Source organism: Romboutsia sp. Marseille-P6047 (genome assembly GCF_900604535.1).
Taxonomy (GTDB): domain Bacteria; phylum Bacillota; class Clostridia; order Peptostreptococcales; family Peptostreptococcaceae; genus Romboutsia_E.
Map to the genome: position 1 here is coordinate 1 of NZ_UWOT01000007.1, position 115,343 is coordinate 115,343.

A 115,343-nucleotide genomic window follows, 5' to 3' on the forward strand; every position below is an offset into this window, starting at 1 on the left:
GACATAATAAGACCGTCTACATATTCAGTTACAAATAAAATTAATATTAGTAAAATACTTATAGCAATTATAGGAATAAATTTTTGACTTTCACCACTTGCAAATATATCAACTATAAATCCCATAATAAAATCAAATGCTATAACAGATAAAGCCGCCAAAGATATTGTAAGCACCCTTATGAAAAATAAAATCTTATATTTAAATACGTATTTCCATAATTTTTTCATTATACTCCCCCAATCTTTAAGTTATATCATTTTATTATAGTACTTTGAGTTGACTCTAAGTCAATATATTTTTTAATTATATTAAATAAAAAAGACTATAGATAATTTTACCTATAGTCTTTTTTTATTTATTTTACAAGTTCATTATATTCTTCTTCTGTTTTTGGAGCATTTAGTTCTCCATTTTTAAATTTATCCATTTGTTCGTTTACAAAGTCTAATATTTCTTGTGGTACTAAATTTGAAGTAGTATCAGGTATTCCTACAGCATCTTCATTTAATCCATATACTGAACTAGTTCCACCTTCAAAGTTTCCTTCAGTTAAAGCTTTTACAGTTTCATATACCCCTGCATCAACTCTCTTTATAGCTGAAGTTAAAACATTTTCTGGAGCTAAGTCACTTTGGTCTCTATCTACACCTATAGCGTATTTACCAAGTTCTCTCGCTGCTTCTATCGCTCCTGTTCCAACATCTCCACCTGCTATAAATATTATATCAGCCCCATTTTTATACATTTGAGTAGCTATTGCTTTACCTTTAGCTTGGTCAGTAAATGAGTTTGCATATTGAGCTTGTATCTCAGCATCTGGATTAGAAGCTTTTACTCCTGCCATAAATCCATATTTAAAAGTATCTATAACTGAAATTTGCATTCCACCTATAAATCCAACATTGTTTGTTTCACTCATTTTACCGGCTATTAAACCTGCTAAGTAAGCTGATTGCTCTGCATTAAATAATATCGACTTTACATTTGATGGTATTTCTTCATAAGTTTCATCTACTATTGCAAATTTTTGATCTGGATATGATTTAGCTGCTTCTTCTATTGTAGGAGCTAACTTCATACCTACACCTATTATTAAATCAGTCCCTTGATCTACTAATGTTTCTACATTTTGCATGTAATCTGCATCTTGAGTAGATTCTAAGTATTTAACTTCAACACCCAATTCTTTTTCAGCTTTTTGTAATCCTTCCCAAGCTGATTGGTTAAATGATTGGTCATTTACCCCAGCAACATCAGTTATCATTGCTACTGATATTTTATCATCTTCTTCTGTGTTTGATGAACATCCTACTAATAAAGATGTTGATAATACTGCTGTTGTTGCTATTGCTAATAATTTTTTTAATTTCATTGATTGTACCTCCGTTGTCTTAAATAACTCTTTATGATGACACTCCGTACAATTACATATTAAGTATAAGTTTTATACTAAATTATAAAAAAATCCTCTTATCAGAGGTGATAAAAGGATTATTACACAAGTTTACTCTTCACTAAATATGTAACCATTCTTTATAGCCTCTCTGGACCAAATTAAAGTATCAAAATTATTTCTTAGAAGAGAATACTATTATTTATGATTTATGTCAATATTTTTTAATTAAAATTTGAAAATTTATTTTATATTTATATTTTTGTCGAATATTAGTGTTGATATCACTATAATAATTAGATTATGACGAAACAAAAAAATCCATTTCAGAAGTCATATTCATGTAATATTTAAATATATGATTTTATTAATTTTATAATTATTTTTTACTTATAGGTAGTAATATTTCAAATACTGTTTTATAATTTTTCTTAGCATCAACAAGTCTTATAGCTCCACTATGAGCTTCTATTATTTTTTTACTCAATGCCAATCCTAATCCAGACCCTTGTTTTGTTCGAGATTGCTCTCCTACTACAAATGGGTCAAAAATATTTTTGGCTATTGATTTTGATATTCCTACCCCATTATCTCCTATTATTATTCTTACCTTATCATCTATTTCTTTTATATTAAATAAAATAGATACCTTATTTTTATTATGTTTAAGTGTATTAGAAACTAAATTTTCAAATACCCGTTTTAATTGAACTTTATCAATATCACAATAAATAACACTTTCTGGTATGTCCGCATTTAGTTCTACTCCACTAATATATAATTCATTATATTTTTGAGCAAGATAAGCTCTAATATATTCACATATATCCATTTTTTCTAAAACTAATTTGTACTCTGGATGCTCCATTTTACTATATTCATGAAATGTATTAATAAGTTCATCTAAATTATCTGCCTTTTGATAAATAGTCATAAGATATTGATTCTTTTCATCTTCATTCACTAAATTATCACACACGGCTTTTGAATATCCTTTAATAACAGTTATTGGTGTCTTTAAATCATGTGATATATCAGCAAGCATTTTCTGCTTTTCTTCTTCTAGTCTTTTACTTCTTTGTTCACTTTCATATAATTTACTCGACATATCATTGAAACTACGGAAAATATCCGCAAACTCTTTTGGTCCTTCATATTGTAGATAAGTCCTTCTAATACCATTTTTAAAATCTACAATAGCTCCATTTAATATTTTTAATGGTTTTTTTATCTTTTTATTCATCCATAATATAAATAAAATAGCTAATATTATGTATACTACAATAAATGCGATAATAGATTCATTTGTAGCATTACTTAATCTTTTAGCAATTGAGTCCCCAAATCTAGGTATATAGCTTATTAATGTAAAATCTTCATTATTTTTGTTCTTAAATTTATACTTTCTTACATCATATTCTTTAAACTCTTCTCCAGTAAGGTATTTAAACTCATTTTCAGTAAAAGATTTTCTATTAGTTTTTATATTTGTGTAAATTAAATTTAAGTCTTTGTCTATAATATATATTTTATCTCTATTCTCATCACTATAATAATTTATAGTTACAGAGGTATTTTTTTCATTTTTAGAATTATAGTATTCTTCTACTCTTATTTCACATTGTGGTAAATAACTTTGTATACATTCAAGTTCATCTTTTGTATATTCCTTATTTATCTTATCACCTTTACTTTTATATACAACATTATTATCTTTATCTAAAACTTCTATATATGATCCCTTACCCATTAACTTTTCTATAGGCATTCCTCCATACTCTTCTTTAGAAACTAAGCTAGCATAATCTACTAAATCATTTACTTTAGGCTCTCTCATAATAGCATCATATCTATAGTTAGATATTAACATTATAGTTCCTAGTAAAATAGCAATAGCCATTGTAAAAAATATATAGTTCCTAACCAGAAGAGTGAATAGACTTCCTTTTATACCCTTATTTATCTTCAATTTTATAACCTATTCCCCTTACAGTTTTTATATATTCAGGATTTTTAGAATCATCTTCTACTTTTTCACGAAGTCTAGAAATATGAACCATCATTGTATTATCATCATTAGAAAAATATTCTCCATTTATATCTTCATAAATTTGTACTTTTGTATATACTCTTCCTGGTGTTTTCATAAGCAACAATAATATTTTATATTCTGTTGGCGTAACAGTTATTTCTTGTCCTCTTTTAAACAGTGCTAATTTTTGTCTATCTAATACTAAGTCACCTACTACTAATTTACTACTTTCATCACTATATTTGCTTGGATTATTCAAATGATAAAACCTACGCAAATTAGAATTCACCCTAGCCACTATTTCTAACGGATTGAAAGGCTTTGTAATGTAATCATCTGCACCTAAATTGAGCCCTAATATTTTATCACTATCTTCATTTTTTGCAGATAAAATAATTATTGGTACATTATACTTTTCTCTTACTCTCTTTGTAAGCTCATATCCATCCATTTTAGGCATCATTATATCCATAACTACTAAGTCTATTTTTATATTTTCTACTATTTTTAATGCTTCAATGCCGTTATTTGCTGAATATACATTATAACCATCATTTTCTAAATATATTTTTAATAATTTTATTATATCTATATCATCTTCTACTACAAGTATATTATAACTCATGATTATTTTCCTCCATATTTTCTTATTTCTCATTATACTCTTTTATTGTTTTAAATTTATATTCCCGAAATTTTTATATAACTATTACTTACATTATAATAGCATAAATTTAAGCTCTTATTATAATAAGCTAATGGAGACGAATTATCCAAGTTTTCTCTTATATTTTTTATATTTTTTTTCATATCATCTAATAAAATATCATTTTCTAATAAAAATGTTAAATCTTCATATATATCTGTTCCTCTTGTCCATATTACTTTTCCTATTCTATGCTCTTGAATAAATTTTGCATTTCCAATTTCTTGACATAAAAAAGGTCTTATAACATATAGTGGCGTAGTAGAATGTATTGCTTCAAATAATGTAATTCCACCAGACTTTGTAATAAGTAAGTCTGCTTTTTTCATATAATCATAAACATTATCACAGTATCCTAATACATTTATATTTGGATAACTTTCTTTAATTTGTTTTATTAACCTTTTATTTTTACCAGCAATAAAAGTAATATTTATATTCTCTATATTTGATAAATAATCTAATATTTTATCCCCTTGAGGTATTAGGCCTAATCCCCCTCCCATTATTAGTATTTCTTTATTATTTTTTCTTATTTCGGTAATCGCTTGGTCTTTAAAATCATGTTTTACAGGTATACCACATACTATTATTTTTTCTTTTCCTACACCTTTTTTAATCAATGATTCTTTGGTTTGTTTACTACCTACAAAATACATATCTGTATTTTCACAAATCCATTCTTCGTTTACATCTATATCTGTTATATAAGTAAATAAAGGAATATTCTTATTTTTTATTTTTTTATATGCAGATACATATTGACTACAAATTGGAAAAGTTGATATTATCATATCTATGTTTTTATCATTTAATAAAATATCTATTTTTTTTGCTACTAATGCCTTAATAGGCGTACTAGGATTTCTTGATGCTATTATATTAAAATAATTATACATTAATAAAAATTTACTTACTACGAAATTAAATACTCTATATATTATTTTACTTATTTTAGGAAATATATAATCTACTACATCTATTATCTCTATATTTGCATATGGCTCATCTAAAAGTATTTCCTCTTTTATAGCTTGAGCTGCGGAATAGTGTCCCATGCCAAATGCACCTGTCAATATCAAAATTTTCATAATAAAATTACCTCTCATATTTTTTATTAATATTATTATAAAATATGATTCTTACACTATCCTTTAAAGATTCTTACAAATTCTTAATATTCACCTTACAATTTTTAAAATAAAAAATCACCCTATAAATTATATAGGTGATTTTTGTATTTTTTCTAACCTAATTAAATACTCTTTTATTCTAATTCCTTCTTTAGAACTACCTAAGTATCCACCAATACTTCCATCTGATTTAATTACTCTATGACATGGTATAAATATTGGTATTGGATTTTTAGCATTTGCATTTCCAACAGCACGTGATGCATTCTTGTTTCCAACTTTTATTGCTAGTTCTTTATATGTTAATTTGTGCCCATATTTAATAGTTTTTAAATTATTCCAAACATTTACTTGAAATTTACTTCCTTTAATACTTAAGTCTAAGTCAAAATCTTTTCTTTTTCCCTGGAAATATTCATTTAGCTGCTTACTTGCTTCTTTCAATGTATAAGTTTCTTTTAATTCAAAATTATCATCAACTTTGTAAAAATCTAAATTTGTTATTTTACTGTTTTCTTCTCTTATTATAATTCTACCTATTACTGTATCATAATACCAACCATATACCATTCAACTTCACCCTAAATCTCTAAATTACTTATATTTTATTTGTTAATTTTATTATTATTACTAACAAATTACAAGGCCTAAAAAAGTTTACTTAAAATAAGTAGAAATGGAGAGAATATGAGATTCTCTCCATTTCTACTTATTTTAAATATTAGCTGTATGAAGTATTGAACTGTAATTTATGATTAATCTATCAAATGATTTATGATCTGACTTATATCCAATACCATCTCTTTTTTCATCCTCATTTACTAACTTGTATTCTTCGCATGCTTTTTTTATCTTTTCTTTATCTTTTAAAGATATTGTCTTATAAATTATTTTTTCTTCTTTTGGTATATATTTTTCATATTCTGGTTTAACAAAGTACCTTACATCTTTTATCATCCCTGCATTATATAAAGATTGAATAACAGATCCATTTTTTAAATGTTGTAAATGCCAATCTAATTTATAAGTATGTGCTATATGAGTAACACTTTTTAATTCTTTTTCAAATTTTAAAGCTACCTGCTCCATTAAGTCAAAGCTAGTAGATCCTGTATTATTTATTCTAGGTAGTAATACTACATTTTCACGTTTTATCCCTAATTGATTTACAGCTGAAAGAAATTCTCTTTCTCTATATTCGTATTTATCTATATTACTCATATTTTCAAAGAGTTTTTCATTGTTAAATACCTTTATTCCTGTTCCATAAGATACCTGAACTATATAAACATGATCAGCACCTACTTCATTTATGGCTTCAATTATTGCACTTGATGCCCATAAAGTTTCATCATCTTGATGCTGAGCATAAAATACTACATTTTCTTTAAATTTTATATCTGCATAACTTTCTTCATCACTAAATCCTAATATAGAAATACTTGAAACTAATATTATACTTATACATATTATTAACTTAAAAATATTTTTCTTCATTATGACTATCTCCCCGTTACAAAAATATTAAATTTAAGCTAATTATACATAATAAATATTACTATATCCTTAACATAATATTACAATTTATTAATATTATATTAAAAAAATCTCAGATCCAGGACCTAGTGGTAATTCAAAGATATACCAAACTATAAATAATGTTGTCCATCCAACTAAAAAACCTATTGAGTACGGTGCCATAGTAGTTATTAATGTTCCAATACCAACTTTCTTATCATATTTTTGGCAAAATGCAACTATCAAAGCAAAGAACGGCATAAGTGGTGCGATTACATTTGTACATGAATCACCAATTCTATAAACAACTTGTGTTAACTCTGGTGATAATCCAATTCTCATAAACATTGGTACAAATATAGGTGCCATAAGTACCCATTTAGCTGAATCAACTGCTATAAATATATTTATTATAGATGTTAATATTATAAAACATATTATAAGAGGTAGTCCTACAAACCCTGTACTTTCTAAAAATCTGGCTCCGCTTACTAATATAATAGTTCCTATATTTGAATAATCAAAATATTTTACAAACTGAGCTGCAAAGAATATAAGTACTAAAAAGCTACTTATTCCTCCTATTCCTTTTACCATTAGTTCTATAATATCTTTATCATTTTTTATAGTTCCTGATCCTATTCCATAAAATATTCCTGGAACTAAAAAGACTCCGCCCATTATAGGTATTATACTACTCATAAATGGAGATGTTAGTATCCCTCCAGTCTCTGGATTTCTTAATATACCATTTTTAGGTACTATTAGCGCTAAAATTATAAAAATATATATTAGTAATGAAATAATACCAAACTTCATACCTCTTTTTTCTTCTTTAGATATATCTTCTACTATATATCTTTCTTCACACTCATACTCTCCAAGCCTTGGTTCTACTACTTTTTCTGTTATATACGTAGCAATAATTGTTATTACAAACGTTGATGCTACCATAAAGTACCAATTTGAAGTCGGTTGTACAAAATAATTTGGATCCAGAATACGAGCTGCTTCTGTAGATATTCCTGCAAACATTGGGTCGTTACTTCCTATTAGTAAATTAGCACTCCATCCTCCAGAAACACCTGCAAATGCTGCGGCTAATCCAGCAATTGGATGTCTTTTAAAACTCATAAATATTATTGCACCTAATGGGACTAGAACTACATATCCTGTTGATGATGCCACATTTGACATAATACCAAGTAATACAACCATTGATGTAACAAACCTTTTTGGAGTTACTTTTGCAATTTTTCTTAAACCTGCTTATAAAAATCCTGTTCCTTCTGCTACTCCTACACATAAAATTATTGTAAATACTGCTCCTAATGGATAAAAACTAGTAAAATTGCTTATAACATTTGTAAATATAAATCTTATACCATCTGCTGATAACAAACTTTGAGCTGTTACAGTATTTTGAACTATTGCTTCTGTTGTAGTATCTACTGCCTCATATGTAACATTTGTACCCATGCCCCCCATTATTGCTGATAATATAACTATAGATACACTTAAAATTATAAATAATGTTGCTGGATGAGGTAATAAATTACCTATCATTTCAACATAATCTAGTACTCTTAATAATTTACTTTTTTCTTTTTTTAATTGAATATTTTTATCCATACTTTGCTATCCCCCTAACTTTCTGTATTTTATCTCATCTAATAACAGGTTCTCGTTAATTATATATTCTCCTCTTAAAATAAAAAACTAGACGAAAATTTTCATCTAGCTTTTATATTAGTCAATATTTATCAATTCATATTCTCTAAAGCCAAGACCTAAGCTTTCAGCTGATATTACAGTATGAATACCATTTCTAGATTCCATTCTTTCAATTAGATATGATTTACCTGGATCTTTAGATTGATATACTAAATCTACTGAAGCTTGATCTAAGGCTACTGGATCGGTTGATGCTAAAATACCTATATCAGCCATTTTAGGCTCATCTGGATTAGCATCACAGTCACAATCTACAGATAGTTTATTTGCTACATTTATATATACAATATTTTCTCTTCCCATAAAATCCATAACTGATTTATCCGCATCAGCCATTGATTCTAAGAAAGAATCATGGTCAGCAGTAAACATATCCTCAAAATTTCCACCTTCTCCAGATGTGTGTATGTGTAATTTTCCTCTAGAAGATCCTAGTCCTATAGACATATTTTTTAGTGCTCCACCAAACCCTCCCATTGCATGACCTTTAAAATGAGAAAGTATAAGCATTGAATCATAATTTTGCAAATGATTACCAACATAGTTCTCTCTCAAATTCTTACCACATTTTACTAAAATAGTCATATCACCATCTTCATCTAATATATCACATGGTGATATAGCTTTAAATCCATGCTTTTCTATAGTTTCCCAATGTACATTACTTTCATTTCTTCCACCAGGGTAAGCAGTATTGCATTCAACTATTGTTCCATTTAATTTATTAACAAGATCTTTAATTAAATTAGGTTCTAAGAAATTATGTCCACCAGGCTCTCCTGTAGAAATTTTAACAGCTACTTTTCCTTTTAGAGTTACTCCCATAGCCTTATATATTTCAATTAAACTATTTGATGTTATTTCTTTAGTAAAATATACTTTAGATTTTACCATAATAAATTTCTCCTTTTTATTTTTAGGATTTTGATGTCTAAGTATAAATATGTTAAGCTGTTATTCCTAAAGTTATTATTTATTTTTAACAAAATTAATTTCAAATCTATTCTTAGTATAGTACTTGAAGCTAACTCTAAGTCAAGGTATTTATCATGAAATATTTATTTATTTTTAATAAAAAACTCTCCAAGATACTATTTTCTTGAAGAGCATTTTCTATATTATTTCCATTTGAATTCATTCTAAATTTATTAGTGTTATAATAAATACTTTTACAACCACATTGCGAACAATTTCATATATATTTAATTTTAAATCGTTCATTTTATATCCCCTTTTAAACATTTAATATTAATATATATGAAATAATAAAATGGTATTATGAATTATCTATTATATCATTTTATTTAAATTATAATAAACCTTGAGATTTATAAATTTCTAAGTTTTTTATTATATAACTTAATGTACAAAACTCTTTATCTATTCTTTCCCCTATTAGCATTAATCCATCTATTAATTGCTTTTCTTTAAAGTTTTCTAAAAGTATCATTATACTTACAAAATTAATTCCACCATCTTTAGTATCTAATGTTCTAGATTTTTTAACAAATTCATTTTCCATTGCACTTTTTATTGCACATTCTAATCTTTCACTAAGTTCTATCACTGGCATTTCCTTGAATATTTTTACTTTAGATGAATCTATATTAAGATTTTTTGATTTAGATATATCTGTATTTAAGAATATTACATTTTTAAATTTTGCTCCTGAAAAATCTACATCATCTAAATTAGTAGATTCAAATACCGTATTTTCAAATTTTGCATTCTTAAATTTGCTTTTCTTTAAATTTGCTCCTATTATTTCTGATGATTTAAATGTACATCCATAAAAATTGCAAGATTTAAAATGTGCTCCTCTTAAACTTGTAAAGTTAAAATTTGAGTTTGAAAAATCCGTATTGTAACAATTACTTCTTTTTAAATCTTGATACATAAAATTTTTATTCATTTTTATTGCTTTATTATATTTTAATCCTATTTCTGTTTTTGGTTTATTATTCATTTTGCCTCCATATTTTAAAAGTTTATATAGTTATATATAAATCATTGTATTAATTATTTTTTATATAAGTATTCCTAATATTAACATATAACCTATACCATAACAAGGTTATTATACGTTGATATTGATGATAAATACTTATAATTTTGATATAATAACATTAAATTTAAATAGGAGATAATAAAAATGAATAATAAACTTAATAATCAGGATACTTCTAATAAATATAAATGGAATAATGCTATGATTTTAGATAAAATCCAATACGTTTTAAAAGATGAAAATTTAGATGAATTAGAACTTACTGAGGAATTTTTAGAACATATAAAATCTCAACTAAGTGAAAGTATTTCATCTGAAGAAATAAATAAATCAGCATACATAGTAGCTCAAAATATTGACGAATTAAAAGTTTTACCTAATGAAGATATAAAAGATTATATATTAAGATTAAAAAATTATTTAAATAATACTACTTTAAAGTGTATCAAATCTGAATATAAAGGAATTGAATTTGATGTTTATCAAGATTCATCTGTTGATGATGTTTTTAGTGAATACTACTCTAAATATGACCAGACGTACGGAATATCACAGATGCTTTCAGATTTAGGTCTAAAATAATTTATTAATAATATTAAATAAAATAATAAGTGAATGCTATTAAAGTATTCACTTATTTCTTTATATTCTTATATAAAATTATAATTTAACTAGATTTTATATAAAAATATAACTACAATTAATATGCAAGACTTTATAATAATTGGATGATTTTATATGTTTGTTAAAAATGAATGCCTTATAGATGAAGCTAAAAAAAGTAAGAAGTTACCTAACATTGTCTGGGCAATTATTCTTACATTAATATTTATGAATATAGGTTCACTTATTGGGGCCATTGGTGTAACCCCTTTATATCTTATCTTAAATAGATTTAATATATTTCAAAGTAACCAAGATTTATTATTTTTATTAATAACATTAGTTTCATTTATATTTATATCTCCTAGTATTTATAAGAGTAAAGTTCATAGAAAAAAGACAATTTTCTTCTATTGGATTTAATAAAAATAATTGGAGCAAAAAATATTCTTTAGGATTTATTATTGGAATACTTATGATGTGTGCTGTGGTTTTAATATTATTTATATTTGGATTTGTAAGTCTTGAAAATAATCCAACTCAACCAATTGGTATATCTGCTTTAAGTGGAGTTTTAATTATTTTAATAGGATGGATTATTCAAGGTGCTACTGAAGAAATTGTAACTAGAGGATGGCTAATGAACATTTTAGGAGCAAGATACAATATTGGTATAGGTTTATTTATATCATCAACTTTATTTGGTTTATTACATTTAACTAATCCTAATGTAAGCTTTATTGCTGTAATAAATATAGTATTAGTTGGTATTTTTTATGGCCTATATGTTATAAAAACTAATGATTTATGGACTGTTTGTGGTATGCATTCTGCTTGGAATTTTGCCCAAGGTAATTTATTTGGATTTGAAGTTAGTGGTATAAATGTTGAGGTTTCAAGTTTAATAGATTTAAACTTAGTTGGAAATAGGTTTATATCTGGTGGAATTTTTGGACCTGAGGCAGGTCTTAGTGCTACTGTTGTATTACTTCTTTCTATTGGTATTTTAACTTATTTAGATAAAAAAGAATATTTTAATTCCCATTCTATATATTAGATCAAATAATGTATTTACATTTAAAAGGAGGTATCGCTTTTATGAAAGTCTTCATCTTATCATGTGGTGTTTTTGAACCCGAGTTAAATGAAGTTTTAAAAGAAATTAAAGAAGAAAAAATCTTTGACGATGATATTAATCTAAAATATTTGCCCTTTGGCCTTCATGTAAATTTAAATAAGTTAAAATCAGAGATAGTTAATAATTTAAATAAGATTGATGCAGATAAAATTATTTTACTATATGGAAGTAAATGCCATTATAAGTTCCATGATTTTTTAAAAAATTATGATAATGTTATTACTTTTAGTGAAGCAAATTGTATGGAATTAATAATCAAAGATAAAAAAAATAAAAGAAGTATTATTGATAATAAAAATTTATATATAACGTCTGGATGGGTTACTAAGTTTGATGAATTAAATAAGTTTGCAAATGCTGTTGATATTTATGATATTAGACAACAATATGGTCAATATGAAAATATTATAGTCGCAGATACTAGCTCTTGTGATATAACTGATGATATGATTTTTGACCTATTCGAAAAAATTCAGGTTCCTATAGAAGTAGAACATACTGATATTAATATTTTTAAAAGTAAAATTGTTAATGCTATAAAAACTTCTTTATAACTTTATTATTTACATAAAAAAGTATGTATCACTATTATTAGTGATACATACTTTTATTTTATTGTTAATGGCAATATTGGCTTCTAATAATTTTATATTTGATTTACTATTAATTATTTAATCAACTTTACTCTATCTTATCATTTAAAGTCTCACTAAATTCTTTAAAGTTAGGATTATATTGTATAAATGATTTGTTCTTATACAGAAACGCTTTGTTTGGGCAATGACTCATACATCTTTGACAAAGTATACAGTTTTTATTAAAATTAGCATTCTCTTCTATTTTAATACAATTAACAGGACAACTCTTTTCACATAGTTTACAATTATTACATTTATTTATATCAATATTAATCTTCTTAGTTAAAAATCTCGTATAGTAATTATAAAATATCTTATAAATCTTATCTACCATAGTTACATTAAAATTATTTTTGGGATAAACTTTTATTTTTCCATTAAAAAAATCTTTTATTTCTTTTTTTATTAATACTTCACTCTCTTTTATTAATTGTTTCTCTTCTTCTTTTGACGACATTTCAAACATGAAATTATAGAAATTATTAGGCATTGGTATATACATACAATATCTAATATTAATAAATGGAAATCTATTCATAAAATGTTGAAATGCAAAACTTTCCCTCTTAGCTCCTTGAGTAGTAAAAAGCATACAGTTTCCTTGATATTCTCCTAGATACTTTTCTACATATTCAAGTAATATATCTGGATATCTTTCTACATATATAGGACCTCCTATTATCAATGATTCATAGTCATTTGGATTTATTATATCTTTTTCTATATTTATTAATTTAACTTCTTTTCTATATCTTTCTAACTCAGTTTTTATATTTTTGGATACAAACTTTGTATTTCCTGTTCCAGAAAAATATATAATCCCTATCTTATTCATAACTTTTAATCATCTCCATAAAAATTTATTATAACTAGATATTCTATCATATAAAATTATATTATTTAGTAACCTATTAATTTATTACGTTTTATTTAAACTTATTCTGAATAAATTTATAATAAATAATGGTTTTGAATAAAGTAAAAAACTACTAGATGTGTGATTAAATCTAGTAGCTTTTATTAAAAAATAAATAATTATTTTAAAATATACTTCAAATTTTTATCTAAAATGCTTCCATTTATCTTAAAAACTCTATTCTCATCTTTAGGTAAATAAATAGATATACTATTATATCCTACATTATATTTACCTTCTGTTTTTAAGCTTATTGATATATCAAAATCAGTAGTAATTACATTAAATTTATATAAAAAATGATTATTTTCATAGTCATTTGTAATTCCATCATCTTCAAAGAATTTATATTCAAATGTAGAATTTCCTTTTGGAGGGAATATATAAAATGCTCTTTCATCATTTTCTTTGCTATTAAAGGTTACATCGGCTTCATTTATAGGTATTATACTGCCACCTTGAACTAATACTGGTGAATACTCTAAAGGAGCTGGTATCGTAACTGTCTTTCCACCTTCATACCATTCATGAGTATTAAAATCATACCATCCAAAATCATTTTTAGGAAGATATACAAGTCTCTCTTTATCACCTTTATTCACTACGCAAGCAACTAATAATGCATTACCTAGCATAAATTCATCATTTTCTTCAAATGTATTTTTATCTACATTTCCAAAATCATATAGTGTTGGCTTTACTATCGGTTCGTAATATTTGTGTGCTTTATAAAGTAAGTCATATAAATATGGTATTAGACGATTTCTTTGCTTCAATAAATTAGATATAGTTTTTGTGTATTCTGGATACATCCATGGCTCATTTACAGTCTTGTCATCATTCCAAGAATGTATTGTAAATCGAGGATACATTATTCCCTGTTGTACCCACCTTACAAATAACTCTGGCTCTGGTGCATTTCCAGAGAATCCACCTATATCATGACCATGATTGTATATTCCAGACAAACTTAATCCATTTCCCATTTTTATATTATATTTTAGTGTTTTCCATGAAGTGTAATTATCTCCACTCCAAGTTTGAACGTATCTTTGTATCCCTGGACATCCAGATCTTGATATTAAATATGGTCTTTCACTTGGATTAAACTCTTTTTGAGCTTCAAATGATGATTTCATCATCAGTAATGGCATTATAGATCTAACAAGCTCTAAATCTATCTCTTTTCCAAATCCATTTAATTTATTATTTCCCCATATTTCATATTCATTATTATCATTCCATGTAGAATCTATTCCATACTCTAAAAGCTGTTTCGTTACTTGTTCTTTCCACCAATTTATAGTGTCAATATTAGTAAAGTCTAAGTGTGCACCTAATTCATCCCAGTATTGACATAAATAAGGTGTATCAGAATTTTCTTCTTTTACAAATAACCCTCTTTCTTTTAACTCCTCAAACATTGGATGATCTAATAATAAAGCCGGCTTTATGTTTGCACATAATCTTAAACCTTTTTTATGAAAATACTCTGTCAGTTTCTCAGGTGAAGGTATCTTATCTCTATTCCAGTTAAATACATACCTCTTATCACCTATTGATGTATATCCTGACGATAATTGGAATGATCCACTTAGTATATCGTTTTCTTCACATAAATCAACAAACTTCTTTAACTGCTCTTCTGCATCTGGTGAATCTGTATATGTCATAGTTGATCCTGAATAGTGTAAACTCCATTTAGGTGAAAATGTTGTCTTACCACTCATCCAACTGAATGTTTTAACTATAGATGGTATATCTTTTTTAGCAATTACATAATAATCTAGATCTCCATTTATTGAATAAAAATATCTATAGTGTCCATGATAATTATCTAACTCTTGACCCATATCAAATATTGCATTAGACATATTATCATAGAATATACCATAAGATAAATTAGTTTCTTCATCTCTAGTTATATAAAAAGGTATATGTTTATATAGTGGATCTGTACTCTCTGCATCATAGCCCATAGCATCTATGTTTAGCATTCTATACCTTTTTCCATATCTATTTAAATTTCCTGCCTTCTCACCTAAGCCAAAATACTGTTCTCTTCTATTTCTATTTATATAGTGATATATACCATCACCAAGCTCTCCTTTAAAATTATATGCTTGAGTCTGTCTATCTCTCATAAATTCAACTCTTTTATTATCATCTACATAATACCAAGTAATCCTAAAATTAAGTAAATTTATTGATGCCTCCACTTTTGAAGTAGATATTTTTACAAATTCATCACTTTCATCTAATTTAAATTCTGGCAAGCTAAATCCTGTTGTATCAAACTTATCTCTTCCTTCAAAAGGTATATCATCCATGCCAGGAGCAACTAACCATGTTTTATCTAACTTTAATCCATCTTCTTTATGTATTATAACTCTTAATATATCCTCTTCTAATACTTGTACTTTAGCAACTATATCTTCACTAGAAAAGCTAACTATATTATCTTTATTGTTTATAAGTTTAAACTTAAAATTTCTAATCGACATATTTAATCTCCATATACTCATAAATTTTATTATATTTAAATTTTATATTAGTATACTTAATTTTTATTACAATTAAAATGCATATAATTGCTTTAATTATTGTTATTCTTGCTATTTTTTAATTCTATATTTTAGTATATATTCATACATTCTTTATGAATTTGTTTTAATTTACTTGGAGAAAACCCATATTCTTTTTTAAATGCTCTATAAAAACATGCATAATCACTAAAACCACAAACCTTATATACTCTATTAGCAGGCATACCTTCTAATAAGTGCTGCTTTCCTATACTTAATCTTTTTTGTATAACATATTGGTAGTATGATATATTCATAACATCTTTAAATTTATGAGATATAGTATATTTGTTAATAAAAAATATTGATGCAATATTATCCAAAGATAAATCTTCTGTTATATGTGCATTTATATAGTGTAATATACTACTTATTAATGTATCTTTACTTCCACTCATTATATTTTTTGTTCTATTGTATAACTCTCTATTATACATTGTTAAAATTTGAATAATAATTGAATAACCTTCACTCTTATAACAATACTTCTTTTCTTCATAAGAATCAAAAAGTGATTTAAAAGCGCCTTGAAGTGTTGATGCAATATATCCTTTACTTCTAAGTAAAAATGATTTATTAAAAGATTCGTCTTTAAAAATGTCCGCATCTTCATCTAGCTCAAAAATTTTATTAATGGCAAATACAGATATCCAAAGTACATATCTTTCATAAGGTACATCAAAATTATGAATAATTGGATTATGAAACACACCTGGAGGTATAAATAATAGATCTCCTTTTCTAAATGATATATATAATCTTCTACTATATAATCTAAATTTCCATCTATAAGAAATAGTAACTCATAAAATTCATGATAATGAAGTGGTACCTCGGGAATTTCAGTATCTTTATAATAATAAACTACAAAATCTTTCTCCGGCATATACATATAAGTTTTATGATTAGTCTCTGTTTTTTTCACAATATCCCCCTCAATAAACTGAATTAATCTATATTATTTTAAATTTATATTTATAATATATCATAATTCTTCTTATTTCATAAAAAAAACACATTGATAAATTTATCAATGTGTTTTTGATATATAATTACATAAAAACTATATACTAGTTATTCATATCCATGAATATCTTTTCTGGAGTCATCGGAAGGCTATTAATTCTAACCCCAACACCGTTATATATAGCATCTTGAATAGCAGGAGCAGGAGTATTAATAACAACCTCACCTATACTTTTTGCTCCAAATGGACCTGTTGGCTCATAAGTCTCAACAAAATCAACTCTAACAGTACCAATATCACTTCTAGCAGGAATCTTATACTGCATAAAGCTATTACTATCCATTTGACCACTTTCTAAATATCTTACTTCCTCAAATAAAGCAAGACCTATACCTTGAACTATACCACCTTCAGTTTGTATAGTAGCAAGATTTCTATTAATAACAGTACCACAATCAACTATTGCAACATAGTCAATAATCTCAACCTTACCAGTTTCCTTATCAATCTCAGTTTCAACAAATCCTGCTATATAAGGAGGTGGTGAAACTGGACTTCCATGAGATGCAAATCCATTTAACTGAATCTTATTAGGTCCAACTGTAAAATCAACAGCTAAATCAAATACAGATATAGATTTATCATCACAGAATACCTTCTCTCCATCAAACTCAGCAAGCTCTTTAGCTATCTCTAGCCTACTAGCTCCTACTTCTATTATCCTTTCTCTTAATTGTTGACATGCTTTAACTACCGCCATACCAGTAACATAAGTTGTACTTGATGCATAAGATCCTGGATCATAAGGTACTATATCAGTATCTGCAGATACAACAGTAACCTTGTCCATAGTAGTTTCTAAAATATCACATGCCATTTGTGCAAGTATAGTATCACTTCCTGTTCCCATATCAGTAGAACCAACATATAGCGTATAGAACCCATCATCATTTAGCCTTATCTCAACTGAAGATGTATCAATTCCAGCTATTCCAGAACCTTGCATAGTAAGTGCCATTCCAACGCTTCTTACTTTTCCATTTCCAAGGTCACGTGATGGGTATTTTTCATCCCATTTTATCATCTCTTTACCTTTTCTTATACATTCCGCTAAATTTGCACTATTTATAGATTTATTATATGCAAAAGTAACTTCACCTTCTTTGACTATGTTTTTAAGTCTTAATTTTACAGGATCCATATTTAACTTAGTAGCTAATTTGTTTATAGTTGATTCAACTGCAAAGCATCCTTGAGTTGCTCCATATCCTCTAAAAGCTCCTGATGGCATTTTATTAGTATAAACTACATTACCTTTAAATCTAGCAGCTTCTAGTTTATTATATATCGGTATACTTTTCTCTCCAACTAGTCCAAATGTAGTTGATGCATGCTCTCCATAAGCTCCTGTATCAGATAAAGCATTTATATCTATTACCTTTATAACACCATCTTTAGTAGCCCCTATTTTTACATTCATTTTCATAGCATGTCTACTATTTGAACAGTTAAATGTTTCTTTTCTATCATATATTAATTTAGCTGGTTTTCCAGTTTTTAAAGTAACAAGTGCTGAGAAAATTTCTACACAAGCAGTTTGCTTTCCACCAAAACCTCCACCTATTCTTGGTTTTATAACTCTTATCTTACTTGAAGGTATATTTAGAGCTCTAGATAAATGTCTTCTTACATGAAAAGGGATTTGTGTTGAAGATATTACAACAAGTCTTCCCATATGGTCTAAATAGTTATATGCCCTATATGTTTCCATCATAGCTTGTGCTTGTGCTTGAGTATAATGAGTTTCTTCTAAAACTATATCACACTCACTTAATACCTTATCAACATCCCCTTTAGTATAATCATGAGTTGCAACTATATTTCTTTCTCTTTGCATTCCTATATCAAAGTTTGTATGTACTTCTTCTTCGTGAACTATTACTTTATTATCTATTGCAGTTTCAAAATCAATAACTGCATCTAATATTTCATATTCAACTTTAATCATTTTTAGTGCTTTAACTGCAGTTTTTTCATCTACTGCTGCAACTATAGCAACTTCATCTCCTACATATCTTACCCTATCTTCTAATATTAATCTATCATATGGAGATGGTTCTGGATAACTTTGACCAGCTAGTGTAAATCTCGTATTTGGTACATCTTTATATGTAAGTACACATTCTACTCCTGGTACAAGCATTGCCCTTTTTGTATCTATATTTTTTATTTTTGCATTTGCATGTGGACTCCTAAGTATTTTTACTACTAATGCATCTTTTGATGATAAATCATCTGTATACACAGGTTTACCTGTTGCTATTGCAAGTCCGTCTGTTTTAGGTATACTTTTTCCTACTAAACTCATATTATTTTACCCCCATATAAGTTTTTATTGCTCTTAATTGACCCATGTATCCTGTACATCTACATAGATTTCCTGTTAAATAATGCTTTATTTCTTCTTCAGTTGGATTTTCAAGTTCATTTTTCATTGCAAGCACTGTCATTATAAATCCTGGTGAACAAAAACCACATTGTTCAGCACCTTCTGCTATAAGTATTTTTGCAAATTCTTCAGCTTCTTTTTCTAATCCTTCTATTGTAGTTATTTCTTTATTTATTGCTCTTACAGTAAGTGTTGCACATGATAATGTTGGCTTTTTGTCTATCCAGACAGAACAAAGTCCACAACATCCTGTATCACAACCTCTTTTAACACTTAAGTTTCCTATTTTTCTAAGTGTATCTACTAATTGTTCCTCTGGCTCTATATCTATTTTATACTTTTTTGAGTTTACCTTTAATTCTACTAACATTATCTGACCTCCATTAATGCTCTTTTTACAAGTACCTTGCTCATTAAACTTCTATATTCTTTAGTTGCTCTCATATTAGTTCCAAAAGTTAGTTCTTCACTAACCATAAAAGCTGCTTTTTCTATATTCTCATCAGTCAATTCATTATTTGATAAAAACTCGCTAGCTTTAATTGCAAGAGTAGCTATTTGAGGCCTTGCACCTACATATATTTTTACTTTATCTTCAAATTTAGATACAGAAACATTTAATAATGCGTAATCACTTTGTGCATTTCTTAAACTTTTATATGATGCTTTTACGTTATTTTTCTTTATATAAATTTTAGTAAGTAAGTCTTTTTCATATTCTTTATTTAAAAACTCTCGTAAAGCTAGTTTTCCATTTTTCACTAGTTTCACTTCGCATTCTAGAGCAAGTAGAGCCACTATTAAATCAGAAAAACCAAATTTAGAGAAGATTGTTCCACCTATTGTTACTACATTTCTAAATTGAACTCCTATTATATCTTTTACAGAGTCTTTTATTATACTACCAAAATTTTCTTCTAGTAATTTGCTAGTTTCTAAACTTCTAAAAGTAGTCATTGCACCTATTTCTATGTAATCTCCACTATCTTTTATGTAATCTAAGCCTAGCTGAGATAACTCTACAGCTGTACCTATTCTTTTACTCCCCATTCTTAGCCAAGCACTTCCACCTATAACTTGATTATTTTTTCTTTTTGTCAATATCTCGTATGCTTCCTCAACCGTTTTAGGCTGAACCATTTCCATAACTGTAAACATACTTTTCCTCCCTGTAAGTTTTCTTTTAATCTTTATAATTATACCATATTTCTCTTTTATTTGACATTAAAATTCGTAATAATCATTATATTCATTACTTATTCTTGTTTTATGTACGTTTTTAGCTTAAATATAAAATCCATATCTATGTTAAATTATAGATATGGATTTTGTATTTTAATTACTGTCTTTATCATCTTCATCTAATAATCCTAGTTTTTTAGCTACAAATTTTGTACTGCTTCCCTGCACTATTAATGTTATTAATATAGTCATAAAAACTACTGAAGACATAATTTCATATCCAGATATCTTCATAGATGCTATAATACCACAAAGAGCTGCTGGTATTACCCCAGTTTCTCTCACCCACATCATAAAGAGTATTTCTCTTTTATTCCATTTTGCTTTTCTATCAAATATAGTACATACTAAGACGGAAATAGGTCTTGCTATGAAAACTAATCCAAGTACGGTAAGTATTGATGGAATTAAATATTTTCCAAGCACTGCTAAATCTACTTGAGTTCCTAATATTATAAATATAGCCATCCTGCAAATTGTACCTAGTGTCTCTACAACATGACAGTCTGTATCATAGTGTTTTTGACTTAACCATAATTTAAAGTTCTTTTTATTTCCAGTTATTATACCTACAATAAAGCATGACATATACCCACTTCCACCAAGTGCAGTAGATAGCTCATATGCAATTACAACTGATAAAACAGATACTATAGGTGTATATTCTTTAAATATACCATATGGCTTATCATTTACTAGAGCTAATAGTACAAGTCCTGTTGCAACGCCAACTAATATCCCTACAACTACCATAATAATAAGCTCATATAAGTTTGATTTTAGTGAGAATGTTCCGGATAAAATTATAGCCAGTACTGCTGATGTTAATATAGCACCAGTTGCATCATTAAAAGCTGATTCACTTATTACTGTCTGTTTTACTTTGTTATTTATTTTTACACTATTAAAAATAGGCACTAATGTTGCAGGATCGGTTGATGCTATTATTGAACCTATAAGTAATGCAGTCATGTAGCTAGTATTAAATGTGAATCCTATAATTGACTGCATTACAAATGCAGAAATTAAAACTCCTAAACTAGAAAGTAAAAGTACAGATATTTTGACTTTCTTTAATACCTTTAAACTTATTTCTTTTCCTCCTAAGTACAATATAAATGCTGATCCAAAAGTTAATATTAATTGATTCTCTACTCCATATTTGCTTATATCTATAAATTTTAAAAATGATGGACCAAGTATCATTCCTGCAATTAAAAAAAGTACCACATCTGGTATCTTTATTTTTTCACTCACTTTGCTACATATAATCCCTGTCAATGCAACTATAGCAAATATTATTAATAAATTGTTACAATCTATTGTGTGTATATATGTCTCCATAACTGCCTCCCCTTTATATAAGTATTTCTTTTTATTATATTAACTATATTTTATTTTGTTATGGATTTAATATAGATTTAACATTTTGTATTGTCTATATTTTATGGCTATGTTATGAAAAACAAAAATAGCTAAATTAGTTAAATAATAAAAAGGCTTAGTTATTATATCTATGCCTTTTTATTATTTAACTCCACAACATATTTTATATTAAGTTATAGCATTACCCCATCTAGATGCAATTACTATTATCTGGCCAACTTGTAAAATTTCTGGATTAGCAAGCTCAAAATCAAATCCAAATAAAGAAATGATAATGCCATCATTGGCAGTAGTTGCATTATATAAGAAATTGACACTTAGCTGATTACTAACAGATGTTGATGCTCCACCTGATGGTATAACGCCTTCATGTAACAAATACTGATTATATGTTCCAGATATATTCTGTACTTGGAAAAGCATAGTATATTCTTCTCCTGTTGTTACTGTACTTGATGTAGCGAATGATGTAACTAGATTTACATATATATTATACATTCCAGGTTGTTCAAAAATAAGGGTATCATTTGTTGTACTTGTTGTCGTTAAGCTATATCCACCATTTGTGTAGCTAGGGTCAATTCCTGTATCTGATAATGTTAAATTTGTACCTTCTGAAGTTATATTATTTGTATAATCTTCATCATTTAGCTGTATATAAGATCCTATAAATCCAGTAGGACCTGTTGGGCCTATTGGGCCTATTGGGCCTATCTCTCCTTGAATTCCAGTAGGTCCCGTTGGGCCTGTTGGGCCTGTTGCTCCAGTAGCACCAGTTGCTCCTCTTAATCCATCATATACATTTGTTACATGATAGCAATTAGATTCTTGAGCAAATATACCTAGGCTTCTAACTTTTATGTCATAAGAAATTTCTAAAAATGGTGGTCTTGAACTTTTATTGGAATATAGCTCATAAATCTTATTTAAATTATTTCCTGCATATAGTGAAATCCCGTTATTAGATAAATAACCATATATCCATTTACATACTAAAGTTGTTATATCCATTGCAATATAGCTACAACCATTTATATTACAAATATTACTTGTTGAATTAATATGTGTACATCTAGGTCTACTTTCATAATTAACATTATAAAAATCAAAATAGTAGTTATTATATCCAACACTTAAAGGCTCATCGTTGTAGGATGATTCATATAAGTTTCCTTTTACAGCAATATATAAAATAGCTTTTTTAATATCTACTAAATTACTCCTTATAGAAGAAAAGTTAAACCTTAATAAGGAAATGTATCTATAACTATTGTATTGCCTATATTTACAACCTGCATATATATTTTCACTAAAAATATAGTTACATCTAGGAAATCTATTTGTTACATAAGCACTTGAAGATGCGTATAATGATATAGTTTTCATAAATTCCCCCTATATTGTTATATACCGAACTTGAATATTTATCATTTAGGTTACTCAATATTAATGTATAATTAAATTTATTACCATTTCAAAAACAAGTTATTTATTCTATAATATTTATTTTTTTACATACTGATACTAATTATATTCAATATCTTTTTTAAGCTGTATCATTGGACATATTTATCTATATAAATAAAAATATGAGATTCTCAACATAATTCTCGAATCTCATATTTTCTATATTATTTATTTTATTGTCACATAATTATTAGTTAACTTCATATTTATCTTAAGTTTGTATTTCCCATTAAATATAAGTCTATTTCTCTAGCAACATTTCTTCCTTCTGCAATTGATTTTGCAACTAAAGATTGACCAGTTCTCATATCTCCTGCTGAAAATACCCCTTCTACTGATGTTTGATATTTTGAATTTGTTTTTACATTTCCTCTATTATCTAATTCAACGCCTAAATCATAAATCATAGATTCATGTTCTGGATGTAAAAATCCCATTGCAAACAATACTAAATCGCAATCTATTTCAAATTCAGTTCCGGGTATTTCATTATAATTTTCATCCATTCTAATTGCATGAAGCTTTTTAACTTTACCCGCTTCTCCACTAAATGCTACAGTTTTAACTGAAAAATCCCTTATTCCACCCTCTTCATGAGATGTAGATGTTTTAAATATCATAGGTCCTAATGGCCATGTTTTATTGCTATCTAAACTTTTATATTTTGAGTTTTTGCTAGATCTATCAATTTGATACACATTTTTAGCACCTTGTCTAATAGCAGTTCCAATACAGTCATTACCTGTATCTCCTCCCCCAATAACGACTACATTTTTTCCTTTAGCTGTTATCTCATTTTCTTCAATTTCTATTCCTCTATTTCTTTTATTCTGTTGTTTTAAATAATCTACTGCAAAATAAAGACCTTCTAGTGTTCTTCCTGGAACAGGTAAATCTCTAGCTTGCGTTGCTCCTCCACAAAGCACTAATACATCATACTCTCTTTTTAAATAATTTGCAGGGTAATCTCTTCCAATCCACATATTTGTTTTGAATATGATTCCCTCTTCTTTCATAAGATTTATTCTTCTATCTACAACATATTTTTCTAATTTAAAATCTGGTATACCATAAGTAAGAAGTCCACCTACATTATCATCCCTCTCAAAAACAATTACGTTATGTCCTGCCTTATTTAATTGATCTGCGCAAGCAAGACCTGATGGACCAGAACCTATTACAGCAATTTTTTTATCAGTTCTAACTATAGGAGGTTTTGCTTTTATATACCCCTCCTCAAATCCTTTATTAATTATACTTTTTTCCATACTTTTATTGCAAACAGATTCACTATATAAGCCTAATATACAAGCATTTTCACATAAAGCTGGACATACAGTTCCTGTAAACTCTGGAAAGTTATTTGTTCTAAGTAACATATCTAAGGCTTCTTTCCATTGTCCCCTATATACTAAATCATTCATCTCAGGTATTGTATTTCCAAGTGGACATCCAAATTCAGAGGAGCAAAATGCTACACCACAATCCATACATCTTGATGCTTGAACTTTTACGTCCTTATAATCCATGGGTATAAATATTTCTTTATAATCTTTTATACGTTCTTCTACAGGACGTTTGTTTGGATTTTCTCTTTTATAATCTATAAAACCAGTTTCTTTGCCCATATTCCTCCTCCTTATATTATTGAAGATTCTTCAATCTTATTACTTGTATAAATTATATTTTTGTATATAGTTGGTATTACCCTATAGAAGTTATGTCTTTCCTCTTCCCAATTTTCTATAATAAACTTAGCTTTTTGACTACTAGTATATTTATAATGGTTCTCTACTAAACTTCTTAATTCATCCTCTCCTTCTACTTCAACTAATTTTTCAATCTCTGTAAACTCTTTATTTATTTTTCTTTCTAAATTTTCATCTTTATTATATATATAAGCAATACCTCCACTCATTCCTGCTGCAAAGTTTTTACCTATATCTCCTAAGATTACTACTCTACCTCCTGTCATATATTCACAACCATGCTCACCTAATCCTTCTACTACCGCTATAGCTCCAGAGTTTCTAACTGCAAATCTCTCTCCAACAATTCCACTTATATAAATCTCTCCACTTGTTGCTCCATAAAGCAAAGTATTTCCTGCTATTATATTTTCATCTGATTTATACTGTACATTCTCATCTGGTCTAACAGTTATCTTGGCTCCAGATAGACCTTTTCCTAAATAATCATTACAATCCCCAATTACATTTAAAGTGAGTCCTTTCATTCCAAAAGCACCAAAACTTTGACCTGTACTTCCTCTAAAGTTAAATGTTATTGTATCATCATCTAATCCATTTGCACCATATAATTTTGCTATCTCACCACTAAGCATAGTTCCAACTGTACGATTAGTATTTCTTATTGATATATCAGCGACAGTTTTTTCTTTGTTCTCTAAACTCTTTTTAGCTAATTCTATTAAATTATGATCTAATGCCTTATCTAAACCATGGTTTTGATTCATTATTTTTCTTCCAACTATTCTTTGAGGTAAGTTCGGCTTATAAAGTATTGCTGATAAATCTAAATATTTAGTTTTATCATTTAGCATTTCTTTATTAACTTCTAATAAATCTACCCTACCTATCATATCTTCAACTTTTCTAAACCCAAGACTTGCCATTATTTCTCTCAGCTCTTCAGCCACATAGAAAAAGTATTTTATTACATACTCTGGTTTTCCACTAAATTTCTTTCTAAGCTCTGGATTTTGAGTTGCAACTCCCATAGGGCAAGTATTAGAGTGACATTTTCTCATCATCATACAGCCTGATACTACAAGTGGTGCTGTTGCAAATCCAAACTCTTCTGCTCCTAAAAGTGCTGCAATTGCCACATCTCTACCAGTTCTCATTTGACCATCAGTTTGTAATGTAACTCGGCTTCTTAAGTTATTTAAAAGAAGAACTTGATGTGCTTCTGCTAAACCTAATTCCCATGGAACTCCTGCATGTCTAAGTGATGTAAGAGGTGCTGCGCCTGTTCCTCCATCATATCCAGATATTAATATTAAATCAGCTTTAGCTTTTGCAACTCCTGCCGCTACAGTTCCTACTCCAACTTCTGAAACTAATTTAACAGATATACTTGCATTTTGATTTACATTTTTAAGATCATGTATAAGTTGCTCTAAATCTTCTATCGAATATATATCATGGTGAGGTGGAGGTGATATTAAATCAATACCTGGTGTTGCATGACGTACCTTACCTATAACTTCATTTACCTTTTGGCCAGGTAATCTACCACCTTCTCCTGGCTTTGCACCTTGAGCCATTTTTATTTGCAATTCATCTGCATTTACTAAATATTCAGTTGTTACACCAAATCTCCCTGATGCAACTTGCTTAGTTGCACTTCTTCTATTATCTAAGTATCTAGATGAATCTTCTCCACCTTCACCTGTGTTAGATCGTCCCCCCATTGTATTCATAGCAATTGCTAAGGTTTCATGTGCTTCTTTACTTAATGATCCAAAACTCATTGCTCCTGTTACAAATCTTTTCACTATTTCTTTAGCTGGCTCTACTTCATCTAATGATACTTTTTCACCTTTTTTAAATGATAAAAGTCCACGTATAGTACATAATTCTTTCGATTGATTATTTATATCATCAGAGAACTCTTTAAAGCTATCATAGCTCCCTCCATCTCTAGTACTTTGTTGAAGCTTACTTATTGTAAAAGGGTTAAACATATGGTAATCTTGATTTCTTCTATAACTATATTGACCTCCTAGTTCTAATGTATCTATAGGATTTCTTAATCTATTAAAAGCTCTTTCATGGCGTATTAATGTATCCCTTGTAATTATATCTAGGTTTATGCCCTCTATCCTAGATGGAGTTCCTGTAAAATACTTTTCCACTAATTCATTATTAAGCCCTATTGCTTCAAATATTTGTGCACTTCTGTAACTTTGAATTGTTGATATTCCCATTTTAGAAATAATTTTAAGTAATCCTTTACATATAGCTTCTATGTAATTATTTTTAGCCTCTTCACTACTTATCTCTTTAATATATAACTCTTTTTTAACTAAATAGTCTATAGTTTCAAAGGCAAGATATGGGTTAACTGCAGTAGCTCCATAACCTATTAGTAGTGCAAAATGCATAATTTCTCTAGCTTCTCCAGTTTCAACTATTATACTTGTGTTAGTTCTTAATTTATTTTTTATTAAATACTGTTGAAGTGCACTTGTTGCAAGTAATGAAGGTATTGCCGCTTGATGTTTATTTATTTCTCTATCTGTAAGTATTATTATATTATATCCTTCTTCAATAGCATTTTTAGCTCTTTCACATAATAAATCAATTGCTTTAATTAAATCCTCACCATTCCCTGGTGATCTATATGTTATAGGTATTTTTATAGCTCTTAAATCTTCATTATTTATTTTAATTATTTTCTCTAATTCAATATCTGTTAGTATTGGATTCTCTAGTTGTATAAATTTACAATCTTCTTTTTTATCATCTAGTAAATTTACCATCTCACCTAATATAGTAGTCAAACTCATAATTGATCTTTCTCTTATTGGATCTATTGGAGGGTTAGTTACTTGTGCAAATGATTGTTTAAAATAATTATATAGTAACTGAGGTTTGTTTGATAAAACTGCTAGAGGTGTATAATAACCCATTGAACCAATTGGTTCTTTAGCATCTTTAGCCATTACAGAAATTATAGACTTAACTTCTTCATGAGTATATCCAAAAGCCTGCTGTCTTTGTGTAAGTGTGTCAGTATCTCCACTTGGCAAATATGATGGATGAGGTAGCATATCTAAAGTTAATTTATTTCTTTTTATCCAATCTACATAATCGTACTCTTTAAATAGTCCTTCTTTAACTTCATTATCATCTATAACTCTACCTTGTTCTAAATCAACCATAAATATTTTTCCTGGTTCTAATCTACCTTTACAGTCTATATTTTCTGGTTCTATGTCTAATACACCAGTTTCTGATGCTAATATAACAAATCCATCTTTTGTTATAGTATATCTAGATGGTCTAAGTCCATTTCTATCTAATGTAGCTCCTATTCTCGTGCCATCTGTAAATACTATAGCAGCTGGACCATCCCATGGCTCTATAATTGCTGAATTGTAATTATAAAATGATTTTTCTTCTTCACTCATAAATTCACTATTTTCCCATGCCTTAGGTATAAGCATTGATATTGCTTTAGTTAATGGTTTTCCACTATTTATTAGTAATTCAAAAGCATTATCAAAAGTTGCTGAATCAGAACAATTTGGAGTTAATATTGGATATAATTTCTTTATATTATCTTTTAATCTATCCGATTCAAGCTTTCTTTCTCTAGCATTCATCCAGTTTCGATTTCCTCTTATTGTATTGATTTCTCCATTGTGTGCTATGTATCTAAAAGGTTGAGCTAAATCCCAAGTAGGGAAAGTATTTGTACTATATCTTTGATGAACAAGCGCCAATGCACTTTCAAATAATGGATCTTTTAGATCTTTATAAAAATTGCCTATTTGATGTGCTAATAATAACCCTTTATATATTACAACTTTACTAGATAAACTTGATACATAAAAATAACCCTTATTATACATATCAGACTCTCTTATTAGTTTTTCAACTACTTTTCTTACTACATATAATTTTGTTTCAAATTCATCTACAGAATAATTTTCTCTGTCTATAAATATTTGTTTGATTAAAGGCTCACTACCTTTAGCAATATCTCCTATTGCATTTCTATCTACTTCTACATCTCTCCAACCTAGAAGCTTAAGACCTTCATCTTTAAGCACACTTTCAAATATCCCTTCACATTTTAAATCTTCATCAGACTCACGAGGTAAAAACACCATACCTACAGCATAATTACCTTCATCAGGTAAATCTATATTATATTCCTTACATTTACGTTTAAAAAATACGTGTGGTATTTGAGTTAATATACCTGCTCCATCACCAGTTTTTTCATCACAACCAGTAGCCCCTCTATGAGATAGATTTAATAATATATTAAGACCTTTTCTCACAATATCATGACTTTTATTCCCCTTTATATTTGCTATAAATCCAACACCACAGCTATCTTTTTCTAATGTCGGATCGTACAGTCCTTGTTTCTTTGGAAATCTATTTCTATACTCCACTCTAACTCCCCCTTAATCATTAAATAAAAAATTAGATAATAATTATTGTGCTTAAATTTTCAAAATATTGCAATATCTTTATATGTATATTCCTTTTTATAGCTTTTATTTTAATTCATCTTCTTAATTATATTTAAAAATAATAAAAAGCAGAACTTACTTTAAAGTTCTGCTTTTATTTACATATATATTAATAAATATCTAAACTATTTCTACATCTAAATTTAGTGCTTTATCTTCTTTTTCCTCTTTTGGTAATACTATATTCAACACAACAGCTATTAAAGCAACAAGCACTAATCCTGAATCTCCAAATATTAATTGTATAGATTCTGGAAGACTTACTAGTACACCAGGAACAAATGATATCCCAACACCTATACCTATTGCTAATGCAACTATTGTACTATTTCTTTCATTTAAAGGCTCGCTAGTTATTAATTTTATACCACTAACTGCTATCATTGCAAACATTGATATACTAGCTCCACCCAAAACACTTGAAGGCATTAACGATATTAATGCTCCAAATTTTGGGAATATAGCAGCTAATACCAGTATACACGCTCCAATACCAACTATGTTTCTATTTATAACTTTCGTCATAGCTATTATACCAACATTTTGACCAAAAGATGTATTAGGCAATACACCAAATATTGATGATACTACACTTCCTAATCCATCTGCCATAACCCCTCCTGATATTTCTTTATCTGTAGCATCTCTTCCTATACCAGAATACGCTATTGCTGTTATATCTCCTACTGTCTCAACTCCAGAAACTATAAATGTAGCTGCTACTGCTATTATAGCGTCTAAATGAAACTCAAATCCAAACTTAAATGGTGTTGGCATTGAAATAATAGATATTGTTGATAATGAACTAAAATCTATTTTCCCCATTGGTATTGCAACTATGTAACCAACTATTAATCCTATAAGTATAGAAGCAAGTTTTGTTATTCCTTTAGTATAATTGCTCATTATTAAAACTGTTATTAATACTATAGTCCCTAAAGCTAAATTTGATAATGAACCAAAATCTTCAGCTCCAACTCCTCCTGCAAAATACTTTATTCCTGTTGGAAGTAAAGAAATGCCCATTGCTAATACAACAGTACCTGTAACTACTGGCGTAAAATATTTTCTTAAACTGCTCATTGATTTCCCAAATAATATCTCAATTAATGCACCTATTAAACACGCACCAAGTATTGCTTCATACCCATACTTTGTACCTATTACAGTTAATACAGGAACAAACCCGAAACTAGTTCCCATAACAATAGGTAACCTTGCTCCAAAAGGTCCAAAGTTATAACATTGCATTAAAGTAGCGATTCCCGATACGAACATTGTACATTGGATTAAAGCTGTTTTATCAGCTAAACTCATATTAACTACATTTGCTATAATTATAAGCGGTGTAACATTTCCCACAAACATAGCTAATATATGTTGTAATCCTAATGGTATCGCCTGTCTAAGCTTAGGCTTACCGTCTAATTGATAAATCACAGAATTTTTTGTAGTCATATTTTATAAATCCCCCAAACTAATTTGTTATTAATTTAATTAAACTATATTTTTCCAATTCACATTACTCAATCATTATAACAATACCTTTTAGATTTATCAATATTATCACGAATATTTTTTATTTTTTTTATAAAAAAATACGTGTTATGTATTTTTAAAGGGCATATTTCAAAATATGTTTTTGATTTTATCTAGTGATAGTATTTAATATTTAAAATAACGAACATTAGCATATACTATACCATATGTACTTATTTTATTTATTATATCTAACATATCTAATATCAAAATATTTTAAAATAGCCCTAAAATTAAATTTTTATCTGCTTTCTCTTATTCTTTCTTCCATTTCTTCTTTAGTTTCTTCTACAATATGTGCTTTTTCAATAATATCTTCTATAGAGGAACTTGCACGAAGTACATCCTTTGTAAATTCAAGCCCATTACTGTAATATTCATTACCAAATCTACTTTCATTTTTCATCGTCATCACTCCTCTAGCAAATAAATTTATCTAACACGGAGGAAATCTTCTTGCTTTTGAAAGTCTATCTCCTAATACATCTGCTACTGTTCTATTAGTGGATACTTCTTCTGCTATTTCTTCTTTAGAATGGTTCTCTTTTAAAAGTTCTTTTATTACTTTATTATTATCAAGTTCTTCTCTTTCATTTCCTTTTTTAGACATTTATATCTTCCTTTCATTGTTATTTTGCTTTATAAGTTTAAATTGTCCATATAAATTAGTTTTACTACTATAAGATTTTTCTATTTTTTATAATTTATATTTATTAACCCTATTATTTATTGTTATATTTTTTTAATGATTCTAATCACCATAAATTTTTATAAATAAAATAAAATAAGTTAAAAAATTATATAATTTTTTAGCTTGTTTTATTTTATTTATATCTTTTTAAAAATTTCTACACCCTTAGTTTTTATCAAGTTCCATATTACTAAATTAATTGTTAATGTAAAAACTATTGGTAATAATAAGTATATATTTAAATTTATTATTTTAAATTTAAAGTATATAAATGCAAACAACCCTATATATAATATAAAAAATATCATAACTCCTATTAATGAAAAGCTTCTTTTTACAACACCAACTTCATTTTTCCAGTTTAAATTAGGGAATAATAAGTTTAAAAATAATCCTAATTCTGATACCAGTATAGCCATTAATGTAATCACTAGGCTTCCAATAATTATAAATAAATAATCAAATTTTAATTTAAAGCTAATTAATATGAAACAAACTAAACTTGCTGGAATACTTATAAATCCAAATTTAAAGCTATTTTACTTTTAAATATATCAACTTATTTTATGGAAGACTTTAATATACATAAAAGTTTTCCTTCTAATGAAATTAGACAGTAAGTAGTACATATTGTCATTATACAAAATAATATTAAACTTATTATTTGAATTTTTATAAAAGCAAAATCTAAATTTAATTGTAAAATATCCGCCATCTTATCTTGACCAAACACTATAATACCAATCGAAAATATACTTAATAGTATACCTATCAGACTAAAGAACATATATATGAATAGAAAAAATATCTTTTTACTTCTTTGAAGTAATGCATATAAACATTTTTTAAATCTTTTTATCTCATATTTTTAGCTTTATAATTTTCGTTCATTCTAGAATTTATAATTTTATATTGTTTAGAAAATAAAACTATAAATGGTATAAATGCAATATTGATATAAATATAAATTTTAATACTAATAAAATATCATTTTTTTCAATCCTTCAATAAAATAATAAGACATAAAATATATCTTTTTTATTGTGTCAGTTACAGAGTTACTATTTTCAATTATATTTTTTAATAATACATCCATTTTGCTAACTAATAATACGTACTGTGCAAGTAAAATTATACTTCCAATTATTAATATTAAACTTTTATGTTTTAACTTAGATGAAATATTTCCTAATAAAAAAGCTATCATTGATGATATTATTATTGGTATTAATGGAACGCATAGAAACATTAATATTAAATTTACTAAATATATTGAGCTTATATCCATTCTTATAAAATATACTATTCCTGGTATAAGTAAAAATGGAACTGTAAATAAGTAGTTAGATATAAGCAACATGAATATTTTGCTTAATAATATTGCTACTTCATTTATGGGTAAACTTATTAAACTTTCAAAATCTTTAGCTTCAAATAAATATGAAGAGCCTTTATATATAGTTGTAATTAAACTAAAAAGCACTTCCCCTGTAAAATCCGCTTATAAGTAGTAAATCCATTAAATTATATTGTATTAAAGTATCACTTATATCTAAGCAAAAATTAAACATCTTATAGATTACATATATAATAAGAATTGAACTAGCTAGTATCATACCTATTATTTTAGTTTTTTCTTTTTTATTTAAGTATTTTATTTTATTTAATCCAAATTCATTTATTATATTTATATTAATTAATAGTCCTAAATTACTCATGTTCAATCATCTCCATAAATAAACTTTCAAGGCTTTTATTCCTTGTGACTTCATCTGTATAACCACTAGTTACTAATTTACCATTTTTTATTATCGCAACCTTGTTACAAATTTTTTCTGCTACATCAAGTACATGAGTAGAAAAGAATATAGCTCCTCCATTTTCACAAAACTCTTTCATCATTTCTTTTAATGTAAATGATGCTTTAGGATCTAATCCAACAAATGGCTCATCTAATATTAGAATCTTAGGTTTATGAATAAGTGCACTTATAATAGCTAATTTTTACTTCATGCCATGAGAATAAGATGATATTAAATTGCCTAAATTATCTTTAATTTCAAATCTATTTGCATAATAATTAATTAGTTCTTCCCTTTCTTTTCTTTCAACTTTAAAAATATTTGATATAAAATTAAGATATTGTATTCCTGTTAAAGACTCATATAGATCAGGATTATCTGGTATATAAGCAATATCAATTTTACATTCTATTGGATTTTTATTTATATCTTTTTTATCAATTAAAATTTCACCTTCTTCAAATTCATGTATACCTACTATACATTTTATAGTTGTAGTTTTTCCTGCACCATTATGACCTATAAATCCAAAGATATCTCCTTTATTTATTTCAAAGCTAATATTATCAATAGCTTTTTCATTACTTTTATAAGACTTAGATAGATTTTTTATACTTAGCATTTTCTCATCCAATTATATATTTTATATTTGCTATATATAATATATAACAACAACTTTTTTATTCAACTAATTTTTAAATTTTCATATTATTATAATAAAAAATACCTTAAGACTATGTAATTTACTTAGTCTTAAGGTATTTTTTTATTTATTTTAAATCTAATTTAGCTATATTTTCTTTCATTATTTTTATAGAATCATCTAATTTAGTTTTTTCACTATTGTCTAATGCTAAATGTATAACTTCTCTAACTCCATCTTGATTTACTATACTTGGCACCGCTATATAAACATCGTCATGTCCATATTCTCCATTTAAGTATGAAGAAACTGTAAGTATACTATTTTCATTTTCAAGTATTGCTTTTGTTATTCTAGTTAAAGCCATACCTATACCATAATACGTAGAATTTTTACACTTAATTATTTCATAAGCTATATTTCTAACAGTATCTTCTATTTCTTCTAACTCATCGAATTTTAAACTTGAATCTTTTTTTGATGCTATTTGATATATTGGTTGTACACCACATAATGCATAACTCCATGGTACAAATTGAGAGTCTCCATGCTCACCCATAACGTATGCATTTATATCCTTTGGATTTACATTTAACTTTTCTCCTAATGTATATCTAAGTCTTGCTGAATCTAAAGTAGTTCCAGAACCTATTACTTTTGATTTATCATACCCTGATAATTGTTGGGCAACATATGTCATTATATCAACTGGATTAGTTGCTATTAATAATATACCATCAAATCCTGATTCCTTTATTTGATCTATTATTGATTTCATTATCTTACTATTTTTATGAAGTAAATCTAATCTTGTTTCACCTTCAAGTTGTATAGCTCCTGCTGTTATACATATAATATATGCATCCTTACAATCACTATAATCCCCTGCATATATATTCATTTTTCTTGGTGCAAAGCTAAGGCCGTGGTTTAAATCTATTGCTTCCCCTCTAGCACGTTCTTTATTTATATCAATTAGAACTAATTCTTCGCATGTACCTTGATTTATCATTGAGTATGCATAACTCATACCTACCATACCTGTTCCAACTATTACTACCTTATTTTTTTTCATATAATTTAACCTCCATTACTCATTAGATTATAATAATTCCCAAAATAATCCAATCTAAAACTTTATCTCACTATTTATTATGCGATTTATTATTTTTTTAATTCTCATCATATAATATAGTTTTACTATATTTTGCATTTTTTTACAACATGTTTGTTTATTAATTATCATGTTTATAACGATATTTAAGTAAATATTTATATTATTATATATAATTTTTTTCCTATTAAGTGTATAATAAAAAGTACTAATTTAGATATTAAATAATAAAAGGAGTTTTTTATGAAAAGTTTTGAAGAATTAAAGTTAAATAATAATTTAATAAACGGACTTAAAAAACAAGATATAACTTCTCCAACTGAGGTTCAATCTCTTGTTTTTAAAAATATACTTGATAATAAAGATATTCTAGTTAATTCTCAAACAGGAAGTGGTAAGACGCTAGCTTACTTATTACCTATGTTTGAAAAAATAGATACTACAAAAAGAGAAACACAAGTATTAGTTCTTGCGCCTACTCATGAATTAGTTGTTCAAATACATAACCAAATAGAGTTATTAGCTAAAAATTCAGGAGTAGAAGTTACTTCTTTACCTATATTCGGGGAAGTAAATATACAAAAGCAAATAAAAAGTATAAAAAATCTTAAGCCACATATAGCTGTAGCTTCTTGTGGTAGAGTTTTAGATTTAATAAAACAAAAAAAATTAAAAGCTCATACTATAAAAGCTATAGTTTTAGATGAAGTTGATAGCTTATTAAGTGGAAATAACATATCTTATGTTAAAGATATTATAAAGTGTACTTTAAGAGATAGACAACTTTTGGGATTTTCAGCATCTTTAAATAATGAAACTATAGATTTATGCAAAGAAATTATGAAAGATCCAATAGTAATAAATGCTACTAAAGAAGTTACTATAAATCCTAAAATAAAACATATGTACTTATTAGGAGAAAGAAGAGAAAAGTTTGACTTACTTAGAAAAGCATTAGCTGCAACTACTCCAAAAAGAGCGATAGTCTTTGTTAACAATGAAAAAAGTATAGAGGTTATAGCCTCTAAATTAAATTTCCATGGATACAAAGCTGTTGGTATATTTGGTGATATGTCTAAAGAAGATAGAAAAAATGCTATAAATGCATTTAGAACTGGTAAAGCTAAAGTTTTAGTATCTTCTGACTTATCTGCTAGAGGCTTAGATGTTGTAGATACTAGTCATGTATTTAACTTAGACTTCCCAGGAAGTAAAAATGAATATATTCATAGAGCTGGTAGAACTGCTAGAGGTAATAGAAGTGGTAACGCTATTTCAATAGTTACTAGAGGAGAACTTGCTGATATTAAAAGATATAAAAGAGAATTTAACATAGATATAAAACCTAAGGTTATAAAATATGGTAAATTCTTTGATTCAAGAGCAAAATAAGTTTAATTTATTTAAAATCCTAACTAATCATTTGATTTCAGTTAGGATTTTTATTTAGCTCAAAAAACTTATAAATTTGTTGTTTTTTAGTTCCATTTCACTTTCTTTTAAAGTATTATATATTATTCTTATAATTTTTGGAGGGTTAACATGGACTTTATTGACAACATAGTTTCAAATAGACTTGGGGGTAAAAACTTTTTTAATGAAAATAAGATATTTAAATTCGAAAAACTAAAAAAAATCAGAGATGAGTTAAAGATAAAATATCCTAATATAAAAATAATAGATATGGGTGTCGGTGAACCAGATAAAATGGCAGATAAATCAATAGTTGATACTTTAAGTATAGAAGCTGCTAAAGAAGAAAATAGATTTTATGCAGATAATGGAATAGAAGAATTTAAAATTGCTGCATGCTCTTATTTAAAGGACGTGTATAATATAGATAATATAAATACATCTAACATTGTCCATGGTATTGGAGCTAAATCTATATTATCAATGCTACCAACATGCTTTATAAATACTGGGGATATTACACTAATGACAGTTCCTGGTTACCCTATAATAGCAAATAATACTAGGTTTGTAGGTGGAAGTGTTTATGAATTAAAACTTTGTAAAGAAAATAATTTTTATCCAGAATTTGAACTTATACCTAATCATATCTTACAGAAATCAAAATTACTATACTTAAATTACCCAAATAATCCAACAGGACAAATAGCAACTAAAGAATTTTATGAACAAGCACTTGAGTTTGCAAAAAAAAATAACATACTTATAGTATCAGATGTAGCTTATGGTCCTTTAGTTTATAATCAAGAAAAACCTTTAAGTATATTTAGCGTAGATAAAAATATGGAGTATTCAATAGAAATACACTCACTATCAAAGGCATTCAATATGACTGGATGGAGATTGGCTTTTTTAGTTGGATCACAAAAATCTATAAAAGTTTTTTCAACAGTAAAAAGTTACTGCGACTCTGGACAATTTAGAGCAATTCAAAAAGCAGGAATATATGCACTTACTCATAAGGAATTAATTGATATAAATATAAAAAGATATGATAGAAGATTTGATTTATTAGTAGATGCATTAAAAGAAGTTGGATTTAAAGTAGAAAAACCAAAAGGAGGTTTTTACTGCTATGTCCCTATTCCAAAAGGAACTAAAGATGGAATAAATTTTAAAGATGCAGAAGAAGCAAGTCATTATATCTTAAATAAAGCCTTCATATCAACAGTACCATGGGATGAGTGTGGAGCATTCTTAAGATTCTCAGTAACCTTCGAAGCAAATTCAGAACAAGAAGAAATAAAAGTAATAAATGATGTAAAACAAAGATTGCTAAATTTAAACTTGGTATTTTAAATTTAAAGATTTTTTATTTTTTCAAAACAATATTAGATAATTAATAATTAATGGATATATTGATTAGTCTGACATCCTAGGGAGTAAGGCATGAAATATAATATTTCATGCCAACCTGTCGGTATATCCGACCCTAAATCAATATATCCATATCATTAATAAGCTAATATCTCAATTCCATCTTCAGTTACAAGAATCATATTCTCCCATTGTGCTGATAAGGAACCATCATCTGTTATTGCTGTCCACTCGTTATCTGCATCAATGTATAAATCAGCCTTACCTTCATTTATCATAGGCTCTATAGTAAACATCATTCCAGGAACTAAAACCATCCCACTTCCTTCTTTTCCAAAATGGAATACAAATGGTTCTTCATGAAAATCAAGTCCAATTCCATGGCCACCAAATTCTCTAACTACGCTGTATCCATTTTCTTTAGCATGTTTTTCTATAGCTGCACCTATATCACCTAAGTATCCCCAAGGCTTAACTGCTTCTATACCTTTTATCATGCATTCTTTAGTAACTTCAACTAACTTTTTAGCTTTATCACTTACTTCACCAATTAAAAACATTCTTGAAGCATCTGAATAATATCCATTATAAATAGTGGATACATCTACATTTACTATATCTCCATTTCTTAATACTACCTTTTCACTTGGTATACCATGACAAATCTCATCATTTATTGACGTACAGCAGCTTTTAGGGAACCCACAGAATCCTAATGGTGCTGGAACTGCGCCTTGAGATATTGTATAATCATGCACAATCTTATCTATATCAGCTGTAGTCATACCTTCTTTTATGTTTTCTGCAACTAAATCTAATATGGCATTATTTATTTTTGCACTTTCTCTTATTTTTTCTATCTGCTCTTTATTTTTTATAAGCTTTCTTGAAGGAACTGTCTTACCTTCTTTTTTTAATTCATCTAACTTTTCATCAAATTTCATATGGCATTTTTTATATTTCTTTTGGCTTCCGCACCAGCAATCATCATTTCTACCTATATTCATAATTTATCTCCCTTCTATTGGCTATAGTTTTATATTATACCTAAATTTAAAACATGTCAAAGAAGCCTTAGTTCCCTAAGACTTCTTTTATTTTATTATATACTTAAAACTGTTATTGCTTTTCTTAACATATAATCTTTTTCAACATCTATATCTAACTTCATTTTTACCACTTGTCTTGCATGTGGAGCCGATTCTATTGGTTCTCCATCTTCATTATACATTTCTAATATAGTTGCATTCATAGTTTCTTTAAATGGTCCTATAACCTCTATCTTATCTCCAACATACATTTTATTTCTTTGTTCTACTATTACAAGTCCACTTTCTTCTTCATGACCTTTAACTAAACCTATAAAGTCATAATTTCTAATATAAGATGCTGATTCATAATTATGAGAATTTGAATCAGGTCTATCAAAGAAGAATCCAGTACTATAATCTCTATGACTTCCTTTTTTAAGTTCTTCTAACCACATTGGATTAAACTCCCAGTTTTCTGGATCTTTATAATATGCATCAATAGCCATTCTATATGCTCTAACTGTAGTAGCAACATAATATGCAGTCTTCATTCTACCTTCTATTTTTAAACTTGTCATACCACTTTCAAATATTTCTGGTATATATTGAATCATACATAAGTCCTTAGAGTTAAAGAAAAATTCTGGATCTATATCTCCTAAAACTTGCTCATATTCACCTGGAGCTACTTCTTCCATTAAAGTATACTTCCATCTACATGATTGAGCACATGATCCTTTATTCGCATCTCTTCCTGTTGTATGATTACTTATTACACATTTACCAGAGTATGACATACACATTGCTCCATGAACAAATGTCTCTATATCCATATCAGCTGGTGTATTTTCTCTTATCTCTTTTATTTCTTTAAAAGATAATTCTCTTGCTGTAACTATTCTTTTAGCTCCTTGCTTGTACCAAAATGCTGCAGAAGCTGCATTTGTTGTACTAGCTTGAGTACTTATATGAATTTCCATATTTGGTATTGTCTTTTTAACAAAACTAAACACCCCTGGATCACTTACTATAACTGCATCAACTCCAATTTCTTGTAATTCTAATAAGTATTCTTCAAGTTGTAATAAATCGTCATTTCTTGGAATTATATTTATTGTAACAAAAACCTGTTTTCCTCTTTCGTGAGCAAAATTTACTCCTTCTATCATATTTTCTTTAGAGAAGTTTTTTGCTGCAGATCTCATTCCAAATATTTCTCCACCTATATATACAGCATCTGCTCCATAAGTAAATGCTATTTTTAATCTTTCTAAATCACCTGCAGGTGCTAATAATTCTACCTTTCTCATATTGTCTCCTTTATATATCAATTTCTTAATTTACACATTTAAAATTTGTTTTATTAAAATACCCAATTAAAAAATTATAAAACGTATTTTGTATATATATCCGATTTGATAATATTTTATATAGTATTATACCATATTTTATTTATGTATTTTAACTTATTATAAATTTTCAAATACTTTATTAATTAAATAATGAAGATAATCATTAATATAAATTTATTAGATATAATTTATATTAATATAAAATTATAGGTCTATCTTCTAAGATAGACCTATAATTTAGTGTTTCATATTCTTTTTAGATTCTTTTTCCATTTGTTTTTTTATTTCTCTAGAAAATTTCTTTTCTTCATATTGTTCCATAAGATCATCTTTTTTCATTTCTATAGATGCCATAGCACCTTTCATATCTGATTTTAAATCACTTGCTGTATGTTTTACTGCATGGCCAACTTTTTGTATGCCTTCTTTTACATCATTTTTCATGTTATTAAGCTCTTTTTGCATTTTATCCATATCAAAGCCTCCTCTAATATTTTTTATTATTTTTTCCAAAAACGATAAAATTATTTGCTTATAACATATATATCAAAACTATATTGTTAACTATTATATATTTTTTTCATACATTAATATAGATTTAGATTTGGAGGTTATGATATGACGTCTTATATTTTATATTCTATAGCTATTGTTTTATTTATTTTATCTTTTATAAAAGATAAATCTAAAACTAAAAAAGCAATTATTAAAGCACTCAAATCTTTTGAAAATATAATGCCTCAATTTTTATCTATCATAATAATTGTTGGAATAATATTATCTTTATTAGATACCGAAACTATATCTAAATTTATTGGTTCACAATCTGGATTTTTAGGGGTTTTATTTTCTGCTATAGTAGGTTCGACCGTTCTTATGCCAACATTTGTGGCTTTTTCAACAGCAGATGCTTTACTTAAAAGTGGTGCAGGATATGCTCAAGTTGCGGCTCTAGTGTCTACTCTTACATTAGTAGGAGTTATGACCTTCACATTAGAAGCTAAATATATAGGTAAAAAGGCTGCTTTTGTTAGAAACTTTATAGCTTTTTTATTTTCTTTTTTAGTTGCTTTTTTTATAGGAGTGATGCTTGGATGAGTAAATTAAAATATATACTAAATAGGTATAAATTTGTATTATTATTTACTTGTATTTTGATATTTTTACTTATATTTTATAATGATTTAGGAGTAAATACTTTTAATAATGCAAAAAGTAGTTTCTTACAAATGATATCTGTACTTCCTCCTATTATGCTATTATTAGGACTTATGGATGAATGGGTATCTAGAGAATCTATGATGAAATATATGGGTGAGGGTTCAAGTATATTAGGAATAGTTTTATCTATTGCTCTAGCTGCATTTGCTGCAGGACCTATGTATGCAGCATTTCCTTTCACAGCAGTGCTTATGAAGAAAGGGGTAAAATTTTCTAATATAATAATATTTATGAACTCTTGGTGTGTAATTAAAATTTCTACTTTATTATTTGAAATCGGTGCATTAGGTTATAAGTTTACATTTCTTAGATTATTAATTGATATTCCTGGAGTTATTATTATGGGATATATAGTGGATTATATTGTTAATAGAAATGTTCCAATAGAAAAAGGGCGAATATCAAAATAAAAATATTTTAATATTGCCCTCTTTCTCTATAATGGTAAACTTTTGGAGGATGTGAGGGAGCTTACCATTATAGATTTGGGTATTATTATGTTTTAAGCTAGTCTTTTCATATTTAATATTACTACTTATATATGAATTTAATATGTATTTTTTATGAAAACTTATTGAATTTCATAGATAAATTTTTAAAATTTAATAGTAAATATTACAGAATTATTCTTTCCATATATATTGTACTCAAATCCATGTCCACTTAATATAGTACTAACTATGTAAAGACCTAATCCACTACCTCCAGTTTTTCTATTTCTAGACTTTTCTATTCTATAAAATGGATTAAAAATTTCTTTAATATATTTTTTTTCTATAGTTACACCTGTATTTTCTACTTCTAAATAAGGCTTTATAGTTCTAGCACTTTTCTTTTTATAAAGTCTTATTATTAATTTTTCTCCACTTGGTGAATATTTTATAGCATTATTAATTATGTTATTAATTGCTCTAGTTATTTTTTCTTCATCTGCAATTACTGTAATATTTTCATCTATATTTAGTTCCATTTTTAAATTTTTTTCTTCAATTAAAAAAATTTGTCTTTTTACTAGCTTATCTAGAAGATTACTTAAGTTTATACTACTTAAATTTAAATCCTGCTTTAAATTTTCGGTTTTAGATATTTCAATCATCTCATTAACTAATTCTTTTAATTCCTGAGTACTTTCATATGATTTTCTAAGATAAGTATCTCTATCTTTATATTTTCCTATATTATAAATCATACCTTCTATTTGACCACTAATTATTGTTATTGGAGTCTTTAATTCATGAGATATAGTAGCTATAAAATCTCTTCTTTTTTGCTCTTGTTCTCTTTCACTTTCAATTATTTTTATAAGCGGTTTAGTTACTGTTGAAGAATATATAAATGCACCTATCATACCTATAAGTATTGCTACTAATAATATATATGGCATTATATTTCTAATTACAAGGCTTGCTTCATCAATGGGCTGTAATGGCATCATTACATCTAGCCTATATGGAACTTCAGAATCATTTGTAATTATATATCTATGTATACTATACTCTTTTAATTTATTATTTTTGCTTGTTTTTATATTATCTTTTCCGCTATAAATATCAATCCTTCTTAATGAAACTATTTTATTTGATCCATATATAAATTTTCCATTTTGCTCACTTAAAATTATAGATAGATTTTGATTATTTTCAAGATGCTCAAGATTTTCTTTTAATGCCTTTGTATCTCCATAAGCAGCATTTTTTATCAAAGTTGTTATTTCTTTATCTAGTGTTTCTATTTTATATTTATGATAATACACAGGCAACCAATTATAAAGTATTAAATATATTATTAAAGCTAAGGCCACAAGAAGACCACTAGTTATAAGAAATAACTTATATTTAATGCTTATTTTCTCCCATCTATTTAATATCTTTTTCAAGAGTATATCCTATCCCTTTTACAGTTTTTATATATGGTAATTCTATTTTTTTTCTTATATTTTTTATATGTGCATCAACTATTCTTGTATCACCATAATAATCATATCCCCATATACTATCTAATAAGCTTTCTCTGGTTATGACTTGAGGATATTTTTCCACTAAGCTTTTTAATATATTAAATTCTTTTAAAGTTAACTCTACTATATTTCCATCTACATTCACCGTATATGTATTCAAGTCTAGTTTTAATTTTTCAAAATCTAAACAGTCACTATTTTCTATGGAACTATTACTTCTTCTTAAAACTGCTTGTACTCTTTTTATTAATAAATTAAATGAAAAAGGCTTGGTTATATAATCATCACATTCTAGTTCAAATCCCTTTAACTCATCATTCTCTTGATTTAAAGCTGTTAAAAATATTATTGGTACATTAGATGTCTTTCTTATCATCTTACAAGCTGAGTATCCATCTAAATTTGGCATCATTATATCTAATATGATTAAATCATAATTATTTTTCTTAAAAAGCTGAATTCCTTCTAGTCCATCACTTGCATAATCTACTTTATAGTCCTCTGCCCTTAGGAATTCAACTATAAGTTCTTGTATATTTGCATCATCTTCTACTACTAATATAGATGCGCTCATTAGATCACTCCTATCATTTATTGTTTTGTATATTTATATTTTAGCCTACATATATGAATTTAATATGAAAAGTTTGATTAAAAATTATTTTCTACAGATATAAGCGTGAAAGTAATAAAAGCTTAGACTTTAGAACTTTATACATTATTACATAAGACATCAAAAAGTTTCATTATTGGCTCTTTTAATAGTAAAATTACTGTGCAATTTATTAACTTTCCTACAATTATTATTTATCCCCCCCTTTAAATAAATCTAAATTTAAATATATAAAAAACCATTATGTATAATGTTAATTCTTATATACATAATGGTTTGTAATTTTTTAGAATTTAATAACTTTTTAGCATTATCTATTTATTAAATTTAAATCCTTTTAATCTAAGTGCATTTGTAACTACTGATACAGAGCTTAAACTCATAGCCGCTGCTGCTATCATAGGATTTAAGAGTGGTCCTCCAAATATATATAAAAAGCCTGCAGCTACTGGAATTCCAACTGTATTATATCCAAATGCCCAAAATAAGTTTTGTTTTATATTTTTTATAGTTGCATTACTTAATTTTATTGCATTAGGCACATCCATTAAATCACTTTTCATAAGAACTATATCTGCAGATTCCATAGCTACATCCGTACCACTACCTATAGCTATACCTATATCTGCCTTTGCTAATGCTGGTGCATCGTTTATACCATCTCCTACCATGGCTACAAACTTACCTTCATTTTGTAACTTTTCAACTTCTTTAGATTTATCTTCTGGTAAAACTTCTGCTAAAACTATATCTATGCCAAATTGAGATGATATTGCTTGTGCTGTTTTCTTATTATCTCCCGTAACCATAGCAACTTTTATTCCCATATTGTGTAATGTTTCTATAGCTTTTTTACTACTTTCTTTTACAACATCTGCTACAGCAATTATTCCACCAATGGAATTATCTATTGATATATACATTGGAGTTTTACCTTCACTTGCTAATTTATCAGATTCATTTTCTAAACTACATAGATCAATTTTATTTTCAACCATAAGTTTTTTATTTCCAAGCAATATAGATTTATTATCTATTACAACTTCTATACCATGGCCCGGTATAGCTTTAAATTCTTGTATATTTTTAAACTCTAAGCTTTTCTCTTCTCCAAACCTAACTATAGCTTCTCCTAATGGATGTTCTGAATTTTTTTCTGCACTTGCTGCTAAACTTAATAAGTAGTCTTCATCTATATTATTAGAAGTTATTATATCAGTAACCCTAGGCTTACCTTCTGTTATTGTTCCTGTTTTATCAAATATTATTGTATCAATTTTATGTGCAAGTTCTAGTGCTTCTCCACCTTTTATAAGTATTCCATTTTCAGCACCTTTTCCTGTTCCAACCATTATAGCAGTTGGAGTTGCAAGGCCTAGTGCACAAGGACAAGCTATAACAAGTACTGATATAAATATAGTAAGTACAAATACTAAGTCTTTTCCTCCAAATATCCACCATGCTAATGCAGAAATTACTGCTATAGTCATTACTATAGGAACAAAATATCCTGATACTGTATCTGCAAGTTTTGCTATTGGAGCTTTAGTACCTTGGGCATCTTCTACTAATTTTACTATTTGAGCTAAAGCTGTATCGCTTCCAACCTTTTCTGCTTTAAATTTAATACTACCATTTTTATTTATACTTGCTCCAGTAACTTTAGAACCTATAGTTTTTTCTACAGGTATACTTTCTCCTGTTAACATTGATTCATCTACTGAAGTACTTCCTTCTATTACTATACCATCTACGGGTATCTTTTCACCTGGTTTTACTAATATTATATCTCCAACCATAACTTCATCAATTGGAGTTTCAACTTCATTTCCATTTATTATTAATATTGCAGTTTTAGGTTGAAGACCCATAAGCTTTTTAATTGCTTCTGATGTTTTACCTTTTGATCTTGATTCAAAATATTTACCAAGTAATATAAGTGCTATTATTATACCCGCACTTTCATAGTAAAGTTGATGATGGTGCATACCTACTATACTACCATTAGCTATTTGAATAGTTGTATATAAACTGTATAAAAACGCTGCACTTGTACCTATTGCAACTAATGTATCCATATTAGGACTTTTTGCAAACAAAGACTTAAATCCATGTATATAAAACTTATATCCGGCACCCATAACTGGTAATACTAATAATAATTGTATTAGTGCATAATTTAAAGTATGAGTCATAGGATTTAATATTCTTGGTAATGGCCATGGTCCTATAGGCTTTGGTATCATAGGCCCCATTGCTATATAAAATAAAGGTATAGCAAATACAGTTGCTATTATAAACTTAGTAAATAAAGTCTTCATCTCTTTCTCTTTTTTTAGTTTATCCTCATCTATATTTAAACTTTTTTCTTCCTCAATTGGTTTATACCCAGCCTTTTCTATAGCTCCTTTTATTTGAGATAACTTTACTAAAGATGGGTTATAGATTATTGTTGCTTTATCTGTAGCTATATTTACATTTATAGATTGTATTCCATCAAACTTCTTAACTACTCTTTCTACAGCTTTAGCACATGATGCACAAGTCATTCCTTCAATCTTCATTTCTATAGACTTGTTATCTTCTTCAACGTCAACTCCATACCCTGCTTTTTCTATTACCCCTTTAATTGTATCAAAGCTTACTTTAGAATTATCGTAAACTATATTTAATTTCTCTGTAGCTATGTTTACACTTTGCTCTTCTACACCGTCTAACTTTCTAACTACTCTTTCTACAGCTTTAGCACATGCTGCACAGGTCATACCTGTTATTTTATACGTTTCATTTATTTTATTTGAACTCATATCAATCTTCCTTTCTATTTATTTTATAATTATTATATACCCCTTAAGGGTATGTTAAATCATTTTTTCTCAAAAATCAATTAAAAATTTTTATTCTATATAATTTTTCCCATTTAGGTTGTTTTTACTTGCTTTATTACATAAAAAAAGCACACCTTATTTTGATGTGCTTTTTATATCTTATAATTTTGATATTAATTTTTGTATTAATTGTTTTTTTAATTCTTGCATCATTTCATTATTAGAATTGCTAGTAGCCTTTTGTGTAGATTTCTTTCCATTCTTACCTGAAGATGATTTTTTCTTTCTAGACATATACAACCCTCCATATTTATATTTCTTATTATATAAATATGATTTTTGATGACCTAAGTTGACAAAAACTAAGGTTTTAATAATTATAGTTTTAGATTTATAGTAAATATTATAATTTATTACTTTTTATACATCTTTTCAGGCTCATATATTATTTTAAAACATTTACTAAATTTTTAAATAAATCTTTATTATCTTTTATTTCTTTTTCATTACCAACAACTGCTAAATAATCCTTATTCATAACTTTATCAACTATTTCTGAATAAGATTTTATATCCTCAACCTTAGTATTTAAAACTTCTTCTCTTTCTTTCTTTCGATCAGCATTAGTAATATTTCTAATAAACATTGAAGTTGCTTTCATTCCTTTATAATAAGGCATAAGTGGCGTATCTAAATTACTGATTGTTCCTATTATATATTTTGTCATTTCTCTATCAGATATATCAAAGTTTTCTAAATAGTTTCCTGCACCTTCATAAGCATTAAGAGTATTTACTAAGTTAGGATCTCTATAAGATACAAATATCATGCTTCCTTCTCTATTTATATTACTCATAGCCCCATATGCTCCACCTTTTACTCTGACATTATTCCAAAGATAATCATATCCAAGTATAGTTTTTAGTACTAGCATACTACCACTATAATCATACCCTAATTCTTTATAGTTATATCCTTTAGCAACATACTGTACATTTGCAGGAGTCATCAATCCTTCATTTTTTTGCTTATTTACAAATTTATACTCATAAGCTTCTAGTTTTTCATTACTTAATATATTGGTTAATCTATCTAAATTTTCTTTTAATAGATTTACTTCTTTCTCTTCTCCTGTAATTGATACAGTTAAGTTATTTTTATTAAATATAGTTTTTTGAAGTTCATATAATTTTTCTTTAAGATTATCAAACTCACTATCAAAGTTTTTCTCTATATTCTTTAAAAATTCATAATAATCATATCCTGATATTTTTTCTAAATAAGATGCAGTTGGAGAGAAATATGATGTAAGTCTAGCATTAGCTACTTGATGACCAGCTTGCATTAGATTCATCTCTATTCTAGAAATTAGTTCTCTTATAATTTCTCTTATTCTTTTACTATCTTCAAATAGTGTATTTTCTATTATATCAGATAGTATATCTATTGACTTTCTACACTTATCGTCCATTACTTTAATATGAGCCTCTATGAATGGATAAAATTTATTTATATCCTTATCATTTGAATATACTACGTTTTTGAAGAATAAATCTCCTGTGTTTATAAGTATTTCATTTGATAATTCTTTATAATCATAAGTTTTAGTATCTACCTTAGTAAGTAAGTTACATAATAAGCTAAAATATGGTATATCTTCTTCTTTAATACATTTTGCATAAAACATAAAATTTAAGTAAGCTATATTGCTAGTAAATGATCTAAAATGAAGTAAGTCTATATCATTATACTTACTTTCTTCTATACTTAAATCTTCTACCTCTTTTCCTATATCCTCTATAGATAACATTGGTATGGTCTCTAGGACTTCTGGTAAGTCAGGTGTACTCTGACGTAGTATTAAACTTTGTGTTTCTTCAACTATTTTATCTAATTCTTCATCATTTAATCTCTCTTTATATAATTTAAGCTTTGCTTTTAATTCTTCATCTTCTTTTTCAGCTAACCCTTTTTCTGGCTTTAGTACAAGTAAAGAAGAATGATTATTATCTAAAATATATTTTTGTATAAGATTTTCGAAATAGTTACTTGTAAGTGCCTTTTTTACATTTTCTATAGCCTTTTCATATTTTATATGCATAAGTGGATCTCCACCATAAAGCCATGTATCCATAGCATTCATATAATATATAAGACCTTTTGGATAACTTCCTGTATCGCCTTCTCTTAGTTTAAATTCAAATACATTTATACAACCTTCTATTAATTTTTTATCTATACCGTTTTTCACAAGATCATTAAGTGTATCATATACAATTCTTTTAAATTCTTCTTTTTTATCTATATCACTATTTTTAACGATTATACTAAATACTGGTTGTAATATCCCATTATCAAAACTACCAAATACATCTTTTCCTATCTCTGCATCTATTAATGCTTTTTTAAGTGGTGCACCTTCTGTTTCTAATAATAAATATTCTAATATATTTAATCCTGTATAAACATCATCATCTGTAGACCTACCTGTTACATAATTTAATGCTAAGTAAGTTTTTTCTTTATCATCATCTTCCATGGATATAGAGTATGAGTAATTTACTTCTTTCATTTCATTATAAGCATCTTGTGGTTTTATATCTGCATCAACTTCTATCTTATCAAATTTAGATAAGTAATTATCATTTATAAACTCCAGTTGTTTTTCTAAGTTTCCATCTCCATATAAGAAAATATAGCTATTCGATGGATGATAGTACTTTTTATGAGTATCTATAAACTGTTCGTAAGTTAAATCTGGTATATTCTTAGGATCTCCTCCTGACTCGTTATAGTAAGTGTTATCAGGGAACAATGTTTGTTGTATTCTTCTTAAAAGTATACCTTCTGGAGAAGAAAATGCCCCTTTCATTTCATTATAAACTACGCCTTTATAAGTTAAATCCTCATCTTTATTCTCAAGATCATAATGCCAACCTTCTTGCATTAAAATTTCCTTAGTGTTATATATATTAGGGAAAAATACAGCATCTAAATAAACATCCATTAAGTTAAAGAAATCTTTATCATTTTGACTTGCTATTGGATATATTGTTTTATCAGGATAAGTCATAGCATTTAAAAATGTATTCAAAGATCCTTTTACTAGTTCTACAAATGGTTCTTTTGTAGGGAATTTTCTTGATCCACATAACACACTATGTTCTAATATATGCATAACTCCAGTACTATCATTAGGAGGAGTCTTAAATCCTATTGCAAAGACTTTATTACTATCATCATTTTCCATATGTAAAAGTCTTGCTCCTGTTTTTTCATGTTCAAATATTTTAGCTTTTGAATTAACTTCTTCTATATATTCTTCACTCTTTAAAATGAAACCATTATATAATTTACCTATTTTATATTCCATTTTTACCTCCTATTTTTCTTTGTATATATATTTTCCTATATTTATATTATAGTTATACCCTATTTTTTGGTAAACCTTAAATATTTATTTTTTATTCTTATATAATATTTATTTTTAAATTTACAATTGTATCAGTACAATATTTATTGTTTTCTATTTTGTAATTCAATATAATTAAGTTATTAAATTTATTTATAAATTCGGAGGTTATTATGAACAATAAAACAAAAAAAATAGTACTAAATGGACTTATGATAGCCTTAGTTTGCATATCTACAATGGCTATACAAATACCTGTTCCAGGAACTCATGGTTATGTTAATATAGGTGATTCAATTATATTTGTTACTTCAATTTTATTTGGCCCTATATCTGGATTTTTAGCTGGAGGTATGGGTTCCGCTTTTGCAGACATTTTAAGTGGTTATACACATTGGGCTTTATTTACATTTATTATAAAAGGACTTGAAGGATATATAGTTGGAATGTTAGCAAAAAAAGGTGATACAATTTTTAAAAATGTATCATCAACTATTATAGGTGCAATAATTATGGTATTAGGATACTTTATAGCTGGAGCATTTTTAGAAGGAAGTTTTGCGGTTTCATCAACATCTATACCATCAAACTCCATACAAGGAATTGTAAGTATAATTGTATCACTTCCAATATATCAGTCTTTGAGCAATATAAACTATATAAAATCTTTAAAAAAACATAGTCAAATATAAAAAGTCTATCTGATACTTTTATTATTAATATAGTATCAGATAGACTTTTTATATTTGAGAACCTATAATTGTGTCTACTATATTATTCAAATTTCCTCTTACTTTAAAATTAGTGTATATTGGTATCATGAAATTTACTTTTGATCTCATATCGCTACCTTCTTTTTGTATACTACTAGTTAAGTTAATAAATTTGTTTAAAAAATCTTTATCTTCATTACTTAAATCATTTACATCCTTAAGTAAAATAGCATTTAATTTATCAGATATATTAATCATAGTTCCATCTACTTTACTAAGGTATTTTCTTAATAATACTGTATTTAAAGTATAATTTCTAGAATTTATCATAAATCCTCTTAAATCATCCCAATGCTCTTTTGCATTATAAATAGCTTTGTTTTTACTTTCATTTTCTTTGCTTCCATTTACGACTTCACTCAAATCAGAGTTGTAATCAGCTACATTCACCAAACATTGAGACTGATAATTAAAAACATCTTTTAAATTTTTAGATAAAGAAATATTTAAAATTACAGACATTAAAAGCAATAATATAATTAATACATATATAACATTATTTTTTATCTTACTCATATGATTATCTCCTAAAAAAAATGTTAGTATTATTTTATATTATGCCAATTTAAAGTTAATATTATTTTCATCCTAATAAAAATTTTAATACTATCTTCCCATTCCTATTATCATTCCTATTGCATATGGTACTAGCCATATAACCCAAACAACTATACTAAATTTGTGGAAGGTAGCTTTTCTTTTTTCATCATTCTTAACTAAAACATAAGTTGCCCAAAGTGCATGAAATAACATTAATACGATTGCTAAAAATCCTGTTAAACCATGTAATGTTTGAGTTGCCACATCACCTATAGCCATTCCAGATTTAGCTATTTTACTCATAATCATAGTTCCTGTTGTATCACATATTAATCCTAACCAAAATAAAATTAAATGAGTTTTATTAAGACTCTTTGATCTTCTCTCTCCAAATACACCTATTGTATAAAATACTAAAGCTAAAGTTATTGTAACTATTGCAAATATTAAAGTACTATTCATCTTTTATTCTCCTTTTAATTTATTTCTTAATTTAATTAAACTTTCTTTCGTTTCTTTTACTTCTTCATCAGTAAAATTTTCAAATATTTTATCAAAACTCCTATTTATATCATGTCTAAAGTTTTTAGCGTATTCTAATCCTTTATTTGAAAACTCTATATAAGTATTTCTTTTGTCATTTTCTAGTTTAAATTTTTTAACATAATCAGCCGCTTCTAATCTACTGACTATACCTGATACGGTTCCTTTTGCTAATGACATCTCTTTACATAATTCTGATATCGTAATCTTTCCTTTATGAGCTATTAACTTTATAACCATAGTTTGCTGATGTGTAAGACTACTTTCTTTTAAATTATCATTTACAATCTCTATGGTACTTGCATATATTTCTTTTATCAACATTGCTATTTCAAATGAATCGTATTTCACTTAAATGTACTCTCCCTATCATTAATTATTGTATTTTAATTTAGTATTTTCAAAGTTAAAACAATTTATTAAAAAAAGCACACCAGATGTAAATAATGCACCTCCAAGGCCCATATAAAAACTGCCTAAATAAACTGGATTAAATATATTTAAACTTCTTATTGTAATTCCAAAAAACATCATACATCCCATTATTATATAACTTTTCTTATCAAAAAAGGCAAATATACATCTTCTTTCTGACTCGTGACTTAAAATTCTTTTAATATGTTTTTTCAACATCTTACTAAAAATAAAGTTAAAGAATAAATAATAAACTACTATAGCTATTCCTAAAATTATTATTATATTTGCATTATTGTTATTTACATCTATTTGACCTAGTGTGAATACTCTAAATCCTGCTACTAACCATACTAATCCTGCTACTAATAATAGTGTTTTTTTATTTGCTTTTATTATGTTACCCATTTTATGACCTCCCAACTTAGTTCTTATGCAAACCGATTAGTTTCTATGCAAACTATTTTATTACTATAAATCATTTTTGTCAATAAAATTATTATAATAATATTTACTATAAAAAAATAAGTTATCTCATTTACTTAGAGATAACTTATTTTTTTATCTTATAACTATACCCATTAATTTTGTTAAGTCTAAAGCTTGTTCTACAGAAAAAACTCCTCCTTGAACATCTTTTAGCCTTAATTCTATACCATCTATATTACTAGTTGTAAAATCTACATCATTTAAGGATATTCCTGTAAATACAGTTTTTATTAAATTTGAATTTTCTAGATACATACCTTCATTTTCGACCTCTTGAAAGACAGAATAACTAAAATCCGAATTAATAATATTAATTCCTTTAAATTTTGAAAATGCTAAATTCAAATATCTTCCCATAGTTTCTTTAAAAACTACACTTTTTAAAATACAATCATTAAATAAACTTCCTACTAATTTACAATTTATAAATTCAACTCTATATATTCCACTGTTTGAAAAATCTATATTAGATAAATCACAATTTTCAAATATAACATCTACCATATCAATTTTTCTAAAATCACAATTTTCAAAAACTACATTTCTAAATACACAGCCATTTAATCTAATACTTACTTCACTTATATCATGTATTTTATCATCATCAATTAATGCATCCTCTACCGTTTCGTAATCAAATATTTTATCTAAAACTTCTTCACTTGTATATTTATACAGGTTATTTAAAATTTTAGGTTTTTGTATCTTTGTCTTCTTGTTCATTTCATCATCCAATCTTAATGTATTTTATAATATTTTACCATATAGACTATATTTAATAAGATAAAGCTTTTTCTATATTCTCACTTTCTAAACTCAATAACTTATCACTAGTTAACTTTATACCAATAGCACCTATAGGTGCTGTAATTAGCACACTTAATATTGCTATAGCCTGCATTATATCTCCACCTACTACTCCCATTTGCAAAGGTATATTAGCTTTAGCTGATTGCACAGTTGCTTTAGGTAGATAAGCTATAATACAAAATATTCTTTCTTTTTTATTTAGATTTGTACCTGTAAGAGCTAATAATACCCCTATTGACCTTATAAATAGAGAAATACTTAGAATAACTACTCCACCAAAGAAGTATTTTCCAACTACATTTGGATTAATTGCCATTCCAACAAAAGTAAATAAATATAATTTACCTATTCTCCAAATAGAGTTCATACTATTTAAAATTACTTGAGAACTATCATTAGTATAATTTCTTATAAAAAATCCATAAATCATAACAGTTAATAATGAATTAAATATCTCAACATATAAACTTTTTTCTACAAGTCTCATTATTAAACATATAGCAAATGGTATTAATGATTTTATATATTTATTTTTAGACTTTTCTATTAATATCCTACTTAATTTAAAAACTATATATCCTACAAATAAACTAAATATAATTGTTAATGGTATACTGATAATTTGATTAAATATTGATATTTTTTCACCACTATTACTCTGAATATATATACCTAAGAATGTTGTAAATAAAGTTATCGCTATAGTATCATCTGCACTTGCACCAACTAATAGCATTTGTGGTATTGCTTTATCTTGACCTATTTTTCTCTCTATCAACGATACCATAGATGGTATTAATACTGCAGGGCTAACTGCAGCTATAATAAAACCTAAGATAGCTCCTTGTGTAAAAGTAAAATCTAAAAATATCATAGATAAATATGCTACAGCAAATCCTTCTAACGTTGCTGGTAGTATACTCAAAAGTAAAGCTGGTCTACCTATCCTTTTTATTTGAGATATATTTATTCCAAGACCTCCTATAAATAAAACTGTAACTAAAGCAATATCTTTTAATGTTGGCGATAAATTTAAGACTTCTTTTGGTACAAAATCAAAAAATGATGGCCCTATTAACATACCAACTATCATCATTCCTATAAGTGATGGTAGCTTTAATTTTTCAGCTACTTGACCACTAAAACTTGCTATAAACCCTATTATTACTAAACTTAATATTAAAAACATACACTCCTCCTATTTTCAAAAAAATAGACTCCTACCCTCAATTAGAGAGTAGGAGTCATTAGCTTTCGCACTTTAAGGCGAACTCCATCGCCGATTTAGTTATTCTTACATTTAATTTTATCAGAATTATATATAATTGTAAATATTAACAAAATATAATTTATCGTAAGTTATATTTTATTAACTTTGACTGGAAGTATTATTGTAAAAGTACTCCCTTTATTTAATTCACTTTCTACAAAAATCTCTCCATTATGCATATCTATAATATGTTTAGTTATAGTAAGCCCTAAACCGCTTTCTCCCTTACTTTCAGAACTGTGATCTATAACTTGATTAAATCTATCAAATATATATTTTTGATTATCTACATCTATACCACTACCAGTATCTCTTACTGTTATCTTGATTTTTTCTTTTAAATCATATATTTTTACTTCTATTTTTCCTCCTGGTGGTGTAAACTTTCTAGCATTATCAATTAAATTAATTATACATCTTTCAATTTCTCTTCTATCACACTCTATAATTTTTTCTTCTATATGCGGATCTATAATTAATTCTATATTATTAGCTTCTATATAATCTTTCATATCTAGAGCTGCTTCTTCTACTATATATACTATATCCTCATCTCTTAAATCTATATGATAATTTCCATGTTCTACTTTAGATGTATCTATTATATTATTTATAAGATTAAGTAACCTTTTAGTGTTATTTCTCATCACATTTATATGGTAATCTAAGCGATCTCTTTCTATTCCATTTTTCCTTTTATTAAACTCTAATAACAGTTGTTGCGTACTAGATATTACATTTAAAGGCGTTCTTAATTCATGAGATAAATTTACAAAATAATTATTTTTATTACGTTCCAACTTTATTACTTTATCAAACAATTCCTTATTTTTATTCATCTCATTATTCAATTCTATAGTCCTATTTTTTACCAATCTATCTAATCTTTTTACTTTTTGTTCTATTTATATAAATGACAACTATTATTAATATTGTATAAATTATATAGGCAATAGGACTAAATAATATATGAGGTTTTACATAAAATGTAAAATTAGATTCATCACTAATTACACCATTATGATCTACTGCCCTTATCTTAAAAGTATATTCTCCATAGTTTAAATTTCTATATATTATTTTATTTCCATCTGATAAACTCCATTTTTCATCTATCCCGTCTATTTTATAAAAATATTTAGTATTATTAGTATCAGTATAGTCTGGGAAAAAGAATTTTATAGTTAAATTAGAATTATTAGAAAGTTTCATATTACTTATATCTGTATAACTTTTTCCATCTACTTCAAATTCTTCAAAAACAACTTTTGTATTACTATTTCCTTTTTTCATATCTTTTGGATTAAATGTATTAAATCCATTAATCCCACCAAACATTATTTCTCCGCCTTTATTTTTATAATAAGCACCTGCATTAAACTCATTGCTTTGAAGCCCATCCATAATACTATAATTAATAAATCTTTCACTTTTAGGGTTTAGTACAGAAATTCCATAATTAGTACTCATCCATAAGTTATTATTATCATCAGCTATTATAGAATATATATTATCATTACATAAACCATCTAATTCTGTATATTTTTTATATTCTTCAGTTTCTTTATTTATTCTATTAAGACCATAACTAGTTCCTATCCAGATGTAATTATCATCTTCATAAAAAGCATATATAGTTGTTGATCCTATATCTTCTTTATTCTCTCTATAAACATTTATTATATTTTTATTAATATCTAGTCTTATAGTATAACCTTGTTTAAATGTTCCAATTAAATAACTTCCATCTCTTAACTCATATATAGATTTGACATAATTATCTTCTATACCATATTTTTCAAATTTATCATTTAAACTTATTATTTTTTCAGTTTTTGTATCTAATATATTAACTCCACTAGGTGAGCCTATCCATAAATATCCTTTACTATCTAACATTAGCACTTTTATATTATTATTTAGTAACCCATTATCTTCACTATATTTTTTTATAGAGTAATCTTGCTTATCAATTCTATTTAGCCCATTTCTAGTAGCTACCCATACATAATCGTCTTCTCCAACTATAAAATTTATGCTACTATCTGATAAACCATCTTCTTGATCAATGACTTTAATAACATCTCTATTATTTCTAGATATTATATTTATTCCACCAGATTTTGTACCTCCCCATAGATATCCATCATTATCTTCATATAATCCGTGAATTACATTATCATTTAATGATTTATCATTGTCTATTGAATTTTTATAATGTTCTACCTTATTATTAGGGTCAAATATATTTATTCCTGAGTAAGTACCGACCCAAATCAGTCCATTATTATCTTCCAGTATTCCAAATGTTTGATTATTTAATAAACTATATCTATCATATAACTTATTTTGATAAGTTATGAAGCTGTCACTTTCTTCTATATATTTTGATAATCCTTCATCTGTACATACCCATATAGCTCCACTTTTATCTCTTAATATATTTGTAACGTAACCGCCTTGAAGAGATGTTTCATCACCTTCAACATTTTGATATACAGTTATTTCATTTGTATTTATATTTATTTTATTTAATCCTTTACTTTCTGTTCCTACCCATACATATCCATTTCTATCACTATATACTTTATAAATACAATTTTCACTTATAGAGTTTTCATCTTCTGTGCTGTAAAATTTTTGTATTGTTTTTTCACTTACATCAATCTTATTTAAACCAAAATATGTTCCTATCCATATATCTTTATTCTCATCTTGAGCCAAACTGTATATATCTTGACATGTTAATGTATCTTCATCATCAAGTATTCTATCAAAACTATCTGTTTTGGGGTTATATAAATTTAATCCATTTTCAGTTCCAACTAACACCCTTCCATCATCAGTTACTAATATATCCGCTCCATTATTACTTGATAAATTACCATTATCTTTTCCTTCATAATAATTAGTAATTGTGTTATCTTTATTACTTATTTTACTTACTCCAGATATAGTTCCAACCCATATATTTCCATCTAAATCTTCTTTTATAGAAAAAATATAATTACTCGCTATGCTTGTCTTTGAATCTTTTCCATATTTATATACTTTAAAATTATATCCATCATATCTATTAAGACCATCATTAGTACCTATCCATATATATCCTTTACTGTCTTGGTATATTGACTCTGCCGTTGATTGAGATAAACCGTCTATCGTCGTTATGCTATTAAACTGAATATTATCATCATATGCATAAACATCTTTATACACAAAAAGTAATAATAAACAGAATATAATAGGGATTTTTAATAATTTCTTAATCATACTCATCTCCTAAAACACTTGATTTTATATATAAATATAGGGTAGCTACAAAGCCACCCTATATTATTTACTTAGAAAGGACTATATAATCTGCACTTATATTATCTTCTTCGAAAGTTGTTATATAACTTTCATTAGGAAATAGTTCTTTTAATTTATCTATTGATATAAAAGTATCTGCATCCTTAACTATCTCATTTACAAATGTTACATGTGCTTCGTCTGCAATATTCTTATCTAGTATTTGATTGTAGATAGATGCACCTCCTATTATATATACATCTCTATCTTCATTATCTAAATAATTTTTTAATTCATCAAAATTAGTAAATACTTTAGCACCTTCATAAGATTTTCCTGAAGTTGTAAGTACTATATTTTCTCTATTTGGTAAAGGCCTTACTGGTAGTGATTCCCATGTATTTCTTCCCATTACTACTATATTTCCTGATGTTAATTTTTTAAAGTTTTTTAAATCATCTTTTATATGAAATAAAAGGTCATTATCTCTTCCTATTGCACCATTTTTATCTACTGCTACTATAATTTTTATCATGTCTACCTCTCTTTATATTGCTAATTCAAATTTTAACTGAGGTTTAACACTCTCATATCCAACTAATTCAAAGTCATCTATTGTGAATGAGTAAAAATCAGTTTTTTCTGGATTTAATATTAACTTTGGTTGACAGTTAATAGGTTCTCTTTCTAACATTATTTTTGCATTTTCTTCATGTCTATCATATAAATGAAGATTTATTATATAATGAGTAAATTTACCTGGCTTTAGACCACAATGTCTAGCTACCATCATTAATAAGGCTGTGTACTGCATTCCATTAATATGACCTGCAACTATAAAATCAGAACTTCTTTGAGTTAATGACATGTCTAAATAGTCACCTCTAACAGTCCATATTGTTTCATATGCACAAGGCTTTAATCCGTCAGTTTCTTTAAAATCTTCTTCTTGCCATAAGTTCATTATATGTCTTCTTCCATAAGGATCCTTTTTTATTCCTTCTAAAAGATTATTCATAAGGTTATACTTTTTAACTGTTGCTCCATATCTTTGGCCAATAGTTCCAGGTCTGTCTTTACTTTCCCATTCGTCCCACCAATGTATATTATACTTATTTTTTAATATATCTAGACTACTAGTTTGATCTTGGTATATCCAAAGTATTTCTTTTATTGCATTTTTTATAGCAATTGGTCTTAGTGTTATTATTGGTAATTCACCTTTATCTATATCATAAGTATGTACTTGATGAGTTATAAAAGTACTATGAGCTGGTGCATGATCTGATGGATAGTACGGTCTTGGTCCTTTATCTTTAGTACCTTCTGCTAATATTGTTCTCATTGTATCTTTAAAAATTTTATCTGCTTTATTCATAATTTATACTACCTCCGATTAATATTCTTTTTTATTATATAATAAATACTGAATTTTATCATCGTTTTTTATATTATATAGATTATAATTTATAAAAACAAAAAAGAACAAATTAATTTGTTCTTTTTGTTCTTTTATAATGTAAGATAGACAATATTCAATTAATTACTTTTATTTTTAAGGAAGAAATATTTTATACTTACTATAATTACAAAATTTTTATACAGTATACGCGTTTTGCTTATATTCTTCTAAGTACTGTTTTACCATAAATAAATTTTCAAATATATATGAAGATTTCATTTTCATTTCTTCACTAGGTTCTATCATATCTGGAACATGTATTACGGTCATGCCTCCATTATATCCTGCTTCTATTCCAGCTGGTGAATCTTCTACAACCATACATTCTTCTGGTCTAAGCCCTAATTTTTTCGCAGCTTTTAAAAATATTTCTGGATTTGGCTTAGAATTTTCTACTTCATCTCCACATATAATACCATCAAAAACATTTTCTATTCCTGCACTTTCTAATCTCTTAATAGCTCTTTTCCTATTAGTTGATGTTGCTAATGCAATCTTATATTCATTTTCTTTCAAAAATCTTAGTAATTCATGTACTCCTAATTTAGATGGTGTTCCATTTAATTCTAAATATTCATTCATATATTTAGTTCTACATTCATAAATATCATCTAACGGAAATTCTATACCATAAGTTTGTCCCAGTACATTTCTTATACTTTCATTATTTCTTCCAATAATTGATGTATGTACATCCATATTATAGTTATACCCATACTTTTTAAATGCTTTAACCCAGCATTCAAATGATATTTTTTCTGTATCTATGAGTACTCCATCCATATCAAATATAATCCCCTTTATATTCTCCATTTTTCCCTCCATTTTAATATACTTACTTTGTATATTATCAGAATTACATGAATAAATCTATTAAATTATCTTTTGATAAGTTCTTAAGAATACTACTATCTTCTAAATTATTATCTATAACGTTATCAATTAAATCTTTTTTACTTTCTTGAAGGCCAACAACTCTCTCTTCAACAGTATCTTTTGCTATTAGTTTAACTACATCTACAACATTTTTTTGACCAATTCTATGTGCCCTATCACTAGCTTGATTTTCAACAGAAGGGTTCCACCAAGGATCAAAATGTATTACCATAGATGCACTTGTTAAGTTAAGTCCTGTTCCACCGGCTTTTAATGATATTAAAAATATTTTAATATTCTCATTTGCATTAAACTCATCAACTAATCTTATTCTATCTTTCGCATTAGTTTTTCCATCTAAGTAGCTATATGATATATTTTTTTCATTTAATTTGTCTTCTATTAAATTTAAAACCTTAGTAAACTGAGAAAATACAAGTATTTTTCTATCTTTATTTTCATCTATTATATTAAATAATATATCAATCTTAGAATTCTTGCCTTTATAATTTTTAACCATAATTTCTGGTGCCAATACTAACTGTCTAAGCTTTGTTAAATAAGAAAATATAGATATATTATCATTGCTAATTTCTTTTATCTTATTCTTTATTAGCTTTACAAATCCTATATAAGCTCTTTTATGTTCTTTTTCTAATTCAATATAATACTTATGTTCTATCTTATCTGGCAATTCTTTTATAACTTCAGTTTTAGTTCTTCTTAATATAAAAGGTTGTATCATTCTTTTTAGCTCTTCTCTATTTTTTTCATCATTTACAAATATATTTTTAAATCTTTCTTTAGAATAAAGATAATTAGGCATTATGAAATCAAATATAGACCATAACTCTATTAGATTATTTTCTATTGGAGTACCTGTAAGAGCAAACTTAATTTTTGCATTTACACCTTTTATAGTTTTAGAAATTATAGAATCTGGATTTTTTATATTTTGAGCTTCGTCTATAAAACAATAATCAAATTTAATACCTTTATATTGCTCTTGATCATTTCTATAAGTATTATAAGTTGTAAGTACTATATCATAGTCATTAGCCCTACTTATTATTTTTTCTCTTTCTGCCTTATTTCCATGAGCCAATCCTATATTTAAACTTGGTGCAAACTTTTCAAATTCATTTTTCCAATTATGTATTAACGCAGTTGGAGTAATAACAATACTCTTTTTTTCCTTCTTATAAAGTAAAAACGATATTGCTTGTAATGTTTTACCCAGACCCATTTCATCAGCTAAAATTCCTCCAAATTCATAGTCTGATAAAGTATTTAAATAATCGAAACCTTTAATTTGATAATCTCTTAATTTTGCATTTAAATTAATTGGAATTTCATGTTTAAACTTAGATACTTTTTTGTATCGTTTAGAAATATTAGTTATATAATTCTTTCCAACTACAAAATCTATATTTTCTTTCTCTATTACATTTTCTAGATACATTGACTTATTATTTGGTATTTTCATATTATCAAAGTCAATATATATACCTAATGTATCTATAATTTTAAATACATTTATCAAGTCTTTATTTTTTAAATCTAAATAACTCCCCGTAGATAACCTGTGTAGTTTTTTATTTTCTTTATATGAATTAAAAATTCTTCTATATTCATTTTTATTTATTCCATCTATATCTAAATCTACACCTATATAACCACCTCTAGACTGACTTGTATTAAATGTCAAACTTGGATCTATTATATTATCAATATTTTCTTTATATGCAAAATCTTCTTTTTTATTTAAACTATCAGTGCCACTCAACACTGTTGCTACTATGTGCGAACAGATTTTAGGTTGACTATCTCTTGAAATAAAATCTTTACAGTCACAGCTATAGTTTAAAATCGCTCTAGTCTTGCTATTAATCATTATAATACTAGTATAACTTTTATTTGAATACTCATCTAAGACAGTTCCATAAAAAGTAAATATTCCTTCATCTTCTTTTGAATAACTATCTCTTACTAAATTTCTTTTATATGATGTAAAACCACTATTATATCTAGTTCTATCACTATTAAATTCTATTATATTTTTTATTATATTAATATCCATTTAATCACCACTCTTTCATTCTTATAATTATACAAAAATAAATTATTATTTACTAGACAATTAAATTTTTTAATGATACTATATATAGGCATATTTCATATGTGGGAGGGCGAGGGATACACAATAAAAAGGAAAGAGGCATGAATCAACAAACATTAACACTTCAACAAAACAATATCAAAACAGAGGTATTAGCTGGTATGACGACTTTTATATCAAGTGCTTATATCATAATGACTAATGCTCTCATACTATCAGATGCTGGTATCAGTTCAGATGCTGCTATGATAGCAACTATATTTACTTGTGCAGTCTCAACATTTTTAATGGGGCTAGTTTCAAACACACCATTTATAGTAGTACCTGGAATGGGTATTAACTCACTATTTACTTACACAATTGTAAATTCAATGGGACTTAGCTGGCAATCTGCCTTAGCTGCAGTATTTGTAAGTGGCATAATTTTCACTATAATTGCAAGTACTAAAATAACACCAATACTTATGAAATCAATACCAAATAATTTAAAACATGCAATAACCGCTGGTGTAGGTTTCTTAATTTTATTCATAGGTCTTCAAAAAAGTGGACTTGTAATTAGTAATGAAAATACCTTAGTAGGTCTTGGAAACTTAGGTAGTAAAGAAGTTATCTTAACTTTAATAACTTTACTTATAATATTCATACTAGATTTGAGAAAAGTTAGTGGCGGTATACTTATAAGTATTCTTATTGGAACAGCATTAGCCATAATTATGAATATAACTTCATTAGATAATTTAGATTTTACTGCTTTCAATATAAACGAGTTTAAAAATGTATTTTTAAATTTATCATTTAGAGATATATTTACAGTACCATTTTTTATGGCTGTATTATCAATAACTGTGGTTATAGTATTTGAAAATATGGGTATTTTATATGGAATGTTAGGAACTTTAAATAAGGAAGAAAGCTTCCAAAGGACATTTGCTTTAGCTGGTATTTCAAACATGATTGCTGGTGTATTTGGTACAAGCCCAACTATAGTTGCTGCAGAAAACTTTTCTGGTATAAGCTCTGGAGGGAAAGGCAAAGTATCAGCTTTAACATCTGGAATATTATTTTTATTATCCTTATTTTTAATACCAGTATTAAAGCTTATACCAAACAGTGTTATAAGTTCCGTACTTATTTTTATAGGTATACTTATGATTCAAACTTTCTTTGATTTAGAAAAAGGAGATATTATAGAAACAATATCTATAGCTATTATTATTACAGTTATACCTCTTACTTATAATATAGTAAATGGTATAGCTTCAGGATTTATAATTTACACTATACTGAATATAGCTTCTAATCAATACAAGAAAGTTTCTCCTGCAATGTATATATTAACAGGTTTATTTTTATTAAACTTTATATTAAGCACATCAATGTAATTACTTCATTAATATAAAATAAAGGAGTGTCTGTTATTTACTATTGTGTAAAATATAACTCAGATACTCCTTTTATTTTTAATTTTAAGTTCTATATTATTTATAATTTATCCTACTTTTTATACTATTTTAAGATTAATTTCTTCAGACTTATTAAAATTTAAAATCTCCTGATTTTCCACCTGTTTTCTCTATTAAATGTATATCACTTATTACCATTCTTTTGTCAACTGCCTTACACATATCATATATTGTTAAAGCTGCTATAGAACAAGCATTTAAAGCTTCCATCTCCACACCAGTTTTACCTAAGCTTTTACAAGTTGCATATATTTTTATTAAAGAGTTTTCTTCTTGAATTTCAAAATCTAAATCACAACCAACTAAATTAATTTGATGACACATAGGTATATTATTAGATGTATTTTTTGCGCCCATTATCCCTGCTACTTGTGCTACAGAAAGTACATCCCCTTTTTTTATTTGCCCGTTTTTTATTTTATATAATGCTTCTTCACTCATTGTAATAGTTGCACTTGCTGTAGCTACTCTTACAGTATTATCTTTATCACTTATATCAACCATTTTTGCATAGCCCTTTTCATTTATATGAGTTAACATATTTACCCTCCTATTTGATACATTTTTCTATTTGTTTTACTACTTTTCTTTTCAATTAATTCATGTTTTTCTGGCTTTGATAGAATTATATCCTTTAAAACTTCTCTAAATATTAGTGGCTTATTAAGATAATCTTTTATATCTATCTCTTCTTTTGAATGAAGACATAATTTAATTCTACCATCATATGTAACTCTTATCCTATTACATTCCTTGCAGAAACTACAGCTAAGTGGAGTTATTATTCCTACCCTACCTTTTGAATTATTATATTTATAATATTTAGCAGGAGAGCCTTGTTCACACTCTATCTTATTTAAGCTATCAACTGTGTTAATAATTTCATTTACATTCATATATCCACTTTCATATATGTTTTTTGCTTCTCCTATAGGCATTAGTTCTATAAATCTTACATCTATTGGATTATATTTAGTTAACTCTATAAAATCATATACTTCATCATCATTAAACCCTTTTATAGCTACACAGTTTATTTTTACTTTTATACCTTCTCTTAGACAAGTGTTTATACTTTCTAGAACCACTTTTAAATCTCCACCTCTAGTAATAGACTTGTACTTGTATTCTTTTAAAGAGTCTAAACTTATGTTTACCTTATTTAATCCACTTATCTTTAACTGAGATACTATTTTGCCAAGATTTATACCATTTGTAGTTATAGCTATATCATTTATATTACATTCATTCTTAGCGAACCTAATTAATTCATTTAGTCCAGGATACAAAGTAGGCTCTCCACCTGTAAATCTTAATTTTTTAATTCCTACATTTGCCATTGATTTTATTACAAACTTATATTCATCTACGCTCAAACTGTTATTTATATACCCATCTTTATGGTTCACATCAGATGGCATACAATAAATACATCTTAGGTTACACTTATCAGTAAGTGATATCCTAAGATAATCTATATTTCTTCCATATTTATCTATCATTGCTTTTCCTCTTTATTAATTATCTTTAATAGTAGTTGCACACTCACTAGCATCTCCTCTTAAAATTTCTATTCCATGGCCTAATTCATCAATGACAAAGCTTAAATTTTCTATAGCACCTTTTGGACTTCCTGGTAAATTTATTATTATAGTATTTTTTCTTATACCACTCACACCCCTACTTAATATAGCTTTTTTAGTTATATGAGATGACATCATTCTCATGTATTCACTAATTCCTGGTATTTCTCTTTCTACAACTTCCTTAGTCCCTTCTGGCGTTATATCTCTTTTTGAAAATCCTGTACCTCCATTAGTTAATACTAAGTCTGCCTTATTATTATCACATATATCAATAAGTTCATTAGCTAACATATCTTTATCATCTTTTATTAATGTATAATGTACAACTTTATATAGACCTGTATCCTCTATATATTCTTTAATTTTCTCACCTGTTATATCTTCTCTCTTACCTTCATATCCTTTATCGCTTAATGTTATAATTGCTACCTTAAACATAAAATCACCTCTTTATAATTTTATTATATATTAAAATATCTCATATATCTTCTAAATTTAACCTTTATTTACATTTTTTATATTTCCTATGTTCTAAATTCCCATTATTTTTAACTAGTAGTAACTCTGCCATTATTCCAAATGCGATTTCATTTACATCATTTGATGATATGTTAAGACCAACTGGTGCATAAACAGAATTTAATAAATTTTCATCTATTCCTTCTTCTATTAAAGTTTTTTTCAGTGTTGTCCATTTTTTTAAACTTCCTATCATTCCTATATAAGAAGCATTTTTATTAATTATTTCTCTTAGAGCTTCTATATCCTTTTCATATCCTCTTGTAGCTATAACTATATAAGTATTTTCATCTATTTTTATATTGTTAAGTATATTCTTTATACTACCACTATAAACTTCGTCTGCTTTTTTAAATCTTTCTTTATTTGCAAATTCTTCTCTATCATCTACTATTATTGTATAAAAATCTAAAGTATTTGAAATCTCATATAATGAATATCCAACATGTCCTCCTCCAATTATAATTAATCTTGGTTTAGGCTTAAATACTTTTATATATCCTTTTACATTTCCACCACATTCCATTGGTGTCTCTTCTGACGACTTTATCAACGAATGGATAAAGTTGGCATCTTCTCCACTTTTTAAACATACTTTGCATTTATTTATAATTTCATGTTCTAAAATACCTCCCCCAACAGTTCCAATTGTACTTCCGTTGGAGAAATATGCAAGTGTTGCTCCTTGTTTTCCAGGGCTCGATCCTTGTACATCTGTAATTATAGCTAATGCTACTTTATTACCTAACTTAACTTCATTATTTATTTTTGATAGAATTATTTCATGCATATTTTCCTCCTAATACTTTGGAACTATTTTATTAGATAAAATAGCTTCTAATACTCCGCCTGCTATATTGCGACCTTTATCAGATATTGTAAATGAGTTTTTAACCTCATCTATTCTAGGATCTATGTCTAAAATTTTTAAATTACTTTTTACGTAAGATCCACTTCGTATAATACCTCTTAGAACTCCACTTATACTAGCTATAACTTCATGCTTATTACCATCATCATCATTTATATGAGCTACTATATCACCTTTTTCTACTATATCACCGATTTCACAATAAGTATAAATTGTTCCTTGAACTTGAGAGTATACCACTCTATCCTTTGATACTCCATTAATTTCACCTGGTATACCTGTATTTTCAATTGTTCTTCCATTTCTAATTACCCTACCTAAGTTGTGACCTCTCATTGTTTCAATTGCTATATCTATATTTTCTCCTGCATAAAATCCAGGTCCTAGTCCTATAGTTAAATCAGCCATATCCTTTTTGGTTCCAGTATTTTTCTTTGCCAATATACAATCAACTACAACTTTAGGTTTTATTTGGTTTATACACTCCCCCTTAGGATCTATATATAAAGCGACTTTATTATCTTTTAATGTATCTTTTATTTCACTAATACTATTACACAGTTTACAATAAACACCTTCTACCTCTACCTCGCCATTATATATAGCTTCACTAAATGCTACATTTCTTCTTATTGCTAGAGGTTTTTCTATCTCAAGTGCTACTATCTTAAATCCACACATATGTAGTTTATGAATAACAGCAGATGCTAAATCTCCTGCACCTCTGATTAAAATAATATTGTCCATTTAGTCCTCCTGCTTAAATAAGTTATCTTATTCAACATTATACAATAGATCGACATTTTTTCATATGTGAATGACATATATTAAAATTTATTTTTTAAAAATATTTCGTATTTTTAAAATAAAAAAGTATGTATCAATATAAACTTATAAAGCTTATTAATACATACTTTTTATTTTAATATTTTTTATATTTATTTAAATCTTCATTCTTTTTTTCTTTAATTCTTTCTCTAACCTTTACAATAAGTAAAACTACTGCTCCAATAAATGCAATAGACACTCCACCTAAATACATAAAAGCAATAAAGTTAGCAATTAGAAAATCCAATTAAAATTACCTCCAAATAAATTATTCTATAATTACAGCAGTTCCGTAAGCTATAACTTCTGAAGCTCCTTGCATAACTGCTGATGAACCTAACCTCATTCCAACAATTGCATTAGCTCCCATCTGTTCTGCTTTTTCTACCATTCTACCTATAGCAATTTGTCTAGCTTCTGTCATCATTTCATTATATGATACTATCTCTCCACCAACTAACGTCTTAAAGCTAGCTCCTATATCTTTACCTATATTTTTACTTCTAACTGTACTATCTGATACAAAACCTAATACTTCTTTAATTTCTTTTCCTGGTATTAAATCGGTTGTAACTACTAGCATGTAATTTCATCCCCTTTAGTTCTATAATTTTAAATATTATTTATAAAGATTATAATTTTATTTTAGACGTAAATCAATCCTATTTAAAATAAAAGAATCGTATAAAAATCATCACTGATAACTTCTATACAATTCTTTAGATTAAATATTTATATTTTCATTATATTCAACTTTAGTATTAATATTTAAGAAAATTTTAGCTTCATCAAAGTTTATATATTCTTTTTCTATACTGTCTATAAGTTTAAGCAATTTGTAATTATTATTATCTATACATTCTTTAACTTTACTAATTATATCTTTTTTGTATCCAGAGCATAATGGTTGAATTCTATTGTTAGAAATAGAAATAATGGATTTATTTTTCATACTTAATCCAATTTTATCTACCACACTATTATCAATAAAAGGCATATCACATGCAAGTACAACAATATCATATTTGGCATAATTTAGTGCTGTATAAATTCCCCCTATTGGGCCTATATCTTTTATAATGTCTTCATATATTTTAAAATTATATTTTGAGTACAAATTAGTATCATTTGCAATAATTATCACTTCTTCAAAATTACTAAATGCATCTATTGCCTTTTCTATAAAAGTTTTACCTTCAATATACATTAATGCTTTATTCTCACCCATGCGACTACTTTTTCCACCAGCTAAAATTACACCTGTCTTTTTTATAATAATCACCTGCTATCTAGCTAAATATTTTATCGATTTTTATTTTCACCTTATTTAATATGTTATCCTTATTTTGTAAATAGTCATTATAACTTCCATAGTCTCTACAAATACTACTTATTGACTCTCCTATGATAAAGTTGATTTTCTCCAAATTATAATCGTACATAGTTTCAACACTATCAACTTCAATAAGTATCTTACATATGCATAAATATAAATCTTTTATTATTACATCTCCACCAAATTCAAAATTATTCATAATTATTTCTTTACTTTCATTAGAAATAACTTTTTGCTTTATAAATTTTATAAAACTTTCAAAGTCCTGTTTATTGTTATATGGCTCTATTTCAAATAATATTCTAAAGAATAAATTCCATGCAAATTCACTATTTAATTTATCTACTATATAATCTCCAAGGTCCTTACAAAATTCATCTTCTAAAAGCGGTGGTTGATCAAAAACAATTGGTTGATTAAAGTCAATATCTTTTTTTGATATATCATTTATTCTCGTTAATCCATTAATCATTAGGTCTCCAAATAAGCCATCATCTACTTCATCTATATTTTTGTTAAATGAATAATTTAATATAGTTTCACAAGGTTTTTTAAAATCTACAACAAATCCAATACTTTCTTTCATTTTCATAGAAAAAGTATCATGAGCCATTTTAGCTAACACTTTCTCTAATTCTTTCTTTTTACTAGATGAGTGATCTAAGCCAACTGTATTAAAGTTTTTATATATGTTTAATAATTGATTATCAATCATTGTAAGGTTATTTTTAATAGATATCATCATATCTTTTAAGAAGCTATCTCCTAATAAATATGTATTATTTTTATAAATAACCTTATGTTCAATCTCGCTCCAGAATATATTTACCAGAGATTTTATCTGAAGTTCAAATTTTATTTGCCTATCTAAATATTTAAATTTCCCATCAATTCTATATATCTCAAATCCATTCTTTTGTTTTTTAGGTTGTTTCTCACTTAACTTTAAAGTTATATTAGGATTTTGTTTATTATAATAATAAATTCTATCATCAGTTTTATTAAAATATCTTCTTAAAACCCTATATATCTTATTTTCATCTTCTATAAATCTACATTCTATTCTTACTCCAATTAAGTCAGATAAATTGTGAATAAGATTTTCTGCTTCATTATATTTTTTTAAATATCTATTTCTAATAATCTTTTCTCTTAAACTGCTCTCTGATTTTACTCTAGACTTTACATTTATATATTCTTCTTTTTTAAGATTTAAAATCTCTTCGAAGAACTCCTCTAGCTCATCTCCTATTAACTCTAATGTTGAACTCATAGATGTTAACATATCTATTGATTCTTCTATAAAATCAAACTCTAGTAGTCCCATAATCTACACTCCTAATTATTATCTATTTTACTTGATTAATTTTATCATTATTTATTATATAAAGTAAACTAAACAGGACTAAAATTCATGATAACTTCATAATTAAGTATTTGCTATAAATAAAAATAAACCCTTATACAGGGCTTATTTTTATTTTAATTATTTATTTACTCAAAAATTAATTCCTTTTTATTTGTGTTCTCTAAATATTCTTCAAGAATAATCGCTCTTATAGATTCATATTTTATATAATTAGGAAGATTTTTCTTTATTAAACTTATCTTTTCTCTTCCAAATACATTACATGCACTTAATATAATTTCCTTTTCTTCTTCAGTATAAAATTCTTTTAGATTCAAATTAAACTGTATACTCTTATTTTCTTTAACATAATCGTATACATATCCTAAAATAGTTGATATGGAAGTTTCTAGATCTTCACTTATATTATTAATATTTTTACCTTGATTTAACAAATCCAAAGCTATTTCATTATTTTTTCTACTTTCACCATCTATAACAACTTTTAATTTTTTTCTATATATCCAATTCACATTTATATTATTATCTAATATATAATATTTAACTAAAGATATTATATCCTCACCATATTTTTCTATTTTTATAGGACCAATTCCTGATATATCTTCAAGCTGTTCATTATTTACTGGGTATCTACCACTTATTTCTTTTAACGTATTATTACCTAAAACTCGATACGGCAATGTATTTTCTTTTTTAGCATATTCTTCTCTTAATTCTTTTAATTTTTTATATAAATTTTCATCTGTTTTTACAAAGAAAAATTCTTCATCATCTTTATTAGATAATATATCTATATTAGTTTCCTTATTTATATTTTTCTCAGTTATATATCCTTCTATGAGCTCTATAAATTTATTACCATATTTCTCATATTTAATTTCTCCTACTCCAGAAATTTTTAATATTTCTTCTTTGTTTGTAGTATACATTGATGACATTTCTTTTAATACACTATCTCCAAATACCATGTATGGAGCTATATTTTCTTCTATTGCTATATTATATCTTAATGATTTTAGCATTTCATATAATTCATTATTTGTATTTAATGCTTTACTAACTACAACTTCTCTGAATTTTACTTCAATATCGCCTTTTAATACTTTAGTTGATAGTTCATTTAATTTTACAGTAGGAAAAGTACCATTATACCCTATATTTTTAACTAGATCTAAATATCCATGAGATACTAACGTATTTATAAAAATTTTCAAATTATCACTAGAATAATCTCTCATTATTCCATAAGTAGATAACTCATTAAATCCTAAATCTAATATTTTTTTATTTTTAGACCCTCTAAGTACATCAACTATTACATTAATACCAAAACTTCGTTTCATCCTATAAACACACGATATAACTTTTTGAGCATCTAAGGTTTTATCTATAACTTCACCTTCACTTAGACAGTTACTACAATTATCACATCTATCATTAGAATCCTCTCCAAAATAGGCTAATACACCTTTTCTATAACAATGGTTAGAATATATCAAATCTTTCATATGCTGTAATTTTTCATGTTGTACTAATTTTCTCTTAGTATTTTCTACACTTATATCAATTAAATATTGCTGAATGTATATATCTCCTGGAGAAAATAAAAGTATACACTCACTTGCTTCACCATCTCTACCCGCTCTTCCTATTTCTTGGTAATAGTTCTCTATACTTTGAGGCATATTATAATGTATAACCCATCTTATATTTGATTTATCTATTCCCATACCAAATGCATTAGTCGCTATCATTATATTAATTTTATCATTTATAAAATCTTCTTGATTTTGCTTTCTTTCTTCTTTAGAAAGTCCTGCATGATATTTAGATACTAAATATCCTCTCTTTTTTAATCCTTCATATATTTTCTCTACATCTTTTCTTGTTGCAACGTATATTATTCCACTTTCATTATTATGATTCTCTAAATAGTCAATTATATATTTATTTTTACTTGATGATTTTACTATATTTATAAATAAATTTTCTCTATTAAATCCAGTTATATATACATCTGGTTCTCTTAGTTTTAGACTATTTATTATATCTTCTCTAACTTCTTGAGATGCAGTTGCAGTAAAAGCTGTTACAACTGGTCTATTGTAAAGAGTATCTATAAAATGATGTATTTTTGTATAACTTACTCTAAAATCATGTCCCCAACTAGATACACAATGAGCCTCATCTATTGCTATTTGACTTATATTTTTCTCTTTTATTATACTATTGAATTCATAACTATCTAACCTTTCTGGTGCAACATAAATTATCTTATATTTATCATCTTTTATATTATTTATCACTTCATTAAATTCAGTACTACTAAGAGAACTATTTATATAGGCTGCATCAATTCCCATGATATTTAATGCATCAACTTGGTCTTTCATAAGAGATATCAATGGTGATATTACTAATGTTATACCATCTAGGCAAAGTGCAGGAACTTGATAACATATAGATTTTCCACCACCTGTTGGCATAATAGCAAGTACATCTTTTTTATTTATTATTGAGCTTATAATATCTTCTTGACCTTTTCTAAAGCTAGTATATCCGTAATATTTAACTAATATATCTAAAGGTTTAGTGTTCATATTTTTATCCACCTCTCCGAACTTACGTTTGTTTTAATTATAATCGCTTTTTTTATCTTTTATTCATATATAATATCATAAAATTTGCTCTATAGCTTTTATTTATATCTTTTATTCTACTTATAGTAAATTTCTATTTTAAAATTTATCTTAGATATGCATAAACTATATAAAATATACTTTTATTAATAGTATCTATAAACCTTGGAGGTATTAAATTATGTACAACTATATTAATGATTTAAATAAGGATAAGCAAAATCTTATTAATAAATATTCTTTAGTACTTAATGATGATTTGATTTGGGAGTTCAACCATACTAAATATTTTAAAGTTAAATACTTTTCTCATAAGTTTGCTATAAAACATTCTACCTCACCCTTCTATTTCATATATATAAACTTTGTTATGCTAAAATCAAATATTTTGAATCAAATTTCTCGAAATATGATCCTTATATATATAATTATAAATCGGGATTTATAAAGTGTAATTATATGATATGGAATTTATAAAACATAAATATAGCGATACATTTATAGACCTTAGAAATTTAAATAAAATAAAAAATATTAAAATTCAAATCATTTTGTAATTATCTTGAAAACTTTGAACCCAAACTATAAAAGGACTATTTCGTGTAGATTGATTATTCTACTCGAAATAGTCCTTTTTATTTAAATTATGCTATTATCTCATCTTTTTCAGATTCCCATCCAGATAAATTTTCAAGACCTTTTATATTTTTTGCATTAAATATTGGATCTTCTATACCTGATTTTCGTTGTGCTTCATAATCTTTAAGCGCTAGAAATGCATATTTACCTAATAGAGCTATGGCAATTAAGTTTATTACAGCCATTAATCCCATAAATACATCTGCTAAATTCCATACTATATCTATCTTTGCTACAGAACCAAATAATACAAACCCTACAACTGCTATTCTAAATACTGTCATTATAGATTTTTTATTATTCATAAACTCTATATTAGCTTGTCCATAGTAATAGTTTCCTACTATTGAACTAAACGCAAATAGCAATATACACACTGCTATAAATATATTTCCTATAGGTCCTATATGATAGGCTAAAGCTTCTTGTGTTAATCCTATACCTTCAGCAGAACTTGTTGCATATCCTGGGTATAATAATACTACAAATGCTGTACAAGAACATATTATTAGTGTATCTACAAATACTCCAAGTGCTTGTATTAATCCTTGTTTAACAGGATGTGATACTTCTGCACTTGCAGCTGCATTAGGTGCACTACCCATTCCTGCTTCATTTGAGAATAAACCTCTTTTCACTCCTACTAGTATTATTCCACCCATAGTACCCATTGACATACTTCTAAAATCAAGAGCACTTGAGAATATTAACTTTATTACATTTGGTATTTCATTTATATTAATAGCCATTACAAATAATGAAACTAATATATATAATACAGCAAGAACTGGTACTATCACTTCAGATACCTTAGCTATTCTATGAGAACCACCAAATATAACTAAAGCTGTCACTATTGCTATTACTATACCTAATCCCAGTCTATTTATTCCAAAAGCATTATTAAAAGCAGCTGTTATTGTATTGGCTTGAACTGCATTAAATACAAATGCAAAACATATTGTTATAAGTATTGAGAATGTAACTCCCATCCACTTCTTATTTAAACCTTGTTCCATATAGTATGCTGGTCCACCTCTATATGATTTACCATCTTTTACTTTATATATTTGAGCTAACGTACTTTCTACAAATCCTGATGCAGAACCCATTAATGCTATAAGCCACATCCAAAATATTGCCCCAGGTCCACCTGCAACTACTGCTATTGCAATCCCTGCTATATTACCTGTACCAACTCTTGATGCTGTACTTATACAAAATGCTTGGAATGAAGATATTTTACCTTCTTGTTTAGCATCTTTAGAAGTACTATCTCCTAAAAGTTTAAACATTTCTTTAAAGTATCTAAATTGTACAAATCTAGTTTTTATTGTAAAGTAAATACCTAATGCAATAAGCATTGCTATTAGTATATACGTCCATAAAAAATCATTAAATTTTAATATCACTTCATTTAATAATTCCATTTATTAAATCCCCCTTGTAGTTATTTTTATATTATCAAGTATAAAGTTGATTAAATTTTCTATAAAAATGCAATTTATTAATCTACTTATTCATTTAGTATAATTATAAGCTATTTTTTCATAAAATACAACATAAAAATGCAATTTTATTTTTTCATGTTGCAATATTTTAATATATTTATATTTTTACCCTTTTATTTCTAAATTATATATAAATTTTGTTTTACTATTTATGATATAGTATACTATTTTGTTTTATGTAAATAATCTTTAAATATGATATAATTAAAACTATTCATTACATAATTTGAAAGGAATTAAATTTATGGCTAATATTAAATATGATATAGAACAAGAATTAGGTATAATATCGAAGTCTGCAAAAGGTTGGAATAAAGAACTTAACTTAATTAGTTGGAATAATAGAGAAGCAAAATATGATATAAGAGATTGGGATGAATACCATGAAAAAATGGGAAAAGGTATAACTCTTACTAAAGAAGAATTAATTAACTTAAAAGAGCTTTTAAATAATTTAGATCTATAATATCAGATGTAAATTTATAAAATAAAAAATTACTAGTTATTTAACTTTATAACTAGTAATTTTATTTTTAATATATTTTAATGATGTCCACATCCATCGTGGTTGCAAGTATGATTTGTAGGAAATTCAATAAGCTTATTTTCTTTGTATAGCGCTAGATTTTCTTTTATTGTATCTCCTTGAGATCTATATACTTTTACTCCCATAGAATTTAATTTATTTATAGCTCCTGCCCCTATTCCTCCAACTATAACTACATCTACCATTGTACCTTGTAATGCTTTAAGTGGTTGGCACATACCATGTTCATGATTCAAATCATGATTGTTTATTTCTGTTATCTCGTTATTCTCTAAGTCACAAACAACAAATAATGGTGCTGATCCAAAATGTCCATATGGCTTACTATTTAATCCTTCATTCATTTCTACTGGTACACAAATTTTCATTTTAAAATCCTCCCTTTTTACAGCACTTATTCAATGCTTTACAATTAATTTTACACCCTACTTCATGAATTTCTTTAAATTCATTGTATTCTAAAATGTCTTCTACACTGTCATTTTTTATAAATTTAATAAATGATATGCACTGATCAAATATCTCTTTATCTATAGTATAAAAAACAAAGTAACCTTCCTTAATTCCTTTTAAAATGCCCACATCTTTTAATATTTTAATATGTTGAGATACCGCTGAGTCTGATATACCTAATAACTTAGATATTCCTTTTTGACATATATTACGTTTAGATGCTAGAACTAGTATTTTAAGTCTGGTTTCATCACTCAATGCTTTAAATACTTTACTTAGATTTTCCATCAGTCACCTCTTTTGATTAAGTATTTACTTAATTAAATTATAGTATTCTTATTTAAATCCTGCAACACTTATATAAATTTTAATTTTATATACCTTTGTAAAATAAAAAAAGCTTAAAGATTGTGATAAATCTTCAAGCTTTTTTATTTTATTTTTGTAACTTTCTTGCTTCCATTTTTAGTTTATCTAAATATGAAACTGCATTTAATGCAGCTATTTGTCCTTGACCTGCAGATTTTATATATGAATATGGCTTACCAGCACAGTCTCCACATGCAAAGCATCCTTTTATATTTGTATTCATATTTATATCTATAACTACGTGTGGTCCATCCGTTTCTAAACCTGGTACTAAAGATTTTACTGATGCACTATCTTTTATAACAAATACACCATCTACATCAATATCTTTTTCTTTAAATGAAACTTTATTTACAAGAGTTTCACCTTGAATCTGTATAGGTCTATCATTTATAACTTCTATAGAACTATCTAATTCATGATTTCCTCTCATTAATGATTCATTTTTATACATTGGTATAAAGTAAGTTTTCGATGCTATTTCACTTAAGAAGTTTGCTTCTTCTTCAGATTCTTTATTATAACCTATTATAGCTACTTTTTTATCTTTATATAAAGGAGCATCACATGTTGCACAGTACCCAACACCTCTACCTAAGAATTCTTCTTCACCTTTTATAGGTTTTCCATATTCTACACCAGTTGCTAAAATAACTGTAGTAGCTTCATACATAGAATCTCCAGACATTAATGCAAAATAGTCTCCCATAGAATAAATATTATTTATTCTTTTTTCACATATGTCTATATCTAATTGCTTTATATGGTCTGCAAACTTATTTTTTAAATCTTCTCCACTAATCTCATAAAATCCTAAATAGTTATCAATTGAAGGAGCTTTTACAAGTTTATTACTTAAATTTTCACTTCCAAATAAAATTATATTTTTATTTCTTATTTTTGCATTTATAGCCGCTGATAATCCTGCTGGACCTGAACCGACTATAGCTATATCATATCTCATAATATCACCTATATTTTATAAGTAAGACTCTACCTTAGATTTTATTTGCTCTTTAGGAACGAATCCTATCATTTTATCTACTACTTTACCATCTTTAAATATTATCATAGTTGGAACTGTTGATACACTAAATTGTTGTGCTATTTCTAAACTTTGATCAACATCTAATTTATAAAAATTAGCCTTTCCATCCATTTCTTCTCCAAGTGCTTCAAATACTGGAGCTAACATTTTACAAGGTCCACACCAAGTTGCGAAAAAGTCAACTACAACTACTCCTTGTTTCTCTTCAACTTCACTTCTAAATTCTGATGTTTTTATTATTTTAGCCATTTAAATTTCCTCCTAGCCCTTCTCTATAATTATATTATGATATATTTTGATTTTAGTTATCATAATTTTAGATTTAATTTTTATAGTACAATTATACCCATAATTTGCTTGATAAATCAAATTTTTATTGTAAATTTACCTATTTTTAGGTATTTTTATTTCAAAAATAGTATATTCACCTTGTTTAGAATCAACATTTATATCATACTTTAAATTTATACTTATCATTTTAGCTATTGAAAGACCAATTCCTGATCCATCTATATCTTTACTTCTTACAATTTCGCTTCTAAAGAATCTATCAAAAACGTAAGGTAATTCATCTTGTTTTATACCAATTCCAGTATCCTTTATGAAAATACTTATATAGCTTTCTTTTTCATTTACTATAATACTAATACTATCTCCCTCATTTGTATATTTAAATGCATTTTCAATAAAAATAAGAATTAGCTGTCTTAACTTATTTTTATCTGTATGTATTATTTTATTCTTTAATTCGCTCTTTACAGTAAATTCCTTATCTTGCATTTCTGCTATTTCTTCATAATTTATATATATTTTATTAATTATATCTTCCAAGTCAGCTTCTTCCATAGTTACTTTATAAATAGAATCTTCTTTTGTTAAAGATAGTAAATCACTTATCATTTTTTTCATTCTTCTAGTTTCTCTCATAGAGTCTGCGATTGTTTCTACTTCATCACTTACAGTATTATTAGGATTTTTTAACATCCCCTCTAATTTAGATGATATTATTGCAATTGGAGTTCTAAGTTCATGAGATGCATCTTGTATAAATTTAGCTTGAGTACTCCATGCTGTTTCAATAGGAACTAAGGCTTTTCTCGTAAGATATATTGCTATAAAGTATGCTACCATTAAAGATATTAAAATTCCTATAACTAAGGAAAGTACTAATTGTTTTAGCGAACTTATTTCGGAATCTATATTTCTTATTATCTCTATAGTATATTTTCCTACAGTTAAATTTAATACTCTAAATGTATATCCATTATTTGACCATGTAAAAAAAGTATCTTGTTTTTCATCTTCTATTTCTGGATATATATTATCAAAATATCCATTATCAGTATAATACCTTACCTTTCCATTTTCATATACATATACAATATTTCTAGGATCTTCTAAAATAATTGGGTTAAAAAAAGAACTTCTATTAAATTGTATTGTTATAGACTCTAACTCCTCTTTTATTTTAGAATCTATATCACTATATGTACGTTCTTTAAAATAGAAAAATATAAATGTTGAAAAAATCAATAAAAATCCTCCTACAACAAATAGATTTATTTTTATTAACCTTCTTCTAGTATCTTCAAACACATTTTTATTTATCATCGAACATATATCCTACCTTGCGCTTAGTCTTTATATATTTATCATATCCATATTTTCCTAGCTTTTTTCTTAAATTGCTAACATAAACTTCCACAATCTCTATAGTTGCATCAGACTCAACACCCCATATCCTATCATAAATTTGTTCCTTTAATAAAATTGTTCCTTTATTAAGCAAGAAATATTCTAATAATCCAAACTGCTTATTTTGAAGCTCTATTTCATTCTCACCTATAAAAACTCTCCTTTTGCTAAGATCTAAATGTAAGTCTTGAAAATATAAACTATTTTTATCATTTAGTTTACCATTAGTTCTAAGAATTGCATAAATTCTTGCTATTAACTCTTCCATATAAAATGGCTTTGTCAAATAATCATTTGCTCCTATTGAAAAAGCACCTACTTTATCATCTAATGATTCTTTTGCAGTTAAAATTATAACTGGTGTTTCTATATAGTTATCTCTCATCTTTTTTAATATATCTAAACCATTTAAATTTGGTAACATAAGATCAAGTATTACTAAATCGTATATCCCTTGATTTATTAAATAAAGAGCTTCTTCTCCATCAGAACAAATCTCACATTGAAAGTGAGAACTTACTTCCTTTTCAATACTTTCTAAAAGTTTTTTGTTATCTTCTACTACTAATATTTTCATTGAACCCTCCACCTATTACTTCTTAAATTACATTATATACCTTTATATAAAATATTTTAATATATAATTATTTAAAATTAAATAAAGGTCAGTTTTAAAATAATTTATTTTAAAACTGACCTTTTTATTTTAGTTTTATTCAAAGTGATTATTGGAGTAATCTTGTAATATGCCTACAAAATCTTCAATACTTATATCATCTTTTGATTTGTCTGACATTTTTTCATAATACCAACTAGCAAATTCCTGATTAGCTAATAAAGAATTAAGTTTTTCATAATCTAAATTTTTAAAATCATGATTATTATCATTCATAAAGTTATACCCCCTTGTTAAGATATAATTTATTATTTATCTTAATCATAATTTTTATACATTTAGTATTTGCTAATCTGAGCTTCCTTAGATTCTAAATCTATATCTATATTGGATTTTGTATCTACATCATCATAAATATATCCAATTAATTTTATTTCTTCTGTGTATTTATATGATTTTATAGTAATTTCAGCTTCTTCTAATGGTTTAAGTGCAGAATAAGAAGATTCATGATTTATTTTTATATATTCTCCTTTTTTATTAATTTCTACTATCTTTAAGGTTATATTACCCAAATTTTTAGAAGAATTATTTTTCATTTTAACTACATATGTATCTCCATCATTAGACTCTTCGATTTTTTCAATATCTGAAAATGATAAAACTTCATATTCACCACTCTCAACTACTTCATTTGACTTTTCACTTACCTTTACACTTCCATCCTTAAAATTTACAACTACATCATTATCATTTGTTGTATACGCATATGAAGTTATATTTATACCTTCACTTGCTTCTTTAACTTTAAATGTAGCTTTAAATACATCACCCGGTAGTAAGGTCATATCAAGAAACATCTTTGATTCAGATATTATTTTACCATCATTATCTAATTCATTATATATTATCCAAATATCAGATATATTAAAATCTGATACGTTTTTTATCTTATCTATAATCATTCCATTATTTTCTTTATTATGTATTTGACTAATATTTATTTCATCTATTGATAATGCTTTAGCTTTACTTTTTTCAATTAATGTTCCGTTTAAAGTAACCTTATTATCATTTTCAATATTATTTTTATTGCATGATACTAATCCAATTATACTTACTACTAATATAAATATTATTAGTATTGATTTATTGAGTATTTTAATCATATTTTAATGCACCTCATATTTAGTATCTATTTCTCTGTTATTAAACTTATAATAAATTTTTATATTCTTTCATAAAATCCTTTAATGCTTGAGTTATTATTTGCTGTTTAGTAAATGATGAATTACTACATAGCCTTTCAAAGTCTTCCCATGTATTTTTTTCAACTTTTATACTTGCAGTTTTTAATTCTTTTAACTCTAGTTCTTCAATTAATATATCCTTTTTCTTAGTTGTTTTTTTAGGTTTCATCGATTTATAATCTTTTACTTCTAAATACCAATCATATACCTCACATATTTTGTCCAAATCTTCCTGAGTTATATTAATTTTTCTATCTTTTTTAGGCTTTGAATTTCCTTTAGTAAGTTTATTTTTACTAGATTTACCTTTATCATTTACATTTTTATTTATTTGCTCAAATGATATTTGAGTTTCTTTTTTCGAATTTATTTTAGGTTTTGATATTTTAATATCTTTCTCTAAATTAGAATTGTAAGAAACATATTTTCCATTTTCAGACTTATATCCCATCTTGTTTAAGAATTTTCTTAAAGTAGTTGTACTAATTCCAATATCTTTAGCTATATTTTCAAAGCCTATATTTTTATCCTGAAGTTTTAAAAACTTGTCCAATCTTTCGTTACCTTTCATTTGTTCCTCCGTATGTCAACTTCACATTTATGTATTTGTAAATGTTTTCCTAATTATTTTGTAAAATTTTATTTCAATATACATCCAACATAATAATGTTAATGTATTATATCTATTCAATACTTACGTTAATGTATTATATCTATTCAATACTTACATATATAATAAATATAATACATTAATATTATTACTATAGCAAATTTATTTTAAAAATAAAAATAAGCGGTATATATAACCGCTTATTTTTATTAATCTCCAACTCCAAAATCTGTATTATTATAAAGAATGTCGATTTTAGGATTATCATCTAGGTATTTATATTTTTCTACAAACCATTTTACAATCTCCTCATCTCTTCTTATACTGGTACTATTATTCACAAATACATTTATAGTTGCATGTTCAAAATTATTTAATATTATTTCCATATCTTTATCTATCATTTCTTTTGTTTGACCTACTATACCAACTAACATACATGGTGAATCAAAATGATTTTTTAACTCTTCTACTGTTTTAAACCTTGCATTTTTATTTAAAATTATATTTCTAAAATCATAATCAAAAGTTTCTACACCTATTTTAAAAATTATAGGCACTCCAAAAAAATCTCTCATTTCATTTAATTTATTTCTATAGCACCAATGGCTTTCTAAAAAAAGCTTTTCTATTTTTTTTTCATTTATTATTTCCTTTATTCTACTTAAAGTTTGTTTTGGAAGTTCAAAGCAACTTCCTGAATTTATAACTTCTAATACTTTATACTTTCCAGTTATATTACTTAAAACTTCAAAGTTAACTTTATTTATTTCATCTTCTATTGTAGAATTATCTTCTATATAATCACAAAAAGCACATTTCCCCCATATACAAGGAAATCCCTTTAATAAAACTATTTCTCTTTTATTTTTATTTTCTATAACACTATATCTATCCATAAAATATCTCCTTATTTGCTTATGCTAAAAGATGTTTTTAAGCTTTTAGGCATTACATTCATAGCCAAATTAACTAAAATTACACCTAATAACTTATCTATATAATCAGTTACTATTTGAGTTAAAAATATATTGCTAAATAAATTTCCTACACTTAATACCTCTAAAACTTGAACAATATATGCTGAACCAGATGATGTAACTCCTCCAAATACTACAGCTGCTACCATTGCACTTATTATTGAAGTTGGAAGAACAAATATAAATGTTCCAATAGGAGTTTTCTTTCCTTCTAGCATTCCTTTTTTAAACATAATCCCTGCAAGTAATCCTGTACTAATTTGTACTGGTGCAAAATAAAGAGAATATATATCAAAAGTCATTCCACTAACTATACTACCAAGAAACCCTGATATAACAGCATACTTAGGACCTAGAATTGCAGCAATTAAAATAGTACCAATTGAGTCTAAATATATTGGAAGTTTAAGACTTAAAGCTATAAATGCACCAACTACATTTATAGAAATACCTAAACCTACAAGTGCAATATTTTTAATAGATGTATTTTTCATATTTATATAACTCCTTTTACTGAATCTATAATATTTTCATATCCTTTAAATAACCTTTTTAAAAACATATACATAAATTTCTTTTCATCAACTTCGGTTAAAATAAAGGCATTTTTTTCTTTCTTATAAAAATCAAAAGAATCTACTATAGATTGCCCCATAGCTATTCCATCTTCTACAATTTCCACAAAAGACTCAAAACCATTACATATGCTTCTATCTATAAAATATGCAACTGCCAATGGGTCATTTATCACACATCCAATTATACCTTCTTGCTCCCAATGAAAATCTACATAGAATCTAGTAATTTCAGTTATATATTTTGCTAGTCTACTATCAAGCCTATTTATAAACTCTATAATGTTTGGTGTAAGTACGATTTTTCTAGTTACGTCTAATCCTATCATATGAATTTGTTTAGGTAAGTTTTTATAAACATAATCTGCTGAATGAGGATCTACCCAATAATTAAACTCTGCTACAGGAGAACAATTACCATGAATTTTAAAAGCTCCTCCCATAGATACAAACTCATCTAAATTATCAAATGCTTTTTTATCTTTCATAATAGCCTTTGCTATATTAGTCAATGGTCCTAAAGCTATTATAGATACATCTTCATTTTCTCTTAATGTTTTTATTATAAAATCTACGCCATTTTTATTTATAGGTATATCTTTTATTCTCTCATAAAAGTTTTCTCCGATTCCATCCTCTCCATGAGTATCTTGAGCTGTTACTAGCTCTCTTTTTAGAGGCTTTTCTTCTCCTATATATACTGGTATATTTAATGAAGAGCACATCTGAAGTGCTTTTAGAGCATTTTCAGCTCCTGTTGAGGCTACTACATTACCGCTACATGTAGTTATTCCTAGTATTTCTAGCTCTGGTGAGTTTACAGCTAGAAGAATTGCCAGCGAATCGTCTATTCCTGGGTCACAGTCAATTATTACCTTTCTTTTTTGCATTGCAAATTCCTCCTAAAAAATAATTTAAAGGAGAACCATATAACTTTTACAACAAAAGTTATATCTAAGGATACAACTTATATACTGCCAATATATAAATACCTTAGTTTTTTATACTTGGAGGTTCTCGAACAAGTCCCAGTAAAAATTAGTTATATCTAATATCTACTAGTATTATATATTCATAAACATTATATCATACAATATAAACTTTACAAATATTTTGTTAACTAACTTTTAAAATAAGTATTTTCGACATTTTTTGATTTTTTTTAACTTTTTTTATAAAATCTATTTACTTTTATAAAAAGATACATTATAATCGTTATTAATCTAACAATTCAATTTTTATTAAGTGATTGAATTGAAGGAAAACAGTATCATTAGGACTTATAAAATATATAAATCAGGAGGTAATAAGTATGATACAAATATTAACAGGTACTGCTTTATTATTAGTAGTATTAGCTTTATTCACATTATTTAGTTACAAAGCACCACAAGGTATGAAAGCAATGGGTGGCCTTGCAAACGCTGCTTGTGCAAGTTTCTTAGTTGAAGCATTCCATTTCTCATTCTTTGGTGAAGTTTTAGGAATCAAATTCTTAGAAAATGTTGGGGCTGCAAACGGTTCTTTAGGTGGTGTTGCTGCTGCTACATTAGTACCATTAGCATTAGGAGTTTCTCCAGTTTATGCTGTAATGGTTGGTTTAGCTTGTATGAACTTTAAAATATTACCAGGTTTCATAGCTGGTTACTTAATTTCTTTCGTAATCAAATTCTTAGAAAAGAAAATACCAGCTGGACTTGATTTAATAGTTATAATAGTTGTTGCTACTCCATTAGCTTACTTAATAGGAGATGTAACAAGCCCAGTAGTTAACGGTGTATTATCAACAGTAGGATCTGTTTTAACTGAAGCATCTTCTGCTTCTCCAATATTAATGGGTATAATACTTGGTGGACTTATAACAGTTGTTGCTACTGCTCCACTTAGCTCAATGGCATTAACTGCTATGATAGGTTTAACTGGTGCTCCAATGGCAATAGGTGCATTATCAGTATTCGGTTCTTCTTTCATGAACTTTGTATTCTTCTCAAAAATGAAGTTTGGTTCTAAGAAAGATAATATAGCTGTTGCTATAGAGCCATTAACTCAAGCTGACTTAATATCAGCTAACCCAATACCAGTATATGTTACTAACTTCATAGGTGGTGCTATGTCTGGTGTTATAATCGCTTTAATGGGACTAACAAACAACTCTCCAGGAACTGCTACTCCAATAGCTGGTCTTGCTGTAATGTTTGCTTACAACCCAGCAACAAAAGTTATAATAACAGCTGTAGGATGTGCTTTAGTAAGTATATTAGCTGGATTCATAGGATACGCTATATTCAAAAATTACAAAATAACAACAGCTGACGTAGTTAGAGGAGAATCTAACGAAGCTGCTTAATAAAAAAAGTCGTTATCAATATTGGTAACGACTTTTTAATATTTTATTTTAGTTTCGATTATATCTAAAACCGAATGAGATATTAGGTATTTATAAGTATTAAACATATCATTTCCGTTATTATCATTATCAGTATTCAACCATAATTCTAACGAAGAAACTAATCCTATGGTATAATACCTTGCTACACTTTCCTTAGTCATAATATTAGTTAATTCTGTTTCTTTTATTCCATATTTATCTAAAATTTTATTAAACATATTGTATATACTATTAGATAATATTTCTTTAAATGAATTTTGACCTGTAACTTCAAAAGATCTGCTTATGAACTCCTTATTTTTATCTAAGTGAATAAATATCATTTTTAATGCTTCTAATTCCATATCCTTATCTATAAGTTCATATACATTTTTCATTATATATTCTTCAAAGCAATATTCTAATATTTCATACTTGTCTTTGAAGTAATTATAAAAAGTAGGTCTAATAACTCCAGCTCCGTCTGTAATCATTTTAATAGTTATTTTTTTAAAGGAACTATTCAGCATAAGTTCTTTAAAACTATCTGCTAGTAATTTTTTTGTCATCTCCTTTTTTCTTTCCATGAATCATCCTACTTTCATTTATATTTATAAGATAAATATATTACATTTTCATTTATAAATCTATATATATTTACTTAAATTACTAATAATTTATTACATGTGAAAAAAGCGTTGATATTAAAATATCAACGCTTTTTAATGGTGCGGATGAAGGGAGTCGAACCCCCACGCCAAAGGCGCCAGATCCTAAGTCTGGTGCGTCTGCCAATTCCGCCACATCCGCAAGATTTATTATACTATAAATGTAGCAGAATTTATAACTTAACGCAACATAATTTAATTGTTTTTTGCTTTTTTTATTAATGTTGCAACTCCTACTCCCATCATGAGTATTCCCAATAGCATTTCCGTATTAGCAAGCATATATGTACGAGGTATAGGTTCTGAATTTATACATCCAACACCTGCAAACATACCTACACTTAAATTAAATGCTTCATTTATAACACTTAATATTTCTTTTAAATTTGTACTAGAAAGATATCCAATTGAAAGCCTTATAGTTTCATCTCCAACTTTAACTCCTATAAATAAATATAATATTGTATATATAATCATAATACTAATAGATGTAACTACTGGAAATAGTGCTCTTTGACCATAACCACATGATATCCAATATATATATGACCCTATTTTAGGAGTTATTTTTTTTAATGATTTCCTTTCAAAAACCTTACCTAAATAGTAGTATTCTGAAGAATTATCTGGTAAGTTATTTTCCTTAAATTTATCTGATAAAGTTTCATAAGTCATATAAATCCCTTCATATTCCTGTTTCGTTTTTTCCCTTGGAATTATTTTATCAAAACAAGTCTTTTCATCAAATTTTGTTTTATCTTCATCTGTAAAGTCTAAATCTATAATATAACAACTTAAAGTTTTAAACCCAGATAAATTACAATCTTTAAAATTAATTTTATCTAGCTCACAATTTTTTATTATACATTTTTTCATATAAGTAAGTTGAAATGATGTATTTATTATTTCACATTCTTCAAACAAAGCTAGAGATAAATCACAATTCATAAATTTAGAGTATATACTACATTTATAAAAACTACAACCTAAGTTATCCTTATTATTAAGAGATGGTAATTTTTCAGTTCCTTCTTTAATAAAAGAACAATTTTCAAATATAACTCCACCTTTATAGAAATTACAATTTTCAAATACACAGCCTATAAAGTTACAATCTTTGTATTTTATATTTTTAAAATTACAATCTATAAATTTCGTACAAAGTATATCTTTACTTTCTATAATCCTAAAATCTGCCTCATCTAAAATACCATCTTTTCCAAATTCAATACCTTCAAAATTTTTAAAACTATACTCTTTGCAAGGAGTATAATCCATTACATTCTCCTTGTTCTTTAGTATATATTTCATTATATTTTCATTATTTTTTTCTATTTATTATTTGATTATTGATAGAATGTCGTTCTTCTTTAAAGTTTATATATGCCATACGTAACTCCTTATAACGTTAAAAAACATAAGTTTAAGGGATTAGTTAAAGTAATAAAAACTAATTGTAATTTATTATATAAATAATCCCCTTTAAATTATATTCTATCTATTTTATATATTTTATATTCTACTTACTCTACTTTCTTTCCTAAAACTTGAATACCAATAAACAATGCTATTATTGATAACGGTAATACAATATATATAGACATTCCTAAACCTACTGGTATATACCCAAATATAATAGTTATTACAGCTGTAAATAAGGCATATGGCAATTGAGTTTTTACATGGTTAATATGATTACATCCAGCTCCCATTGATGATAATATTGTTGTATCTGATATTGGTGAACAATGATCTCCAAATATCGCTCCTGTTAATACTGCACTTGTACTTACTATTATAAATGACATTTCTAGATTCATAGAATATGCTAATGGAATTGCTAATGGCATAAGTATTCCCATTGTTCCATATGATGTACCTGTTGCAAATGATATTATAGCTCCAAGTAAAAATATTATAGTTGGTAACAAAAATGGAGGAATTGCATCGGATAATAAGGTAATTAAATATTTTGCAGTACCTAATTCTTTAATTACAGAACTTAATGACCATGCACATACTAATATAACACAAGTTATTAATAAACGTTTAAGACCTTCCATCCATATATCTATAGCTTCTGAAAAAGTAAATATCTTCTTAGTTGTTGCCATAATAATAGCAACTATACCTGCAAGTAATGATGATTGAAAAAGTGCTATTGAAGCATCTGATGCACTAAAGGTTTCCCTTATCGCTACAAATGATATTGGTGATTCTTTGAGTAAATTAATTAATGCTTGACTATCTCCTCCTATAATATTTTTATATCCACTAAAATAAAAAGAAAGTAACGCTACAACTATAAGTACTCCTATTGGTAATATTGCTGTTGACATGCTAGGTTTTAATCCTTTTTGATCTAAATGTTTTATACCTTCATTTGAATCGGATATATCTATACCATGTCCAGAACTTATTATACCTTCTTTTCTTGCTTTAACTTCAGCCTTTCTCATAGACCCAAAATCTTTAAGTAAAAGTACACTTATTACTATAAAAAAAAGGATTAGTATATTATAAAATCTATAGGGTATAGTTTGAACAAATACGCCAAATGCATCAGCATTTACTCCTATTGTACTAAATGCATCCTTAATAAGACCAAGTTCCATACCTATCCATGTTGAAATAACTGCTATACCTGCCACTGGAGCAGCTGTTGCATCAACTATAAACGCTAATTTTTCTCTAGATATTTTCATTTTGTCAGTTATAGGTCTCATCATTGTTCCAACTATCATTGCATTTGCATAATCATCAAAAAATATGATAAGACCTGATAACCAAGTAATAATTTGAGAACTTCTTCTATTTTTAGCTCTTTTAGATAAACTTTCTGCTATTGCTTTAGCTCCTCCCATTTTAGTTACTAAATTAATTAATCCTCCTATAGCTAAAACTTGGAGTATTATTCCTGCATTCCAAGTATCTGCTAAAGAAGTAACCATTCTATTTATAACATCAATAAAAGCATCAACTATTCCATAAAATATATTATTTCCAGGAATAGTTAGTAACAAACTTCCAGAAATAATACCTATAAATAAAGATGCTATTACATTTCTTGTTAAAAATGCTAATATTATGGCCACTATCGGAGGAATAAGAGTTAATACCTTGTATTTTTGAGCATTGAAATAACCTACGTCTACCTCTGCGGCTAAACAAATACTTGGCATCATAAGTAAAACAAAAAAAGCTATGATAACAATCCACTTATTCCTATTTTTCATAAAACACCTCCTTGTACATATTAAAAGTACAATATTGTTAATGTATTAATATTATTCCATTATATTCAAAAAACTAAGGAAAGAACCTGTCCTTTATCAATTTATTTTTGCACATAAAAAATTCCACAATTATGTAGCTATTATTTAATACTACACAATTGTGGAATTTTTATTTTATATCATATTATACACATTCTTCAACTATATCAACTTTTCTTCCGAATATTTGTACACCTATAAATACCGCTACTATTGCAAGTGGTAGTACTATGTATACTGGTATACCAAGTCCAGCTGGTATATATCCAAATACTACTGTTATTAATGCCGTAAATAAGGCGTAAGGCATCTGTGTTCTTACATGATCTATATGATTACATCCTGCTCCCATTGACGATAGTATTGTAGTATCTGATATAGGTGAACAATGATCTCCAAATATAGCACCTGTTAATACCGCACTTGTACTAACTACTATAAATGACATATCTGGATTTATAGAATTAGCTAGTGGAACTGCTAATGGCATAAGTATTCCCATTGTTCCATATGCTGTACCCGTTGAAAATGATATTATAGCTCCTAATACAAATATTAAACTAGGTAATAAGAATGGTGGGAATGAACCTGATAGTAATTTAATTAAATATTTAGCTGTTCCTAATTCCTTTATTACTGAACTTAATGACCAAGCACATATTAATATAACACCTGTTATAACTAATGTTTTCATACCATCTACCCAAACTTCTATAGCTTCTGAAACTGTAAATATTTTTTGAGATACCGCCATTACTATAGCTACTATACTTGCAAGTAATGCAGACTGGAATAACGCAACCGATGCATCTGATGCACTAAATGCTTCTCTAATTGATACAAATGATAATGGTGAATCACTAAGCAATTGTATTAAACTAGCATCTTCTCCACTCATTATAGAACTATATCCACTATAGTAAAATGCTATTAATGCGGCTACTATCAATGTTCCTATTGGTATTATTGCATTCCATATACTTAATTTAACACCTTCTTTTGGTTCTAAATCTGAATGATCGTTTACAGAATCTATTGCAATCTCAGAATCTAAACTTTTGCCTTGTCTAGCTCTTATCTCTGCCTTTCTCATAGGACCAAAATCTTTTAATAATAAAGTTGTTATCACTATAAACGCTAGTATTAGTATATTGTAAAATCTATATGGTATTGTATTTAAAAACACACCAAAAGCGTCTGCTTTTATACCTATTCCATTAAATGCATCTCCTATTAATCCAACTTCAAGACCTATCCAAGTTGATACTATAGCCAATCCTGCTATTGGTGCTGCTGTTGCATCTATTATAAATGCTAATCTTTCTCTTGAGATTTTCATTTTATCTGCTACTGGTCTCATCATAGGTCCTATGATAAGTGAATTTGCATAATCATCAAAGAATACTAAAAGCCCTGCAAACCAAGTTATCAATTGTGTACTTTTTGCAGTTTTGGCTCTTCTTGAAAGGCCCTCAGCTATTGCTTTAGCTCCTCCCATTTTGGCAACTAAATTAATCACTCCCCCTATTGCTAAAACTTGAAGTATTATACCTGCATTCCACGGATCTGCTAAAGACCCAACTGCTCTGTTTACAACATCTAAAAAAGCATTAACTAATGCAAAGTGTACACTTGAACCACTTATATTTAAAATAAAACTTCCTGACAAAATTCCAATAAATAATGATACAACAACATTTTTAGTTATAAATGCTAAAACTATTGCAACTAATGGAGGTATTAGTGTCCATATCCCAAATTTATTTGCATTTATCTGCCCTATATCAGTTTCTGCAAATCCTAAAGTTGATGACATCATAATTATAGTTAATACTATAATAACTATTTTTAAACTTTTTCTTTTCATAATATTTTCCCCCTTAAAATTATTAAGTGAATATATGAGGGTTTGTAATACATTTTTCTATACAACTATAAAAAGCCTTGAGTTTACACTCAAGGCTAAAAATTCTATTAACATGCAATAATACATAGAAATATAATAATTCCTTAAATGTAGCTCACCACAAAATAATTTTGTGACAGTGGTATATATCTTATATATACCCCCAGCTATATAACCTTAAAGCATCAGTTATATGCTTCGGCAATATTTCCTTTTGTAATAAATCACAGTGCTTAACTCATTATTACTACTGATAAATATTGCGCCTCTACCCTTTTTCTATTCACTTGTTTTATATCTTAAATTATATGGTAATTTTCATAATAACGCAATACTTTTCTGAAAATTTTTTATTTTATTTTTATTGATACAATTATTTTACAAGTATTTCTATTTAATTAAGAAGGATTATGTATTTTTATGTATAATTATTATTTTTATACATAAATTTTGTATAAATTCATTTAAATAAAATAAAGGAATGTAATTTTTTTTTATAGAATATAAATTGTCATGAGTTTAATGTATATAATAAATATTTTTAGGAGGAATATATATGTTACTTATATATAACGATAATACAAATCCCTATTTCAACTTAGCTATGGAAGAATACCTATTAAAAAATACTAATGAAGATTTATTTATTTTATGGCGAAACAAACCTTCTATAATCGTTGGAAAAAATCAAAATACATTATCTGAGATAAATATAGATTATGTTAAGGATAACTCAATCCCTGTTGTAAGAAGACTTTCTGGAGGTGGGGCTGTTTTTCACGATTTAGGCAACATAAACTTTACCTTTATCTCCTGCAATAAAAACTCTTTTAGTGACTTTAAAAAGTTTACACAACCAATAATAGATTTACTAAAAACATTAGGATTAAATGCAGAGTTTTCTGGAAGAAATGATTTATTAATTGATGGTAAGAAATTCTCTGGTAATGCTCAGTATAACTACAAAAATAAAGTAATGCATCATGGTACACTTTTATTCTCATCACAAATTTCAGACTTATCTGATGCTTTAAAAGTAAAAAGTATTAAGTTTGAAGGAAAAGGAATAAAGTCAGTTAAATCTCGTGTAACCAATATAAGTAGTCACTTAAATGAAGATATAGATATTCTTGAATTTAAAAATTTGCTTATGAATTATATATATTCTATTAGTTCTAACAATACGTTCTATAACTTAACTAAAGATGATATTGAAAAAATAGAAAATTTAGTAGAAGAAAAATACAGTACTTGGGAATGGAATTTTGGTAATTCGCCTAAATATTCTCTTTTAAATGAGTTAAAATATCCTGGTGGTAATATAGAATTTAACTTAGAAGTTGAAAAAGGATTTATAACAAGGATAAAGTTTTTTGGTGATTTTTTCGGAAAGGATGATATATCAACTTTAGAAGTTCTTTTATGTGGTGTTCGACATGAAGAGCAAAGCTTAAGAGATATTTTTTCTCATATAAATATCGATAACTATTTTTTAGGTGCAGATTCAGATATATTAATTGCTGGTATATTAGGTGCTAAACAAGAAGTTAAAGCTTATTAAATTTAATAAATTTTTATTTAGACTGATATATTATCAGTCTAAATTTATACTTTTTATTCTTTATATTCACTTAATCACATTTATCAATAACTATATTTTTATAATGCATATTCTATTTAAACTTAATTTTTTAAACATAATTATCAATAAAGCAATACTTTTTTAATAGTTTTACGAAAAATACTTTTTTCATTTACTTTTTCCTAAAAATATATATAATTATATAGTAACGCAAACAGTTAATATGTACTTTTAGGAGGAATTAATTTTGAAGTATTCTTATAAAGAATTAAAAATGATCTATGATAAAATAAGCCCTTTTGAGTTTAAAGATAAATTAATGGATTTAGCTAAAAATAATGCTATTAAAAATAATGTAAATGTACTAGATGCTGGTCGTGGTAATCCTAACTGGACTGCCGCTACTCCTCGTGAAGCATTTTTTACATTTGGACAATTTGCAGTTAACGAAACACGCTTAACTTGGGACTTAGGTGATTTAGCTGGAATGCCTAAAAAAGAAGGCATTTCTAAACGTTTTTATGATTATATGACCCAAAATAAAAACATGCCTGGAGTATCTTTATTAAAAAAAATAATAGATTATGGTATAAATAAGCTTAATTTTAATGGTGATGAATTTGTATATGAACTAGCAGATGCAATAATAGGAGATAATTATCCATTTCCTGATAGAATGCTACCTCATATAGAAAAAATAGTTCATGATTATCTTGTACAAGAAATGAGGTATGATACTGAAAATGGTGGTAAGCTAAATATATTTGCTGTAGAAGGTGCAACAGCTGCCATGTGCTATATATTTGATTCATTAATGGCTAATGAACTTTTAAGAAAAGGTGATTCAATCGCTATTATGACACCTATATTTACACCTTATCTTGAAATACCTCATCTACCTAGATATAAGTTTAATGTAGTTTATATAAATGCTGATGAAGTCGATGAAAATGGGATACATACTTGGCAGTATTCTAAAAAAGAATTAGAAAAGCTAAATGATAATTCTATAAAAGCTTTATTCCTTGTAAATCCAAATAATCCAGCATCAATAGCTATGAATGAAAATACTTTTAATAATATAATAAATGTTGTTAAAAATTATAATAAAGATTTAATGATAATCTCAGATGATGTATATGGTACTTTTGTGCCTGAATTCACATCTTTAATGGCTATGCTTCCATACAATACACTCGGAGTTTATTCTTATTCTAAATACTTCGGTGTTACTGGTTGGAGATTAGGTACAATGGCTTTACATGAAAACAATGTTTTTGATAAAAAAATAAGTGAACTAAATGAAGAGTTAAAAAGATCTGTAAATAATAGATATAAAGATATGAATGTAAACCCAGATTCTATATCTTTTATGGATAGAATTGTTGCTGATAGTAGACTAGTTGCTTTGAATCATACAGCAGGACTTTCTACACCTCAACAAGTACAAATGGCATTTTTCTCTGCATTTGCATTAATAGATACTGATAACGATTATAAATCACTTAATATTGATATATGTAATAGTCGTAAAAAACTATTATTTAAAGGTTTAGGATTAGAATTAAATGAAAATAAAAATGATGCAGCTTACTACTATCAGTTTGATATAGAAAATTGGGCAAGAATTTATCATGGAGATGAATTAGTTGATTTCTTAAAATCTAATTATGATTTACTTGATGTTTTATATAAACTAGCTGATAAATATTCAATTATCTTATTAAGTGGTGATGGATTTAATGGACCTAGTTGGTCAATAAGAGTATCTTTAGCAAACTTAGAAAGTTCAGCTTATTATAAAATAGGACAATCTATAAAAGAAATTTTAGATTCATATGTAGAACAATGGAAAGAAACTAGCAAAGTAGCTATCGCTCAAAACTAATAAAAAATGTGGATGACTTTTGTATCCACATTTTTTATTTTAACTCAGTATATATACTTTTAAGTATTATTTTTAGGTTTTCCATCCACCAATCAATATTATATAATACAAATTTATCATTTATATCATTCATGCTTATTAAAGTAGCTAAAAACATTCTACAAGTACATATAATTCCTACTTTTAGTAGTGTATCCCAAGTCTTTTGTGTGAATTTATATCCTTGATAACTTTCTATCCTTTCTTTATAGTAATATATAAGATCAATTTTATCTGATTTATAATCAACTGAGCTTATCAAATACCAAAATAAATCTAATGTACAAGGACCACATCCACTATTAGCCCAATCTATAAACCTGATTTCATTATTACTCATATATAGAGCATTATCTGGTCTATAGTCTCCATGTAAAAATGTTTTAGGATAGTATGAAAATTTATTATCTATATGGTTTAATTCACAGTACTCTATATATAGATTCTCACCTAAAAGTTCTCTTATTTTTCTCCACCCATATGAATTTTTTTCTCTAAATTCTTCGCTGATCTTTTCTTCAGTTAAAAAATCATAGTACTCTTCCACGCTAAGTAATGACTTATATTTTATAATATCATATTCGTTAAATTTTGAATGAAATTTAGCTAAATTATCTAAGTATGTATAATAATCTTCGCTATTTTTATCGGCTCCAATATATTCAGACATATCATTCATTAATATTGCATAATAACTATCATTTTTATAATACGCAATATATACATCTTTTATAAATTCTTCAATTTTAATAAAAATACTCTCCTCAAATATTGTAAGCTCTCTACCCTTATCATTACTTACTTTTGCTAGCCAATCCTCTTTTAAATTATTTACTTTTAGATATAATACTTTTTCTTTTTCTTTAGATGTTATTATTAATTTATACATCTTAGATCCAGATAATCCACTCGTGTTTATAGCATATATCTCCATATTATCAATATTATCTATAGTTTTACTTAATACATTTTTACTTAGAAGATCCTTTAATGAGTTTGCTTTATATACCCCCATACTACTTCTCCTTATGTAAGTTTATACACTTTTCTTTATTAAAATTTTTAAATATTAATTAAGAAAGGCTTATAAATAGATTTAATTAAATCTATTTATAAGCCCTAATTTTACTAATTAATAAAAGCATTCATCTCTATCTAAGCTTCTCTATCAAGCTTCTATGAGGTGAAGATACTACAGAAGTACTTATTATAGATCCTGATTCTCCTAATTCATTTAAACAAGACTTAACTGCTGATTTAACAGCTGATACCTCACCTGTTAATATCAAGAAACCTTTTCCTCCAAGACCTTTAGCAATTCTTACTTCTATCAATTTTACATTTGATGCTTTTACAGCAATATCACCAGCTTTTATAGCAGTTAATGCCGATATTGTTTCTATTGCACCAATAGATTTTATACTTTCTATATCTGTAAACCCAGTTAATGCTACTAATACATCTTCATGTATATTGTTTATTACATGATATTCAACTAAAAATATACCAGCAACCTTTTTTCCTGTTTCTACAGAACTTTTTACTGCTCCTACATCTCCAGTAATCAATATCATATATTTTCCTGGACATATAGGATTAGCCATAATTAATTCCACATTAGCAGCTTTTAGCATTTCATCTGCTGTTTCAATACCAATAGGAATACTTTTTATTTCAACAAGACCTATTGCTTTCTTCAATGGTATCCCCCCTCTTCTTTGTTTCTAATTATTTAAATGCCATAAATATTATAAAAGATAATATACATATAGTACATGCAGGTGGGTCAACGTGACTATCAACATTACTATTTACATTTTTAACAAAGAAATCTCCTAGTAAAGATGCAACTATAGCAGTTATTATTCCTATCACTAGACTTCCAGACCATACATAAGCGTAACCTGATGTTATACTTATATGATGTGTTGTAGGTGAAGTAAATCCAGTCTGAGCAAAAATTAATGTTATTGCACTTATTGCAAATACAAACGCTGGATATGATCCTTGTAATACTTCCATAGATATTCCAACCTCTTCATGAAGTATTGCTCCTGTATAGCATACAGCTAAACCAACTACTAATCCTATCATTATGTTATAGACTAATTCTTTTCCTTTAGCAAAGTGTTGTCTAGGTTCACTACCTTCATATTTACCAGTTAAGCCTGATTTACCTATTGCAAATCTAGATATCAAACCACAAGTTGCAACAGTCATTGCTACTGTATCAGTAGGAAGTGAAAGTACACTTGAATATAAAAAATTTATTAATAATCCTAATATCCCAAATAGTCCACCTACTGCTAAAACTGACCAGTCTCCTGTTCCATTTAAAGAATAAAGTATATCAGATCCATTAGTTATTCCTTGAGGTGAAGCAACTGCTACATCTCCTCCACCTAAATTTCCTCCAGCTAAAGTATTATTTTTTCTAGCTGCATAAGCTGCTGCTGCAACACCTCCAGCAAAAGCTACATGTGGGCCAAAGAATGGACCAAAAGCTACATTACCTGTTATTACATCCACACCAGTTCCTAAAGCTATAGCAGTTCCTACAATTGCCACAACACCAGTCATAATAAATGCAGGTAATCCACCTACAGCTGCTCCAAAAGCGCCTCCACCAAATGCCGCAAGTATTGATAAAATACTCATATTACATCCCTCCACTAATTATAATTATATTATTTCTAATATCGCTTATAACTCCATCAACGCTTGAGTGAATATTACTTCCTAATTTATCTTCTTCGACATATGCTATTAAATCCCCTTTATGAACCTTGTCGCCAATTTGTACTTTCGGAACAGCTGGTGCTCCAATATGTTGACTTAAAGGAATTGATACTGATGTTACATTTATTTCTTCTTTTGTTAAAGGTGCTTCAACATTATATGAATTTAATCCTAACTTATAAATTAATTTATTCACCGGATATTTTTTATATGACCTAAATGGATGAACTTTTTCTGGTTGGTTTTTACAAGTATTTTTTATACCATTAAAAGATAGCATTTTTTTTATGGAATTATGTAATTTCCAAGGTTGTAAATCCATAACACATGCATACTCGCATAACCTACATTCACAACATAAGAATGCATTTATAGGAGTAATTTTATCATCACATACACTATTATAACTAGATAGCCTCATCATTTTGTCCGGATATATTCTATGTCCAAGTAAATTTCTTGGACATACTTCACTACAATGACTACAGTGCATACATGCAGACTTAGCTTCTTTTAACATTGTATTTACATCTTTAGTAAGTGATTTAATCAATGAATGGTCTTTTGGGAGCACTATAAGACCTTTAGTTGTTTTTGTTATAGGACTTTTTACATCTGTTATTTTTCCCATCATAGGACCACCATTAATTACTACAAAATCGGTTAAATCGGTTCCTCCTGCTAACTCAATTGCTTCACCTATACTTAAACCAATTGGTAATCTAAGTGTTTTAGGATATCTCACCTCACCTGTTACAGTTACATATTTTTCAGTTACAGGCAAGTTATTATAGTATGCGTCATATATATTTGCTATAGTTTCTACATTAGAAACTATAGCTCCAACATTTAGAGGTATTCCACCTTCGGGAATAATTCTTTTTGTTACTTCATACACTATAATTTGTTCATCACCAGCAGGATAAAAATTTTGTAATTTATGAATTTTTATTCCTTCATATTCTCCTATTATACCTTCTAATGAATTAATCGCTTTTTTATATTTTTCTTTCAAAGCTATAACTCCATACTTTGCTCTCACTTGCTCTTTTACAAGTTTTAGTCCTTCTAAAATTTTTCTACACTCTACATCCATTAGCTGTTGATCAACTCTTAAAAGAGGTTCACATTCTGCTCCATTTACAATTACATACTCTGCTTTAGCATTTAATTTTACGTGAGTTGGAAATCCAGCTCCACCTGCACCAACTATCCCTGCATCTTTTACTAGACTGCACAAATCTTTATCCAATTAACCCACCTCTTTATCTAACATTAAATCCTTCTACAAGTACGCATCTTCTTTTTCTTGTAAATGTTTTAGCTGATGTTAATCCTTCTCCTGTTGGTCCAGCTATTGTAAATGTTGTATGTCCTTCTCCACCTACACCTATACCTGCATATGATGGCCCATTTTTAACAAATATAGTTGTTTGAATAAGTTTTGCCATTTTAGTTAATTTATCAACATTTTTAGAATGCATTATAGCTGTGTGTCTATTTCCATGCTCTACTTCTACTGCAAGATCTATAGCTTCATCTACATCATTAACCCTTACAATTGGTAATATTGGCATCATTAACTCTTCTTGAACAAATGGATGATTTCTATCAGTTTCCATTATTATGGCTTTAACATTATAATCAACTTTTATTCCTAACTTATTAAGTATATATTTTGCACTTTTACCAACAAATTCTGTTTTTATCTTTAACTTATCATTTAAAACTAGTTTTACAAGCTTATCTATAACTTCTTTATCTTTTATTTGATAAGCACCATTTTTATTCATATTAAATATTAAATAATCCGCAATAGAGTCTACTGCTATAACTTCTTTTTCAGCTATACATGGTAAGTTATTATCAAAACTACAACCATCTATTATATCTTTGGCAGCTTTCTCTATATCGGCAGTTTCATCTACAACTGCAGGTGGGTTTCCGGCCCCTGCTCCTATAGCTTTTTTCCCAGAAGATAAAACTAATTTTACAATTCCAGGTCCACCCGTAGCTACTAGTAATTTAACTTTATTGTTACTTATCATTTTATTAGTATTTTCTATAGAAGGCTCCTTAACTGATACTACTAAATTTTCTGGTGCACCAGCTTTTCTAAGCGCTTTATTTATCATTTGAATAGTAAGTTTAGATACATTTTTTGCTCTTGGATGAGGACTAAATACTACTGAGTTTCCTGCAGCAAGCATTCCTATACTATTGCAAAGAAGTGTTTCTGTTGGATTTGTAGTTGGAGCAATTGCCCCTATTACACCAAAAGGTGATAGTTCTACTAAAGTAAGCCCATCATCTCCTGATATAGCTTCACTTTTTAAGTCTTCTATTCCTGGTGTTTTTTCTATAACTAATCTATTTTTTATAACCTTATATTCATATTCACCCATCCCTGTTTCTTCAACAGACATTCTAGATATAAGGTCAATAACTTCATCTTTTGAAAATTCTTCCTTTATGGCTTTTACAAACTTATCTCTATCAGCCATACTACACTTCATATATTCTCTTTGTGCTATATATGCAGCATCTACTGCATCGTCCATATTTTCAAATATACCATCTATACACTCAGAGCATTCTTCTGTTTTCTTTATATCCATACCTTCTATTACTTTTTTTACAACTGTTTCTATGTCTAAACTACTTATATCCATTTAATTACCCCCTGTCTCTATAATGAATTCATTAATGAGTTTATTGCATATTGAGCTATTTCCATGTCTTCTTCTACAGTACCTCCACTTACCCCGATAGCACCCACTATCTTGCCATTAACCTCTATAGGAAAACCACCTCCAAAGATTACAATTCTATTGTCATTACTACTTTGAATTCCATAAAGGCTTCCACTTTCTTTGGCTAAATCAGTTAAATCTGATGTTGGCATCTTTAAAGAAAGAGCTGTATACGCTTTATTTTGTGATATATCTAAACTTGCTAATAATGAATTTTCCATTCTATGAACAAGTATTATATTCCCACCTTCATCTACTGCTGAAAAAACCATAGGTACATTTATTTCTATAGCCTTCTTTTCAGCAAATTCTGCCATTTTCTTTATATTAGCAAGATTAAAGTCTTTAGAAAATTTAGATTTTAACTTTTTTACAACCTTATTTTTAATAACTTCAACTTCAGAATTATATTCCTCAACTCTAGCAAGGGCATAAATAGCATCAGATAATCTATTTACATACTTAAGTAAAGCATCCCTTACTGGCTCTTCATCCTTTAAAGATATTATTTTTCTTTCTGCTCTTCTAATAATAGTCCTAGCTACATGAAGGGAAGCTGATGCAGGATTTTTTCCTGGGACAACAAATGACGTTTGTTTTCCTACAACTTTAGTACATTCATCAACAATATCCTCTAAAAAAGATACATCTTTTTCACTTATTTTTCCTTGTAGCATATCTAACCCATTTTCATCACTTGCTAATTCTGCTCCAACACTAAATAATCTTTTTTGTATAGAGTTAACATATAACTTTATATTTTCATCCTTCAGTTGAGAATAAGCCAAACCTAACATAGAATTAGCTTCATCTATAGTTCCATAACAATCAACTTTTGCACTACTTTTTTTTACCCTTTTACCACCGTATAAACTAGTTTCTCCTTTATCGCCTGTTTTGGTATATAAGTTAGCCAATGACTTTCACTCCTTAACCATTTACTTCTACTGTATCTACAATAGCTACTACAGCTGAATCTATTGGTGCCTTTTCTCTTTCAAGTATATATCTAGCTGAACTTCCTTTAGAAACTAAAACTATTTCACCAACACCTGCTCCAACTGAATCTACTACAACTTCACTAGTATTAGTTACATCTAAGTGTTCATCTAACTTTTTTATTACTAAAAGTTTAAATCCTATTAGTGCTTCATTTTTAGTTGTTGATACAACAGTTCCAACTACTTTACCTAAATACATATTATATTGCTCCTTATTCTCTAAGTAATTTTATATTCAGTTTTTCTGCTTCATCCCTTGCTAAATCTGTTATCAATGTATTTTGGTTTATAAAAATTGTATTAAATTTTTTATTATCCCAAATATCTTTTCTACTTAATACTTTTTTATCTAACTTTGCAAAACATAATTTTTCTTTAGATTTAGGTATATATTTGCTAGTTGCATTTGATATATTAGTTTTATTTAATGCATTATTTTTATTTGTTTTATATAAATTAAAGCTTTTTAAAAGCATCTTATTTACATTATTGTATAAATTCTCTGAAGAAGATAATCTTATATTGTAATTTCTTAATGCCTCTAAATTTTCACTTAATTTTTTCTTATAAAGATCACTTAAATTATCTCCGTATATAATTTTTCTTTCTTCATTTTCCGGACAACATCCATTTATAGATGCCACTACAGGTTTTCCTAACATTAGAGCCTTTGATATTATATTAGTAACAAGTGTATCACTAATACAATTAGCTATTTTTGCAGCTGAATTTATAGTTAATGTAGGTACTATTACTATACTATTTCTCTGCAACAATTCTTTAATATCATACTTATTATCATTTATTATCTTTTCTACATCTATGGATTTTTTTATATCCTCTTCACTAAGCACTTCTGTTGCTGACTTTGACATAACTACATCAAATTCCCAACCTTCCATTTTTAACTTACTTATAGACTCTATCGCTTCATTGTAACCTATAGTTGCACCTGTAAATAAAAGTATTCCTCTTTTACTCTTGTCAATAATTTTTTCTATTACTTTATCTACAATTATATCAATTATTGACTCAATTATTATGCTTTCCATCTGATTTTTTTGATTCAATTTATTATCACCTTCTATAAATTACAATTCATAGCTATTCCTAAAGGTGTTACTAAAAGAGGCTCTATAGGTTTTATAGTATCAACCTTAGTTTCCTTTTTAAATATTTTTTCAAAATCATCAAAACAACAAGCTCCACCTACAACATATATAGTATCAACATCATATCCTTGTATAAATTTATTTACTATAGATGCCATTTTTTCGATTACAGGCTTAACTATTGTAAATACATCTCTTTCATTTGATTTATCTTTTTTTATTTCTTCTGCTTCTTCAAATGATTTTTTCATAAATCCCGCTAATACTAAAGTCATATGAGTCCCACCAGTTGCTTCATCTGCAGTAAATACAACCTTACCATCTTTTATAATACTAATTCCTGTTGTTCCTCCACCTACATCAACTACAGCCCCATCCCTTATTCCAAGTACAGTAGATGCCGCAGTTGGCTCATCTATAACGTTTATAACCTCTAAATCTGCTGATTCAACTACATTAGCAATTACCTTTGTATTTCCTTCAGTTATTCCTGGGGGTATTGCTGTAGCAGCTTTTGTAAGTTGAACTCCTAAAATCTCTTCAACTTGATTTTTTAAATTTCTAACTACCCTTGTTGCTCCTATATAATCTACAACTATTCCATCTTTTACAACGCTAGATGGATACATTGCACCAGCTATCGGTCTATTATTAGAATCAACAACTGATAAAACAATATTTGCTGTACCTAAGTCAACACCTACTTTTAATTCCCCTTCATAAGAGTTACATTTTTTATTTACTATAAGATTTGAAAATTCTTCAATTAACTTATTACAATTTGTTAAATCCAATATATCACCTATTTTCTGCTTATTATTCTACTATTTTTACTAAATCCCCATTTTTAACATAGCAAGCATTGGCTTCATCCACATCTAAATGCATTTCAAGGTCATATTTATCAGAAACTCTTACAAGTACATTTCCAAGTACAGCACTCCTAATCCCTTTAATCTCTACTCTTACTTCATCTTTATCTTTTATATTTAATTGATTAGCAATTTTAGGAGTCATATGTATATGCCTTAATGCTGCTATTGTTCCTTTTTTCAATTCTATACTTCCTTTTGGTCCTATTATAGTTATCCCTGGAGTATTATCTAATTTACCAGATTCCTTAATAGGAGGTTTTACTCCTAATTTAAAACCATCTGATATGGAAATTTCAACCTGAGTTTCATCTCTTAAAGGCCCTAAAATTCTAACATTTTTAATCTCACCTTTAGGACCTTTAATTGTTACAACTTCATTAGATGCAAATTGACCAGGTTGCTTTAAGTCTTTTATTTTAGTTAACTCATATCCTTTTCCAAAAAGATGGTTTAAATCTTCTCTACATAAATGTATATGTCTATTAGATATACCTATAGGGATTAAAACTTCTTTACTCTCATTTAACTTTTCAATAACCTTTTCTGTTATTAACTTTACTAAAATATCTTGAGATATATCCATTTTAATCACCTTACTAACTTAAATTATTTTATGCTTCAGTTTTTGGTAATATTTTTTCAACATCTGTATGTGGTCTTGGTATTACATGTTTAGATACTAATTCCCCAACTTTTTCTGCAGCAACTGCACCTGCATCAACCGATGCCTTAACCGCTCCTACATCACCTCTTACCATTACTGTTACAAGTCCTGAACCTATTTTTTCATATCCTATTAACATAACATTAGCAGATTTTGTCATTGCATCAGCTGCTTCTATTGCTCCTACTAATCCTTTTGTTTCTATTAATCCCAACGCTTCTCCCATTGTAAAAACCTCCTAATTTTATTTATTATGATCTTCATAGTGAATACAATTTGTTTTCAAGTCTCCTTTTTGTCGTGGACATTTTGGATCTTTGCATAAGTTACATGTATATTCTTCACCATTATTTGAAGAAAGTTCTTCTTCAATATTTTCACTATCATCTGTTTGCATTTCTAAATTATTAATTTCTTCATTAGTATCAATAATATCTTTTATATCTTCTTGTGAAGTATCTTCATATTCAGATATATCTGTTTCTTCTTGTATTTCATTAATTTTTTCTGAAGTTTCTTCATTTAAATCATTATTTTCAATTATATTGTTGCACTCCTCTTTACTCTTATCACTTAGTGTATTCTCTTTTAAATATCCAATAGTATCTGAGTTTCTCATTAAAAAGTCTATACCTTCACTTGGTCGAGGTATAACCTTTGTGCTAAATACCTTACTAACTTTATTTGCTGCCACAGTAGCTGCTTCTATAGCTGCTTTTACAGCACCTACATTGCCTTCAATTTTTACTACAGTCATTCCATTTCCTTTAGTCAATTCATAACCAATTAATGAAACATTTGCTGACTTTACACAAACATCAGCAGCTTCTATTCCAGCAGCAAGCCCTACTGTCTCTATCATACCTATTGCTAGTTGAGACATTTAAATACCTCCTTTGATAATAGCTAAAGCTTATATTTCTTTAAATGGCATTTTTATAACTAATCTTGCTGCATTTGCACCTAAAGATCTTATTTTAGTAGAACTACTATTTCTTTTTATAGTAAAAAGAGGGGAATCTTTTTCTAGTTTATTATAATGAAGTACAATTATTTTCTCGTCAATTCCAATTCCGACCCCAAGAGATGATTCTAAACTTGCTTCATATCCACTACTAATTGCACTTTCAATATTTACAGATGATACCTCATATGGTATACCTTCTTCTTCTATTCCCCACAATACTTCTTTTATCTCAGTCTCATTAACTGTATTTTTATCAAAAAAAACCTTTATAACAGGTTTATTATTCAACATACTCTCCATTCTCACACTACTTCACCTCTTCTATTGAAGATAGTATAAGACCTGTTGCAACTGCATTTCTAGGTCCTTCTGTACCTCTGATATTAGCTCTACCTGCAACTACATTATATTGTGATAATGCATCCGTAACTAATTGAGGTACTTCAAAATCTAATGCTGATCCACCTACCAAAACAACAAATTCTATATCTCTAATATTATTAGTTGGACTAACTTCTGATAAAGCTCTTAGAGCATTTGTTACAAATACCTTCTCTTTAGCATGCTTTCTTATTAATTTTATTTTTTCAATAGACATATTTCCTTCAATAGGAATCATAATGTCATCTTTTAAAATAACTACTTTTGCAAATAACTTAGGATTTAATGGTTCTTTAAAAAATTTAACTGTTCCATCTTCATGTCTTAAGTTAAATAAGCTTTCAACTTTAGCTAGTGGATATTTTTTTATATCTTCAGCTAAGTCAAAATCTTCTAACCCTAGCTCTGATTGAATTAACATGGTTACCATATTTCCAGCTCCAGCTAGATGTATAGACTTTATCTCCCCATTTCTAGTAATTATAGATGCATCTGTAGAACCAGCACCCATATCAAGTATAGCCAATGGTTTATTTGTACCTGGAGTTGTTAAAGCACCTCGAATAGCCATATCTGCTTCTACTCCTCCAACTTCTACTAAAACATTTAATTTATTGCTTACTTCATCCGCAATCATTTGCATTTGAAGCTTATCAGCTTTTACCATTGCAGCTATACCAACAGCATTTTCTAAGGAAAACTCTTTTGCAAGACCTCCTTTTACGCTCTGAGGTACAAAAGTATCAACCGCTAATAAGTCCTGTATTTTTATTAAATCAGGATGCTGATTAGTAAGTTGACTCATTACGTGTCTAACTTTTTCTAACATTCCACCTGCATTAGTTCCTGGTTCACCTTTTACATCACAAATTTTATTTACAGAATTAATAGCTTGCATAATTTTTTCTGCACCTTGGTCAACATCAACTCTAGACTTTTTAGTTTCTCCAATTATTTCTATAGCTCCTGCAGGTATACGTCTTTCTTTAACATCACCTTTGGGAGTTTTAATAACTACTGCAGATCTATTTCCAATTAATGCTCTAGCTATTGGAACAATATGTTTAGTTTCATCTGATGTTAAATCAAATAAAGTAGCTATTCCATATGGATTAGAAAGAACCTCTATAACTCTTCCTACTTGAGCAACCTCTATTGCTGCTTTCATTCCAATAGGTACTTTATCTACCAAAGATACTTCATCTACTATAGGAATTTTATGTTCTAATCTATTATTAATTAAAACTCCATCATCCTTTTTAACTATAGCTCCCTTTATATTAAGTCTATTACTATTTTTATTTATTAAATTGGCAGCATATTCAAAATCCACATCAGATTGCACAACTACAATTATAGATTCTTCATCTTTTATATTTGAAATATCGCTTATCAAAGTAGTTATTCCAACACCTACACCTTCACCTCCAGGTGTATTTGGATTATGGCCAATCATAGTAGACTCAGTTATAATAGTTTCAGTTATAGTTTCCATAGCTACATCTCCAATTACAGGAGCTGCTTCATTAACCCTTATTCGATTTAAATCTTCAATACTAAGCCCAACTTTATCTAAGGACTGCTTCAATGATTGAAACAGTCCATTAATATTTCTTTTAGTTCCCTTAATTCCTGTAGTTGGTACTATACCACTAGATAAAAACTCAATATTTTTACCATCTATCTTAGCTAGAGCCACTTCAGTAGTAGCATTCCCTATATCTACACCAGCTACTATTTCCATAGCAAACCTCCTTAAGTTAAAATATTAAGCTTTAAGTCTTCCTCTTTTTTCATAAACCTCTGCTGCTTCTCTAACAAAATCAGCATTTACCTTGCAACCATATTTAGTTTCTAATTCATCTGCTATATCTAGTAATTCTGATTTAGTAGATCTATACGGTCTTAGTGCATTATATATCTCAAGTATTCTTTTATCTGGAACTGCTATAAGCTCAGCTGCTCTTCTTAAGTTTCCTGCAAAAGCATCTCTACCAACAGATTCAGCAACTTGCGCTTGCATTTCTAAAGTTTCTGGTGATATTCTCATATCTTCAGGCTTTAATTCTCCTGATATAACTTTATCTAAAGTTAACTCTTCAAGACCTTTTCCTGATTGAGATTTAATTTTTTCCGGTATTTTTTCACCTAAAGGATAATTTTCTTTGGTTACTTTATGACTGCAACATTCTTGTTTATCCTTAGGAGCTTCTTGACCCATAGTTTTTAAAATTTCTTCAACAATTTGTTTTATTAATACTTCTTGACTCATATTGTCACCCCCTATTTATTTAAACTCAATTTTTAATTCTTGAGGTTTTTTATTTCTATCTGCATACTCAGTTTCTTTTATATGAAGTAATGCTGCTATTGCTTGATACTTCGGTCTTGCCATTTGATCATTTTTTACTGGTACTGGAGTTGGTGATTCATTTTTAGCATACTTAGCAGCATTTTTACCGATTGCTCTGTATGTATCTAGGTCTATAAGTGGAGCTTGAGAGAATAACTCTAAGTTACTAAGAGGGAATAAATCTTTTTGATGTATTACAGTAGTTCCTTTAGATTGTATTCCTATACCTATTCCTGAGCCACTAAGCTCTGCTGCATCATGAGCTATAAAACAAACATCTGATGTTCTATATATTTTAGCAAATCTATAACTTAAACCTTCTTCTTCTATACCTGCTATAATTTCTTTTAAAACTTTTGCATGCTCTACACCTATTATAGTCTTAGTTTGATGTGTACCAAATGCAGGAGCTAAACCTATAACAACTTCATCCGATCTATTACTTGGTACAAAATCTCCTACTTCAGTTATAACCAAAGAACTTACTTCTTGTGGAATTTCTTCTATTTTAGCAGTTCTTACAGGTTTTTCTGTTTCTGTTACTTCCTCTCCTGCCATTTCTTTTAAAACTTCTTCTATAACACTTTTTAACATTCTTTCATCTATTGCCATCTTTATCACCTCTTTCTTAATAATCTTCTGGGCTTTTAGCATTAGTTATATTTTTTATTTCTTCCCATCTTTCCCCTTCAACTTGGTATCCAGTTTTTGGCCCATTGTAAGTATTTGGGCAGTTTACAGCACTTTGAACTTTAAAATCTTTATCAAGTATAGCGGCTGTGTGTAAATAGTCTCCAGCTACTTTTTGCTTAGTTAATCTAAATACACTATTAGCTACATCTTCAAATCCAGCTCTATAAAGAGCTTTTATTATATCTACTCCAGTAACACCCCTTGCCATCATTTCTTCTGCAGCTTTTAAATCTTCAACTACATTTCTATCTGGCATATCTTTACTACCATGAGCATAAGTTGCAGCTTCTACTTCTTCATCAGTTATTTCTGTAAGGCCAAGTTCTTTGAATAATCCTTGTATTGCTCTTGCTGCTTTATTTCTTACTCTTATAACATCCTCTTCAGCAACTGGACGAAGGCCTCCATCTATCTTTAAATCTCTTTGAATTATATTCCAGTCATCATAATCTTCTGCATCCCAGTTAGAACCTGCAAACATATTATCATAGTTAGGTGTTGCACTATATCCAGAGCATATAAAATCAGTACCTGGTACCATTTGCATTAAAGAACGAGCAACTCTTCTTAAATCAGAGTGAGTAAATGTTTGGTCATTACTTGAAGCACACTCTAGGTCAAGCATTGCTGCTATTAGATTTTCTGCAAGTATTGCTCTTATACCACTTGGAACACCTGCAGGAACTCCAACACAACTTACTGAACCATTTTGTATTCCTTGAACTCCACAACCTTTAGTTACATATAAGCATCTAGCTTCTAAGTACAGCATTGACTTACCTTCAGCATATCCCATTTGAACTTCTGATCCTGTTCCTGAAGTAAATCTCATTTTTAAACCTCTTGAAGCATATGAAGATGCTAAGAATCCCTTAGACCAAGGCGTATCATCTCCATCCATAAATACCGGCTCTGTTCCATAAACTGAAACTGTTTCAGCATATGCAGTAAATCCTTTCATACCTAATTCAAGTTCTGTTGCTTCTTCAACAGCACACTGAGTAAGTATACCTGGTCTACCAACTTGTGCACCAACCATTATAGCTAATGCATTAAATGGAGCATATCTGACTATACCAACTGTAGTTTCTTGCTCATCAAATCCTCTAAGTGCAGCTTCTGCTGCATCTGCTGCTATTTGTATTGGATTATCTTTTACATTTGTAACATGGCACTGATTAGATGGTGTTTGTCTTGCCCTCATCTTAGTCATTGACATCATCATCTCAAGTACATTCATTTGAGATACAACTTCAGTTATTTTTGCTGGAGTCATAGCAGTAGTTAATTCTACTATTTCACTCCTTGGAACATTTATATCAACAAGCATTCTTGCTAATTGTAAAGAATCCATCTTCATAACTTCTTCTGTTTTTTCTAAGTTTATAGCATGATCAGCTATAAAATAATCAAGCATATCAAAGTCTTTTCTTAATTTTCCATCTAACTCTACAACAACTCCATTTTCTAATTTTATACTTGGAGTTGGATCATTAGGTCCTTCCATTGCTATTAAACCAACTTCTGGCCACTCTTTTACGAAACCATCTTGATTTACTGGTCTATTTGCTAATACTTCAAAACGTTTAGATTTCAAAAAACTCACTCCCCTCTAACCTAATTAAATTTATATATATGGTACTGTAGTTGAAACTATATCGTCACTTCCTAAGCTTCCTAATACTTGTTTTCCTACATCTCTTGCAGCTATTATCGCCTGTCTTACAGCTCCAGAATCTCCTGAGAATGTAAGGATTACCTCATTTGAAAAACTTGTTCCTCCGTTACCAGGTGTAGAATATCCAACTATATCAACATTTGCAGCTTTTACAGCAGTATCTGCTAATAATACTCCTATAGCAGCAGGAGCTCCAACTGTTATACCAAAAGATTTTCCTATTGGTGCCCCAAAAGCCTTGTTTAAAGCGTAGCTAGCTCTTGCAGTATATTGGAATTCTAAATGCCCTGCATCAGTTCCATATACATCTCCAAAAGTTCTATTTAATTCTTTTAATGTAACCTCAACTGCTCTTCTTGCATCTGAAACATCTTCTGCACCAAATATAATTAAAGACCCATGTCCTGCTCCACCTTTTGTATCTCTTGGAAGTTCAATTAATACAATTTCACTATTTGTTGCTTTTACGGCTTCATCTGCAGCAAATATATGTGGTCCTGCACCTGTTCTACCACCAACTATACCTATTGATCTAAACTTTTTATCTATGTTCATTAATTCATGTAAATTATAGTCTACATTAGCAATTACAAGTCCTATAGTATCACCTATAGCTGTTCCAACAAACTCAGTAAGTCCACAACCGCTTATATTAAATCCAGTACTTTCTTCAGCTACTGAAGCTTCGCATTCTACTACTTCTTCAGCTACTGGAGTATCTCCCATTTTTTTCATAACTTGATCCATTATTTTTGCCATTAAATCTTCATTCATATTACTTTCCTCCTTATAACCCTAATAATTAAATTTCATGTGGTAATATTTTTTCAACATCTGTATGTGGTCTTGGTATTACATGTATAGATACTACTTCTCCAACTTTTTCTGCAGCAACAGCTCCTGCATCAACTGATGCTTTAACTGCTCCTACATCACCTCTTACCATAACAGTTACAAGACCAGAACCTATTTTTTCATAACCAATTAATGTAACATTTGCTGATTTAACCATTGCATCTGCAGCTTCTATAGCTCCAACTAAACCTTTAGTTTCTATCATACCTAAAGCTTCTTTTTGCATGGTTACCCCCTTCCTAGGACTATTAAATGAAATCCTACACCATTAAAATTTTATATTTTTTTGTATATGCATATTATTATCACATACATCTTAATTAAATTTTATATTAATATTAGGGACAATTTCTTAACTTGTTAGTGCAAATTTCCATCCTATTTTAACTTTAAATAACTAAAATTTACTCTTGAAATCATTTTCCTATTATGAACTATAAAAGATTTATTTTACTTTTAATTATTTTTTATACTAAATATATACTTTTATGTTCTAAACTATAAATTATTGATATCTATGTGTAAATTTTTGTTATTTTATTTTTTATGGATAATCTTAAACTATAATAATTGTATAAAATTTAACATTTAAATATATATCTTAAGGAGGTATCATAATGAATGAAATAAATGCATTTTATATAAATCCTAAAATATCCTATGGTGAAAATTCACTTTGCTCTCTTAAAGAGTTTGGATTCACTAGGGTTTGTATAGCTACAGATAAATTTATGACTGAAAGTAAGTTAATACATAAAGTTACTGATATATTAGATGAAAATAATATTGACTATCATATTTTCGATGAAATAACACCTGATCCATCTACGAATATTATACAAAATGGGCTTTCTCATATAGTAAATCTAAAGCCTCATGCTTTAATTGCTGTAGGTGGTGGATCTGTTATAGATGCAGCTAAAGCTATAATGTATTTTTGTATTCAATTAAAAAAGAATTTTATAGATGAAGATAAAATTGAAAAACCATATTTTATAGCTATCCCCACTACTGCTGGAACTGGATCTGAAGTTACAAATTTCGCTGTTATTACTGATAATAATAGCAAATCAAAAATTCCCTTAAGAGATGATATTATGCTTCCTGATGAAGCAATTCTAGATCCTAAGCTAACAGCTTCAGTACCTAAAAATATAACAGCTTCAACAGCTATGGATGTGTTAACTCATGGTATTGAGAGTTATATTTCTACAAATAACAATATTTTTTCTCAAATGTATGCACTAGAATCTATAAAGCTAGTGTCTAATAACCTTTTGAAATGCTATAGAAATTTGAATAACTTAGAATATAGAAGCAATTTACAAATAGCATCCTGTATGGCTGGTATAGCCTTTAATAGTAGTGGTCTTGGAATAACTCATAGTATTGCTCATAGTATCGGTTCTGAATTTCATTTGCCACACGGCCTTTGTAATGCGATTATTTTACCTTTTGTAATAGAATATAATGGAAAAGATAAAAATACATGTAACAAATATCTAAAAATATTAGACTCAATAGGTTTATCTAATGTTAGTATAAAAAATGCTCCATTAATTTTGAAAACTTTTATAATTGAAATTAATAAAGCATTAGAAATACCATTAGACCTAAAAAGCTTAAATATATCTAAATCTCAATTTAAAAATTCAATTGATAGTCTAGCACAAACAGCTTATAAAGATATCTGTACTTTAACTAATCCAGTAAAGACAAACATAAATGATTTAAAAAGTTTAATACAATCACTTTATTAGAAAAAAAAAATAAGCCAGATGATATGTCTTTTTTCAAGACATTCATCGGCTTATAGATTAACTAATAATTAAATTTTCATTTAAGTATCTCTCTCTATATTCACTAGGAGTTATACCTACTTTCTTTTTAAAAACTTTACTAAAATAATTTGATTTGCTATAAGATAGCTCTATAGCTATGTTTGATATTGGAATACTTTCATCTTCTAACATTTCTTTTGCTATATCAATTCTTATGTTAGTTAGATATGTTATAAAGTTAACTCCAGTTTCTTTTTTAAAAATTTTACTTAAATAATGTGGACTAAGATTAACATAGCTAGCAGCATCTTCTAATGTTATATTTTTATTTATATTTTTTTCTATGTAATTCAAAGTTTCCTTTACATAATTGTTTGATGGATTGTCTTTTGTTCTAATTGAATCAAGTACGTCACTATATTTAATCTTAGAGGTTTTATCAGTTAGTATGTATTTTAAACTTTCAATTATTTTTTGGGGTCTAATTGGCTTAACTAAATACTTATTAACACCTATATCTAGAACTCTATCTTTTATATGCAAATCATCATATGCTGTTGTTATAATAATATTAATTTTATTAAACTTAGATTTTATATATCTGCATAAATCTATTCCATTAATTCCAGGTATATTTATATCTAATAATATTAAGTCTAAATCAAATTTATCTATTATTGCTCTTGCATCTATTCCATTTATAGCTTCTTTTATATTTATATTATTTTTAAATTCTTCTTTTATAATTGATTTTATTCCTTCTCTTGATAAATATTCATCATCAACAATTAAAATATTATACATATATAGCCTCCTTATCAATTGGTAACCTTATTTTTACTAATGTACCATTGTTTTTTATATCCTCAGTGCTATATATTTGTAATTTATATTTATCTCCATATAAGTAGATTAACCTTTTATTTATATTATAAAGTCCTATACAATCTTTATTTTTTAAGTATTCATATCCAGATAATATGTTTTCTATTTTCTTCTTACTTATTCCATCTCCATTATCTTTTATCTCGATTATAAAGTCTTTATCTTTCTCATATGCATGAATATTTATATATCCACCAGATATTCTAGGTTCTACAACATACTTCACAAAATTTT

Annotated in this window: 109 protein-coding genes, 1 tRNA gene, 2 pseudogenes and 3 riboswitches (1 of these 115 running past the window's edge); of the genes and pseudogenes, 15 read left to right on the forward strand and 97 right to left on the reverse strand. The window is 27.3% G+C overall.

The annotated features are described in order from the left end of the window. The 10 genes and pseudogenes from EIH23_RS08580 to EIH23_RS08625 form a co-directional block, all read right to left on the reverse strand. Nucleotides 1–230 (reverse strand): hypothetical protein (locus EIH23_RS08580; protein ID WP_206425653.1); only part of this gene is annotated, 230 nt, incomplete at its 3' end. A 128-nt stretch (nt 231–358) separates the two neighbouring features. After that, a complete protein-coding gene (locus tag EIH23_RS08585) occupies nt 359–1,375 on the reverse strand; it encodes a BMP family lipoprotein (RefSeq protein WP_122639884.1) in 1,017 nt (338 codons plus the stop codon). 400 nt (nt 1,376–1,775) lie between these two features. Continuing rightward, entirely contained in the window at nt 1,776–3,365 is a 1,590-nt protein-coding gene (locus tag EIH23_RS08590; RefSeq protein WP_122639885.1) for a sensor histidine kinase, read from the reverse strand. Then, on the reverse strand, nt 3,352–4,053 hold the full coding sequence (locus EIH23_RS08595) for a response regulator transcription factor (RefSeq protein ID WP_122639886.1): 702 nt from the start codon (nt 4,051–4,053) through the stop codon (nt 3,352–3,354). The genes EIH23_RS08590 and EIH23_RS08595 overlap by 14 nt, the downstream gene beginning before the upstream one ends. Before the next feature lie 56 nt (nt 4,054–4,109). Further along, a complete protein-coding gene (locus EIH23_RS08600) occupies nt 4,110–5,225 on the reverse strand; it encodes an MGDG synthase family glycosyltransferase (protein WP_122639887.1) in 1,116 nt (371 codons plus the stop codon). A gap of 129 nt (nt 5,226–5,354) precedes the next feature. After that, nucleotides 5,355–5,837: a methylated-DNA--[protein]-cysteine S-methyltransferase gene (locus EIH23_RS08605; protein ID WP_122639888.1), complete on the reverse strand. Its 483-nt coding sequence runs from the start codon at nt 5,835–5,837 to the stop codon at nt 5,355–5,357. Between the two features lie 144 nt (nt 5,838–5,981). After that, nucleotides 5,982–6,764, reverse strand: a complete 783-nt coding sequence (locus EIH23_RS08610) for a PIG-L family deacetylase (protein WP_122639889.1) — start codon at nt 6,762–6,764, stop codon at nt 5,982–5,984. Nucleotides 6,765–6,860: 96 nt separating this feature from the next. Beyond that, nucleotides 6,861–8,417 (reverse strand): annotated as a pseudogene (locus EIH23_RS08615) (AbgT family transporter). Between the two features lie 117 nt (nt 8,418–8,534). Further along, nucleotides 8,535–9,413, reverse strand: a complete 879-nt coding sequence (locus EIH23_RS08620) for a DUF362 domain-containing protein (protein WP_122639890.1) — start codon at nt 9,411–9,413, stop codon at nt 8,535–8,537. Between the two features lie 415 nt (nt 9,414–9,828). Continuing rightward, nucleotides 9,829–10,485 carry a pentapeptide repeat-containing protein gene (locus tag EIH23_RS08625; protein WP_122639891.1) on the reverse strand — a complete coding sequence of 219 codons (657 nt, stop codon included), beginning with the start codon at nt 10,483–10,485 and terminating at the stop codon, nt 9,829–9,831. 186 nt (nt 10,486–10,671) lie between these two features. Between EIH23_RS08625 and EIH23_RS08630 the strand changes: the two genes are divergently transcribed. The 4 genes from EIH23_RS08630 to EIH23_RS08640 all read left to right on the forward strand — a co-directional run bounded on the left by EIH23_RS08630 (nt 10,672) and on the right by EIH23_RS08640 (nt 12,822). Next, complete coding sequence (locus tag EIH23_RS08630) at nt 10,672–11,109, forward strand: hypothetical protein (protein WP_122639892.1); 438 nt, start codon at nt 10,672–10,674, stop codon at nt 11,107–11,109. A 156-nt stretch (nt 11,110–11,265) separates the two neighbouring features. Further along, nucleotides 11,266–11,553, forward strand: coding sequence for a hypothetical protein (locus EIH23_RS16575; RefSeq protein ID WP_243113360.1), 288 nt, complete (start codon nt 11,266–11,268; stop codon nt 11,551–11,553). Between the two features lie 64 nt (nt 11,554–11,617). Beyond that, nucleotides 11,618–12,187, forward strand: coding sequence for a CPBP family intramembrane glutamic endopeptidase (locus EIH23_RS16580; protein ID WP_243113361.1), 570 nt, complete (start codon nt 11,618–11,620; stop codon nt 12,185–12,187). Between the two features lie 41 nt (nt 12,188–12,228). Further along, on the forward strand, nt 12,229–12,822 hold the full coding sequence (locus EIH23_RS08640; RefSeq protein ID WP_122639893.1) for a DUF1638 domain-containing protein: 594 nt from the start codon (nt 12,229–12,231) through the stop codon (nt 12,820–12,822). Nucleotides 12,823–12,949: 127 nt separating this feature from the next. Here EIH23_RS08640 and EIH23_RS08645 read toward each other — a convergent pair whose 3' ends face one another. The 18 genes and pseudogenes from EIH23_RS08645 to EIH23_RS08720 all read right to left on the reverse strand — a co-directional run bounded on the left by EIH23_RS08645 (nt 12,950) and on the right by EIH23_RS08720 (nt 35,903). Continuing rightward, nucleotides 12,950–13,741, reverse strand: a complete 792-nt coding sequence (locus tag EIH23_RS08645) for an EFR1 family ferrodoxin (RefSeq protein WP_122639894.1) — start codon at nt 13,739–13,741, stop codon at nt 12,950–12,952. A 200-nt stretch (nt 13,742–13,941) separates the two neighbouring features. Next, nucleotides 13,942–16,326 carry a glycoside hydrolase family 31 protein gene (locus EIH23_RS08650; RefSeq protein ID WP_122639895.1) on the reverse strand — a complete coding sequence of 795 codons (2,385 nt, stop codon included), beginning with the start codon at nt 16,324–16,326 and terminating at the stop codon, nt 13,942–13,944. Nucleotides 16,327–16,457: 131 nt separating this feature from the next. Then, the gene (locus EIH23_RS08655) at nt 16,458–17,117 is read right to left on the reverse strand and encodes a helix-turn-helix domain-containing protein (protein WP_122639896.1); all 660 of its coding nucleotides are present in this window, start codon (nt 17,115–17,117) and stop codon (nt 16,458–16,460) included. A gap of 360 nt (nt 17,118–17,477) precedes the next feature. Beyond that, on the reverse strand, nt 17,478–19,742 hold the full coding sequence (locus EIH23_RS08660; RefSeq protein ID WP_122639897.1) for a xanthine dehydrogenase family protein molybdopterin-binding subunit: 2,265 nt from the start codon (nt 19,740–19,742) through the stop codon (nt 17,478–17,480). A gap of 1 nt (nt 19,743) precedes the next feature. Continuing rightward, nucleotides 19,744–20,193: a (2Fe-2S)-binding protein gene (locus EIH23_RS08665; protein WP_122639898.1), complete on the reverse strand. Its 450-nt coding sequence runs from the start codon at nt 20,191–20,193 to the stop codon at nt 19,744–19,746. Next, the gene (locus tag EIH23_RS08670) at nt 20,193–20,981 is read right to left on the reverse strand and encodes an FAD binding domain-containing protein (RefSeq protein WP_122639899.1); all 789 of its coding nucleotides are present in this window, start codon (nt 20,979–20,981) and stop codon (nt 20,193–20,195) included. The genes EIH23_RS08665 and EIH23_RS08670 overlap by 1 nt, the downstream gene beginning before the upstream one ends. A gap of 177 nt (nt 20,982–21,158) precedes the next feature. Continuing rightward, complete coding sequence (locus EIH23_RS08675) at nt 21,159–22,409, reverse strand: cation:proton antiporter (protein WP_122639900.1); 1,251 nt, start codon at nt 22,407–22,409, stop codon at nt 21,159–21,161. Nucleotides 22,410–22,619: 210 nt separating this feature from the next. Beyond that, on the reverse strand, nt 22,620–23,837 hold the full coding sequence (locus EIH23_RS16740) for a DNRLRE domain-containing protein (protein ID WP_122639901.1): 1,218 nt from the start codon (nt 23,835–23,837) through the stop codon (nt 22,620–22,622). 287 nt (nt 23,838–24,124) lie between these two features. Beyond that, complete coding sequence (locus EIH23_RS08685) at nt 24,125–25,546, reverse strand: glutamate synthase subunit beta (protein ID WP_122639902.1); 1,422 nt, start codon at nt 25,544–25,546, stop codon at nt 24,125–24,127. An 11-nt stretch (nt 25,547–25,557) separates the two neighbouring features. Then, complete coding sequence (gene gltB / locus EIH23_RS08690) at nt 25,558–30,072, reverse strand: glutamate synthase large subunit (protein WP_122639903.1); 4,515 nt, start codon at nt 30,070–30,072, stop codon at nt 25,558–25,560. 201 nt (nt 30,073–30,273) lie between these two features. Beyond that, nucleotides 30,274–31,611: a uracil-xanthine permease family protein gene (locus EIH23_RS08695; protein ID WP_122639904.1), complete on the reverse strand. Its 1,338-nt coding sequence runs from the start codon at nt 31,609–31,611 to the stop codon at nt 30,274–30,276. A gap of 322 nt (nt 31,612–31,933) precedes the next feature. Continuing rightward, complete coding sequence (locus EIH23_RS16315) at nt 31,934–32,098, reverse strand: hypothetical protein (protein WP_164489028.1); 165 nt, start codon at nt 32,096–32,098, stop codon at nt 31,934–31,936. 30 nt (nt 32,099–32,128) lie between these two features. Further along, on the reverse strand, nt 32,129–32,302 hold the full coding sequence (locus EIH23_RS16320) for a hypothetical protein (RefSeq protein WP_164489029.1): 174 nt from the start codon (nt 32,300–32,302) through the stop codon (nt 32,129–32,131). A gap of 218 nt (nt 32,303–32,520) precedes the next feature. Further along, on the reverse strand, nt 32,521–32,814 hold the full coding sequence (locus EIH23_RS08700; protein ID WP_122639905.1) for a hypothetical protein: 294 nt from the start codon (nt 32,812–32,814) through the stop codon (nt 32,521–32,523). Between the two features lie 545 nt (nt 32,815–33,359). After that, a complete protein-coding gene (locus EIH23_RS08705; protein ID WP_122639906.1) occupies nt 33,360–33,866 on the reverse strand; it encodes a hypothetical protein in 507 nt (168 codons plus the stop codon). Then, nucleotides 33,856–34,101 (reverse strand): hypothetical protein, encoded by a 246-nt coding sequence (locus EIH23_RS08710; RefSeq protein WP_122639907.1) that lies wholly within the window; start codon nt 34,099–34,101, stop codon nt 33,856–33,858. Before EIH23_RS08710 ends, EIH23_RS08705 begins: the two co-directional genes overlap by 11 nt. After that, nucleotides 34,094–34,807: pseudogene (locus EIH23_RS17110) on the reverse strand (ABC transporter ATP-binding protein). The gene EIH23_RS08710 and the pseudogene EIH23_RS17110 overlap by 8 nt, the downstream one beginning before the upstream one ends. A 148-nt stretch (nt 34,808–34,955) precedes the next feature. Then, nucleotides 34,956–35,903 carry an L-lactate dehydrogenase gene (locus EIH23_RS08720; RefSeq protein ID WP_122639908.1) on the reverse strand — a complete coding sequence of 316 codons (948 nt, stop codon included), beginning with the start codon at nt 35,901–35,903 and terminating at the stop codon, nt 34,956–34,958. 282 nt (nt 35,904–36,185) lie between these two features. Between EIH23_RS08720 and EIH23_RS08725 the strand changes: the two genes are divergently transcribed. Both EIH23_RS08725 and EIH23_RS08730 read left to right on the forward strand, forming a co-directional pair. Continuing rightward, a complete protein-coding gene (locus EIH23_RS08725) occupies nt 36,186–37,334 on the forward strand; it encodes a DEAD/DEAH box helicase (protein ID WP_122639909.1) in 1,149 nt (382 codons plus the stop codon). A gap of 150 nt (nt 37,335–37,484) precedes the next feature. Then, the gene (locus EIH23_RS08730; protein ID WP_122639910.1) at nt 37,485–38,714 is read left to right on the forward strand and encodes an LL-diaminopimelate aminotransferase; all 1,230 of its coding nucleotides are present in this window, start codon (nt 37,485–37,487) and stop codon (nt 38,712–38,714) included. Between the two features lie 155 nt (nt 38,715–38,869). Here the strand turns inward: EIH23_RS08730 and EIH23_RS08735 are convergent, their stop codons facing one another. The 3 genes from EIH23_RS08735 to EIH23_RS08745 all read right to left on the reverse strand — a co-directional run bounded on the left by EIH23_RS08735 (nt 38,870) and on the right by EIH23_RS08745 (nt 41,589). Next, entirely contained in the window at nt 38,870–39,739 is an 870-nt protein-coding gene (locus tag EIH23_RS08735; protein ID WP_122639911.1) for a methionyl aminopeptidase, read from the reverse strand. Between the two features lie 95 nt (nt 39,740–39,834). Beyond that, nucleotides 39,835–41,073, reverse strand: coding sequence for a peptidase U32 family protein (locus tag EIH23_RS08740; protein WP_122639912.1), 1,239 nt, complete (start codon nt 41,071–41,073; stop codon nt 39,835–39,837). 279 nt (nt 41,074–41,352) lie between these two features. After that, entirely contained in the window at nt 41,353–41,589 is a 237-nt protein-coding gene (locus EIH23_RS08745; RefSeq protein ID WP_122639913.1) for a hypothetical protein, read from the reverse strand. 144 nt (nt 41,590–41,733) lie between these two features. Between EIH23_RS08745 and EIH23_RS08750 the strand changes: the two genes are divergently transcribed. Together EIH23_RS08750 and EIH23_RS08755 are read left to right on the forward strand one after the other, a co-directional pair. After that, nucleotides 41,734–42,213, forward strand: coding sequence for a permease (locus EIH23_RS08750; RefSeq protein WP_122639914.1), 480 nt, complete (start codon nt 41,734–41,736; stop codon nt 42,211–42,213). After that, nucleotides 42,210–42,746, forward strand: coding sequence for a permease (locus tag EIH23_RS08755; protein ID WP_122639915.1), 537 nt, complete (start codon nt 42,210–42,212; stop codon nt 42,744–42,746). Before EIH23_RS08750 ends, EIH23_RS08755 begins: the two co-directional genes overlap by 4 nt. A gap of 185 nt (nt 42,747–42,931) precedes the next feature. On the opposite strand, the gene EIH23_RS08760 is transcribed toward EIH23_RS08755, so the two are convergent. The 5 genes from EIH23_RS08760 to EIH23_RS08775 all read right to left on the reverse strand — a co-directional run bounded on the left by EIH23_RS08760 (nt 42,932) and on the right by EIH23_RS08775 (nt 51,107). Next, nucleotides 42,932–44,212: a sensor histidine kinase gene (locus tag EIH23_RS08760; protein ID WP_122639916.1), complete on the reverse strand. Its 1,281-nt coding sequence runs from the start codon at nt 44,210–44,212 to the stop codon at nt 42,932–42,934. Further along, nucleotides 44,193–44,867 carry a response regulator transcription factor gene (locus EIH23_RS08765; RefSeq protein WP_122639917.1) on the reverse strand — a complete coding sequence of 225 codons (675 nt, stop codon included), beginning with the start codon at nt 44,865–44,867 and terminating at the stop codon, nt 44,193–44,195. Before EIH23_RS08765 ends, EIH23_RS08760 begins: the two co-directional genes overlap by 20 nt. A 353-nt stretch (nt 44,868–45,220) precedes the next feature. After that, nucleotides 45,221–47,713: a heavy metal translocating P-type ATPase gene (locus EIH23_RS08770; RefSeq protein WP_122639918.1), complete on the reverse strand. Its 2,493-nt coding sequence runs from the start codon at nt 47,711–47,713 to the stop codon at nt 45,221–45,223. 180 nt (nt 47,714–47,893) lie between these two features. Then, complete coding sequence (locus EIH23_RS16745; protein WP_279265847.1) at nt 47,894–48,028, reverse strand: hypothetical protein; 135 nt, start codon at nt 48,026–48,028, stop codon at nt 47,894–47,896. A 151-nt stretch (nt 48,029–48,179) separates the two neighbouring features. Next, nucleotides 48,180–51,107, reverse strand: a complete 2,928-nt coding sequence (locus EIH23_RS08775; protein WP_122639919.1) for an insulinase family protein — start codon at nt 51,105–51,107, stop codon at nt 48,180–48,182. Between the two features lie 212 nt (nt 51,108–51,319). Between EIH23_RS08775 and EIH23_RS08780 the strand changes: the two genes are divergently transcribed. After that, nucleotides 51,320–51,838: an ECF transporter S component gene (locus EIH23_RS08780; protein ID WP_122639920.1), complete on the forward strand. Its 519-nt coding sequence runs from the start codon at nt 51,320–51,322 to the stop codon at nt 51,836–51,838. Between the two features lie 48 nt (nt 51,839–51,886). On the opposite strand, the gene EIH23_RS08785 is transcribed toward EIH23_RS08780, so the two are convergent. The 12 genes from EIH23_RS08785 to EIH23_RS08835 all read right to left on the reverse strand — a co-directional run bounded on the left by EIH23_RS08785 (nt 51,887) and on the right by EIH23_RS08835 (nt 63,697). Beyond that, a complete protein-coding gene (locus EIH23_RS08785; protein WP_122639921.1) occupies nt 51,887–52,435 on the reverse strand; it encodes a hypothetical protein in 549 nt (182 codons plus the stop codon). Nucleotides 52,436–52,525: 90 nt separating this feature from the next. Then, the gene (locus tag EIH23_RS08790; protein WP_122639922.1) at nt 52,526–52,921 is read right to left on the reverse strand and encodes an HsmA family protein; all 396 of its coding nucleotides are present in this window, start codon (nt 52,919–52,921) and stop codon (nt 52,526–52,528) included. A 3-nt stretch (nt 52,922–52,924) separates the two neighbouring features. Next, on the reverse strand, nt 52,925–53,353 hold the full coding sequence (locus EIH23_RS08795) for a MarR family winged helix-turn-helix transcriptional regulator (protein WP_122639923.1): 429 nt from the start codon (nt 53,351–53,353) through the stop codon (nt 52,925–52,927). Between the two features lie 21 nt (nt 53,354–53,374). Continuing rightward, nucleotides 53,375–53,824, reverse strand: a complete 450-nt coding sequence (locus EIH23_RS08800) for a hypothetical protein (protein ID WP_122639924.1) — start codon at nt 53,822–53,824, stop codon at nt 53,375–53,377. Between the two features lie 153 nt (nt 53,825–53,977). After that, nucleotides 53,978–54,628 carry a pentapeptide repeat-containing protein gene (locus EIH23_RS08805; protein WP_122639925.1) on the reverse strand — a complete coding sequence of 217 codons (651 nt, stop codon included), beginning with the start codon at nt 54,626–54,628 and terminating at the stop codon, nt 53,978–53,980. Nucleotides 54,629–54,680: 52 nt separating this feature from the next. Then, a complete protein-coding gene (locus tag EIH23_RS08810) occupies nt 54,681–55,904 on the reverse strand; it encodes a cation:proton antiporter (protein WP_122639926.1) in 1,224 nt (407 codons plus the stop codon). Between the two features lie 42 nt (nt 55,905–55,946). After that, nucleotides 55,947–56,005, reverse strand: a riboswitch (Fluoride riboswitch). Between the two features lie 69 nt (nt 56,006–56,074). Then, nucleotides 56,075–56,836, reverse strand: coding sequence for a sensor histidine kinase (locus tag EIH23_RS16595; RefSeq protein WP_243113362.1), 762 nt, complete (start codon nt 56,834–56,836; stop codon nt 56,075–56,077). 25 nt (nt 56,837–56,861) lie between these two features. After that, nucleotides 56,862–59,258, reverse strand: coding sequence for a ligand-binding sensor domain-containing protein (locus tag EIH23_RS08815; RefSeq protein WP_243113363.1), 2,397 nt, complete (start codon nt 59,256–59,258; stop codon nt 56,862–56,864). Nucleotides 59,259–59,325: 67 nt separating this feature from the next. Beyond that, the gene (locus EIH23_RS08820; protein ID WP_122639927.1) at nt 59,326–59,814 is read right to left on the reverse strand and encodes a dihydrofolate reductase; all 489 of its coding nucleotides are present in this window, start codon (nt 59,812–59,814) and stop codon (nt 59,326–59,328) included. A 12-nt stretch (nt 59,815–59,826) separates the two neighbouring features. After that, nucleotides 59,827–60,657 carry a thymidylate synthase gene (locus EIH23_RS08825; protein ID WP_122639928.1) on the reverse strand — a complete coding sequence of 277 codons (831 nt, stop codon included), beginning with the start codon at nt 60,655–60,657 and terminating at the stop codon, nt 59,827–59,829. Nucleotides 60,658–60,876: 219 nt separating this feature from the next. Further along, nucleotides 60,877–61,554: an HAD family hydrolase gene (locus EIH23_RS08830; RefSeq protein ID WP_122639929.1), complete on the reverse strand. Its 678-nt coding sequence runs from the start codon at nt 61,552–61,554 to the stop codon at nt 60,877–60,879. 43 nt (nt 61,555–61,597) lie between these two features. Beyond that, nucleotides 61,598–63,697, reverse strand: coding sequence for a DEAD/DEAH box helicase (locus EIH23_RS08835; RefSeq protein ID WP_122639930.1), 2,100 nt, complete (start codon nt 63,695–63,697; stop codon nt 61,598–61,600). Nucleotides 63,698–63,837: 140 nt separating this feature from the next. On the opposite strand from EIH23_RS08835, the gene EIH23_RS08840 reads away from it, so the two are divergent. Continuing rightward, nucleotides 63,838–65,121, forward strand: coding sequence for an NCS2 family permease (locus EIH23_RS08840; protein WP_122639931.1), 1,284 nt, complete (start codon nt 63,838–63,840; stop codon nt 65,119–65,121). A 153-nt stretch (nt 65,122–65,274) separates the two neighbouring features. Here EIH23_RS08840 and moaC read toward each other — a convergent pair whose 3' ends face one another. The 11 genes from moaC to EIH23_RS08895 form a co-directional block, all read right to left on the reverse strand. Further along, entirely contained in the window at nt 65,275–65,742 is a 468-nt protein-coding gene (gene moaC, locus EIH23_RS08845; protein ID WP_122639932.1) for a cyclic pyranopterin monophosphate synthase MoaC, read from the reverse strand. Between the two features lie 2 nt (nt 65,743–65,744). Next, complete coding sequence (gene moaA, locus EIH23_RS08850) at nt 65,745–66,704, reverse strand: GTP 3',8-cyclase MoaA (RefSeq protein ID WP_122639933.1); 960 nt, start codon at nt 66,702–66,704, stop codon at nt 65,745–65,747. Nucleotides 66,705–66,719: 15 nt separating this feature from the next. Next, complete coding sequence (locus EIH23_RS08855; protein WP_122639934.1) at nt 66,720–67,226, reverse strand: MogA/MoaB family molybdenum cofactor biosynthesis protein; 507 nt, start codon at nt 67,224–67,226, stop codon at nt 66,720–66,722. Nucleotides 67,227–67,290: 64 nt separating this feature from the next. Next, complete coding sequence (locus tag EIH23_RS08860; RefSeq protein WP_122639935.1) at nt 67,291–68,097, reverse strand: XdhC family protein; 807 nt, start codon at nt 68,095–68,097, stop codon at nt 67,291–67,293. A gap of 9 nt (nt 68,098–68,106) precedes the next feature. Continuing rightward, nucleotides 68,107–68,925, reverse strand: a complete 819-nt coding sequence (gene yqeB, locus EIH23_RS08865; RefSeq protein ID WP_122639936.1) for a selenium-dependent molybdenum cofactor biosynthesis protein YqeB — start codon at nt 68,923–68,925, stop codon at nt 68,107–68,109. Nucleotides 68,926–69,100: 175 nt separating this feature from the next. Next, nucleotides 69,101–69,253 carry a hypothetical protein gene (locus tag EIH23_RS16325; RefSeq protein ID WP_164489030.1) on the reverse strand — a complete coding sequence of 51 codons (153 nt, stop codon included), beginning with the start codon at nt 69,251–69,253 and terminating at the stop codon, nt 69,101–69,103. A 21-nt stretch (nt 69,254–69,274) separates the two neighbouring features. Then, on the reverse strand, nt 69,275–69,589 hold the full coding sequence (locus tag EIH23_RS08870) for a YbjQ family protein (protein WP_122639937.1): 315 nt from the start codon (nt 69,587–69,589) through the stop codon (nt 69,275–69,277). Nucleotides 69,590–69,730: 141 nt separating this feature from the next. Next, entirely contained in the window at nt 69,731–70,288 is a 558-nt protein-coding gene (locus EIH23_RS08875) for a molybdenum cofactor guanylyltransferase (protein ID WP_243113364.1), read from the reverse strand. A 7-nt stretch (nt 70,289–70,295) separates the two neighbouring features. After that, nucleotides 70,296–71,669: a GTP pyrophosphokinase gene (locus EIH23_RS08880; RefSeq protein WP_122639939.1), complete on the reverse strand. Its 1,374-nt coding sequence runs from the start codon at nt 71,667–71,669 to the stop codon at nt 70,296–70,298. A 167-nt stretch (nt 71,670–71,836) separates the two neighbouring features. Continuing rightward, entirely contained in the window at nt 71,837–74,314 is a 2,478-nt protein-coding gene (gene recQ, locus EIH23_RS08885; RefSeq protein ID WP_122639940.1) for a DNA helicase RecQ, read from the reverse strand. Between the two features lie 683 nt (nt 74,315–74,997). Further along, on the reverse strand, nt 74,998–76,422 hold the full coding sequence (locus EIH23_RS08895) for an alanine/glycine:cation symporter family protein (protein WP_122639941.1): 1,425 nt from the start codon (nt 76,420–76,422) through the stop codon (nt 74,998–75,000). A gap of 325 nt (nt 76,423–76,747) precedes the next feature. Between EIH23_RS08895 and EIH23_RS08900 the strand changes: the two genes are divergently transcribed. After that, complete coding sequence (locus EIH23_RS08900; protein ID WP_122639942.1) at nt 76,748–76,969, forward strand: YdbC family protein; 222 nt, start codon at nt 76,748–76,750, stop codon at nt 76,967–76,969. 77 nt (nt 76,970–77,046) lie between these two features. Here EIH23_RS08900 and EIH23_RS08905 read toward each other — a convergent pair whose 3' ends face one another. The 12 genes from EIH23_RS08905 to EIH23_RS08960 form a co-directional block, all read right to left on the reverse strand. Further along, on the reverse strand, nt 77,047–77,418 hold the full coding sequence (locus EIH23_RS08905; RefSeq protein WP_122639943.1) for a NifB/NifX family molybdenum-iron cluster-binding protein: 372 nt from the start codon (nt 77,416–77,418) through the stop codon (nt 77,047–77,049). A gap of 1 nt (nt 77,419) precedes the next feature. Then, complete coding sequence (locus EIH23_RS08910; protein WP_122639944.1) at nt 77,420–77,791, reverse strand: ArsR/SmtB family transcription factor; 372 nt, start codon at nt 77,789–77,791, stop codon at nt 77,420–77,422. Between the two features lie 148 nt (nt 77,792–77,939). Next, on the reverse strand, nt 77,940–78,836 hold the full coding sequence (locus EIH23_RS08915) for an NAD(P)/FAD-dependent oxidoreductase (RefSeq protein ID WP_122639945.1): 897 nt from the start codon (nt 78,834–78,836) through the stop codon (nt 77,940–77,942). Nucleotides 78,837–78,851: 15 nt separating this feature from the next. Continuing rightward, entirely contained in the window at nt 78,852–79,169 is a 318-nt protein-coding gene (gene trxA, locus EIH23_RS08920; protein WP_122639946.1) for a thioredoxin, read from the reverse strand. 135 nt (nt 79,170–79,304) lie between these two features. After that, nucleotides 79,305–80,531, reverse strand: a complete 1,227-nt coding sequence (locus tag EIH23_RS08925; RefSeq protein WP_122639947.1) for a sensor histidine kinase — start codon at nt 80,529–80,531, stop codon at nt 79,305–79,307. Continuing rightward, the gene (locus EIH23_RS08930; protein ID WP_122639948.1) at nt 80,521–81,192 is read right to left on the reverse strand and encodes a response regulator transcription factor; all 672 of its coding nucleotides are present in this window, start codon (nt 81,190–81,192) and stop codon (nt 80,521–80,523) included. Before EIH23_RS08930 ends, EIH23_RS08925 begins: the two co-directional genes overlap by 11 nt. A 135-nt stretch (nt 81,193–81,327) precedes the next feature. Further along, complete coding sequence (locus EIH23_RS08935; protein WP_122639949.1) at nt 81,328–81,507, reverse strand: hypothetical protein; 180 nt, start codon at nt 81,505–81,507, stop codon at nt 81,328–81,330. Between the two features lie 62 nt (nt 81,508–81,569). Further along, nucleotides 81,570–82,400: a hypothetical protein gene (locus tag EIH23_RS08940; protein WP_122639950.1), complete on the reverse strand. Its 831-nt coding sequence runs from the start codon at nt 82,398–82,400 to the stop codon at nt 81,570–81,572. Nucleotides 82,401–82,446: 46 nt separating this feature from the next. Continuing rightward, nucleotides 82,447–83,052 carry a DNA-binding protein gene (locus tag EIH23_RS08945; RefSeq protein ID WP_122639951.1) on the reverse strand — a complete coding sequence of 202 codons (606 nt, stop codon included), beginning with the start codon at nt 83,050–83,052 and terminating at the stop codon, nt 82,447–82,449. A 248-nt stretch (nt 83,053–83,300) separates the two neighbouring features. Continuing rightward, a complete protein-coding gene (locus tag EIH23_RS08950; protein ID WP_122639952.1) occupies nt 83,301–83,990 on the reverse strand; it encodes a radical SAM protein in 690 nt (229 codons plus the stop codon). An 11-nt stretch (nt 83,991–84,001) separates the two neighbouring features. Then, nucleotides 84,002–84,565, reverse strand: a complete 564-nt coding sequence (locus EIH23_RS08955) for an ECF transporter S component (protein WP_122639953.1) — start codon at nt 84,563–84,565, stop codon at nt 84,002–84,004. A gap of 2 nt (nt 84,566–84,567) precedes the next feature. Continuing rightward, nucleotides 84,568–85,536 carry a nucleoside hydrolase gene (locus EIH23_RS08960; RefSeq protein ID WP_122639954.1) on the reverse strand — a complete coding sequence of 323 codons (969 nt, stop codon included), beginning with the start codon at nt 85,534–85,536 and terminating at the stop codon, nt 84,568–84,570. A 97-nt stretch (nt 85,537–85,633) separates the two neighbouring features. Next, a riboswitch (PreQ1 riboswitch) is annotated at nt 85,634–85,678 on the reverse strand. A gap of 280 nt (nt 85,679–85,958) precedes the next feature. Here EIH23_RS08960 and EIH23_RS08965 point away from each other — a divergent pair. Next, on the forward strand, nt 85,959–86,993 hold the full coding sequence (locus EIH23_RS08965) for a PTS sugar transporter subunit IIC (RefSeq protein ID WP_207734716.1): 1,035 nt from the start codon (nt 85,959–85,961) through the stop codon (nt 86,991–86,993). A 35-nt stretch (nt 86,994–87,028) separates the two neighbouring features. On the opposite strand, the gene EIH23_RS08970 is transcribed toward EIH23_RS08965, so the two are convergent. The 5 genes from EIH23_RS08970 to EIH23_RS08990 form a co-directional block, all read right to left on the reverse strand. After that, nucleotides 87,029–87,601 (reverse strand): TetR/AcrR family transcriptional regulator C-terminal domain-containing protein, encoded by a 573-nt coding sequence (locus tag EIH23_RS08970; RefSeq protein ID WP_122639955.1) that lies wholly within the window; start codon nt 87,599–87,601, stop codon nt 87,029–87,031. A gap of 139 nt (nt 87,602–87,740) precedes the next feature. Beyond that, a tRNA-Leu gene (locus EIH23_RS08975) sits at nt 87,741–87,824 on the reverse strand. 53 nt (nt 87,825–87,877) lie between these two features. Next, nucleotides 87,878–88,960, reverse strand: a complete 1,083-nt coding sequence (locus tag EIH23_RS08980) for a pentapeptide repeat-containing protein (protein WP_164489031.1) — start codon at nt 88,958–88,960, stop codon at nt 87,878–87,880. Between the two features lie 245 nt (nt 88,961–89,205). Next, nucleotides 89,206–90,918, reverse strand: a complete 1,713-nt coding sequence (locus EIH23_RS08985) for a Na+/H+ antiporter NhaC family protein (RefSeq protein ID WP_122639957.1) — start codon at nt 90,916–90,918, stop codon at nt 89,206–89,208. A gap of 184 nt (nt 90,919–91,102) precedes the next feature. Beyond that, nucleotides 91,103–92,824, reverse strand: a complete 1,722-nt coding sequence (locus EIH23_RS08990) for a Na+/H+ antiporter NhaC family protein (protein ID WP_122639958.1) — start codon at nt 92,822–92,824, stop codon at nt 91,103–91,105. 142 nt (nt 92,825–92,966) lie between these two features. Continuing rightward, nucleotides 92,967–93,142, reverse strand: a riboswitch (Lysine riboswitch). Nucleotides 93,143–93,419: 277 nt separating this feature from the next. On the opposite strand from EIH23_RS08990, the gene EIH23_RS08995 reads away from it, so the two are divergent. Then, nucleotides 93,420–94,424 carry a lipoate--protein ligase gene (locus EIH23_RS08995; protein ID WP_122639959.1) on the forward strand — a complete coding sequence of 335 codons (1,005 nt, stop codon included), beginning with the start codon at nt 93,420–93,422 and terminating at the stop codon, nt 94,422–94,424. A gap of 268 nt (nt 94,425–94,692) precedes the next feature. Beyond that, nucleotides 94,693–96,333 carry an aspartate 4-decarboxylase gene (aspD, locus tag EIH23_RS09000; RefSeq protein WP_330566207.1) on the forward strand — a complete coding sequence of 547 codons (1,641 nt, stop codon included), beginning with the start codon at nt 94,693–94,695 and terminating at the stop codon, nt 96,331–96,333. A 34-nt stretch (nt 96,334–96,367) separates the two neighbouring features. Here the strand turns inward: aspD and EIH23_RS09005 are convergent, their stop codons facing one another. The 19 genes from EIH23_RS09005 to pduA (EIH23_RS09095) form a co-directional block, all read right to left on the reverse strand. Continuing rightward, on the reverse strand, nt 96,368–97,387 hold the full coding sequence (locus EIH23_RS09005; protein ID WP_122639961.1) for a phosphotransferase: 1,020 nt from the start codon (nt 97,385–97,387) through the stop codon (nt 96,368–96,370). 136 nt (nt 97,388–97,523) lie between these two features. Then, on the reverse strand, nt 97,524–98,072 hold the full coding sequence (locus EIH23_RS09010) for a BMC domain-containing protein (protein WP_122639962.1): 549 nt from the start codon (nt 98,070–98,072) through the stop codon (nt 97,524–97,526). A gap of 28 nt (nt 98,073–98,100) precedes the next feature. Further along, the gene (locus EIH23_RS09015; RefSeq protein ID WP_122639963.1) at nt 98,101–99,030 is read right to left on the reverse strand and encodes a hypothetical protein; all 930 of its coding nucleotides are present in this window, start codon (nt 99,028–99,030) and stop codon (nt 98,101–98,103) included. 1 nt (nt 99,031) lies between these two features. After that, nucleotides 99,032–100,363 (reverse strand): SLBB domain-containing protein, encoded by a 1,332-nt coding sequence (locus EIH23_RS09020; RefSeq protein WP_122639964.1) that lies wholly within the window; start codon nt 100,361–100,363, stop codon nt 99,032–99,034. A 13-nt stretch (nt 100,364–100,376) separates the two neighbouring features. After that, complete coding sequence (locus tag EIH23_RS09025; protein ID WP_122639965.1) at nt 100,377–101,783, reverse strand: aldehyde dehydrogenase family protein; 1,407 nt, start codon at nt 101,781–101,783, stop codon at nt 100,377–100,379. A 17-nt stretch (nt 101,784–101,800) separates the two neighbouring features. After that, on the reverse strand, nt 101,801–102,781 hold the full coding sequence (locus tag EIH23_RS09030; protein WP_122639966.1) for a cob(I)yrinic acid a,c-diamide adenosyltransferase: 981 nt from the start codon (nt 102,779–102,781) through the stop codon (nt 101,801–101,803). A gap of 13 nt (nt 102,782–102,794) precedes the next feature. Further along, nucleotides 102,795–103,064: a EutN/CcmL family microcompartment protein gene (locus tag EIH23_RS09035; protein WP_122639967.1), complete on the reverse strand. Its 270-nt coding sequence runs from the start codon at nt 103,062–103,064 to the stop codon at nt 102,795–102,797. Nucleotides 103,065–103,077: 13 nt separating this feature from the next. Continuing rightward, nucleotides 103,078–103,935 carry a flavoprotein gene (locus tag EIH23_RS09040; RefSeq protein WP_122639968.1) on the reverse strand — a complete coding sequence of 286 codons (858 nt, stop codon included), beginning with the start codon at nt 103,933–103,935 and terminating at the stop codon, nt 103,078–103,080. Between the two features lie 14 nt (nt 103,936–103,949). Then, nucleotides 103,950–104,771 (reverse strand): ethanolamine utilization protein EutJ, encoded by an 822-nt coding sequence (gene eutJ, locus EIH23_RS09045; protein ID WP_122639969.1) that lies wholly within the window; start codon nt 104,769–104,771, stop codon nt 103,950–103,952. Nucleotides 104,772–104,793: 22 nt separating this feature from the next. Next, nucleotides 104,794–105,435: a phosphate propanoyltransferase gene (gene pduL, locus EIH23_RS09050; protein ID WP_195250974.1), complete on the reverse strand. Its 642-nt coding sequence runs from the start codon at nt 105,433–105,435 to the stop codon at nt 104,794–104,796. Between the two features lie 28 nt (nt 105,436–105,463). After that, nucleotides 105,464–105,742, reverse strand: coding sequence for a propanediol utilization microcompartment protein PduA (gene pduA, locus EIH23_RS09055; RefSeq protein ID WP_122639970.1), 279 nt, complete (start codon nt 105,740–105,742; stop codon nt 105,464–105,466). An 18-nt stretch (nt 105,743–105,760) separates the two neighbouring features. Further along, nucleotides 105,761–106,399: a BMC domain-containing protein gene (locus EIH23_RS16750; RefSeq protein WP_122639971.1), complete on the reverse strand. Its 639-nt coding sequence runs from the start codon at nt 106,397–106,399 to the stop codon at nt 105,761–105,763. 30 nt (nt 106,400–106,429) lie between these two features. Further along, nucleotides 106,430–106,783 (reverse strand): glycerol dehydratase reactivase beta/small subunit family protein, encoded by a 354-nt coding sequence (locus tag EIH23_RS09065; protein WP_124097565.1) that lies wholly within the window; start codon nt 106,781–106,783, stop codon nt 106,430–106,432. Nucleotides 106,784–106,790: 7 nt separating this feature from the next. After that, nucleotides 106,791–108,608, reverse strand: a complete 1,818-nt coding sequence (locus EIH23_RS09070) for a diol dehydratase reactivase subunit alpha (RefSeq protein ID WP_122639973.1) — start codon at nt 108,606–108,608, stop codon at nt 106,791–106,793. A gap of 24 nt (nt 108,609–108,632) precedes the next feature. Beyond that, entirely contained in the window at nt 108,633–109,136 is a 504-nt protein-coding gene (locus EIH23_RS09075; protein WP_122639974.1) for a diol dehydratase small subunit, read from the reverse strand. Nucleotides 109,137–109,151: 15 nt separating this feature from the next. Beyond that, the gene (locus EIH23_RS09080; RefSeq protein WP_122639975.1) at nt 109,152–109,829 is read right to left on the reverse strand and encodes a propanediol/glycerol family dehydratase medium subunit; all 678 of its coding nucleotides are present in this window, start codon (nt 109,827–109,829) and stop codon (nt 109,152–109,154) included. Nucleotides 109,830–109,845: 16 nt separating this feature from the next. Beyond that, nucleotides 109,846–111,507 carry a propanediol/glycerol family dehydratase large subunit gene (locus EIH23_RS09085; protein WP_122639976.1) on the reverse strand — a complete coding sequence of 554 codons (1,662 nt, stop codon included), beginning with the start codon at nt 111,505–111,507 and terminating at the stop codon, nt 109,846–109,848. 30 nt (nt 111,508–111,537) lie between these two features. Beyond that, on the reverse strand, nt 111,538–112,362 hold the full coding sequence (gene pduB, locus EIH23_RS09090) for a propanediol utilization microcompartment protein PduB (protein WP_122639977.1): 825 nt from the start codon (nt 112,360–112,362) through the stop codon (nt 111,538–111,540). Between the two features lie 28 nt (nt 112,363–112,390). Further along, complete coding sequence (gene pduA / locus EIH23_RS09095; RefSeq protein WP_122639978.1) at nt 112,391–112,669, reverse strand: propanediol utilization microcompartment protein PduA; 279 nt, start codon at nt 112,667–112,669, stop codon at nt 112,391–112,393. 391 nt (nt 112,670–113,060) lie between these two features. Between pduA (EIH23_RS09095) and EIH23_RS09100 the strand changes: the two genes are divergently transcribed. Next, complete coding sequence (locus EIH23_RS09100) at nt 113,061–114,203, forward strand: 1-propanol dehydrogenase PduQ (RefSeq protein WP_122639979.1); 1,143 nt, start codon at nt 113,061–113,063, stop codon at nt 114,201–114,203. Between the two features lie 57 nt (nt 114,204–114,260). Here the strand turns inward: EIH23_RS09100 and EIH23_RS09105 are convergent, their stop codons facing one another. Then, a complete protein-coding gene (locus EIH23_RS09105) occupies nt 114,261–115,028 on the reverse strand; it encodes a response regulator (RefSeq protein ID WP_122639980.1) in 768 nt (255 codons plus the stop codon). Further along, on the reverse strand, nt 115,021–115,343 hold the final stretch of the coding sequence (locus EIH23_RS09110) for a sensor histidine kinase (protein WP_122639981.1). The gene runs 922 nt beyond the window's last position; the window shows 323 of its 1,245 coding nt (coding positions 923–1,245); the start codon falls outside the window, past its right edge; it ends in the stop codon at nt 115,021–115,023. The genes EIH23_RS09105 and EIH23_RS09110 overlap by 8 nt, the downstream gene beginning before the upstream one ends.

Coding starts and splice junctions, on each gene's coding strand:
- EIH23_RS08995 (WP_122639959.1), top strand. CDS start 93,420: ATGTTACTTATATATAACGATAATACAAATCCCTATTTCAACTTAGCT.
- EIH23_RS16745 (WP_279265847.1), bottom strand. CDS start 48,028: ATGTCTAGAAAGAAAAAATCATCTTCAGGTAAGAATGGAAAGAAATCT.
- EIH23_RS08910 (WP_122639944.1), bottom strand. CDS start 77,791: ATGGAAAATCTAAGTAAAGTATTTAAAGCATTGAGTGATGAAACCAGA.
- EIH23_RS08780 (WP_122639920.1), top strand. CDS start 51,320: ATGAACAATAAAACAAAAAAAATAGTACTAAATGGACTTATGATAGCC.
- EIH23_RS08720 (WP_122639908.1), bottom strand. CDS start 35,903: ATGAAAAAAAATAAGGTAGTAATAGTTGGAACAGGTATGGTAGGTATG.
- EIH23_RS08955 (WP_122639953.1), bottom strand. CDS start 84,565: ATGAAAAATACATCTATTAAAAATATTGCACTTGTAGGTTTAGGTATT.
- EIH23_RS08905 (WP_122639943.1), bottom strand. CDS start 77,418: ATGAAAATTTGTGTACCAGTAGAAATGAATGAAGGATTAAATAGTAAG.
- EIH23_RS08710 (WP_122639907.1), bottom strand. CDS start 34,101: ATGAGTAATTTAGGACTATTAATTAATATAAATATAATAAATGAATTT.
- EIH23_RS08880 (WP_122639939.1), bottom strand. CDS start 71,669: ATGGGACTACTAGAGTTTGATTTTATAGAAGAATCAATAGATATGTTA.
- EIH23_RS08960 (WP_122639954.1), bottom strand. CDS start 85,536: ATGCAAAAAAGAAAGGTAATAATTGACTGTGACCCAGGAATAGACGAT.
- EIH23_RS09005 (WP_122639961.1), bottom strand. CDS start 97,387: ATGGGGGTATATAAAGCAAACTCATTAAAGGATCTTCTAAGTAAAAAT.
- EIH23_RS08825 (WP_122639928.1), bottom strand. CDS start 60,657: ATGAATAAAGCAGATAAAATTTTTAAAGATACAATGAGAACAATATTA.
- EIH23_RS08790 (WP_122639922.1), bottom strand. CDS start 52,921: ATGAATAGTACTTTAATATTTGCAATAGTTACAATAACTTTAGCTTTA.
- EIH23_RS08730 (WP_122639910.1), top strand. CDS start 37,485: ATGGACTTTATTGACAACATAGTTTCAAATAGACTTGGGGGTAAAAAC.
- EIH23_RS09015 (WP_122639963.1), bottom strand. CDS start 99,030: ATGAGTATTTTATCAATACTTGCGGCATTTGGTGGAGGCGCTTTTGGA.
- EIH23_RS16750 (WP_122639971.1), bottom strand. CDS start 106,399: ATGTCTCAACTAGCAATAGGTATGATAGAGACAGTAGGGCTTGCTGCT.
- EIH23_RS08605 (WP_122639888.1), bottom strand. CDS start 5,837: ATGGTATATGGTTGGTATTATGATACAGTAATAGGTAGAATTATAATA.
- pduA (WP_122639970.1), bottom strand. CDS start 105,742: ATGGGAGAAGCGTTGGGATTAATAGAAACAAAAGGATTAGTAGGAGCA.
- EIH23_RS08695 (WP_122639904.1), bottom strand. CDS start 31,611: ATGACTACAAAAAATTCTGTGATTTATCAATTAGACGGTAAGCCTAAG.
- EIH23_RS08685 (WP_122639902.1), bottom strand. CDS start 25,546: ATGGGCAAAGAAACTGGTTTTATAGATTATAAAAGAGAAAATCCAAAC.
- EIH23_RS08725 (WP_122639909.1), top strand. CDS start 36,186: ATGAAAAGTTTTGAAGAATTAAAGTTAAATAATAATTTAATAAACGGA.
- EIH23_RS08965 (WP_207734716.1), top strand. CDS start 85,959: ATGATACAAATATTAACAGGTACTGCTTTATTATTAGTAGTATTAGCT.
- EIH23_RS08925 (WP_122639947.1), bottom strand. CDS start 80,531: ATGATAAATAAAAATGTGTTTGAAGATACTAGAAGAAGGTTAATAAAA.
- EIH23_RS08675 (WP_122639900.1), bottom strand. CDS start 22,409: ATGGAGACATATATACACACAATAGATTGTAACAATTTATTAATAATA.
- EIH23_RS16740 (WP_122639901.1), bottom strand. CDS start 23,837: ATGAAAACTATATCATTATACGCATCTTCAAGTGCTTATGTAACAAAT.
- EIH23_RS08930 (WP_122639948.1), bottom strand. CDS start 81,192: ATGAAAATATTAGTAGTAGAAGATAACAAAAAACTTTTAGAAAGTATT.
- EIH23_RS08755 (WP_122639915.1), top strand. CDS start 42,210: ATGAGTAAATTAAAATATATACTAAATAGGTATAAATTTGTATTATTA.
- EIH23_RS08740 (WP_122639912.1), bottom strand. CDS start 41,073: ATGAGAAAGGTAGAATTATTAGCACCTGCAGGTGATTTAGAAAGATTA.
- yqeB (WP_122639936.1), bottom strand. CDS start 68,925: ATGGACAATATTATTTTAATCAGAGGTGCAGGAGATTTAGCATCTGCT.
- pduB (WP_122639977.1), bottom strand. CDS start 112,362: ATGAATGAAGATTTAATGGCAAAAATAATGGATCAAGTTATGAAAAAA.
- EIH23_RS09035 (WP_122639967.1), bottom strand. CDS start 103,064: ATGTATTTAGGTAAAGTAGTTGGAACTGTTGTATCAACAACTAAAAAT.
- EIH23_RS08990 (WP_122639958.1), bottom strand. CDS start 92,824: ATGAAAAGAAAAAGTTTAAAAATAGTTATTATAGTATTAACTATAATT.
- EIH23_RS16315 (WP_164489028.1), bottom strand. CDS start 32,098: ATGAAAAATGAAAGTAGATTTGGTAATGAATATTACAGTAATGGGCTT.
- EIH23_RS08585 (WP_122639884.1), bottom strand. CDS start 1,375: ATGAAATTAAAAAAATTATTAGCAATAGCAACAACAGCAGTATTATCA.
- pduL (WP_195250974.1), bottom strand. CDS start 105,435: ATGGATATATCTCAAGATATTTTAGTAAAGTTAATAACAGAAAAGGTT.
- EIH23_RS08980 (WP_164489031.1), bottom strand. CDS start 88,960: ATGGATTATACTCCTTGCAAAGAGTATAGTTTTAAAAATTTTGAAGGT.
- moaC (WP_122639932.1), bottom strand. CDS start 65,742: ATGTTAACTCATATAAATGAAAAGGGCTATGCAAAAATGGTTGATATA.
- EIH23_RS08620 (WP_122639890.1), bottom strand. CDS start 9,413: ATGGTAAAATCTAAAGTATATTTTACTAAAGAAATAACATCAAATAGT.
- EIH23_RS08640 (WP_122639893.1), top strand. CDS start 12,229: ATGAAAGTCTTCATCTTATCATGTGGTGTTTTTGAACCCGAGTTAAAT.
- EIH23_RS09075 (WP_122639974.1), bottom strand. CDS start 109,136: ATGAGTCAAGAAGTATTAATAAAACAAATTGTTGAAGAAATTTTAAAA.
- EIH23_RS08820 (WP_122639927.1), bottom strand. CDS start 59,814: ATGATAAAAATTATAGTAGCAGTAGATAAAAATGGTGCAATAGGAAGA.
- EIH23_RS09065 (WP_124097565.1), bottom strand. CDS start 106,783: ATGGAGAGTATGTTGAATAATAAACCTGTTATAAAGGTTTTTTTTGAT.
- EIH23_RS08830 (WP_122639929.1), bottom strand. CDS start 61,554: ATGGAGAATATAAAGGGGATTATATTTGATATGGATGGAGTACTCATA.
- EIH23_RS08870 (WP_122639937.1), bottom strand. CDS start 69,589: ATGCTAGTAGTTACAACCGATTTAATACCAGGAAAAGAAATTAAAGAA.
- EIH23_RS08895 (WP_122639941.1), bottom strand. CDS start 76,422: ATGGAATTATTAAATGAAGTGATATTAAAATTTAATGATTTTTTATGG.
- EIH23_RS08815 (WP_243113363.1), bottom strand. CDS start 59,258: ATGATTAAGAAATTATTAAAAATCCCTATTATATTCTGTTTATTATTA.
- EIH23_RS08670 (WP_122639899.1), bottom strand. CDS start 20,981: ATGTTTACAGTTATGGAAATGGTTCAGCCTAAAACGGTTGAGGAAGCA.
- EIH23_RS16320 (WP_164489029.1), bottom strand. CDS start 32,302: ATGTCTAAAAAAGGAAATGAAAGAGAAGAACTTGATAATAATAAAGTA.
- EIH23_RS08900 (WP_122639942.1), top strand. CDS start 76,748: ATGGCTAATATTAAATATGATATAGAACAAGAATTAGGTATAATATCG.
- EIH23_RS08860 (WP_122639935.1), bottom strand. CDS start 68,097: ATGCATGAAATAATTCTATCAAAAATAAATAATGAAGTTAAGTTAGGT.
- EIH23_RS16575 (WP_243113360.1), top strand. CDS start 11,266: ATGTTTGTTAAAAATGAATGCCTTATAGATGAAGCTAAAAAAAGTAAG.
- EIH23_RS08645 (WP_122639894.1), bottom strand. CDS start 13,741: ATGAATAAGATAGGGATTATATATTTTTCTGGAACAGGAAATACAAAG.
- EIH23_RS08610 (WP_122639889.1), bottom strand. CDS start 6,764: ATGAAGAAAAATATTTTTAAGTTAATAATATGTATAAGTATAATATTA.
- EIH23_RS08800 (WP_122639924.1), bottom strand. CDS start 53,824: ATGGGTAACATAATAAAAGCAAATAAAAAAACACTATTATTAGTAGCA.
- recQ (WP_122639940.1), bottom strand. CDS start 74,314: ATGAACACTAAACCTTTAGATATATTAGTTAAATATTACGGATATACT.
- EIH23_RS08625 (WP_122639891.1), bottom strand. CDS start 10,485: ATGAATAATAAACCAAAAACAGAAATAGGATTAAAATATAATAAAGCA.
- EIH23_RS08770 (WP_122639918.1), bottom strand. CDS start 47,713: ATGAGTTCAAATAAAATAAATGAAACGTATAAAATAACAGGTATGACC.
- EIH23_RS08835 (WP_122639930.1), bottom strand. CDS start 63,697: ATGGATATTAATATAATAAAAAATATAATAGAATTTAATAGTGATAGA.
- EIH23_RS08600 (WP_122639887.1), bottom strand. CDS start 5,225: ATGAAAATTTTGATATTGACAGGTGCATTTGGCATGGGACACTATTCC.
- EIH23_RS08810 (WP_122639926.1), bottom strand. CDS start 55,904: ATGTTTTTAATATTAAGTTTAGTAATAATAGGGTTTATAGCAAGTTTT.
- EIH23_RS09100 (WP_122639979.1), top strand. CDS start 113,061: ATGAATGAAATAAATGCATTTTATATAAATCCTAAAATATCCTATGGT.
- EIH23_RS08665 (WP_122639898.1), bottom strand. CDS start 20,193: ATGTTAGTAGAATTAAAGGTAAACTCAAAAAAGTATAAAATAGATATA.
- EIH23_RS08985 (WP_122639957.1), bottom strand. CDS start 90,918: ATGAAAAATAGGAATAAGTGGATTGTTATCATAGCTTTTTTTGTTTTA.
- EIH23_RS08595 (WP_122639886.1), bottom strand. CDS start 4,053: ATGAGTTATAATATACTTGTAGTAGAAGATGATATAGATATAATAAAA.
- EIH23_RS08935 (WP_122639949.1), bottom strand. CDS start 81,507: ATGAATGATAATAATCATGATTTTAAAAATTTAGATTATGAAAAACTT.
- EIH23_RS08630 (WP_122639892.1), top strand. CDS start 10,672: ATGAATAATAAACTTAATAATCAGGATACTTCTAATAAATATAAATGG.
- EIH23_RS08855 (WP_122639934.1), bottom strand. CDS start 67,226: ATGTTTAAGGTAGCAATTATAACATTAAGCGATAAAGGATATGAAGGT.
- EIH23_RS09025 (WP_122639965.1), bottom strand. CDS start 101,783: ATGGATATAAGTAGTTTAGACATAGAAACAGTTGTAAAAAAAGTAATA.
- EIH23_RS08765 (WP_122639917.1), bottom strand. CDS start 44,867: ATGAGCGCATCTATATTAGTAGTAGAAGATGATGCAAATATACAAGAA.
- EIH23_RS08970 (WP_122639955.1), bottom strand. CDS start 87,601: ATGGAAAGAAAAAAGGAGATGACAAAAAAATTACTAGCAGATAGTTTT.
- EIH23_RS08750 (WP_122639914.1), top strand. CDS start 41,734: ATGACGTCTTATATTTTATATTCTATAGCTATTGTTTTATTTATTTTA.
- EIH23_RS08745 (WP_122639913.1), bottom strand. CDS start 41,589: ATGGATAAAATGCAAAAAGAGCTTAATAACATGAAAAATGATGTAAAA.
- EIH23_RS09070 (WP_122639973.1), bottom strand. CDS start 108,608: ATGGAAATAGTAGCTGGTGTAGATATAGGGAATGCTACTACTGAAGTG.
- EIH23_RS08950 (WP_122639952.1), bottom strand. CDS start 83,990: ATGGATAGATATAGTGTTATAGAAAATAAAAATAAAAGAGAAATAGTT.
- moaA (WP_122639933.1), bottom strand. CDS start 66,704: ATGATAGATAAATATGGAAGAAATATAGATTATCTTAGGATATCACTT.
- EIH23_RS08840 (WP_122639931.1), top strand. CDS start 63,838: ATGAATCAACAAACATTAACACTTCAACAAAACAATATCAAAACAGAG.
- EIH23_RS08735 (WP_122639911.1), bottom strand. CDS start 39,739: ATGAATATAGGTAGAAATGATGATTGCTGGTGCGGAAGCCAAAAGAAA.
- EIH23_RS08945 (WP_122639951.1), bottom strand. CDS start 83,052: ATGAAAGGTAACGAAAGATTGGACAAGTTTTTAAAACTTCAGGATAAA.
- EIH23_RS08660 (WP_122639897.1), bottom strand. CDS start 19,742: ATGAGTTTAGTAGGAAAAAGTATACCTAAAACAGACGGACTTGCAATA.
- trxA (WP_122639946.1), bottom strand. CDS start 79,169: ATGGCTAAAATAATAAAAACATCAGAATTTAGAAGTGAAGTTGAAGAG.
- EIH23_RS08805 (WP_122639925.1), bottom strand. CDS start 54,628: ATGAACAAGAAGACAAAGATACAAAAACCTAAAATTTTAAATAACCTG.
- pduA (WP_122639978.1), bottom strand. CDS start 112,669: ATGCAAAAAGAAGCTTTAGGTATGATAGAAACTAAAGGTTTAGTTGGA.
- EIH23_RS08650 (WP_122639895.1), bottom strand. CDS start 16,326: ATGTCGATTAGAAATTTTAAGTTTAAACTTATAAACAATAAAGATAAT.
- EIH23_RS09105 (WP_122639980.1), bottom strand. CDS start 115,028: ATGTATAATATTTTAATTGTTGATGATGAATATTTATCAAGAGAAGGA.
- EIH23_RS08775 (WP_122639919.1), bottom strand. CDS start 51,107: ATGGAATATAAAATAGGTAAATTATATAATGGTTTCATTTTAAAGAGT.
- EIH23_RS09080 (WP_122639975.1), bottom strand. CDS start 109,829: ATGGCAATAGATGAAAGAATGTTAAAAAGTGTTATAGAAGAAGTTTTA.
- EIH23_RS08940 (WP_122639950.1), bottom strand. CDS start 82,400: ATGATTAAAATACTCAATAAATCAATACTAATAATATTTATATTAGTA.
- EIH23_RS08915 (WP_122639945.1), bottom strand. CDS start 78,836: ATGAGATATGATATAGCTATAGTCGGTTCAGGTCCAGCAGGATTATCA.
- EIH23_RS08785 (WP_122639921.1), bottom strand. CDS start 52,435: ATGAGTAAGATAAAAAATAATGTTATATATGTATTAATTATATTATTG.